The organism is Granulicella sp. S156, assembly GCF_009766105.1.
In the GTDB taxonomy this organism is placed as follows: Bacteria; Acidobacteriota; Terriglobia; order Terriglobales; family Acidobacteriaceae; genus Granulicella.
In genome coordinates this window covers 1-115,343 of sequence record NZ_LMUH01000013.1, presented here as the reverse complement: position 1 = coordinate 115,343, position 115,343 = coordinate 1, and the positions used below count along the sequence as shown (strand labels likewise).

Genomic DNA, 115,343 nt, shown 5'->3' with positions numbered 1-115,343 from the left:
GCTTCTTCGACGACACCGTTGCGGACGAGTCCGGGCAGGGCGATTCCAACGGCGGCGATTGTCTTTTCGTTGCCCTTGGCCGCTTCAGCAACCACGAGGCAGATTGCCGTAATGACGGAGTCTGTAGGCATCTCAACCAGGGAGTCGTCGTCATCGGCATCGGCCGGCGCTTTGCCCACAGGGTAGTTGTGGAGTTCTCCGCTGAGCTTGTGGCCGACGATCAGACCCGCATATACGCGCTCGGCGAGGACAACGCCTACGGTCTGCAATGAATCATCCTGGGATTTCGCCATCTTTCTTGCCTTTCACTGAGTGATCCACTTCTCGACGGTCAAAGTCTGAAGTGCTCAGACAGTAGCTGGACAAAGGTTCGTCCGTCAAACTCGTCAGACGTTCGCGACGCGATTGAGGCCATTGAAGGCCGCCACCTTGTAGCATTCGGCCAGCGTCGGATAGTTGAAGACGGTCTCGACAAAGTAGTCCAACTTGCCCCCGAGCGCCATGACAGCCTGCCCGATGTGCAGCAGTTCGCTGGCACCTTCACCGATGATGTGGACCCCCAGAAGCGAGTGGTTTTCGCGATGGAAGATGATCTTCAGCCGCCCAGTCGTGTCTCCGCGGATCTGGCCGCGGGCGATCTCGCGGTAGTAGGCCACACCGACCTCGTAGGGCACATCTTCCTCGGTAAGCTGCTCTTCGGTCTTGCCGATGAAGCTGATCTCGGGGATGGTGTAGATGCCGTAGGGGTAAAAGCTCGGGTTGGAGACGATGCTCTCGTCGCCGAAGGCGCGGGCGGCGGCAATGCGGCCCTGCTCCATGCTTACCGACGCCAGCGAGGGGAAGCCGATCACGTCGCCCACCGCGAAGACCGTCGGCTGTTTGGTGCGGAAGTCCTTGTCGACCGGGATGCGGCCGCGACTATCGGAGTCCACACCGACCGCCTGCAGATTCAGCTCGTCGACGTTGCCCTGGCGACCGACTGCATACAACAGCGCGTCCGCCTGCACCTTCTTCTTCGATTCGAGGTTGGCCACTACCGTGCCGTCAGCCATCTCTTCCACCGACTCCACTTCTTCATTGAGCCGCATGGTCACGCGGGCGTCGCGAAGGTGATAGCTGAGGGCTTCGATGATCTCCTGGTCGGCGAACTCGAGCAGGCGCGGACGGCGTTCGATAAGCGTAACGCGAACTCCAAGTGCGGCAAACATACAACAATACTCGACGCCGATAACGCCGCCGCCCACGATGATCATCGTCTTGGGCAGGGTGGTGAGGTTGAGCACCAGATCGGAGTTGATGATGGTGGTCCCGTTGATGGGGACTTTTTCAGAGGTAGCGGGCTTGGTCCCGGTGGCGATGAGGATGTTCTTCGCCTCGTAGATCGACGCGCCCTTGGTGTTGGTTACCTTGACGTGCGTGGCGTCTTCGAAGCTGGCGACACCGACCAGCATCTCGATGTTGTTGCGCGAGAGCTGCGCTTCGGTCACATCGATCTCGGTCTTGATGACGTGCTGCACACGGAAGGCGAGGTCCGCCATCGTGATGCGCTCCTTCACCCGGTAGTTCATGCCGTAAATCGACTTGTAGTTGTAGCCGGAGAGGTGGAGGACCGCCTCTCGCATGGTCTTCGAAGGGATGGTGCCAGTGTTGATACAGGCCCCTCCGACGACTTCCCGCATCTCAACGAGAGCGATCTTTTTACCCAGCTTGGCGCCGTAAATGGCGGCACGCTGCCCAGCTGGGCCGGAGCCAATGACGATAAGGTCGTAAACAGTGCCCATAGGCTTCTTGAAGATCTCCAGAAATAATATGCAGGCGCTCAACTACGCGCGAAGTATTGCCACCGGTGTCTATCATATGCCTTCGAGCGGAAATGATTTATGAATAGACTGGGGCGAGTGATCCGCTATGCCATCACCGACAGCTCACGTTTCAGAGATGAAACGACCTGGCGCACCGAGCTGATTGCACATGCGCGACGATGGGCCAGCCAAAAGATTGACTTCGTACAGCTTCGCGAGAAGACACTAGAAGCCGGTGAACTCCTGGCACTGGCCGAGGCGATGCTGGCTATCTTTCAGGAGCAGGGTGGCCACACGAAACTGCTGATCAATGGCCGTACGGACGTGGCGATTGCGGCCAAAGCGGACGGCGTTCACCTGACCTCCCAGCGCGAGGGCCTGACACCCGCTCTGGTGCGGCAACTCTATGCTCAAACGACGAGGCGTGAGCCAATCGTGAGTACGTCGTGCCACAGCCTCGTCGAGGTGGAGCGAGCCTGCTCCCTGGGCACGGACCTGATTCTGTTTGGCCCAGTGTTTGAGAAGCTCGTGGACGGCCGTGTTGTCACTGCGGGCGTGGGGCTGGACATGTTGCGGCGTGCCTGCACGAGTGCCGGGGAAACTCCTGTGTTGGCGCTGGGTGGAGTGACCGAGGAGAATGCTGCGGCGTGTGTTGAGGCGGGAGCTGCGGGTGTGGCGGGAATTCGGCTGTTTGACTAGTACTGCAGTCGTACCTATGAACCCGCACCAAAGCCTGTCATTTCGACCGACCAACGGGAGTGGAGAAACCCCTGTATTGTGCGATGCCCTCGAGGACACGCTCGCCTGATGCAAGGACACACTTTTGCAGTTGGACGTCACACAATTCTGGCAATGTAGTACGAAGTGTTCCCTTTGGCTTTTCCGGCAGTACGGACTTCCGCGAAATACAGGGGTTTCTCCACTCCCGTTGAATGACACGTATTGGACGTTGCCTTCTTGCCACAAGATGACGAAGAAAAGAAAAAGTAGGGACAAAACCAAACCTTTTCTTCCGACACAGGGTTTACACTCGTGAGCGCTGATCGATCGTGCCCGAGGTGAAGTGATGGTAAGGCAACAAAGTTCTCGCAGTAACTTCCGTTTATCCGGCCGTGCATGGCCGCTTGCCGCACTCACCTTTGCGCTTCTGCTGGCTCCCGTTGCTGTTCGGGCCCAAGAGGAGGATTCGGCACCACCAGACGATCCCAACGCGTCGCAGCAGGATCCGCCATCCGTGGTGGCGCGGCTGAGCGTGCTTAACGGGAACGTCTCGCTGCAGCCTGCGAGCGTCAACGATTTCAGCCCCGCGAACCTCAACTATCCGCTGACAACCGGCGACCGCCTCTACACCGACAACGGCGCCCAGGCCGAGCTTGAAACCGGCCAGGTTGCCGTACGGTTGGGCGCACTGACCGACTTCACGGTCACCGCGATGACCGACCAGTTGCAGCAGTTCGGTCTGGCACAGGGTAGCGTGCACGTACGCACGTTCGCGCTCAACCCAGGCACGACGCTGGAACTCGACACCCCCAACGCCGCCGTGACCGTGCTCGCCCCCGGCGATGTTCGCGTCGATGTCTATCCCAACAGCGATACCACCGTCGTGACGCTGCTCTCCGGGCAGGCGCAGGTGAACGCCCAGGGATTCCAGCAGGTGTTGCAGCCGGGCGAATCGGCGCAGCTTGCCGGATCCAATCCGGTGACCGCGCAGGATGTACAGCCTGCCAGGCCCGATGCCCTCGACAACTTCTCCGCCAGCCGGGACAACACGTACCAGAGCGCTGAGTCCGGTGAAGGCAACTACGTAAACTCGGAGACCATCGGCGCCGACGATCTCAGCAACTATGGCAGTTGGGACAACTCCTCTTCCGACGATGGCCCCGTGTGGTATCCGAGTGGCGTTGCCGCAGACTGGCAGCCCTACTGCTACGGCCATTGGGCCTGGATCGCTCCGTGGGGATGGACCTGGGTGGAGCAGGAGCCGTGGGGCTTCGCGCCCTTCCACTATGGCCGCTGGGGCCGCTTCGGCAACCGCTGGGGATGGGTACCGGGACCACGGGTCGTGCGTCCCATCTACTCACCGGCGCTGGTAGTGTTCGTCGGCGGGGCGCGGTTCGCAGTCGGCGGCACGGGTGTGGCCGCATGGTTCCCCCTGGGCCCGCGTGAGCCGTATGTGCCGTGGTATCACTCCAGCGCGCTCTATACGAATCGCGTCAATGTGACCAACATCTACAACCGCAATACCGTCGAGGTGCGGAACATCTACAACCAGCGCACGACGAACGTCTACGTCAACAACACGGTCGTCAATCGCGTGTATGTGAACCGTCAGGTGGCGACGGTAGCCGTGCCGCAAAATGAGTTTGCCGCAGGACGGTCTGTGTCCCGTGCGGCACTGCATCTCCCTGCCCAGCAACTGGCGCAGGCGACGGTGCTGCCGCATCCGATGGTGACGCCGACACGGGAGATTGTCAGCTCCACGCCAGCACGGGCTGTGCCACGGCAGATCCAGCGGCCTGTGCTGGAGACGCGAACCGATGAGACCCGGACTCTTGAGGGAGATCGCAATCAACCTGTGACCATCACAAGGCCAGTCTCCCGTCCGGCACCGCCGACGAGCGTACGGCCCATCACACAGCCGGGCGGATTACCCGTACGCCAGTCCGGGGAGCAGTACGTGGCACCCATAGGCAATCAACCGGTTCCGCCCTCCACGGGAGAAGTCAATCAGCCCAATCCTGAGCGTCGCATCGAGCAGATGCCGCCCTCCACTCGCCAGCCGGTGACACCGCAGGAGAATCCGTCTGAAGTGCGTCCGACGGTTAGCCGCAGTACCCCGGACCTCGAGGAGCAGCGGCCGGCACCACCCGAGCAGCGTCCTCTGGTCAATCGCGCTGTGCCACCGTCGCCGAATGCGAACTTCGAGCAGCAGCGACAAGCCATCGAGAGCACCGACCCGGGACGTCCGCTGGGCCCTCGGCAGATGGAAAACGTGCGCGAGAATCGTCCGGCTGGAGAACCCCAGCAGCGTGAGTCGGTTCCACATCCCCAACCGGCTCCGCGCCCCGCGCCACCGCCACCCAGCCGTCCGTCGCCGCCAAGTGGCGGTGGTAAGAAGTAAGAGCTGAGTCGTGCTGATGCAGGGAAGAACCACCACAGAACTGTCATCTCGACCGTAGCATGATGGTTTTATCGTCATGCGAAGTGGAGAGACCTGCAGATTGTCCGCGCAGGCGATAGTGCTGGTGCAAACAACCTGCAGGTCTTGACGCAAAGCGCGCCACAAACATTTGCATCGCGCTCTGCAACCTGCAGGTCTCTCCGCTACGGCGGCAAAAGCGCCGCCTCCGGTCGAGATGACACGGTAGGGGTGGGATTGAAAGAGGCACATCACAACTACTCAGGAAAATGCTTTAACGCAGATCAATCGCCAAACGGGTGTGGGCCTGTGATCTTCAAGGACTTACCGGCCATAAGCCCCCACGCCCAACGCATTCCAACGCAGGCGAAGAGCAGTTGCAGCGCTGCGAGGCTGAAGTGTCCAACAAACATCTGGATGAACGGCGCAAACAAGAGCACCGGATAGGCCCAGAACGGTACATCGGGTGATCTCATGACCGCAAGGGTAGAAGCCAGAATGACGGCGATATAGGTCAACAACGCAGCCATCACCTGATAGCGGCGGCCTCCAAAACCGTGAGAACCGATCCTCATAGCCTTGCCGATGGCGTAGCCGACGCCAATTGCGGCGAAGACCATCCAACCGCCGGTTAGCCGAAAGAGCGAAAAATACACCAGGCCGGACATGGCGGCGGCAAGGCTCCCGGTGGCGATCGAGCGCAGAAACACAGCACGAGTGTTCGCGGCCTGTATGTCCCCTACGCGCACGGCGCAGGGACTGCAAACGCGATACTTGTCCACGTTGAAGTACCCACTGTCCAGCCCGCGCATGCAGAACTCGCAGTTTTCCAGGGTCGTAGCGCTGCCGTACTCGGCGCGATGGAAGTTGAGTGAGTCGAGCGGCATTAAACAATATTAGAGCGATTTCACAGTTACTGAAATCCAGCAAAGATTGTGCAATGTGGTTTTCCTTGGGAGAAAACCACGCAACCGTCTTTCGCTCCGGCTTGCACCTACTGTGAAATCGCTCTAGCGAGCGAAGGGATGCCGGACAGCTCCGGGTTCACCAGACGTCATGCGCCAGGCTGCGCGCAGGCCGATAAAAAGAATGAACAGTCCCAGGATCGCTCCCCCAGGAGAATCATGGAATTCGAGGAACGGTTTTAAAAAGCCGTACTTCCCAAGCGCAACGATGTTGTGCGCAGATATTGGAATATTCACGCCATCCTTACGCACACCCCACCACAGCAACAGCGCATTGCCAAAGGCCACCGCACCGCAGGTCATCACTAACGCTGCAATCTGATAGGGGCGTCCTCCCCGTCCACTGGAACCCATCGTCATAGCCTTTGCGACGAGGTAAGCCACGCCAACGGCGAGATAGCCGATCTCAATATGCGTGATGCCGATAAACGCCGCATAGATGACGGCTCCCAGGATGGCCCCGGCGACACCAAACGCAAGCGAACGCAGAAAGAGTGCGGAGTCGAACTCCGCCGGCGGCAGAACGGGGGTATCGATGTACTCCGCTTGATCGAAGTTTGGAGGTGTGATGGACATGATGGTTGCAGCGAAGGATACCAGAGTCAAACCGCGATTCTGGTACTTTCTTTCTTGCCCGGCAACTAAATGCCTTACTCGGCGAGACCATCCAGTTCAGGCTTCGTCCTACAGTCATCCCTGATGCACAGGAGTATGACCATGCAAGCCAAACCACTCGTTCGCGACCTTGCCCTGCTGACCTTCGCCGCTACCCTCGGATGGTGGGCCCATGGAGCGAACTCCAGTGTCCATGCCCAGCCCTCAACGTCCGACTCGGCCGCGCGCGGAACAGACAGCGGCCTTGAGTTCCAGTTCAGCGGCTCTAACATCAAGGATTCATTGACGATCTACAACTCCGGCAACCACACGCTATATGTGTATCCGGCAGCCAGCGGCAGCTCCAACATCAACTGTGCCTACAGCTTCCACATCGATCGCCCGGGCGGCCCCATCGAGCGTGAGAATTGCCCGGTGGGGTCGTTCCAGCCGCATTAAGACGGCTCATACGCACCGCAAGCCTATCGCAGGTGCGTCGTGAGAAAATATAGTTGATGATCTCCGTCTCTAATGTAACCATGCGCTACGGCGCAAAGCTGCTCTTCGAGGACGTCTCCGTGACGTTCACCACTGGCCGTCGCTACGGCCTGACCGGGCCCAACGGCGCCGGCAAATCCACCTTTATGAAGGTGCTGACCGGCGAGATCGAAGCCCAAAAGGGTACCGTCGTCCGCCCCAAGAAAATTGGCGTCCTCAAACAGGACCAGTACGAGTTCGATGCCTATCGCGTTGTCGACACCGTCATCATGGGCAATAAGTCCCTGTGGGCGGCCATGGAGGAGCGCGAAATCATCTACAACAAGCCCGAGATGACGGACGAAGACGGCTCCCGGCTGGGCGAGCTCGAAGGCATCGTCGGCGATGAGGATGGGTATGAGGCCGAGGTAAACGCCGCGGTTCTGCTTCAGGGACTCGATATCCCCGACGAGCTGCACGAGCGCAAGATGAGCGAGCTGCAGGGCGGCCAGAAGGTGCGCGTGCTGTTGGCGCAGGCACTGTTCGGCAATCCCCAGGCGCTGCTGCTCGACGAGCCTACGAACTATCTCGATCTCGAGTCCATTCACTGGCTTGAAGAGTTTCTCAACCGCTACAACGGCACGGTCATCACCATCTCGCATGACCGGCACTTCCTCAACAACGTCTGCACGCACATCGCCGACATCGACTACGAGACGATCATTACCTACAACGGCGGCTACGACGATATGGTGCTGCAGAAGACCAGCGTCCGTACCCGCATCGAGAGCCAGAACGAACAGCGCGAGAAGAAGATCGCGCAACTTAACGACTTCATCGCCCGCTTCTCGGCAGGTACGCGCTCTTCGCAGGTGAACTCGCGTAAGAAGGAAGTCGAGCGGCTCGCTACAAGCGAATTGGCTCGCTCCAATATTGCGCGCCCCTTCATCAGCTTCAAGATGGAGCGCCCCTCCGGCAAGAACGTCCTCGAGTTCGAGCAGGTCAACAAGGCCTACACGCAGCCCGACGGCAAGACCGAGCATGTCATCAATAACTTCACCGCATCGGTTACGCGTGGCGACAAGGTAGTCCTCATCGGCCGCAATGGCCAGGGCAAGACTACGCTGCTAAAAGCTCTGCTGGCCAACGGTCCTGGCGTTGAAGAGAAGGATGTTTCGATCGATTCGGGTGTTGTGAAGTGGGGCCACGAGGTACAGATCGGCTACTTCGCACAGGACCACAAGGGCTCCATCCAGCTCGGCATGACGGCCAGCGACTGGCTGCACCAGTACGACCCCAAGGCCACCAAGGAAGACATCCGCGGCATCCTCGGACAGATGTTATTCCGTGGCGAAGAAGGCCTGAAGAAGACCGATGCCCTCTCCGGCGGCGAGGCTGCGCGACTGCTCTTCTGCAAGATCATGCTGCAGAAGCCCAACGTGCTGGTACTCGACGAGCCCACGAACCATCTTGATCTGGAGAGCATCAACGCGCTCAACCAGGCGATCCAGAAGTACGAAGGCACGGTATTTCTGGTCACTCACGATCAGGACCTGATCGAAGAGGCAGGCACGCGTATCTGGCACTTCGAGGGCGGCCCCACCGACTTCCGCATCACGGACCACAAGGGGCCTTACGAGGAGTACCAACAGCAGTTGGCGATGAGCACCAAATAACCGTGCAAACGCGCAAGCAACAGGAGTACCAGCCGCAGCTGGCGATGGCCTCGAAGTAGCAGTTTGTCAGTTCCCGGTATCGACACCGGGAACTGACCGATAGCCGACACAACTCTTGCCGTGTTTCTGCAGTCTGATAGCTTGGAACTGTATGAAGAAGAGCGACATCTATCGCCTGTTGATGGCGGGCGCGATCCTTGTTGTACTTCTGAATACGTGGATGGCCTGGCGCTCGCTGAGCAAGCTGTTTACGACGCAGGGCTGGCTGTCGCAGACGCTGGACGTTCTTTCGCACACCGAAAGCCTGGCTCTGAACATGCGTACGGCAGATAGCGCCGTGCGCGGCTACATCCTCACAGGTTCGCCTGCCTTCGAGAAGCAATACCATGCCTCATCGCAGGGCGTATACGCAGAGATCGACGAGGTCCAGCGGCTCACAGCCGACAGCGAATCGCAGCAGCAGCGGATCGCGTACCTGCGCACGCGGGTAGCGGCGAAGATGGGCACGCTCGACTCCGCCAACGCGCTACGCTCCGGCAATTCATCAGCAGGCCCGATAGAACCAAACCTCCTGGAACCACTGCTGACCGACTATCCCGGTGGTGGTCAGAGCGTCGCGTATGCCATCAGCCAGATTGAAGCCGAAGAGCATCGCTTGCTCATCGAACGCACCCGTGAGACAAAGAATGCCAGCAAAGAAGTATGGATCAGCTTCATTGCCGTCTCGCTGCTCGATATCCTTCTGATTGCCGCTGCCTTTGAACAGCTGGTTCGCGCCCACCGCAGTCACCTTCAGATCGCCGAGGATGCGGCTTCAATCGAGGCGCTCAACAATGAGCTGACGAGAGTGAACACCGAACTCGAAGGACGAGTGGAGGAGAGGACGCAGGAGCTGGCGGAATCGAATCAGGAGCTTGAGGCGTTCAGCTACTCGGTCTCGCACGATCTGCGCGCGCCGCTGCGGACCATTGACGGGTTCTCGCTCGCGCTGATGGAGGACTTCTCCGACAAGCTGAACGACGAGGGTCTCGACTACATTGCGCGCATACGCAACGGTGTGCAGCGCATGGGCATGCTGATCGATTCCCTGTTGCAGCTCTCACGCGTGACCCGTTCTGAGGTTCATCGCGAGCGCGTGGATATCTCGCAGCTCGCGAAGCTGGTGTTCGACGAGCTTACCGCCTCCGATCATGATCGGGCGATCGTCTTCGTCGCCCAACCCGGAGTGCTGGCACAGGCCGATCCGAGGCTGGTGCGGATTGCGCTGGAAAACCTGATCGGCAACGCCTGGAAGTTCACCTCGCGGACACCGGAGGGGCGCATCGAATTCGGCAGTGACGTGCGAGAGGGCCGCACCGTATACTTCATTCGAGACAATGGTGCGGGCTTCGACATGCAATACGTCGACCGTCTATTCACTGCCTTCCAACGCTTGCACGGGGACCGTGACTTCAAGGGTTCGGGAATAGGTTTGGCGACTGTCTCGCGCATTATCCGCCGCCATCAGGGTTCCATCTGGGCCGAAAGCGAACTTGGCAACGGCGCAACATTTTTCTTCACCCTCGCCGCATAATGGCCTGGCTCTCTGTGGCACAACTTGTTGTAGGAAGGATTCACGGTTGCCTATGATTCTCCTGGTAGAAGACGATCCGGATCACGAAGCGCTGGCTTTGCGAGCGCTTCGTAAAGCCAATGTGGCCAATGAGATTCGGGTTGCCCGCGATGGTACAGAAGCCATCGAGTATCTCAACGGTATCACCAACGGAAACGCGGTACCTCAGCTCATTCTGCTCGACCTGAAGCTGCCTAAGGTAGACGGCCTCGAGGTTCTGCGGGTCATTCGCGCCTCCGACAAAACAGCCATTCTGCCGGTAGTCGTGCTGACCTCGTCGGACGAAGAGCGCGACATCGTCGCCAGCTATCGCCTGGGCGTGAATAGCTATATCCGGAAGCCCGTAAACTTCACCGATTTTGCCGAAGCCACCAAGCAGCTCGGCATGTACTGGTTGTTGCTCAATCAATGCCCACCGTCGCAATAAACCCCGAAGCGCCACTGCGGGTCCTCATTATCGAGGACTACGAAGAGGACGCACTGTTGCTCCAGCGCCATCTTTCGCGCGCGGGATACAAGGTTGACGCGCGCCGCATCGAGACGGCATCCGAGCTAAAAGCTGCTCTTGAGGAGCCCGACCGCTGGGATCTCGTGATCGCCGACTACACGCTGCCGGCCTTTGGCGCGCGCGATGCCCTGAAGCTGATTCAGAAGAGCGGCATCGATCTGCCTTTCATCATCGTCTCGGGCACGATCGACGAAGTCTCAGCCGTGAATGCGATGCGCGCCGGAGCGCACGACTATGTTTTGAAAGGCCACCTCGAACGCCTGCTTCCGGCGATCGAGCGCGAGCTGGCAGACGCCGGCCTGCGCCAGGAGCGTTTGCGCACAGAGGCCGAACTGCGGCTGGCACAACAGCGCTTCTCCGCAACCTTCAACCAGGCTGCGGTCGGCATGGCCCACACCTCGATCGAGGGGCGCTTTCTACTGGTCAATCAACGGCTGGCAGGGATGCTGGGTGAGCCCATCGAAAAACTGCTCGCACTGCAGTTGCGGGACTTCCTTCTCTCCTCCGAGCGCGAACTGGACCGCTCCATCCATGCCGAGCTGATCGCCGGCCGCAGAAGCGGCTATCGCGTGGAGCGCACACTGATGCGCTATGACGGATCGACCTTTCCCGCACAACTGACCGCCTCGCTGCTCAAGCCGGATGGCCATCCGCAGCCCACCGTACTGTGGGTGGTGGAAGATATCTCCGCACGCAAGGCTGCGGAACGCGAGACCACAGAGCTGATGACCAGGCTCATCAACTCCGAGCGATTGGCTGCGGCTGGACGCATGGCCAACACGCTTGCGCACGAGATCAACAATCCGCTGGAAGCGCTGACCAACCTCTTCTACCTGCTACAGACGCATGAAGACCTGCCCACACAATCACGCGAGTTGGTTGAGATCGCGGCTCGCGAGATCGAACGCGTAGGGCACATTACGCGCTCCACCTTGAGCTTCTATCGCAAACTGCCGGGACGCACCATCGATCTGTGCACGATGCTCGAGGAGGTTGTCCAGCTCTTTCAGACTCGTGCCAAGCAGCACAGCGTCGAGATCACCACGCGTTATTCCGGCGACATCAACTCGGCACACTACGATCCGGCGCTGCGGCAGGTGTTTGCGAATCTCGTCGGCAACGCGCTGGAGGCGATGGAGGGCAGCAGCGGCAAGATTCAGGTGCGCGCGCGTCTGACAGGAGGCTTCGCGGTGGTAACTGTCGCCGATAACGGCCATGGCATCGACCCAGTGAATCTGCAGGCGATCTTCGAGCCGTTCTTTACCACCAAGGGCGAACGCGGAACCGGGCTGGGGCTGTGGGTGACGCGAGGCATCGTAGAAGAACAGGGCGGAACGCTGCGGTTGCGCTCCTGCACCACGGGCAGACGTGGCACAACCATCCGCATCCGGCTGCCGGTCAACGCGTCTTCAAAAATAGCGGCAACGCGAGAGGGTTGAGCGCCACAGAGGTAGAATCATGCCATGGCACAAAGCTACCAACTCTCGTCCAAGAAGAATGTGCTCGGCCAGCCCCTGGAAGCCTGCGGCCTCGATCCTCTGGCTCCGGTGACCGGTTTCTATCGCGATAACTGCTGCAACACAGGACCGGACGATCTTGGTGTGCACACGGTGTGCTGCATCGTCACGGAGAAGTTTCTGGCTGTCTCGGCACAGCTAGGCAACGATCTTTCGACGCCGATGCCACAGTACGGTTTTCCGGGACTCAAGCCTGGGGACCGCTGGTGTGTCTGCGCAGCTCGATGGCTGCAAGTACAGCAAGCCGGAGCCGCCTGCCCGGTTGTCCTCGAAGCTACGCATGAAGACACGCTGGAGATCGTGCCCTTCGAGATCCTGCTGCAGTTCGCGGTCATCCCCGAGACTCTGCACTAGGCGAAATTTAACTCTCTATTCACAGCAAGCTTGCCCATCCCACAGCCCTTCGTTGAGGCGTAAGCTTTTTATTTTCTATTTCTTGAGCGAAATTAGCGGAAGATCGATGATGGATTCCGATTTTTGAGTTCTTTCTCGCCGAATCTCCGTCTAATACAAATCACGCCTTATCTTGACATATCACTCTTCATTGGATGAGTCTGGATCTATTCACTTATTCAGAATGCAGCGTAGATTGAACCGGTCCGTAATTCCGTAATGAAGAGCAGAGGCCGCAGTAAACGCTGAAATCTATCGTCCGGCAGAGAGATTCTGCCCGTACCTCATTTCAGGAGCTAGTGCCTCGCATGCAAGCAACCTTTGCGAATTCCCTCCGCGCTGTAGCAGCCGTGACCTTGTTGGCTCTATGTACGGCGCTGCCGTCCATGGCTCAGAACGCCGCTCTCGGCAGCATCTCGGGCACCGTCCGTGATGCCTCGGGCGCGCTCGTACCGGGAGCCACAGTCACCATTAACAACACCGGAACAGGAGCGTCCCGTACCCTGACGACCGATTCGGAAGGCCACTATGCTGCGGGCTTCCTGCAGCCGGGCAAGTATGAAGTGGTCGCCGGTGGGGGTAGCTTCGGCAAGATCGATCGCAAAAACATCGATGTTACGGTCGGCGCCACAACTACGGTGGATGCGGCCCTGCCAAACGCCAGCGTCTCCACGGAGGTTATCGTCACCACCGACGCACCGCTCCTGGATACTGAAAAAGTGGAAGGATCGCAGGTGGTCGACCAGCAGCTCGTCGCCAACCTCCCAGTCGCCAGCCGCCGTTTTGACAGCTTCGTGCTTTTGACGCCCAACGTCGTCCCCGACGGCAACACAGGCCTCATCTCCTATCGCGGCATCTCCGGCCTGTACAACACCAATATCGTCGACGGCGCCAATAACAACCAGCAATTCTTCTCAGAAGCGCGCGGCCGTTCCGTTGGAGCACCGTACGTCTACCCCGTAGATGCCATTCAGGAATTCGAGTCCTCTTCGACCGGCTACTCGGCCGAGCTCGGCGGCGCAGCCGGCGGCATCATCAATGCCATCACCAAGTCTGGCGGCAATCAGTTCCACGGCGATGCCTATGAGTACTACCGCACACCAGGACTCAATGCTCTCGACGCCGTCAACAAGTTCAACAAGATCTACACGCAGCCGGTGAAGGTGCAACACCAGTTCGGCGTCTCCGTCGGCGGCCCGATCATGAAGGACAGGCTGTTCTTCCACTTCACCTATGACGGCTACCGCAAGGTGAACCCGATTGCGTACACCTCGACCTACAACACAGGAACGACCAGCGTCGCTAACCTTGTGAATCTTTGCAATGGCAGCACTACCCCTGTCGTCGATGGAACCGCCATCTATCCGACCACAATACCCAACGTCTCGGCCACACAGTGCTCTGCTGCTGTGAACTATCTGCAGACACAGCTCGGAGCCTTTGGCCGCGACGTCACACAGGATGTCTACTTCCCCCGCCTCGACTATCAGCTCAACAGCAAGACTCATCTTTCGGCCAGCTTCCTGTTTGAGGACTTCAAGCAGCCGAACGGGTACAACTCCTCCACCACTGTCTCTAACGGTGGCATCTCGCAGAACGGTCCCAACAGCTATCACGAACGCTTCTTCGTCGCGAACGCGGAGACTGCGATTTCGAACCACGCGGCAAACGTAGTCCACTTCCAGTGGGCACGCGACCTGGAGACTGCCGGAACGAACTCGGGCGGCCCAGCTAACAGCCTGAGCAACCTGATCGCCTACGGTGAGACCTCCGCTCTTCCCCGTGGAGCCTTCCCGGACGAGCATCGCTGGCAGATTACCGACATCTACTCGCTTACAGTCGGCCACCATAGCATCAAAGCCGGCTTCGACCTGAACCTCGTCCATGAGCAGATCGCCAATCTCTTCGGCGGCGATGGCAGCTTTTCTTACTCGAACTCACTGCCCGAACTCAACTTCGCCAACTGGGTGCAAGACGTTTTTAGCGTCAATCCGACCGTTGGCACTGCTGGTTCCGCCAGCGCGGTTCGTCACTATAACTCATTTAGCCAGACTGTCGATCAGCTGACCGGCATAGGCGCAGATGACTTCTGGAACCAGAACATCGATGGCTTCATCGAAGATTCCTGGAAGGCGACATCCAACTTCCTGCTCAGCGTGGGCCTGCGTTATGACGCGCAGCTTGTGCCGGGTCCGGATCGTCCCAACACCACGAATCCCGTCGCCTTCAATGCGACTTCGCAGATCAACCCTGATCTCAAGATGTTCCAGCCGCGTATCGGCTTCTCATGGAACCCCTATCCCGGCACAGTAGTTCGTGGCGGCTATGGCATCTTCTACGGTCAGACCTCCAACTCGGCCTACTACACACTGCGTCGTGAAAATGGCGTCTATCAGAAGCAGTATGGCCCCATCAACTCTGTCGGCTCGCCGGTACCGTACGCCGCTTCCGGCGCGAAGCTTGCGAATGGCACAATCTGCACGCCGGCAGCGGGTGCGAACCGCTGCTATGACAATCCGGGGTCGTATGTCTCCTACGCTCCGGTCGGTGGCGTACCTATCTATCCGCCACCTGGACCTGCGCCGATCAATGAGGTGACCGGTGCCGCCATCACGCCGACAGGACTATCCTCTATTCCTGCTGGAACCATCACCATCCGCGGCATGGATCCCAGCTTCCAGAATGCACAATCGCAGTCGATTGATCTGGCAGTAGAACAGGTCCTTCCACTGAAGACGACACTGACGGTTTCTTACGTCGGCAACCGTGGTCTGCACCTGCCGGTCTACGTCGATACCAACGTCGATCCTTCGTCGGTTCGCAACGACCTGACTTACAAGTACACCAACGCTTCGGGCGCAGTGAGTTCCTTCAGCGTGCCGGTGTATACCAATAAGCTGTACGGCAGCACCGGGACTGTAGCGACCGGATTCTCGGACGTCAATAGCTGGTACCACTCCTTCGTCGCTTCGGTGCGCAAGCCCCTGAGCAACGGCGTAGAAGTGCTGGCGAACTACACCTGGGCACACAGCATGGATGACGGTCAGGCATCGGGCACCAACGGCACCTTCAACGGCACCGACGCTCCGCTGATTCCGTTTGCACTTGGACCGCACCAGGGACGCGCCGCCGAATATGCGCGCTCGGACCTCGATATGCGGGGTCGCTTCGTCGGAACGCTGCTCGGCAAAACGCACCTGCCCATCGCTAACCGCTATGCGGCATTCGCTGCCAATGGCTGGGAGCTTTCGGGAACCTACACCGCGCAGACCGGTCTGCCCGTCACCGGCTTCGTGAGCGGCACGGTAACTGGCCTGACCAGCGGCGTATACGCTACCGACCCCACACGCAAACTCACAGATGGCGGCGTCACCAACGCAGTCTTCACTTCGGGCACTGCGACTCGCGTACCCGATCAAATCGCCGGAAGAAACTCCTTCAAGGGACCTGGCCTCCACAACCTGGACGCGCGCGTCTCGCGTGAGTTCCCAATCCCTTACCGGGGACTTCGGTTTGAGATAGCGGCTGAAGCGTTCAACCTCGTCAATCACCGCAACATCCTGTCGGTCAACAACAGCTACGCAACGTATACCCAGTCGGTAAACGGCAGCGGGAGCTGCCCAACTACCTCAACCGTGGCAACATCCAACACCGCTATCGGCTGCTTCACGCCGTTCGCAGCGTTCGGCACACCACTCACTACATCGAACGTGCTGTACGGCGAGCGTCAGATACAGTTGCTCGGCAAGTTGTACTTCTAACTCTCAAACGTATTACTAACGAACGGCCCGGAGCAATCCGGGCCGTTTTGTTTTCGGCCTTCTCTTAGCACTAGAGTGTTTGCACCGATGGTGTGATGCGAGGGATGAATTACCTCAGAACTGTCATCTCGACCGGAGCATGATGGTTTTATCGTCATGCGCAGTGGAGAGACCTGCAGGTTGCCCACGCAGGCAATAGTGCCGCAGGAGAAATTGCAGGTCTCTCCGCTACGACGGCAAAAAGCGCCGCCTCTGGTCGAGATGACAAGGTGTGCGAAGGGTAGAAAAATACCACGTCACACTATCGGTGAAAATGCTCTAGTGTGCGGCGGCAACGATGCCTAGCCTATCAAACAAGAAGGGCACGGCTTCCCATGAAGCCGTGCCCTTCTTACTGCGGACTAGTTGAATTAGTACGTGATGTGAAGGCCCATAGTGATAGCACGTGAGCCACCGATAGTGCCTGTGACCGAACCGAAGCTTGCGCCGTTATTGGGGCATCCTCCAGCAGTCGTACAGGTGCCTTGACCATTCGTCAGGTTCAAGGGAACAGTAATCCCCTTACCAGTGCCGTTGATAATGGGCTTCTGATCCAGGTTTGCCAGTGCGGACTGCTGATCGCCTACACCGTTGCTAGTCACAATTTGGCCATAGTTGACGTAGTAGTTGTAGGTACTCGAACAGTTGTACTGGTTATCAGGGTTGTTGGCCGTTACGATTGCCGAAGCGGAGCATGCGGAACTCTGACGGATCTGCGTCTGGTTCTGCGGCACATCGAGGCTGGTTGTGTTGAAGATGTTGAAGACGTTGAAGGCATACTGAATGGCGACCCTGTCCGATACCTTGAAGCTCTTGCGGAACGAAATATCGGCACGTTTCTGATAGGACTGGCGGAAGATATTGCGCTGATTCCCAGGAGCAAAGTCCGTCTCATAGATATCCTGGGGATCGGTGCCGGTCGATACAGGAATACCCTTCTGACCCGGCTGGAGATAGTTGATTGCGATCTGGCTGGGATCGATGGTCGGGATGTAGTTACCACCCACTCCACGGAAGGAACCCTTATTGCCAGTAAGAGCGGCTTTCACGTTGGATGGGTTCTTGATCGGAAGCACAGGATTCATCAACAAGGGATAGTCGCCGTAGTTGATGCTGCCAACCGCGCCGTAGAACTCATAGAGCGAGTACGGCTCCCCACTCTGTATAACGCCGATTCCAGTCATGACCCAGTCGTTCACTACATAAGATAGCGCCGAGTGTGCCTTGGCCATATTAGGAAGCTGAGCCAGGAAGTTGATACTGATAACGTGCGTACGGTCGTAGTCGGAGGAACCCCACGAGTTGCGCAGATGGCTGGGATCGTCACCCGTAAAGAAAAGACCGATGTCGCTCTGCTCGTCGAGAGTGTGGCTCCAGGTGTAGTTAGCTCCGACCTGGTAGTTGTGAGAAAGCCGCTTTTCGATGTGTGTCTGGAGACCATCATAGGCAGACACGCCAACTGTCTTGAAGAGCGCAGCATTGGGGTTGTAGCCAACGTACGGCGCACGGAAGTCGGTGTTGCCACCGCTCTCCGTATTCCACGGCTCGTTGGCGATAGGTGCGTAGTCGTAACCAAGAAACTTGTTCTGGTTCAGGACCTCGAAGCCGTAGCTGTACTGCTCTCCGTTAGGATGGGGGTTCTTACCCAGCACCATTGCTGGATTGGTCGGGGTGGCAATCTGTGGTTCGTTAAAGGGAATCGGGATGACAGCATGGCGACCGCGGTTGCCGACATAACCAATGCTAATCGCGAGATCATTTCTCGGCTGCCACTGCATCTTAAGTGTGTAATTGATGGTGTAGGGCAGCACGTTGTTCTTGTCGTAAGCACCGAAGTACAGGGTATCCGGACAGTCTTGATAGCCTTCCTGACTATCCCGGCCTCCGCAGTTCGGGCCAAATTTAGCACTATTGCCCGTCATGCCATTAAGCGTGCTCTGCAATTCAGCAGTGATGGCACCCGGATTTTCAGCGGGAGCGACCGTACCGTTGCTGCCCAGCGGATCGGAAAGGCTCGTTCCGTTGCCGGTAATATCGTTTACGAGCGGAGCGGACTCAGTGACACCAAAAGGACCTGAAGCAGCGCCGCCCGCCGGTTGCGACAGATAGCTGTAAAGTTCTCCGCGGTCATAGTAGATACCCGCGCCGCCGTTAAAGACCACCTTGTTGTTGTCTTTCTTTGGCGACCAGGCAAAAGCGACACGAGGCGAAACGCCCCACTGGCGGCCCGTCAAAGTCGAATCACTTGTGCCGGGGGTCCCAAAGCCCGCTTTGTTGTTGCCGGCTATGACGAAGCCACTATTATTCACCGTAAACCCTGTTTCCGTAGTTCCGGAGACGTCATAGGCGTTGGGATCGAAGTTGAACATGTTGCCGTACTTTTCTGTCAGGCCACCGTGGTAGTCGTAACGAACGCCGGCAGTGATGGTCAGGGTCGGCAGCGCCTGCCACTTGTCCTGAACATAGCCATTCAATTCGTTGGAACGGTAGTAGCGGTGTGCGTTATTGTGCCCGCCCGAGATGCTATTGATATCGGTTGAACTCTTTGGTGTGCCTTGGAGAAAGGTCTCAAAGTTCTTGGTCGCAATCAACGGAAGGCCGGTACGATTGTTCTCGATGTTTAACTGCGTATAGCTATAGCCTCCACCGGCAAAAATCGTGTGGCTACCTATGGAATAGATCACGTTGGTCGAGGGATTCAGACGATTTTGATAGAACCCCGTATTGACAAAAGCGCTGTCAGGACCAACTTTGAGGGACGGAGACACGGTCGAGTTAGTGGCGAACTCACTGAGTAGCAGACCGGGCAATAGGCTAGGCGTATATTGCCCCACCTGGGTAGCGGCTCCGCTCCCAATTCCAAAGTTCGGACCAAGAGTCGGGTCGGCTGCGAGCGTTTGCTGGTAGTAGCTGTACGAGTACATGCGCGCATAGCCCAAGCGCTGCTCCCAGTTCAAATGTGAACCGATGGTAATGGTGTTATCGAGCGCGCCAACCTGAGATCCATTGTCCTGGCTTGTGGGAAATCCACCGGTTTGAGAGAAGCCGTATGGCTTTGTAACGGGATCGGTCTGATAGTAGTACTTGAACGAAAGCCGATCGATCTTGCTCACGTCATAATCCAAATCGGCTACCGCCTGGTTGGAGGTCATGACCGAGGTACCCAGCAGAGTTACGTTAGGAACGCCAGACACAAAAGCAGTCTGGTTTGGTATCTGGTTTGATGGAATCAGGTACTGGCCGTTGGGCAGCTTGGCCTGTAGCAATGCCATCGCAATATTGTTGAATGGTGTAGTGGTACCCAGGCCACTAACCGGCTTCCCGGCGTTCCAACTGGTAAGCGCATTGATGATGCCTGAAGTCGAGCGATCATCCGTAAGTCCGTAAGGAACGGTCATCTGAGATAGACCGGTGGACTGATCCGAGGCATAGAGGTGGTGATAGCCAAGGAAGAAGAACAGCTTGTCCTTCTTCAAAGGACCGCCCAATGTTGCCCCACTGGTCCAGCGATGCAGCGCTGGATTTTCCAGGGACTCGGGAAATGCACCAACGCCACTTTGACCAAGCAAATACTGCTGATTGAAGAAGAACGGGCTGGCATTTAGAGAGTTATTGGCAAAGGTCCCATAGACCTGCCCATGGAAGCTATTGGTACCGCTCAGAGTGTTGACATCGATCTGCGCACCACTGGTTGCGCCCTGTTGGGCGTCGTACATCGAAGTGTTAACGCGCATCTCCTGGATAGTCTCGGGAACAGGAGAGGGCAGACTGTTACCGTTGGAGCCGTACACAGAGGTCCCGACCGGATTCGCGCCGCCAACCGTAGCGCTGCCAGCCGAAGAGGAAGCGGACGTACTGCCAGCACCGATATTGAAGTTGTACCGCTGCGAGGTCGATCCGCTGGAACTCTTGCCGTTAAAGAGGTTTGTCGTATCGACACCATTCACCTGGAAGGTGTTGGAAGTATCACGCTGTCCGTTGGCCCAGATGGGCTGATTGCCCAGTCCTGCGTTAGAGTCCAGGCCACTAAGCAACTCAGAGTTGACGCCCGGCGAGAGCACAGCAAGTTGCGTAAAACTCCCCGTAGCCAGCGGCGTAAGCGCGATCTGCTCCTTGTCCAGCGTATAGCCGTTAGTAGAGTCGGTGGCGTTCAGCAGAGTGTTGGCAGTAACTTCGACCGACGTCGTTGCCTGCCCCACCTTCAAGGTGACATTGAGAGTGGTTGCGCCCGCTTCCTGCACGGAGATACCGGATATCTCAGTGGTGTCGAAACCATCATGCGTGGCCTGGATTTTGTAGGTTCCAACGGGAAGATTGAAGATCTGGAAAAAACCATTGGACTGGGCGTTTACGGTTCGCGTGAAATGAATTTCGGCGTCGGTGACGGTGATCGTTGAACCGGAAACTGCGGCGCCTGAGGGATCGAGGACCGTTCCGTTGATCGAACCCAGTGTCTGCTGCGCGTTCGCTGTGGTCAGGCACGAAAACGCCGCTATAACCATCAAGCAACAAAAACCTCTGAACTGCCTCCAAAAATAACTTCTCATCTGTATCCCTTCTTGGTTAGCAAATCTATGAATTTTGCGGGAAATGAGGTAACTTCTGCATCTCTGTAACTAGGTTGCAGGTATTCTCTGGCTCAGATTATGAAGAACGGATGACAGGAATATAAAACAGTCTGAGCGGCTTGCGGCGCAAATTCAAGAAAATAATGCGCGGATCCGCATAACAGCCCAAACAGCCGCCTCGTGGCGGTCAGTTTTACTTGTGGAAGGGCAATCTCGTACGCAGCCCAGCTCAATGACTAAAGGGCCACCGCTCGTCTGACGCTTAGGCTGTCAGGCGAACGGTGGCCCTTCAAATTGGGACTATGCGGTCATCTATGTTTGCTGGCCACCTGCCGGCTTGTCAGCTGCATCGGAAAGCGTGACCTTCACATTCATCTGCTGGCGGCCACGGAAGATAACGATCGAAATCGTATCGCCAGCATGATGCGAATTGAGTACAGTCGACAGATCCTGGGGTGTCGTAATCTTCTGGCCGTCGGCACCGACGATCAGATCGCCGCCGAGCATCACCGGCGTGTTGCCCTTCCAGGCCTTCTGTGTGCCACCGTGCAGACCGGCACGTTCCGCAGCGCCGCCGTGCGTTACGCTCTCGATCAAGATGCCATAGTCCGCGGGTAGACCGATCTGCTCGGCAATGTCTGGGCCGATAGGCAACGTGATGATATCGAGCGACGGCCGGCGAACGTGGCCGTACTTCGCAAAGTCGTCCAGCGCCGCCTTGGCCGTGTCGATAGGAATGGCAAAGCCGATGCCCGCTGACTGGTCCGCGCCACCATTGGGGTTTGACGCGATGAGCGTCGTAATCCCGATGACCTCGCCTCGTGAGTTCAGCAGCGGACCACCGGAGTTGCCAGGGTTGACGGCGGCGTCGGTCTGGATGGCATCCTCGATGGGGTTGCCCTCCTCTCCACGTATAGAGCGAATGGCCGAGATGATGCCGCGCGTCATCGTTCCCGAGAGACCAAAGGGATTGCCGATGGCATAGACCCGCTGACCCACCACAAGCCCCTGCGAACCAGCCAGTGTGGCCGGGACGAGGTCGGGCGCGTTGTCGATCTTGATGAGGGCGAGGTCGTGAGCCTTGTCTATGCTCTTCACCTCCGCTTTGTAGTGGTGCGTATTCCAGAGCGTCACTTCGACTCGCTGGGCGTTGTCGATGACGTGGTTATTGGTCAGGATGAGGCCATCCTTATTGAGGATGAAACCGGAACCCTGCCCCTGCTGCGGAACCGGACCGTAGAAGAAGTTGAAGGCAACCGCTGTGCTGGTGATGTTGACCACCGAAGGCAGTGCACGCTTGTACACAGCGATGTTCTGCTGCTCCTCAGTGTCGAAGGCCGGAGCCGCAGAGGCTTCGGTCAGAGAAAGACTGCCCACCGGCCCGCTGAGCGAGGGGGGAGCGGCGACGTCGGGCGGCAGTGCGTGATGCAGCAAGCCAGCGAGCGCCCCTACAGGCATCATGCGGGTGGTGAGGTAGTAGAAGCCACAGACAATCAAAAGCACGAGCAGAATAGGACGCAATTTCATCAGCATGACCTTGGCAACACCCTGTAACGAGCGTGCTCCTAGAATTTTAGCGTTTCAGGGGTCGTGAGACAGCATTAGGGTTCAAATTGAGCCACCTGACACAACTCTCGCCAAACGGCGCTAACTCGCTGCAACAACGCTACGAGATCCCCATCGTTCCGAATCACAAGGCACTCCGCCGCATGCGCATCATTCGCCGTCTGCATCGCGAGGCGCGCACGCGCATCGGCTTCGAGCGTTGCCCGCTCTTCAGGGTCGAGCAAGCGGCCTGCGGCAGCCCGCTCTACAAACCGCGCGATCTTCTGCTCCTCCGGCGCGGTGACCAGCACAATCCGGTCGAAGCGATCGTGCCAAGGCTGACCAGACTGGCCGGAATCGCCGTGCTTCGTCGTAAATAGCAGAGCAGACTCGACGATGACGATAGCGTCCGGATGTTTGCGGGCGAGCTTCTTAATCTGGCGCGCCTGTTCCGCAATCACCGCCGGATGCACGATCGCGTTCAGTTCCTCGACACGCCCGTCGCTAAAGGCCATCCGCGCCAGTGCCCCGCGGTCAAGCGAACCATCGCCTGCGATGACTTCCCTTCCAAAGCGCTCGACGATGGCGGCGTAGACAGGCTGCCCTGGCTGCATCATCGCGCGCCCCATCTCGTCGGACGAAAGCAGCACGGCACCGCGCTCGGCGAACATGCGTGCGACGGTCGATTTACCACTGCCGAGATCGCCTGTAAGACCGACGCGCAACATCGCGCTAGTTCCTGTTTCGCCGCATGCGCGCGGCCTTCACGGTGTTCGACATCAGCATCGCAATGGTCAGCGCACCAACACCGCCGGGGACAGGCGTATAGGCTCCGGAGAGTTCAAACGCCGCAGGGTCGATGTCTCCGATGACGGTTGACCCGCGCTTCAGAAAACCCTCACGTCGCGCTGCATTATTAGGGAAGAACTTCTCAACCTCAGCGGCCTCTGTCAGGCGGTTGATGCCGACATCGATCAGCGTCGCACCAGGCTTCACCATCTCCGGCGTCACATATCCGGGCCGTCCAATGGCGGCAACAAGGATATCGGCCTCACGCGCGATCTCCGCGAGCCCCTTCGTGCGCGAGTGGCAGACCGTCACCGTCGCCGAAGCATTGATCAGCATCGCGGCGATGGGCTTGCCTACAATATTCGAGCGTCCGAGCACGACGGCGCGCTGTCCAGCAACGGGAATATCGCTGCGGCGAAGGACTTCCATGATGCCCGCAGGCGTACAGGGTGCAAGCACCTGCTCGGTCGGCGCTCCACTCAACAACCGTCCAGCATTGATGGGGTGAAAGCCGTCGACGTCCTTCTCCGGCACGACCGCTTCCAGCAGGCGCTCCGTATCGACATGTTTCGGCAGCGGCAACTGCACGAGGATGCCGTCGATCTCGTCCCGCGCATTCAGCGAGCCGATCAGAGCGAGCAACTCTTCCGTCGTAATGCTCTCCGGAGGGGTGTGCATCTCGGAGTAGATCCCCAGTTCGCCGCAAGTCTTTACCTTGCTGCGAACATAGATCTGTGACGCCGCCACATCGCCCACCAACACTACCGCAAGCCCGGGCGTATATCCCGCCTCACGAGCTGCAGCTACCTCACGTGCGACCTCGGCTTTGATCTCGCCAGCTATCGCAATACCATCCAAAACACGCATCTTCACATCCAAATCGGGCATTGGGCGGTATCAATGTGGGTTTACTCGGTGCTACCGGGCTTGACGCCATTTTTCAAGAAAAATGGCATTCTCCAGCATTTTCAGAGCTCTAGTGACATTGATACCGCTCTATCTCTATCGTATCGCGATCCTATCGCGCCGGCTGTAAGACAACTATTTTTGCAAAACAACCTTTTTTACAAAATGTACGAAATTTCTTTCCAGGAAGCGCTTCGGCGGAGCAACCCCAATTTCGTCTAGTTACCTCTAAAGGTATAAATCCACCACCCAATAAACCATCTAACTAACGACGAGCACCATACGCGGACAACTACGCGCTGATATTGGTGTCGATACCATACGACGAGGTGCACTTAGTGAAAGAAAAGGATAATCGGCAGGACATTGCCTATGGCATTGAAAAATTCAACACCAACGATCTCACGGTGCTTCGCAACGAGTTGTTACGATCAGGCGTAGATTCCTTCCAGGCTGCAGAGATTGTGGCAAACTTTCTTACCGGGCGCGGCTACGGATGTTCAACGCACGAAGCCCGCAATGCAGCCTCAAAGATTGAAGTCTGCGGCAGCAGGGCGGAACATATCCAGGCAGCCTTGGAACTCGCCGCGCGGGTGATGTAAGCGATTTCAGCGTAGATGGGGCCGGAGCGAAAGACGTTCGCGTGGGTTTCGATGAAACCACAAAGCAAGAGCTCGGCAAGACTACAGCAGCGGTGAAACCGCTCTATTGCATGATCTCGCCTTCAGGATCATCTGTCGGCGACTCGATTTCGGCACGGAACCCTTCGAGCATGCGTTCGAGAAATGCGTCCTCATCGAAGTTCTTGCGGTGTATCGACTCCGCATTGACGATGTGACGCGCAAGGTCCGCGAGGACTATACCCCAGGCGAACGGATCATCCCACGTGCCGGGGCGCAGGCTAACGTGCTGCCCCTGCTCGGCCACCCACACGCGCAATAGCTCAAACGACGCTTTGTCCCGTACCGCTGCCGGCGGCGGATCCAGATACTTGTTGCCAGACATACAATCCTCCCGATTCTCTACCCACAGCTGAGGCGCGTAGGGCCGCCAATCGAATAATCCTACCGGGCCCTAGCGTGCGGCGAGCGCGGCTTCGATTCCCGTATTCACTTCGGCCTGTGCGAACTCTGCAGCGACGCGAATGCCGTTCATAATCGCGCGCTCGTTCGACGAACCGTGCCCGACGATGCAGACGCCACGCACGCCTAGCAGTATCGCTCCCCCGTACTCTGAGTAGTCCAGCCGTTTCTTGAAGTCCGCGATGGCCTTGCGCGAGAGCAGTGCACCCACCTGCGACGTCACCGTCGACTTGAGACTGTCCCTCAGCGAGACGCTCAGCAGCTTCGCCGTGCCCTCACAGGTCTTCAGTGCGACGTTGCCTACAAACCCATCGCAGACCACCACATCGGCGTGTCCGTTGAAGAGATCGCGACCTTCGACATTGCCGATAAAGTTGATGCCCTTCAGCTCGCGCAGCAGGGGCAGCGTATCGCGCGTCAGCGTATTCCCCTTGCCGTCCTCTTCTCCGATGGAAAGCAGGCCTATACGCGGGCTCGCGACGTGCAGCACATTTTTTGCATACATGTGCCCCATCACGGCGAACTGCACAAGATTTTCAGGATCGGAGTCGACGTTGGCGCCGGCATCCAGCAGCAGAGAGGGCCGCCCGGTCGTCGTCGGCATAATCGTCGCGAGCGCGGGCCGGTCGACGCCTGAAAGCGAGCCCAGCACCATCTTCGCCGTAGCCATAGCTGCGCCGGTATTGCCGGCTGTGACAAAGCCCGCAGCGCGGCCTTCGCGCACCATCTTCAGACCCACGCGCATGGAGGAGTCACGCTTGGAACGGACCGCTTGAGCGGCCTTGTCGTCCATGCTGATCCACTCGCTGGCCTGGGCGATAAAGACGGGCACACGCTCGCGTTTAGCGTAGACCTTGAGAGCCTCACGCAGTTTTGGACGCAACAAGTCTTCCGGCCCAGCCAAGTGAACGCGAACGTCAAAATGGCGGCAAGCCAGAATGGCCCCGCGAATCTCAGGCTCGGGGGCCTTGTCGGATCCCATGGCATCGAGAACGATGTCGATCGGCATGGCGCGCGTGGGTTACGACACTTTCTTCAAATTTGTGGAGTTACTCGGCTGTCTTGACGGCCACCACGGCGCGTCCCTTGTACTCACCGCACTTCTTGCAAGCGCGATGAGGCAGCTTGCGCTCGTGGCAGTTGGGGCACTCGGAAACACCGGTGGGGGTCAGGAAGTCGTGGCTGCGGCGCTTGGCGGTGCGCTGCTTGGAGTGGCGCCGTTTCGGGTTAGGCATGGTATTCCTCTCAACATCGTTGGCCGCGAAGCGCGTTGGCGTCTTCTAGTGGCCGAAGTCTTGTATTCAAACACGTTGCGGGCTCAGGCTTTCGGATCGGCGATCCCTGCAAGAGCGTGCCAGCGGGAATCGGCCGGCCGTTCCTCGCAGCCGCATGGAGCGGTATTGCGATTGGCGCCGCACTGCGGGCAGAGGCCTTTGCAGTCCTCCCGGCAGAGCGTCCGTCCGGGCAGGGCTAAAAGCACCTGCTCACGCACGGCGTCCTCCAGCAGCAGGCCGCTGTCTTCATAATACCCGATTTCGGTCTCATCTTCAGTAATTGCGTGTTCGCCGGGCTCATTATCCACCCCACCCGGCCTGAAAATGAGGTCGAAATCGCCACTCAGGTACTGTTCGACCGGGTCCAGGCAGCGTGCGCAGAGCAGTTGAAACATGCCGCCAAAGTGCGCGCGCAGGCGGATATCTTCCACAAATTCCTTGGGGCCGCGATGCTCAACGATCAGTTCGGCCTGGCCATGGAGCTTCAACGGCCCGATCTGACGGACGTCCGGGGCATATTCGATCGCGCCGGCAGCAAGACTTTCGTCCAGCTTCAGTGGTTCTTCGGCGAGTTGTGCGGGAGTGATGAGCATGATTAAGCGTAGGACTAACGGAGGGGTGAGTCAATTGGTCGGAATCGACGGCGATTCCTGATAGAGAGAAGAGATCAGCTGTGTATGTCCTTCGGGCGTCCGAACCACCGAGTTAATGCGGCTTCAAGCGATGGCCCTTCATTGGCGGACCAAACGATATAGCCATCAGGTCGAACTAGAACAGCGGCGAGGTCCTCCTTGGTTTTGGCGACAACATGATCGACCCTGTCGGCCCAGCCGCCAGTCGATCTTGGTGTCTCATCGAGTGACAGCAGCAATCCCCGGCCAGAGTGCATCAGACGGCTTACTCGAGTTGGACCATCCTGAATGGTCACGTCGAAGTCGATCAGGCGTGGGCCTACTCCGGGATACTCAAGATCGAGTCCAGAGATCATGCCAGAGATGAAGCGGTTGGCCTCGGGCAACCGGAGAAGCTCAATGAAGATCTCCCGCACCGCAGCGACGTTCACGTCCTGATCTGGATTGGTGATGACACCTTGTGCGCGTGTGTTTTTCAGGACACGTGCGGCCACGGGATGACGTTCCGTGTGATAGCTGTCCAGCAAATCATCCGGTGCCCACCCGCGTATTGTCGCGGCAAGTTTCCAGCCGAGATTGACTGCGTCTTGAATGCCAAGGTTTACGCCTTGACCTCCGATTGGCAAATGAATGTGCGCGGCATCTCCAGCGAAAAACACTCGGCCTGCGCGGTAGTGCTCAACCTGGCGGGTGGCGTCGCTAAATCGGGACGCCTCGCGGAGCTCTCCCAACTCCGTCTCAGGTCCATAGACCGCCAGCAACGCCTCTCGAACTTCATCGGCAGAAACAGGCACGTCGCGCGCTGGACTCTCCCCAGAGAGCTTGCCGAATAAAATCCTGTAGAGCTCGCCCTCGACAGGACGCAGCACGCTGAAGAACCCGTTAGCGGACTTTATGTACTGACTGAAATGTTCTGACTTCGTGGAAACCTCGGCGGACCGGGATGCGAGAGTGATGTCCGCGGCAACGGCAGCCATTGTGCCCGATGTACCGGGAAAGGACACGCCCAGCAGTTTACGGATCGTACTATGGCCACCGTCACATGCGACGAGATATCTTCCGCGAATGTCGCCGGCTGTGACGCCCTGAGAATCCTGCTCAACCGTCGACACCTCATGTCCGCGAAGCACTGGTACTCCGCCGTCAACGAGCCGCTGTTCTAAGTAAGCCTCGAGCCGATGCTGCGGTATCGCGACCGGGTACGGGTGACGTGTTCCCCATGGCTTGCAGTCCAGTTCGACTGGGAGCCCAGCGAAGTGCCCACCGATGTCACCACGAGGAAGAGCGCGGTCCATGATTGGATCGAGCAGGCCACGCAGATCAAGCACCTCAGCAGTGCGCGGTTGCAGGCCATCCGCCCGATACTGTGTGCTCGGCGTGCGCCGCTTTTCCAGAACTACTGTCGATATTCCAGCCAGCATGAGCTCATTTGCCAGCATCAAGCCGGCGGGGCCGGCCCCAACAACGATGACATCGGTTTCCATGACTTCATACTCCTCGTAGACTTATTCAAATAGTAGACTTAGTCTACTTATAGATTAATAGTACACTAAGTCTACTTTTGAGGGGCTGGGCAATGGAAAATTTGGTTCCAAAGGTCGTGCCTGGTGACGGAACCGATGGATTGCGGGAGCGCAAGAAGCTGCGCCTCCGCGAAACGATCGGAGCTACGGCAATTCGCATGTTCCTTGAATCAGGATTCGACCAGGTTTCCATCACTGAAATTGCTCATACGGCCGGGGTCTCCAGGCGAACCTTATTCTCGTACTTCCCGGCGAAAGAAGACCTTGTCCTACAGCGATTCGCCGACCATGAGGATGAAGCTGCCAGGACAGTCCGGGCACGGCGAACCGGTCAGTCGCCCTTGAAGGCATTGCGCGAATTCCAGCTAAGCGCGTTGCAACGCCGCGATCCATACACCGGCCTAAACGACGATCCGGAGATCAGCGCTTTTTTCCGGTTGGTTCTAAGCACTGAGAGTCTGCAAGCAAGAGTGATGCGCTATACCTCGCGGGGCATAGACGCCCTCGCCAAAGAGCTTCAAGGGAATGGTTCAGATCCCCTCACTGCGCGACTCGCAGCCGTGCAGATCATCATGGTCCTGCATGAACTCGCCCTCATGAACCACGAATGTATTTTGAACGGTCAGTCTGCCGCAGACCGTTACCCAGAAGCTATACGGGCGACTAGTCGTGCCTTTGACCTCTTGCAGGCGGGCTTGAAATGAGCCCCTCTGTGGACACCCCTTCGCTCTTGAGTCAATAGAGCAGAACGAACGGCCGGCAATGAGCTTCATAACACCCTCGTTACGTTGCCAGAATCCAGGGCAACCGATGACTCTACTTTGGCGCGGAGGGTGGCCAGCGCTGAAGTACGTGAGCAACAACCTGCTCGATGAGTCCGCCGGGAATAATTGCATTCTCATCGGCGGGTTGAATGAAACGGACGATGCCGTTGTGATCGGTGACAACGACGAGGGGAAAATCCGTGGCAACGAAGGTGTTGATGGTTTCAACGGGCACAAGGAGCGTCGGGGTGCCGACCAGAAGCGCGGCAGCGGTAGGTTTAATCGCCAGTTGTATGTCCTGGTGAAGCGTCTTGGAATCACCTGAGAGTGTGGGCTTGATAGCGGGTTTCGGCGGGGCTTTCGGAGCTGGCGGCTTGGGATCGGCCTGGGCCAGCAGCCCGTAAAGACGCACAGCACTGTTCTGCTGTTTGAGGTTCGTAGCAGCGGTCCCAAAGTGGAGAGCCGAGGTAATGCACTGGGCGCACCAGTCCTGGAAGAGCACGAAGACCGTGGCCGCTCCGAAGTTCGTGTCGAGGTCCTGGGGTGCTGCAAACGAGTGATCGAGCAGCGAAGCGGATGCATGAATCCCGGGCAGCGGTGAGCCAAGGAGCAGATACTGACGGCGAGATTCAGCAATCAGATCTACGTCTTCCGAAGAGAGGTTGGCAGGTAACGCGGCTTCGAGTGCAGCGAAAGAGGTAGCCGCCGATTTGGGCTGATTCATGAACTGCTGCATGGCCGGAAGCGCGATAGCTTCGGCATAGAGGATGTGAATCGGGAGGGGTGGGTTAGGGCTGGACGTCGCAGCCGGATTGGATGCAGCATTTGCTTTGAGCAGCGAGAGCAGAATAGGTTGGCGTTGGGCGAGCAGCTCAAATGTGTCGCTGGCGTCGATCAGTTGACTGTATCGAATGGTGCTGTCGGTCGCTTCGGAGGCGTAGACGTCGTAGGGAACCGTCTCGAGCATCGTCCGCGCATTCAGCAGAGCATCTACGTAGCTCTTGAGTTGGATGTTGGCCTGGATCTCGTAGTCGAAGGCTTCGGAGAGATTAGGAAAGCCAGTGAGCTTTGTCTCAGGCGGCGCCTCGCGCTGAGCATCGAGATATTTCTTGGCAGCAATCAGAACGGGTTGCCATCGCCGGGCAAAAGCACAGAGGTGAGCGTAGGCGAGGAGGTCTTCGCCCGTGTACTGGCCGGGGTTACGCGCGGAGCAGCTGGCCTTGGCCTGATCTGTCGCTACGGCAAGTGCGTCGAGTTCAATCTCAGACCAGTTCTGCGCAGCGCGGCGCGTGATATCAAGGGGCCGGACGGCCTGGTCGTAAGCAGCTTGCGGAGAAACTTGGGGCGCGCTCTGCGGCTCGGGCTGGCTCGCTGTCTGAGCGAACGCCAGGCAAGGGCAAAACAGAAGCAACAGGACCGGTAGCCGGTACATGGTGAACCTCGTAGAGGAAAAAAGTCTACCGAGTCTCTGCCACAGCCAGAGACCGCATCTCCTATATATTTAGGATTTCGCTAGACGTCAATAGGAAAAAGCAAAAGCTCTGGGAAATCACGACTGTATCGTGCAGCATCCAGGGGCATAAGACGATCGGCCAGCAACAAGGCATGTGCACCGACAACAAAATCTGCAAGGAGTGACTCAGGCATCCGCCAGCAGAAATATGTCGATTGCACCCGATGCCAACCCTATACTTCTACTTCGTAAAGAAAACACCCACTGGAGACACTTCCTTGCGCTCACTCCGCCTCACCGCACTCCTTCTCCTCGTCGCCCCGGCCTTCGGGCAGGTACCCGCTCCGCAGCCCGCCTGGATCGCCCGCTCCAATGCCTTCACCCAGCAGGTTCTCGACATTCAGATCAAGTACTCGCCGGAAGAAGCTTCCTCGGAGGGCCTGGCGAAGTACGACACCGAGATCGGCGATGTCTCGAAGGCTGCCGAAGACGCGCAGCGCAAGGAAGAAGAAGCCGCTGTCGACAAGCTGGAGATTGCGCTCAAGACCGAGAAGGACCAGAACGTCGCTGAAGACCTGCAAATCATCATCAACAATGAGCGCCTCGGTTTTCGCGAGCAGGACTTCGGCAGAAAACGCCGTGTCCCCTTCATCAATGCCACCAGCCTTTTCTTCAATGGCCTGCAGACGCTACTTGACGATCAGATGCCGCAGTCTCGGCGTGAGTCCGCCGTGACGCGCTTGAAGAAATATGCGGGGCAGGCGCCAGGCTATAGGCCCGTTACGCTGCAGCTCATTGAGCGCATGAAGCAGCAGATGGCTAAGCCGGACATGATCTATCCTTCGAAGTCCGAGGTGGAGACGCAGCTCTCCCGCAACGCGGCCATTGTGGAGGGCATCGCAGCGCTGTTTCAGAAGTACCACCTGACTGGATGGGAACCAGCCTACGCTGCTCTGAAGACGCAACTCACGGACTACGACGCCTGGGTCCGCGCGAACATTCTGCCGAAGGCGCGCACCGACTTCCGCCTGCTACCCGAAGAGTATGCCCTCGCGTTCGAGGGCTATGGCATCGACATTCCACCCGCGCAGATCGCGGAGATGGCTCACAAGGCATTTCTCGACTATCAGGCACAGATGCAGCCGCTAGCGACGGAGATCGCCAAAGAGCACGGCTTTGCGTCGAGCGACTACCGCGACGTAATTCGCGAGCTCAAAAAACAGCAGCTCACCGGAGACGCGATCCTGCCGTTCTACGAAAAACGTCTGCACGAGATCGAGAAGATCATCGTCACCGACAAGCTCGTAACACTTCCGGATCGTCCAGCGATCATTCGCCTGGGAACGGCGGCCGAGAGCGCGGACTCGCCGGCACCGCATATGGTGCCGCCTCCGTTCCTGCACAACACCGGGCAGCGCGGTGTATTTGTACTGCCTCTCAACATGCCCGCGGGACCAGGCGAAGCGCAGGCCGCGAAGGTCGACGACTATACCTTCGACGCGGCCTCCTGGACGCTGATCGCGCACGAAGCGCGTCCAGGACATGAACTGCAGTTCGACTCGATGGTGGAGCACGGTGTGTCGCTGGCTCGTGCGCTGTTTGCGTTCAACTCGACCAACGCCGAAGGCTGGGGTCTTTACTCGGAGTACATCACGCTGCCTTACATGCCGAAAGAGGGCCAGCTCATCAGCCTGCAGTTCCGGCTGCTGCGCGCCGCACGCGCGTTTCTGGATCCCGAGCTACAGGCCGGCAAGATTCAGCCTGCGGACGCCATGAAGGTGCTCACGCAGGACGTCTGCTTCTCGGTTCCCTTTGCGAATCAGGAGGTCGAGCGCTATACCTTCCGATCTCCGGGACAGGCGAACAGCTACTTTTACGGCTTCACACGGCTGCTTGAGCTGCGCAAGGAGACGGAAACCGCTCTTGGTCCGAAGTTCAGCGCTCTGCGTTTCCACGACTTCATCCTCGCGCAGGGACTGCTCCCGCCCGGTCTGATGAAAAAGGCCGTAGAAGAGCACTTTATACCGCAGGAGAAAGCTGGCACGCCATAATGGCCATCATTCTCTTTGTCTCTTTGTGCGAATGATGGAACCGCCGGGCCGCAACGCGCGTATCCTATCTGCGTAGAGTCACGTCTCCTGACCGATGCTTGAAGATGCACGAACTTTCGCTGTCCGAGGTCGATCCCTATGAACTTTATCCGCTCGCTCGCTGTCCCCGCTTCGCTGGCTGCACTGCTGCTCGCCGGCTGCCATGTTACAACCCACAAAGACGGCAAGAACGACAACGTTGATATTGGCACTCCCTTCGGCTCCATGCAGGTTAAGACCGACAACAAGGGCAATAGCGCCACTATCGGCATCACCACCTACCCCGGCGCAGCGCTGATTAAAAGCAACAGCGAGAAATCGGACGGGGGCTCCGCCGATATCAACATGAATTTTGGCAGCTTCCACCTCGGCGTCAAGGCAGCGAGCTACCAGACCAGCGATCCCCAGAGCAAAGTGGAGGCCTTCTACCGCAAGGACCTTGCCCGCTATGGCGATGTGATCGCGTGCAGGGATAACAACCCGGTCGGTCAACCCACACGAACCTCCCAGGGGCTAACCTGCGATTCGAAACATGGCAATCACATCCACGAGGACGACTCTAACTCCGGCCTGGAGCTGCGCACCGGCTCCGAGCAGCACCAGCACATCGTAGGCATCGAAGCGAAGGATGGCGGCACGAAGATTGGCATGGTCGCTCTTGACCTGCCCACAGGCCTGGGCAGTCACGACAGCAAAGACAGCGACAGCGAATAGAGCGGTTTCACAGCTACTGCGACCGGCAAAAAATGTGCAGTGTGGTTTTCCTGTGGAGAAAACCACGCAAACGCCTTTTGCGTCGGCTTACACAACCTGTAAAACCGCTCAAGCGGCCACTCGGTTTGCTCCCAGCGCGGGTCTCGGGTAGCCTTCGAGAGGTGATCCAACGCCATTGCCACCGCTGCCAGTCTCTCCTCCACACCGAGGACGAGGGTTCCCTTTTCTTTTGCTGGAACTGCGGAGCGCCGCAGGTAACCCTCTCCGAGGAGTTGCTGGAGCAGGCCGAACAGCAGATACAGAACGCCACTGCCAGCGAGCAGACTGCCAGCGCACCCCCAATCACCGATCCCTCGGCAGCGAACTGGAAGGCCATCATCGTTATCGCCATGATGGTCGCTGGAGCGATATCCGCGATTTCGATCGTTCTGCCGCCGTTCGAGCTCCTGGCGTGGCTGGCACCCTCTGTAGTGCTGGCCATCTATGCCTCACGGCACCGCCAGACGCGCATCACAGGCGGGCTGGGGGCGCGCATCGGCCTGATCTGCGGAATACTCACCTCTTTGGGCATGGCTGTCATCACCACCACACAGATGCTTATCCTGCGCTATGGCCTCCATAGAATGGCCGAATTCGAAGCGAATGTGAACTCCATCATGCTGGAGGCTAAAGCGAGGGCCATTGAGCAATCCGGACAAGCCTCCGCGGGCTTTTTCGATCTCATCCTCACCGTTCCCGAGTTTCGCGCGGGATTCATTCTGATGAGCCTGGCAGCGGTTGTCGCGATGCTTCTGGTGCTGTCCACCGCCGGCGGCGCGTTCGCAGGGTTTGTGCGGTCGCGGCAGACCAAAAGCCTCAGCTAGCGCGACCGCTACAGCGTCTTCACCCTGGATACTTCCAGGGCGAAGGCTGCCTGCGGAGTTCCCCCTCAGAAAAACAACCCTTCAGATTCTGTCAGATGGCACTTAACGTGAAACTGCTCTACCTCCGCTGCTATCATCAACAGCAATCATGAGCGACAACCAGACATCCTCTCCGGCCACTGAAACGAGCGAATCCACCCCCTCCACGCGGTCGCCGCGCCTGCGTGAAAAAGGCCGCCTCATGTCCGGCTCCGAGATCGAGCGCACGCTGGTACGGCTGGCGCACGAGATCGTGGAACGCAATCACGGCAGCAACAACCTGGGCCTGGTCGGCATCAAGCGCCGCGGCGTGCCGCTGGCGCAGCGCATCGGCGCGCTGATCGCAACGATTGAGAAACAACCCGTCGATACCGGCGTGCTCGACATCAGCTTCTATCGCGACGACCTCACGACGCGCGATATTCGTCCCGTCGTAGAAAAAAGCGATCTGGGCTTCGACGTTACGGGTCGCGACATCATCCTGATGGACGATGTGCTCTACACCGGCCGCACCATCCGCGCAGCCATGGACGCGCTGTTCGACCACGGCCGCCCCAAGAGCGTGCAGTTGCTGGTACTGATCGACCGCGGGCACCGCGAACTGCCGATCGAAGCCAAGTTCATCGGCCGTACCGTGCCTACCTCGCGACGCGAGATCATCGAAGTCAAGCTGCGCGAGATCGACAACGACGAGCAGGTTGTCCTGGTCGAGCTCATCGAGGACGGCAAGTAAGCATAAGCAAGGGCAGCGGATTGCCAATCCGCAGATGCCTTTTATAAACACCGCACAAGATTGTCATCTCGAATGAACGCATGACGGCTTCACGTCATGCGTTCATTCGATTCTGCTCAGGACTGAGAGACGAGGGTGCGACGAAACTCGCTGGCCAGCACCTGCTCCGCACGGATTACTGACGAAAAGCCGACAGGTTCTCGCTTCGCAAATCTATGGATTGGGTCACCCAGGGAGGCTCAGAGCTTTCGCCCGGTAGATAATCTTGGCGATTACTGCCGCCATGAGTAGCGTGATTGCGGTGCCAGCCACCAAAACAGCTATGAAGGCGAAGTCGAAGGCCGTTTTAGCCTGAGTGATCAATTTCGCCGCTGCGCCGCCAGACATGTGTTCGGCGAGCAGCAGTGCTTGATCAAGGCTGTCCCTAGCGAGCGCTGGGGTTGGTATTCCCTGCGGCAGTATGAGAGCCTTCGTATAGGTAAAAGACAGAATGCTACCGAGGATGGTGACTCCAAGCACACCACCAAGTTCGTAGGCGACGCTTTCGATGGAGGCGGCCATGCCGGCCTTATCTTCTGGCGCGTTGATCATGATGGCGGTTGAGGCCATCGCCGAGCCCACACCTACGCCGAACCCGAAGATGACTAAGCTTGCGACTTGCTCGACAGCGCTGCTGTTACGGAAGACTGCGTAGCCGATGAGGCCGGTCGCAGCCATGATGAGACTTGTCCAGAGTGCCCGACCGATGCCCACTTTGTGAAGCACGAACCCATTGAGGGAACCTGCGACAAAGGCCGAGATCGAGATTGGCAGCATGAAGAGAGCCGCATGAAGCGGCGAGTCACCGATTACAAGCTGTAACCGCTGCGTGAGCGCAAGTTGCACGCCCGTACCAGCCAGGGTTGCGATCATCGCAGTAAATACACCGGCTGTGAAGCGTCCGTTACCGAATAGCGAGAAGTCAATCATCGGGCCTGCGGAACGGTTTTGCCGCCTCACGAAAATGACCATAAACGTCATGCCGATAACACCCGCGAAAGTGGCCTCAAGCAATCCTGCTTCTGGTCTTGCGGCCTCCATCAGCGCATAGACCAGGCTAACCATTGCGACCATGGCTAGTAGTGCGTTCAGGAGGTCGAGTTGCCGCTCTGGGTTCCCTTTTCCAGCGGGCACGATGAATGGAGTAGAGATAAGTGCTATTACCACCACGGGCACGTTAATCAGGAAGACAGACCCCCACCAAAAATGGCTGAGTAAAGCTCCACCTATCAATGGACCGATCGCAACACCGCCTGAAAAGACAGCAGCCCAGATGCCAATCGCTTGGCCGCGTTCTTTGTCGGTTGTGAACGTCAGGCGCAAGAGAGAAAGCGTCGCTGGCATCATCATGGATGCGCCAACAGCGAGAAAGGCACGTGCTGCAATCAGGACGTTCGCAGAGGGGGCATAAGCCGCGAGCAGGGAGGCAGAAGCGAAAGCAATAAGCCCCCAAAGAAATATTCGGCGATGCCCAATCCGGTCGCCAAGCATACCCATAGTCGGGAGCAGACCCGCCATCACAAGCGGAAACGCATCGACGATCCAGAGTTTTTGGCTACTGCTGGCGGCAAGATCGTGGGTCAGTCGCGGCAAAGCGGTGTACAGCACTGTCATATCAATGCTGATGAGAAAAAGAGCGGTCGAGACGACGACCAGCACGAGCCATTTATTGGAGTATGGAAGGGTATTAGAGAGAATTCGCTGTTTCGTGATTGCCATGCGTACATCCTTCTTGTCGGGATGCACCATAAACGCGAAACAGCCACGTTATGCGCATTCCCGACATTGGTCAGGTTGCGCCGTGGCTGTGAAGAGATCATCCGAGGGATGATTGCGGGAGATACCATCCCGCGACTCTATTTTCGGCAATGAAGATATCGTCTCCTAATTCAGCTCCCTTTGCAAGCTGCACCCGCTAATGCTTTGCGGCAAGTCTGCACAACACCCACAGACCCCTGTATTTTGCTCGAAGCGGCAATGCGGCTCCGGGCAAAATACAGGGGGCTCTAGACGCAAAGCGCGCCACAAACATTTGCATCACGCTCTGCATCAAGGGGTCTCTCTACTACGGCGGCAAAAAACGCCGCCTTCGGTCGAGATGACAGATTTTTGGGGCGATCTTTAATGAGCAAAACATCGCTATAAACATAAAAACGCAGCGTTAGACAATATTTGGCCACGCCAAACGTTAACCCATTTAGGGAAAGGGCGAATGCCATTAAAAGCGTCTGCCGATGCTTTTGAACCATCCAATAAATTCAACGTGAATCCTATTGGCCTCTGAAGGGCCGTACCAGAACTTATGAGCAACGAAAGCACCGTCGCCGATTATCAGGAGCTCGAGACCGAAGCTCCGTCCCAGCCCGCACCTGCGGCTCCTGACCCCATGAGCATGGGTGAGGTGCTGCGCGTCGCGACGATGCGGCGACTCTGGTACGCGCAGATCGTCTCGGTCTTCGGCGACTTCCTCGCCCTGTTTGCGGTCATCACCGTCATGACGTTCAAGCTGCATGCGAGCGCGCAACAGGTGACAGGCGTCCAGATCGCTTATCTTTTGCCGATTGCCGTGCTGGGCGTTCTCAGCGGCGTGTTCGTAGATCGCTGGCCCGTGAAGCCAACGCTGGTTTCAAGCGACTTCATCCGCGCGGGCCTCTGCCTTCTGTTACTGCTGGTTCACAACGTCTATGGTTTTTATGCCGTCCTTGCAGCAATCAGCGTCTTTTCGAGTTTCTTCCAGCCTGCGCAGGGCATAGCCATTCGCAGCGCGGTCCCGCGACACGGCCTGCGTTCGGCCAATTCGCTGATGCAGCAGGTCATGTACGTCATGCGCATCGTCGGCGGCCCTGTCGCCACCTTTATCGTCTCGCGCTTTCATGAGCAGACTTGTTTCATCATTGACTCCATCAGCTTCATCGCCTCCGGCACGCTCATCGCTTCCCTCGCGCTTATTCTTCCGCCAAAGAGTGAGGTAGTGGCAGCCGCAGGCCAGGAGCCCTCAGCTACCGAAGAAAAGACCGGCATCGCCCGCATCCTCGAAGACATGAAGGAGGGCGCGAGCTTCATCTTTCATCATGCGGCTCTGCTCTTTGTGATCGTCGCACTCGCCTCCGGCATGTTTGTGATGGGCTGCTTTGGCCCTCTGATCGCTATCTTTGTGCGCGATACGCTGCGCGCCTCGACCAATATCTTCGGCATCGCGAGCGCCATGATCGGCCTCGGCCTGCTGGTTGGCATCTCTCTCCTCAACGCCTTTGCCAAGAAGGTGAAGAACACGACTCTTGTCTACTCCGGACTGAGCGGCATCGCGGGCGGCACGCTGCTGATGGCGATAGCGCCGCACGTCGTCTTCCAGCTTGGAAGCCACGCCATCGCAATCGATGTCGTCCTCACGATCCTCGGCTGCTTCCTTGTCGGCTTCTCCGTAGGCGGCATCGTCATCCCTTCGCAGACGATGATCCAGCAGGAGACGCCTCAAGCGATGCTGGGCCGTGTCGGCTCGACGGTCATGTCATTCATCTTCAGCGCCCAGATCGCAGGGTTGGTCCTGAGCGGCATCCTGGCCAACCTCACCAGCGTGCGGAGTGTCTTCGCCATCTGCACGGCAATGCTTGCGGTTCTGATCGTCGCCGGCAAGCTGTGGATGGAGCCGAAAGAACTGCCGACGGCTTAATGGCTCGGCTCAATTCACCCCGTACCGGTGTCTAAACCAACAGCAGCCGAATCCGGCTCCGGCTCTCGCCAGCTGACACCCTCCCCGCAGGTCCGAGCGCTCGCTCACGACTTACCCTCGAGGTGCTCCTCATGGCATTCGCGACAGGCTCTTCCTCCACTCCGTCCGCAGAGATCAACGTAACCCCGCTGATCGATGTGTTGCTCGTCCTGCTCATCATCTTCATGGTTCTTGTCCCCACGGTGCCTCGTGGGCTCGACAGCTCCATCCCACAAGGGCACGCGGCTCCTGTGGCGTCACCATCGCCGCTCGTCGTGCGGATTGTGGCAGGCGCCCCCAATAGCGGCCCAGCATACCGGATCGAGCAGCAGGACATGGGCTTCGCAGGCCTACGTCCTGCCCTGCAGCAGCTCTTTGCGACGCGGCAGGACCATACACTGTTCGTCGAAGCCGATCGCGCACTCAGCTATCAGCAGGTAGCGGCGGTCGTCGCCGAAGCAAGAGCGGCTGGAGCAGGACAGATAGCTCTCGGCCCACTGACGAAGCTCTGACCTCGCAGAAACAACAAGGCCTCCCCTGCGGGAGGCCTTGTTGGTATCCATAAAGCGCAGCTTACTTCGACATATCGACGCCGCCGCCCAGCTTCTTCTCTTTGGCCGCTTCGTTGGCCTTGCGAGCGCCGGTAGCCTTCTGCACCCACTCGTCTGCCTTGGCGAGGTCGTCCTTGCGAGCGGCATCATTGCCGCACTCCAGATCGGCCTTGCGGCGATAGGTGAGGTTCATGTACGACATAGCGTCGTCGTAGTTGGGGTTGATATCAATGGCCTTTTGCAGGTATTGGATACCCTCAGCCACAAGATCTGTGTTCGCTGCAACGATCTTGGCGCAAACATCCTTAGACTTCTTCACATTGCCTTCGCCATCGTCCTGCATGCCGGCAGCAGCGAGAATCGTCGTCGCATTCTTGTAAGCCTTGTTCCAGTCGATCCACGCAACCGTGTAGTTCGCCTCGGAATCCGACGGATCGAGCGCTATGATCTTCAGCTCGATAGCCTTGGCCTTATCGTACTGCTTGATGTTGCGCTCGATCGAAGCGATCTGGCGGAGCGCACCGAGATCGTTCGGATCCTTGTCAAGGACAGCGTTGAAGCCATCCATGGCCTTCTGGGCAATCTTCAGGTTGTCTGGGGTATCCAGGTTCGGCACCACCTGATAACTGTAGGCGGTTGCGAGGTACAGCCGCGCGGCGGCGTAGTTCGGATCGAGATCGATGGATTCCTGGAACTTGTCGACAGCCTGTTCGTAATGCCCTGCCTTAAATTCCTGCACACCTTTCACGAGCCTGTCGCGTGCGCGCAGTTTGGTGCATCCAACGGTGCTCGCCAGCACTACCAACATCGCGGCGCTAACAGAAATTCGTGCGCTAAGCTTCATGAGAACCTTTCCCCTTCAAACAATATCGCCGCAGGCCTACTCAGGAGGCAAAAGTTCCAAAACTGAGAATGGTGCCTTGCCGTTCGATTGTAAAGGGAGAAGGTGCAGGTTTACCAGAGGGGCTTCCTGTCAGGGCAATTGATATTGCATATTTTTTTCATTTTTGTGCTGTTGAAGAAGTTATCTGTCCTGCCCCCTCGCCAGTCATACAACCCCCACTCCTGTTGGTAGGATCGGACATGAGAGAGCGCGGACCGGCACAATCTACCTGTTGATGGCCAACCGCACGGAGAAGCGAAAAATGGCGTCAACAAAGTGGGTTGCAGGGCAAATCCCCTCCCAAACAGGCAAAACAGTCCTCATCACAGGCGCAAACAGCGGCATCGGCTACCAGGCTGCGCTGGAGCTCGCGCGCCACGGGGCACACGTGCTGCTGGGCGTCCGCAGCCTTACCAAGGGCCAGGCTGCCCTGGAGCGGTTGCTCCGAGAGGCCCCTGGGGCCAGCGCCGAGGTGGCGGAGCTGGACATCGCGTCGCTCACCTCCATTCACGACTTTTCCCGGAGATTTATAGCCAGCGGGCGTGTGCTCGACCTGCTAATCAACAACGCCGGCGTGATGGCTCTGCCCACGCGCGAACTCACAGCCGACGGCTTCGAGCGGCAGTTTGGCACCAACCACCTTGGCCACTTCGCGCTCACCGGCCTGCTGCTACCGCAGTTTCGCGGCGCTCCCGCTCCACGTGTCGTCACCGTGGCCTCGCTGGCGCACCGCACCGGCAAGATCGAGTTCGATAACCTCCAGAGCGAGCGCAGCTACGTGCCCTGGGACACCTATAACAACTCGAAGCTGGCGAATATCCTGTTCGCACGCGAGCTCGACCGCCGGGCCAGGGCCGCCGGCAGCAGGCTGGCCAGCATCCCGGTGCATCCAGGCATCTCGAAGACCAGCATCGTCGACAATGGCCCTGGGATGGGCAGCAAGGATCTAAAGGTTCGCGTGCTGAAGGTGGTCGCGCCGCTCATCATGCAGGATGACGTGATGGGCGCGCTGCCGACGCTCTATGCCGCAACTGCCCCGGAAGCCAAGGGAGGCGAATATATCGGCCCGGATGGCTTCATGGAATTCAAGGGCTATCCGAAGGTCGTGCAAGCGCGCCCACAGGCGCTCGATGAGGCGGTCGGAAAGAAGCTGTGGCAGGTGAGCGAGGAACTGACCGGGGTCAAGTATCCCTTGCTTTCGTAAGCGTCACATTAAACTGTCATCTCGACCGGAGCATGATGGTTTTATCGTCATGCGGAGTGGAGAGACCCCTGTATTCTGCGATGCCTGCGTCAGCACCATCGCCGCTACAAGCCAAATACAGAAATCTCTCCACTCAATCGAAATGACAGTTTATGGGTGGCACGAAACGGCAGGGATTTGCTTCACTACCGCTTGGCCTTCTTCTTCACAGCGGTCTTCTTGGCAACTACCTTCTTTGCCACAGCCTTCTTCGCAACCACCTTCTTCACCGCAGCTTTTTTCGCTACGGCCTTCTTCGCCACGGCTTTCTTCACCGGCAACTTCTTCGCCGCGGATTTTTTCACGGTCTTCTTCGTTACCGCTGCTTTCTTTGCGGGAGCCACCTTCTTCGGCAATTTAGGCTTCGCGACCGCCGCCAGTGCCTTCGAAGATCTCGCCAGATTGGCGGTATGTTTCTCCAACAGTTGCTCCAGCTGCCGAATCAAGCTCGCTGTCTGCATCGGCTTTACAAGCAACTTGTCCGCGCCCATATCCTGCCAGTCTTCGTCGCTGAAAGGGAGCGCGGTCAGCAGCGCCACGGCGGGGTGATACGGCGCGGAGCGCGCGGCCAGAATCACCTCACGTCCGGAAGCATCGTGCTCCATGCGCATGTCGGTGATGACCATATGGTATTCGTGCCGTTTGAGCTTCAGCTTTCCTTCCAGCGCGCTGGCGGCAGTGTCCACCTCGAAGCCGCTGATCTCCAGCACAGCCTTTATAGTGAGCAAAATTGAGACTTCATCATCGACCAGTAGGACGCGGCGCTTCGCCATAACTTTGGTTCTCCTCAGAGGCTATTTCGGTCGCAGCTTGTGCGTGCCCCCGTACCCGCGAGCAAACATTCTGTCGGAGCATCGGAGACATAGTCGCAGCTTCACAGTCTGCAGCGCAAGTTACAACTCGTTCCAAATCAATAATAAAGGCCGCCCACACAGGGGCGGCCTTTTATCGTTATGTCGGATAAGCGACATAACGGAACGCTATAGAGATGGAAGATTTAGTCGCCTTCTCCTGGCCACTTCCACTCACGTATCTCCGGGCTATCAATGCCGTTCTCATGCGCATAGTTCACGCTGTCGATGATCTGATCCTTCAGCCACTCCTTCACATGCGCTGCGCTCACCTGCAGCGACGGCACGCGGTCGATGACATCGATCGCCAGATCGAAGCGGTCCACCTGGTTCAGAATTGCCAACTCCAGCGGCGTGTTGATGTTGCCCTTCTCCTTGTATCCGCGCACGTGGAAGTTGTCGTGGTTGTTCCTGCGGTACGTGAACTTATGGATCAGCGAAGCGTAGGCATGGAAGTTGAAGATGACCGGCTTGTCCTTCGTAAACAAACTGTCGAACTCACGCTCCGACAGACCATGAGGATGTTCTTCTTCCGGCATCAGGCGAAACAGATCGACCACGTTGACGAAGCGAATCTTTATCTCCGGGCAGCGCTCTCTAAGAATCGCCACAGCCGCCAGAGACTCCGCCGTAGGAATATCGCCCGCGCATGCCATCACGACATCCGGCTCCTGACCCGCATCGTTACTGGCGAAATCCCATATGCCGATGCCCTTCGTGCAATGGTTCACCGCAGCATCCATGTCCAGATACTGCAGGTGCGGCGCCTTGTCGGCGACGATGACATTCACATAGTCGACACTGCGCAGACAGTGGTCCGCCACACTCAAAAGGCAGTTCGCATCGGGCGGCAGATAGATGCGCGTAATCTCCGGACTCTTATTCGTGACCAGATCGAGGAAGCCCGGGTCCTGGTGCGTGAACCCGTTGTGGTCCTGCCGCCATACCAGTGAAGTAATCAGCAGGTTGATGGACGAGATCGGAGCGCGCCACCGCAGCTCCAGCTTGCTCTTCTCCAGCCACTTCGCATGCTGGTTGAACATCGAGTCGATGATGTGAACGAACGCCTCATAGCTGGAAAAGAAGCCGTGCCGTCCCGTGAGCACATAGCCCTCGAACCAGCCCTCGAGGGTGTGCTCGCTGAGCATCTCCATCACACGCCCGTCGGTCGAGAGGAAGCCACCGTCGGCGTCCTCGGGCTTCATCTCCGCCATCCACGTCTTGCCGCTCGCTTCGTAGATCGCGTCGAGTTTGTTGGAGGCGGTCTCGTCCGGCCCGAAGACTCGGAAACTCGTCATATTCTGGCGCATCACATCGCGCAGAAAATGTCCCAGCGTATCGGTCGACGAGACCTCAACCTGCCCAGGCTTTTCGATCTTTATCGCATACTCGCGGAAGTCTGGCAGTTCGAGCGGCTTGCGCAACTCGCCGCCATTCGCATGCGGATTGCCGCTGATACGTCGCTGCCCCACCGGAGCAGTCTCCTTGAACTCGGCGAGCAGCGTGCCGTTCTCGTCGAACAACTCCTCCGGCTTGTAGCTGCGCAGCCACGACTCCACCAGCTTCAAATGCTTAGGGTTGGTGACCGGATCGAGAATCGGCATCTGGTGAGCTCTCCACGAGCCTTCCAGCTTGTGCCCATCAATCTCCTTCGGACACGTCCAGCCCTTCGGCGTGCGCAGGATGATCATCGGCCAACGCGGCCGCTCCGGCACTGCACCAGCGCTGCGTGCCTTCTGCTGAATCGCGCGAATCTCGAGCACACACTGCTCCAGTACACCGGCCATCAGCTGATGCATCAACGCCGGATCGTCGCCTTCGACGACATGCGGCGTCCATCCATAACCACGGAAGAGGCTGTCCAACTCCTCACGCGAGATCCTCGCCAGGATCGTCGGGTTGGCAATCTTGTAGCCGTTGAGATGCAAGATCGGCAGCACTGCGCCATCGCGAACCGGGTTCAAAAACTTGTTCGAGTGCCACGATGTCGCGAGCGGCCCCGTCTCCGATTCACCATCGCCCACAACCACCGTCACGATCAGATCGGGATTGTCGAAGGCCGCGCCGAATCCATGCGAGAGGCTATACCCCAGCTCGCCGCCCTCGTGGATCGAACCCGGTGTCTCCGGCGTGCAGTGGCTTCCGATGCCGCCCGGAAATGAGAACTGCTTGAAGAACTTCTGCATGCCGACGATGTCTTCGCTCATCGCCGGATAGACCTCAGAGTACACGCCTTCGAGATAGCTGTTCGAAAGCGTCGCAGGCGCTCCATGACCAGGGCCAGAGATGTAGATCAGATCAAGGTCGTACTTCTTGATCAGCCGGTTCAGGTGCACCCAGGTGAACGTCTGCCCGGGGTCGGAACCCCAGTGCCCCAGCAGCCGGCTCTTGATGTGCTCGGGCTTCAGCGGCTCGCGCAGCAGCGGATTGTGGCGGAGGTACAGCATGCCCGCACAGAGATAGTTGCAGGCACGCCAATAGGCATCCATCCGGCGCAGCTCGTCGGCACTCAGAGGGGCGTCCGCAGTTTGAGAATGATTGGTGGAAGAGGACGGGGAGAAAGTACTGGTCATGGATACCCTCGTGCAAGAACGGGGTTACGTCACCTGAATTACTTGTTTGATCGAGCCATGCGATCCAGATGCACGGCGATCATGAGATCTTCCTGAGCGGGTACAACAAAAACCTCTGTCTTGGAGTCAGATGCACTAATTCGGCGCAGACCATTCTGTTTCTGGTCGTTTAACTCAAAATTCATTGCGATCCCCAAAGGTTGCAGCCCTTCAAGGACCTCTTTACGTGTAACCGCATCGTGCTCTCCGATGCCGCCCGCAAACACAATCGCATCCAGGCCGCCCAGCAGCCAGCAGAACCCGCCAATAGCCTTGGTTACGCTGCGCGTAAAGATCTTCAGCGCCAGAGCCGCCTGCGCATTGCCGTCCTCCGCCGCCTTCCGCACCGCCTTTACATCATTCGCCATACCACTCAGCGCAACCATCCCGGAAGCATGATTGAACATCGTCTCTACCGCCGATGTCGCCTGCGCACTGTCTCCCTTTTGCTGACGAAGCAGATACAGCACCAGACCAGGATCGAGGTCTCCAGGCCGCGTTCCCATCACCACTCCGCCCGTCGGGGTCAGCCCCATCGTCGTGTCCACGGAGCGGCCCTCCAGCAGCGCCGTCACACTGCATCCGCTGCCCAGATGCGCAATCACCATGCGCTTCGGAAGCTCGCCACCGGCAGCCCGCATCTGGCGCACAATCGACTCACAGCTCAACCCATGAAACCCGTACCTGCGAACGCCCTGATCGCGATAGGCTGCAGGCACCGGATAGGTCGTCGCCTCCTCCGGCATCGTCTGGTGAAACACCGTGTCGAAGCAGGCGTAGTGAGTGACCTTCGGAAACCGCATCATGCCTGCGCGAATCATCTCGATGACCTCAGGATCGTGCAGCGGCGCAAAGGCCACCGCCTCCTCCAGATCGCGTAGCACCTCGGTCGTAATCCGCTGGTGTTCTTTGAGCTTAGACCCCGGATGCACGATGCGATAACCGACCGCATCGACAGCAGGCAGATGGTCCCCGGAGACTGTATCCAGGACTAACTGAATCGCCTCCTGTAGCGTCTCGGCCTTCACTCCAGACGGCTTGCGGCTCAGACTCGGATCATCCGGCGCCTGAATCTCCAACGTGGCCTCCGGACTACCGGCTCCGCTCAACTCCCCGTCGTACAGCAAACGCGGATCGGCCTGACTCTCGGTATCGAACATCGAATACTTGATCGAAGAAGAACCGCTATTCAGGACGAGTATGCGCATGCCACCGCTCCACGAAGATCCACCTGACCAGACGTTACACCCACATCGTCAATCGGCGATCAAACCAGCCAGAAGCTGGTAGGTGTTTAGAGTTCGACTCGCGATCGAAGGATATCTACAAGCAGGCTAGCCATTGAGTATCTTCATCATCGCTGGTGCATAGCGCTCTCCTGCTACCGAGCCTGCGGGCAGCGCTTGCTCGATCCGTTGCATATCTTCCTCAGTCAATCGAATATCAGCAGCGTGAATGTTCTCCTCCAGGCGAGCCATGCTGCTGGTCCCAGGGATGGGTATGACGTCATGAGAGCGATTGAGAAGCCATGCCAGCGCAAGCTGCGCGGGGGTGCAGCGTTTCTCTTCCGCGAACTCACGCAGGCGATCGGCGATGGCAATGTTGGCGGCAAACTGCTCTCCTTGAAAACGCGGATTATTGCGTCGCCAGTCGTTCGGCGCAAGGTCGTCGACGCTGCGAAACCGTCCGCCAAGAAATCCACGACCCAGGGGACTATAGGCCACCAGGGCGATCCCGAGCTCACGCAACACAGGCAACAGGCCGTCTTCGGGCTCACGGCTGAATAGCGAATACTCCGTTTGAACCGCTGCAATGGGATGAACCTTGTGGGCTCGGCGCACTGTCTCAGGAGAAGCTTCGGAGAGCCCAAGGTGGCGTACCTTTCCGGCATGCACTAGCTCGGCCATCGCGCCGACCGTCTCTTCAATCGGCACGCGGGGATCGACACGATGCAGATAGTAGAGATCGATCTGCTCCACCCCAAGCCGCTGGAGTGATTCATCGCAGGCACGATGTGCGTTCTCCGGGGTTCCGTCGACGCCTCGGTTCTGAATGTCGGAACTTATAACCAGGCCAAACTTTGTTGCCAGGACGACACTATCTCGCCGGCCCTGCAAGGCCTTGCCGACTTTGATCTCTGAATCGCCATAGACGTTCGCTGTATCGAGAAAATTGACTCCCAGATCGAGTGCACGATGTATCAACTCAATCGCTTTGTCATCGTCCTGTGCACTGCTGGTGTACACATCGGCGATACCGATGCTCATGCACCCTAATCCAATCGCCGATACCTGCGGTCCATCGTGGCCGAGCCTTCTCTGTTCCATTGCAATTCTCTCCAGGGAAACTTAAAACACATCTCGTTGGATGCATTCCGGCGTGGGACGTTACAGCGATCAGATGCTGATGCACATACATCCACCCCATTGAGCGGCCATCAAACCCATTCGCGAAAAGCAGATTGATAGGCCTTGGTCCGGATATCGAAAACGCAACTTGCCACTCGATACCTCCAAGTGATATCCCCATCTACGGCATGATGGCTCCGTTCCACGCTTAGCTCTAGGGGAGCCCAAGCCGCCGTTGTCATAAACAAGCAGTCAGGAAGTTGCATGTCGAAGATCAGCGAAGTACTGGCCCACGAAAAAGCAGCCGTAACCGGCTCCTCCGTTGGCCCCATCAAGAGCGGAGTGCAATCCCTCCCGCCGCGCAAAATCCGCATCCTTGGCGTCCCCCTCGATCTCGGCGCATCCCGCCGCGGCGTAGACATGGGCCCCTCAGCCGTCCGTGTAGCAGGTCTCGAAGCCCACCTGGAAGCCCTCGGCCACGACGTCACCGATGGCGGCAACATCACTGTGGCGATTGCGGAGACCAAGCACCGTGGCGAAGAGAACGCCCGCTACCTCAAAGAGATCGCCGAAACCTGCACCAAGGTGGCACAAGAGGTCAGCAAGACACTCGAAGGCGGCATGACTCCCGTTATCCTCGGCGGCGACCACTCTGTTGCCGCAGGCAGCGTCTCCGGCGTGGCCGAGTACTACCGCAGCCAGCAGCAAAAAATCGGTCTGATCTGGATCGACGCCCACTCCGACCTGAACACGCCTGAGACCTCGCCCAGTGGCAACGTTCACGGCATGCCACTCGCGGCGCTGCTCGGCCTTGAGCCGAAATCCCTCGCCGACATCTGCGGCTTCTCGCCTAAGGTCCTGCCGGAAAACACCGTCCTCATCGGGGTACGCGACATCGATGCCACGGAAAAAGAGAACATCAAGCGCGTCGGCCTGACCGAGGTCTACACCATGCGTGACATCGACGAACGCGGCATGCGCGCAGTCATGGAAGACGCCTTGCGCGCTGCCGGACGCGGGACCGCAGGCTATCAGGTCTCGCTCGACATGGACTGGATCGACCCCGAAAACGCTCCCGGCGTCGGCACCCCCGTGCGCGGCGGAGCTACCTACCGCGAAGCCCACCTCGCCATGGAAATCATCGCCGACCACGGCGGCATGCTGAGTCTCGAAGTAGTTGAAGTCAACCCCGTCCTCGACGAACGCAACCGCACTGCCGATTTGGCCGTTGAACTAATCTCTTCTGCCTTTGGAAAGAAGATTTTGTAAATGCAGTCAGCGTCACAAGATCAGAATGAAGGCCGAGCCGTGCAAACAATTCGTTTTGGGTACAGGCATTTGTAACCTTCGCTGCGTTTGCAATGCGAACGGCCTAATGCCGATTAGGTTTGTACCGTTTGTTGTTGTATTTTGCATCGCAAGGATGAGCTGGTAATCCGGCCGCTTGTAATGGAAGCTGTAAGCCATCACAAGTATCCGAGTACCAGTTCCCGCCGCTATCAGAGTATGCAATTCTTGTGAAGGTATAGATCGTCAATGTAGATGCTTGCATTTGTGTTATCTCCGATTCGCTGAGGAGCACAGACTGGAAAGTAACGAATTTCTCCGAGTTGATAGGTACCTCGCCAACGCTAGTATTTACAGAGCCGGTCGTCCAATCTTTTTCAAACTGAAAATATAGCTGTTCCTGTGTAGCAATATCATCTGGCTTTCCCGTGTACATCTTGGAATAGATACGGGCTTTCTTAGCCAATTCGCTTCCTGTGTTGGTAAAAGAGACGTTGTATAAAAAGCTGGCGCCGGGCCGAATGACAGCGTTGCCCCAATCATTATGAGTTGCTCCAAATAGAGCATGGGGAGCGGTTTGATTGAGTGTGGTATCGGTTGTTGAAAGAACCTTTTTTAGACCTTCGATAGCTGAGGAAAGCCCAGCGGCTGTTGATTGGAAATCTTGGTTCTGCTGTTGTCGTATACCCTGGAAGCCCAAATTCTGCTCCGCCTCTGCTTCTAGCTGATGGCGTAACTGCTCCCTGCGGTCAACAGTGATAGCGTGTATCTCCGCATACAGAAGCAAGAACACGAGTGCCATATAGATAAACTTCTCCCATGAAGATAGCGGACGGATGCTCATGATGGCCGCCACTACCGCAAGCACCGTAACGGCTACTCCGGGCACAGGGGAATGAAGAATGAAGAACACGGCGATACCGCAGCCAACCATGACAAAGGCCAAGCTCGTGACGCGGTGTTCCCAAATTTTCTTGAACCATGTCTCCATGCCCCTAATCCTCCCACCGAGCAAAGGGAAAGTCGATGAATTTCTGTATTACATGGTTTGGGATCACTTGGAGAAGTTGGAGTGGCAAATTCGAACACTACCAAATAGCGAGCTAGGTACCTTCGATACGGAATTTGTGGCGGTGTTGAAACTCTGCCCTTCCGGTACATGGCTCAACAAATTATTTACCTGTTCGATCTGACTCTGCGAACAACTGCGGATTGGACTGAGGCAGCCATTTGCCCGGATCCTCCCAGAGACGTAATCTAAATAAAGGCAATGCGCGCTCTTCGCCAACTCGGTGTACTGCTCCTGCTGCTGATGTCATGCCTGGCTCCGGCCATGGCCTGCATGGTTCCCGATGCCCAGATGAGCGCGCAAGAGCGTGACTGCTGCCGCATCATGAAGGACCAGTGCGGACAGATGGAGATGCCTGCATCTCATGGCTGCTGCCAGAAAACTCTGCCGAGCGTCCGCGATAGCGCGTTGGACACCAAGGCAGTGACGTTCCACTCCGTCATGCTTCCCGTCGTCTGGCTGGCCGCCGTAGAGCTGGTAAAGCCTGCCTCCGTTACCATCGAATGGCTTGAGCATCCCGACTACTCGCCACCAAAGCCTCCGCCCGCAACCATCTCCATCCTAAGAATCTAGACATCTCCTCTCTCGCACTTCGTTCGAGCTGCGTACACGCACGCTCGCGTCCGAACTGTTATCGAGTCAGGAGAATTCCCTATGAAGGTGGCCTTGTATTGGACCGCCGCATGGGTGTTGGCAACCAGCCTCCGCGCATCCGCGCAGGATATGTCGGCCATGCCAACACCGCTTGCCCAATTGATCGCCGAAGCCGAGGCGAACAACACCCAGATCTCCGCCGCAGACCATTCCTGGAAAGCGGCGACCCACGTTGCCCAACAAGTCACCACACTGCCCGACCCGCAGTTCACGGTGCAGCAGTTCAGCGTAGGCAGCCCGAAACCCTTTGCAGGGTTCAGCAACAGCGATTTCGCCTACATCGGGCTGGGCGCCTCTCAGGACCTTCCCTACCCCGGTAAACTCCGCCTCAAAGGCGAGGTGGCAAACCGGGAGGCCGATACGCAACACGCGCAGGCAGATGTTCTGCGTTCCTCGATTGCAGAGCAGATAAAGCTCGTCTATCTGCGACTGGCCTACCTCGACGCGACGCTTGCCATCCTGCACCAGAATGATGCCGTTCTGCAGCCGCTCATCCAAAACGGCCTCTCTCGCTACAGCGTCGGACAAGGAAGCCAGGCCGATGTGCTCAAGGCTCAGATCGAGCACACCAAGATTCTGCGCGAAGTCACCATGCACCATCAGGAGATGGGCCAGCTTCAGGCTGACCTCAAGCAGTTATTGCATCGTTCGCAAGACTCCGAGGACATCCTGCCGGAGCAGCTTGCCGCTTCACCGTTGCGCTACACCGCTGAGGAGCTGCAAGCGCTGGTCCAGAGCCACAACCCCGCAGTTCATAGGGATGCAAACGCGGTTCAAAAACAGGATGCGCAACTAAAGTCCGCAAAGCGCGATGGCAAGCCGGATTTCAACGTCGGCTATACGTTCGAGCAAACCGGCAGTGGCTATCGGGACTACTACATGCTGAGCCTCAACATGCGGCTGCCCCGGCGTAAACGAGTCGAAGGCGAGATCGCAGAGGCAACGGAACGGCTGAGTCAGTCGAAGCAGGAACTCGACTCTCAAACTCAGCAGCAACTTGCCGAAGTCCAGAAAGAGTACATCGCTGTCACCAGCACAGAAGACCTGCTGAAGGAGTACCAGGAAGGCTTGATTCCCCAGGCCAACGCCGCCTTCCATTCGGAAGAAGCGGCCTACCAATCGAACAAGCAGCAGTTCGCTCCCGTTCTCTCTTCGCTGCTGGACGTGCTGTCGTTTGAGCATGACTACCAGCAAGCGCTCTTCGATCACGAGACAGCTTTAGCACACCTCGAAACTCTGACAGGAGCGACACTCCGATGAACAAGTACATCCTGCGCACCTCTCTCTTCTGGCTCTTGATTCTCGCCGTGGTCATTGGCGTCGTTGCCTATCGCTCCCATCAGCCTCAGCAACCCGCCGCCTACTCCGACGGCGTTCAACCCATCGCATCCGGGCCATCGCCGCAGCCCACAACGTCACACATGGACAGCAGCGCGGCGATGCCTTCGCAAAAGATGGAAGCCCCACTGGCACCCGTGCAACTCAGTGCCGAACAGATGCAAAGCATCGGTGTAAAGACCGGCACCGCCGAGTACAAACAACTCAGCGATGACATCCGTGCAACCGGCACCGTCGATATCGACGAGCGGCTTCTCTCCTATGTGCAGGTGCGTTTCCCGGGATACATCCGCAAGGTCTTTGCCGATGCCACCTATCAGTATGTGAGAAAAGGCGAGCCGCTCTTCACCGTCTACAGCCCCGATCTCGTCGCTACCCAACAGGAGTACCTGCTGGCCCGCCAGAACCAGAAAGCCCTGAGCTCCAGCAGCGTTGATGGCGTTGCTTCTGGAGCAACTTCTCTTTCGTCTGCGGCGGAACAACGGTTGCAGCAATGGGACATCCCCGCAAGCGAAATCGCCAAACTGAAAGAGACCGGCAAAGCCTTTCAGGACCTGACGATCAACTCGCCCGTGTCGGGATACATCACGGAACGGAATGCGCTTCCCAACATGTACGCCGAACCGGCAACACGCTTGTACACCGTAGCCGATCTATCGCGCGTCTGGGTAAACGCACAGGTATTTCAAAACGATATTGGCAGGTTGAAGCCTGGAGATACTGCCGCGATCACGGTAGACGCTTACCCTGACCGAACCTTTTCAGGACGCATCGAAGACATTCTTCCCCAGGTAGACATGACGACCCGCACCGTAAAGGTGCGGCTTGCGATCAGCAATCCCGGCATCAAGCTCAAGCCCGGCATGTTTGTGAATGTGGATCTGAAATCAGCCATGGGGCGGCAACTTGTCGTACCCTCGTCCGCCGTCTTTCAGACAGGCATACGTCAGATCGTCTTCATCGACCATGGCAATGGAAGTCTGGAGCCGAAGGATGTGGTTCTCGGTCCGCATGTTGGAGATGACGTTGTCGTGCTCAAAGGGTTGGAAGCGCATCAGCAGATTGTCACCTCGGCCAACTTCCTGCTCGATTCAGAGAGCCAGCTCCAGGCTGCTGCGGGCTCCTACACTCCACCGCCATCGAGCACAGGCAATACAGCGCAGCAGGCTTCGGCGGTGAACATCGACTTCACCACCGATCCCAATTCACCGCACAAAGGGTCCAATACCTTCCGCGTAAAACTCACAGGTGCCAATGGCAGTCCCGTCACTGGAGCGGACGTCAGCGTGATCTTCTTCATGCCTTCGATGCCGGCAATGGGTATGGCAGCGATCAACACGACGACGAAGCTCTTGCAAAAAAGTGCAGGCCTGTATGAAGGCCAAGGCAATCTCGACTCCGGTGGAACATGGCAGGCAACCATCACCGTGCAACAGAATGGGCAAACCATCGCCACCAAACAACTGCACGTGAACGCCGAAGGAGGGATGTAACATGCTCTCCAAAATTATCGATCTCTGCGCTCGCAATCGCTTTCTCGTCTTTACCTGCATCCTGTTTCTCACGCTCGCGGGCATCTGGTCGCTGAGACACGTTCCTCTCGATGCCCTGCCCGACATCTCGGATGTGCAGGTCATCGTTCATACAAGCTGGGCAGGCGAGCCACCCGATGTCATCGAAGACCAGGTGACCTACCCGATTGTGACCAGCCTGCTGGCTGCGCCTCACGTCAAAGCCGTGCGCGCACAGACCATGTTCGGAGACTCCTACGTCTATGTCGTCTTTGAAGATCGCACCGACTTGTACTGGGCGCGTTCTCGTGTCGTTGAATATCTTCAGCAGATAAGCGGACGGTTGCCTGCGGATGTCCATCCAGCCATCGGCCCTGATGCAACCGGCGCGGGCTGGGTCTTCGAGTATGCCATTGTGGACAAGAGCGGAACTCATAGCCTTGCCGACCTGCGCAGTTTGCAGGACTGGCATCTGCGCTACGCCCTGGAGACCGTGCCCGGCGTCTCTGAGGTAGCAAGCATCGGCGGCTACGTGCGGCAGTATCAGGTCCGTCTCGATCCGAATAAGCTGCTGGCCTACAACATCCCACTTTCAACCGTGATCGACCGCGTGAAGGCCAGCACCAGTGAAGTAGGCGGCAGGTCACTGGACCTGAGCGGAGCGCAGTACATGATTCGCGGTCTGGGTTATCTGCGTTCACTGAACGATCTTGAAACAGTAGCAGTCGGCAGCAAGAACGGCACGCCGGTATTGCTGCGTGATCTTGGCAGCGTTGCCTTCGGCCCTGATATTCGAGAGGGTGTCGCGGAGTGGAACGGTGAAGGCGAAACCGTCGGCGGCATTGTGGTCATGCGTCAGGGCATGAATGCGCTAAACGTGATCGAAGGCGTAAAGCAGAAGCTCCGCGAGATAGCTCCCTCGCTACCTCCCGGCGTCCAGATTGTCTCCGGCTACGATCGCTCCGGCTTGATTCAGGATTCGATTGCCACACTCCAGCGTGACCTTCTGGAAGAGGCCATCATCGTGAGCCTGGTCATCATCGTCTTCCTCTTTCACTTCCGCTCGGCGCTGATCGCGATTGTTGCCTTGCCGATTGCTGTCCTGGTCTCCTTCATCCCGATCTACTTCCTGGGGGTCAGTGCCAACATCATGTCTCTCGGAGGTCTGGCACTCGCTATCGGAGTGCTGGTCGATGCGGCGATTGTCATGGTCGAGAACGGCTACCGCCATCTATCAGAGCGGCAGCAGGCCAGCGAAACACCCATCTCCGAACCAGAGCGCCGCGAGATTCTCATCACCGCGGCGAAGCAGGTCGGTCCGGCGCTCTTCTTCTCACTGCTCATCATCGTGGTCTCATTCCTTCCCGTCTTCCTGCTCGAAGCCCAGGAGGGGCGCATGTTCCGCCCTCTTGCCTGGACGAAGACGCTGGCCGTAGGCTCCTCTTCCATCCTTGCCATCACTCTGGTTCCAGTGTTGATGGTGATGTTGATTCGCGGACGTCTCCGGCCCGAGAACGCCAACCCCATCTCCCGCATTACCCAGGCCCTCTATCTGCCCATACTCCGCTTCTGCTTGAAGTACAGGAAGCTGACTATCGGCCTCAACCTCATCTTTCTGGTGGCGACATTACCGGTCGCGTTCAAGCTGGGCAGCCAGTTCATGCCTCCGCTCTTTGAAGGCTCTGCGCTCTACATGCCTACATCTCTTCCCGGCATCGCTATCGAGCAGGCGAAATCACTGCTGCAAAAACAAGACGCAATCCTGCGCTCCTTTCCGGAGGTCGTCAGCGTCTTCGGCGCGGTTGGACGTTCGGACAGCGCGACGGACAACGCGCCGCTCGATATGTACGACACCACCATCATGCTCAAGCCTCGCGAGCAGTGGCGGCCCGGCATGACCTACGAGAAGCTGATCCAGGAGATGGACGCGAAGGTGCAGTTTCCCGGCCTCGCGAATACGTGGACAAGTCCCGTTGAGAACCGGCTGGACATGGAGCTGACGGGCATCAAGACGCCGCTTGGCCTCAAGGTTCAGGGGCCAACCGTAGACGGCATCGAACAACTCGCCTCCCAGATGCAAAGCGTCTTGTCGACGATGCCGCAGGTGCGGTCGATCTTTGCAGAGCGCATCTCGCAAGGCTTCTATGTCAACGTGGAGGCGAACCGCGAAGAGGCTGCACGCTACGGTCTCAGCGTTGCCGATATTCAGACCGCCGTATCCTCCGGCATCGGAGGACAAAACATCGCGGAGAATATCGAAGGACGCGAGCGCTATCCCATCAACGTTCGTTACTCGCAGGACTTTCGGGACAGCGTAGATCGCATGCGCAGTGTGTTGATTGCGACCCCTTCGGGTGCGCAGGTTCCACTCGGACAGGTAGCACGCATCTCGTTCTCCCACGGTCCGGCCATGATTCGTGACGAGGATGGCCAGCTTACTGGATACGTCTACATCGACCTCAAAGACACCAACTACGGTGGCTTCGTCGAGTCTGCCACGCAAAAACTGCACAGCCAGATCTCACTGCCGGCGAACTATGGTTTCAAGTGGTCGGGAGAATACGAGTTCGAACTGCGTGCGAAACAACGGCTCAAGCTCATCCTGCCCATCGTCTTCTTCCTGATCTTCCTTCTGCTCTACATGGTCTTCCATTCGGTCGCTGAAGCCGTGGTGCTGATTGTCCCTACGATCTACGCCATGACCGGCGGTCTGCTGTTGCAGTGGCTACTCGGCTACAACTTCAGCGTAGCGGTATGGGTCGGGTACATCGCGCTGTTCGGCATCGCGGTTGAAACAGGTGTCGTCATGGTGGTCTACCTCCACGAAGCCCTGGAACACCGCCTGCAACAAGGCACAGCTCTTACGAACGCCGATATAGAAGCTGCGGCTGTAGAAGGAGCCGTCCACCGGCTGCGCCCAAAACTGATGACCGTCACTGCGGTCCTAGCCAGCCTCGTTCCCATCCTTTGGGAGTCCGGCATCGGCTCTGACGTGATGAAGCCCATCGCCGCCCCCATCGTAGGCGGCATGATTACTTCCACCATCCACGTCCTGATTCTTGTACCTGTCTTCTTCGTCATGATGAAGGAACGAGCCTTGCGCAAAGGACATCTACACGCCACAAACCAAACCAAAGATCAACCCTCAAGGCAGGAAGACCACCATGAGCGATAATCGCACGATCTTCGAATTCACTTTCGCCTACGTCAAAAAGAACGTTTTACGGCATAGTCCAACAGCTCCCCCCAAAGGGCGCTACAGATACACTTTGGTCAATCTGTTTTCAGGACGTGCTATGCGCCGAATCTTCTTCGCTCCGCTTCTATGCCTTCTCGCCTTGTTCGCCCTTCCGCAGATGCAAGCGCAAGCGCCCCACCTCCTGCGCGCTCCTTCGATCTCCGATACGCAGATCGCCTTTCGCTATGCCGACGACATCTGGCTGGTATCTCGCGACGGCGGCGCCGCACAACGGCTGACATCGACTTCTAACGTCACCGACGGCCCATTCTTTTCGCCCGACGGCCGCACCATTGCCTACTCAGCCCGCGCTGCGGGCAACGTGGACATCTACACCATATCGGCGACCGGCGGTGCACCGAAGCGCATCACCTATCGTCCCGGCGGCAACTACGTTACGGGCTGGACTCCCGATGGGCACGATCTGTTGATGCAGAGCATGCAAAACGCCGTCCGCACCTACTTCCAGCTCTATCGCGTTCACGCTGACGGAAGCGGCCTGCCCGAACGTCTGCCACTGCCCTCCGCCTGGTACGGCACATTCTCACCAGACGGCTCGCACCTTGCCTACAATCCGTGGCTGCAGTGGCAGGAAGAATCATGGAAGCGCTATCGCGGCGGTCAGACGCAGCCTGTATGGATCATCGACCTGAAGTCGCTGGACCGGGTCAAGATTCCGCGCGAGAACTCCAACGATCGCTATCCTCTGTGGCTCGGTGACGCAATCTACTTTCTCTCCGATCGCAATGGCCCCACTACGCTCTTCCGCTACGACGTAAAGAGCAAAGAAGTGAAACAACTGATCGAAAACCACGGCTTCGAACTCGACACCCTGGGTGGCCGCAGCAACACACTCGTCTATGAGCAGTTCGGCACCATCCATCTTTACGACCTTGCCGCCGGAGCAGATCATCTCGTCAACATATCGCTCGACGGTGACCTTCCCGCACTCGCACCGCACCTCGCAAAGATCAGCGGCGACGAGATCCAGAATGTAGACATCTCACCCACGGGCGTACGCGCGTTGTTTGAGGCTCATGGCGATATCTTCACCGTGCCCGCCGAGAAGGGCGATGTGCGCAATCTCACCAATAGCTCAGGCTCTGCCGAGCGCGAGCCCGCGTGGTCCGCGGACGGCAAGCACATTGCGTATTTTTCCGACGCCACTGGCGAGTACAAACTCTATCTACGCGATCAGGACGGCCTCACCCCGCCGAAGGTCGTCGATCTCGGCCCAGACCCCACGTATTACTACGCGCCGAAGTGGTCACCTGACTCCAAACGCATCGTCTTCTCGGATAAGCGGCTGAACCTCTGGTACGTCAACGTCGACCCTGCGCTGGGTGCGGCTGTACCAATCAAAGTCGACAGTGACTTGCGCGAGGGCTTTGGCCCCTCCGGCTTTAGTGCGAGCTTCTCTCCCGACAGCCAGTGGATTCTTTACGCGCGCTCTCTGCCCAGCCTGGAGAATGCAGCATTTCTGTACTCCATTGCTACCGGCAAGACCACGCAGATTACCGACGGCATGAGCAACGTCACCAATCCGGTCTTCGATAGGAACGGGAAGTACCTCTACTTCACCGCAAGCACCGACATCGGCCCGGCTATCGACGGCTTCGGCCTTGGCAGTCTCAATCGCACCACGACCGCAAGCGTCTATATCGCGGTGCTGTCGAAGGACGAAAAATCGCCCATCCCACCGGAGAGCGACGACGAAAAGAGCAAGGCCGACGACGACAAAAAACCGGCCCCGGACGACGCCAACAAATCCGATGAAAAGAAAGATGCGGCAAAGAACGACGACAAGAAAGACGATAAGGACAAGAAGGACAAGCCGACGCCGCCAACCAGGATCGACCTCGACGGCATTCAGCAGCGCATCCTTGCGTTGCCGATACCGGCTCGCAACTACGTCACACTCGTCACTGGCAAAGAAGGCGTTATCCTTCTCGGCGAAGGCAGCGCGGCGGCGAATCCTTCCGCTGGATCCGGCATGTTGCGTTCGGTATGGCGCTTTACGCTGGAGACCCGCAAGACGGAAGATGTGCTGCATAACTCGGCGGCCATCCTGACCTCCTTCGACGGCGAGAAGATCCTCTACAAGAAGGGTCCCGGCTGGTTCATTGCGAAACTGAGCGACCTGAACCCCGGCGCGGCGGATGGGACGCCAGGCAAGGGCCTCAATCTCGGCGGTATGGTCGCAAAGATCGACCCGCGCGCAGAGTGGCGCCAGATGTATGCGGAGACCTGGCGGATCGAACGAGAGTTCTTCTACGATCCCAATCTTCATGGCCTCAACCTGAAAAAGATCAGCGACAAGTACGCGCCGTACCTCGACGGCCTGAGTTGCCGCAGCGATCTCACCTATCTGCAGAAAGAGATGCTCGGCGAGATCACTGTGGGACATATGTTCATCGGCGGCCCGCACACCGATGACGACACACCAAAATCCGGCTTGCTTGGCGCGGACTATGCCATCGAGCACGACCGCTACAAGATCGCGTACATCGTCAACGGCGGCAACTGGAACCCCAAGATGTATTCGCCACTTACCCAACCGGGCGTCAACGTGCACGAGGGCGACTATCTGCTCGCCGTCAACGGCACCCCCCTGCATGCAACGGACAACCTGTATGCCGCCTTTGAAGGCCTGGCCGGCAAGCAGACCAGCCTCACAGTCGGGTCTAATCCTGACGGCACTGGCTCCCGAGACGTACTGGTTGTGCCGGTTGCCAGTGAGACCGAGATGCGTTTCCACGCCTGGGTCGAAGGCAATATCCGCCGCACCAGTGAGTTGTCGAACGGGCAGATAGCCTATGTCTATCTGCCCAACACAGCCGGCGCGGGTTTCGACAGCTTCAATCGGTACTTCTTTGCGCAAACCGACAAGAAAGCGGTGATCGTCGACGAGCGCTACAACCAGGGCGGCGATATCGCCGACTATGTGATCGACGTGCTGAAGCGCACGCCGATGCTCAACTATGAGTCTCGGCAGGGACTGCGCACGACCGAGCCAACCGGCGCGATCTTCGGACCGAAGGCGATGCTAATCAACCAGAATGCAGGCTCCGGCGGCGACGCGATGCCCTGGCTCTTCCGCCAGGCCAAGCTCGGCCCGCTGGTAGGCACACGCACATGGGGTGGACTGGTAGGCATCGGAGGCTATCCAACGCTTCTGGATGGCGGCAGTGTCACAGCGCCGCGCACCGCGCTTTACGGGCTGCACGGGGAGTTCGAGATCGAAAATCACGGCGTCGCCCCCGACGTGGAGGTCGAAGACGATCCGAAGGAAGTGGCTGCCGGCCACGATCCGCAACTGGAGAAGGCAGTCTCCCTTCTTCTCGAGGAGTTGAAGCAGAATCCCCCACCGCAGTTTGCGGTTCCACCGTACCCCAACTACCACCAGAATGACGGTTTGGGCGGCAAATAGAAACGACACGGAGGCGCATATGCGCCTCCGTGTCGTTTCTGCGGTTTCCATGCGCTTGCGCACCTGCTATACTCGCGAGTGCTTAGGTTCCGGCGAAATCAGCTGAGAGCAAAACATTCCCCAAAAAAATCATGGCCGTCCAGAGGACGCGCCGTGGAGGCATCCTATCCCACCGCTCGACAAACGCTCCGCTAAGTCCTTTATCCGCACCAACGAACGTATCCGTGCACGCGAAGTCCGCGTGATCGACGAAAACGGCGAACAGCTTGGCGTCATGGCTCCCTTTGAAGCCCTGAAGATGGCTCGCGAGAAGTCCCTCGATCTCGTCGAGATTTCGCCGAACGCCGTCCCCCCCGTCTGCAAGATCCAGGACTACGGCAAGTACCTCTACGAGAAAGACAAGAGTGACCGCGCCGCACGTAAGAAGCAGAAGGTCATCGTCATCAAGGAAGTCAAGTTCTCAGTCACCGTCGACGAGCACGACTACCAGACCAAGAAGAACCAGGCTGTGCGCTTTCTAGGCGATGGCGACAAGGTGAAGGCCAGCCTGCGCTTCAAGGGCCGCCAGATGGCGCATCGTGATCTCGGCTACAAGATCATCAATCGCCTCATCATGGACATCGGCGAAGCTGGCACAGTGGAGTTCATGCCGCGCATGGAAGGCACCACGCTGCACGCCATCCTCGCTCCCAGCAAGAAGGCTGAAGTCCAAGCCCCCGCGCCCCCCAAGGCCGCCGCCCCTGCGCCGCCCAAGCCCCAACCGGCTGAAAGCGCGCCTGAGCCCGCTACGACAGCTTCTTAGAAGCTCTCTCAAGTGGAAAGCTCTCTCCAATCGAGAGGGCTTTGTTTTCTTTAGCTCCGTGCCAGCGCCTGTCTCCGCTCCACCTTGCCCAAAGCTCCGCGCTCGTATTGCTTCGGCCAGCTCGCGGGATGATGCAATGCGTCCGCCGCGTGAATCGGCCAGTACGGATCGCGCAGCAGTTCGCGCGCCAGCAGCACGAGATCCGCCTGTCCGGTGCGAATGATCTGGTCTGCCTGTGCAGGACCAGTGATCATTCCAACTGCGCCAGTCGCGATACCTACCTCGTGGCGGATTCGTTCGGCAAAAGCCACCTGATACCCCGGCCCCACAGGAATCTGCTGCCGCGGATCATTCCCGCCCGACGAGACATCGATCAAGTCGATGCCCTCGGCCTTCACCAGTTTGGCGAACTCGACCGCATCGTCCACGCTCAAACCGCCTTCGACCCAGTCCGTAACCGAGAGCCGCACCCAGACCGGCAGGTCCTCAGGAAAGCTCGAACGCACCGCGCGGATGATCTCCAACGGAAAGCGTGCACGATTGACGAGGCTGCCACCGTACTCGTCGGTGCGCTTGTTCGAGAGCGGCGAAAGAAACTCGTGCGCCAGATAACCGTGTGCTGCGTGAACCTCTGCGAGCAGAAAACCGGCCTTCACCGCACGCTGGGCAGCGGCCGCAAAATCGGCGACAACCTTGTCCATACCGGTGCGGTCCAACTCATGCGGGACAGAGTAATGCTCGGAATAGCGTTCTGCCGAAGGCCCAACGACATTCTCCCATCCACCCTCACTGGGAGAGACTGTGTGCTGTCCCTCCCATGGCACCGCCATACTGGCCTTACGGCCGGCGTGAGCCAGCTGGATGCCCGGAACGCTTCCCTGCTCACGCAGGAAGGCGGTAATGCGAGCGAGCGGCTGTATGTGCTCATCTTTCCAGATACCGAGGTCCTGCGGGCTGATGCGGCCCTCCGGGCTCACCGCAGCCGCCTCGGTGATCACAAGACCCGCGCCGCCGATGGCACGGCTGCCGAGGTGCACGAAGTGCCACTCCGAGGCGAAACCGTCGGTCGAGCTGTATTGGCACATGGGCGAGCAAACAATGCGGTTGGGCAGTGTGATGCTGCGCTGCTGAAGAGGCGCAAAAAGATGGTCGTGAGCGGGGATCGCGGAAGACATAGTGGAAGCTTAGATGAAGACCGCAGGCAGAAGAAGCAATCCGCCCGTTTTCGTCGTCAGCCCCAATGTCCCATAGAATTGAAGGAAGATAGAGAGCCTCACGAATGTCCGCCACTGTTCTACCGCCGGAACCGGCATCACCCAGCATCATCAACAACTGCCCTAACTGCAGCCATTGGTTGGCGGATGGCACGCTCGTGTGCCCCGATTGCCACACCCTGACCTACGGTAGTCACCTAAGCGATCTGGCCAGCTCCGCTCAGCAATTGGAGCGGGAGCACAAATGGCCCGAGGCACGCGACCGCTGGCGCTCTGCCCTGCAATGGCTCCCCGCAGACACACAACAGGCCGCCAGCATTCAGCAGCACATCACCCAGATCGATAGTCGTCTCCAGGCCGAAGAGGACCAGAAGGCCCGCTGGACCAAGCGCCTCGGACCGTTCGCCCCCGTTGCATTGTTTTTGCTCAAGATCAAGTCGGCGATCTTCATTCTCTTCAAGCTGAAGTTTCTGCTGGGCATCTTCACCTTTTTCGGGCTGTACTGGGCCATCTTCGGCTGGAAGTTCGCGCTCGGCTTTACAGCTTGCCTGTTCATCCACGAGATGGGCCACTTTATTGCCGTAAAGCGCCGCGGCCTCAAGGCCGATCTGCCGATCTTCTTCCCTGGCCTCGGCGCCTATGTGCGCTGGTATGGCATGGGTGTCTCGCGCGAAGATCTCGCCGCGATCGCATTGGCCGGCCCACTGTTCGGCCTCACCGCAGCGCTGTCCTGCTTCGGCATCTACTGGGCGACCCATAAAGAGATATGGCTCGTACTCGCCAATGTCGGCGCGTGGATCAACCTCTTCAACCTGCTGCCGGTCTTCGGACTCGACGGAGCACAGGCCACCTATGCGCTCGCACGCACGCAGAGAGCACTTATCGCTGCGACGAGCGCCCTCTTCTTCGGCCTTACGGTAAACGCCTCAGGGGGAGATCTCTTCGGCCAGAACACACAGTGGGTGTTCCTGTTCGTCGCCATAGGTATGGGATGGCGCTGCTTCACCAACGACACGCCGGAGAAGCCCGACACGAAGACCTTCATCTACTTTCTGGCGCTGCTGCTCGCGCTCGGATTCGTGCTCTTTCTTACGCCGGTCCGGAATATTCGCTAAGGCTTGGAGTAGAGAGTATGCGGGGATTTGCGGGCAAGAGAAATGCTCCAACCCTGGCGCGATGATCGGCGTAGGGTTGGAGCATTCGGGTTGGATTCAGCTAGAGCGGGATTAGCGATGTCCGCCGCCGTGGCCACCACCGCCGTGGAACCCGCCGCCTCCGTGGAAGCCGCCGCCATAGCCACCACCGCCACGGTAACCACCACCGCCGTAACCGCCACGACCACCGCCATAGCCGCCACGACCATAGCCGTAGCCACCGCGACCGTAGCCATAGCCGCCACGACCGTAGCCGTAGCCACCACGGTAATAGCCTCCGCCGTAGCCAAAGCCAATCCCTACTCCGCCGTAAGCGTAGGGATAACCATATGGATAGCCATAGGGATAACCATAGGCGTAATACGGGTAAGGTGCGGGAGCGTAGGCGACTGGAGGAGGATAGGCCTGCGCCTCTTCGGATTGGGCAGCGCCAGGGTCATAAGCGGGTTGGGCGCTGGAATTGCCATTATTGGCAAACTGGCCGTTGTAGCCATTGTCCTGGTTGTACGACTGGGGTGCGTCGTTGTTGGAGTACGACCGCTGAATTGGAGCTGATTGAGCTTGCGTGTAGTTTCCTGGACCGGCTGGGTACGTGGTCTGCGCTAGCGCAGTCGCGGACAGAGTCGCCAGGGCAAGCAGAAGAACTGTGGGCCTGGACATAATAAAACCTCTGTGTGTATAGATGCGATTGCGGGGAAAATGTTGCGGTGGGGCAGGTCAGGCGGCGAGGGCACGGGGGTGAGCGTACTTAGCCATGTGGGTTTTCGAACCAGAGAACGTTCCCCACGAGGTTGCGGGTTAGGCAACCTCGTGGGGACGAGATGGGCTTATTTCGAGGATGGAGCGATTGCTGGGTATCTGAGTGAACGAGGGGCACACGCAGAGAATGAACAGGGTTATGTTGATGCGGCCTAGCAGTAAACCACCTTGCGCTGTTGCCCACGCACGATGCGCCCCAGCACAATCGAACGCTCGTTCATGCGGCTCAGCACCAGTCGCGCCTTCTTGAGCAGCGCTGCGGGTACTACTGCAACCAGCCCAATGCCCATATTGAATGCCCGCAGCATCTCCTCGTTCTCAACGCTGCCCAGCGTTTGCAGATGCGCAAAGAGCGGCGGCGGCTCCCAGCTGGCCAGCTCCACCTGCGCAGCGAATCCCTTGGGCAGAATGCGCGGCAGATTCTCCGTAAGCCCACCTCCAGTGATGTGCGCGAAGGCGTGTGCGACCTCGGCCTGCAACAGCTTGCGGATGGGGGCGAGATAGCTACGGTGCGAACGCATCAGCGCTGCGCCAACCTTGTCGCCAAGCTCATTGACATACTGGTCTGCGCGGTACCCCGCCGTCTCAAACAGCAACTTGCGAGCGAGGGTGTAGCCGTTGGTGTGCAGGCCATTCGAGGGCAGGCCGAGCAGAATATCGCCCTCCGAGATGCTTTCCCCGGAAAGCATCTTCGCGTGGCTGACGACACCCACCATAAAGCCCGCGAGATCGTACTCCTTGCCGCGATAGAGTGTCGGCATCTCGGCTGTCTCGCCGCCGAGCAGCGCGCAGCCGTTGGCCCTGCAGGCCTCCACGATTCCGCCAATGACCTGCTCGACGACGTTCGCATCGAGCTCGCCTGCAGCAAAGTAGTCAAGAAAGAACAGCGGCGTCGCGCCCTGCACGGCGACGTCGTTGACGCAGTGATTCACCAGATCGGAGCCTATACTCCCGTGCAGGCCGAGCTGTGCGGCCAGCTGCAGTTTGCTGCCTACACCATCGGTGCTCGCGACAAGTACAGGCTCGGGAAAGCGTTCGGCATCGAGCGAGAACAAGCCCGCGAAGCCGCCGATCTCGCTGAGCACATTTTTATTGAAGCTGCGCCGCGCGGTCAGTTTGATACGCTCATTGGCCAGCGCTGCGCGATCCCGATCGACCCCCACCTCGGCATACGTGGCACGTGTACGCGTGACGCGTTTGGCGGTTACCGCAGTTCGAGCCTCTTCCGAATGGCTGTACAACTGCGTGTCGCGCTTTGCTGGTGGCGCTCCCCCTGAATCGTCCACGCTCATCATCCCCACCTCATCTTTTCTGTATCGGGCACCCAACCTCACAACGATAACCAGGGTCCCCAACGAGCACAAAGATGCGCTCACAGGGGTGGTTGCTCGCTACAGGAGAGTGACTTCTTTCATTGGGCCACAGTGCTGGCTTTTATTACGCCATGAATGTTGACTTTTTATACCGCGAGTTCGCAGTCTATCAGCCGACTTTTATACTGTCGTTATGGCCCTCGATTTAACCCGCTCCAAAACGCTGCAACGCCGCGCCGAAACCCTGCTTCCGGGGGGTGTGGATTCTCCGGTCCGCGCGTTTCGCGCGGTCGGCGGCGATCCACCGTTTCTCACCAGCGCTGCAGGGGCGTACCTCACCGACGTAGACGGCAATCGCTACATCGACCTCTTTGGCTCCTGGGGGCCCATGCTGTTCGGTCATGCGTTCCCGCCTGCGGTGGAGGCCATCCGCGAGGCCGCCGGATACAGCGCTTCGTTTGGCGCGAGTACGGCGGCAGAGACCGATCTGGCAGAACTTGTTCAACAGTGCTTTCCGTCGATACAGAAGCTGCGCTTCGTCAGCTCCGGCACCGAAGCCTGCATGTCGGCGATTCGCCTTGCGCGCGGCTTCACAGGACGACCCTTTGTCATCAAGTTCGAGGGCTGCTACCACGGCCATGCAGACGCGCTGCTCGTCAAAGCCGGCAGTGGGGTTGCCACCTTCGGCATTCCAGGTTCAGCGGGCGTGCCCAACGAGACGGTCATGCACACGCTGGCGCTGCCTTACAACGATCTCTCCGCCGTCGAAGCGGCCTTTGCTGCCCATCCTGAACTTATCGCGTGCGTCATCCTCGAGCCCGTCGTAGGTAACGCGGGAACGATCGCTCCCGCGCCCGGCTACCTGAAGGGCCTGCGCGAGATTACCCGCAAGCATGGCGCCTTGCTTATCTTCGACGAGGTGATGACCGGCTTCCGGCTGGCTCCCGGCGGGGCGCAGGAGCTGTTTGCGGACGAACTTGGCGGAACACCGGACCTCACCACGCTGGGAAAGATCGTCGGCGGCGGCTTGCCCGTAGGAGCCTTCGGCGGGCGGGCCGAGATCATGGACTACCTTGCACCGCTCGGCCCCGTGTATCAGGCAGGAACGCTCTCCGGCAATCCTCTGGCGATGGCCGCGGGCATTGCGACCCTCCGGCATCTGCTCGCGCATCGCAACGCCATCTACCCCCTGCTGGAGGCGACGACAGCAGCCATCGTCAATGGCGTCGCCCGCCTGGCCGCCGAGCAAGGCATTGCGCTCACAGCGAACCGCGTCGGCAGCATGTTTACGTGGTTCTTCGAGCCCTCTGCCGTCACGGACTTCGCCACTGCAAGCCGCTCCGATACAGCAGCCTTTGCACGCTTCCATCGCGCCATGCTGGAGCGTGGCGTCTGGCTTCCGCCCAGCCAGTTCGAAGCGGCTTTCGTCTCCACAGCCCATGGGCAGCCAGAGATCGATGCGATTTTGCGTGCAGCGGCCGAAGCGTTGCGTGAGGTTCAGAAGTAGCGCGTGCAGGCACCACTGTTGGAGAATGCCGTAAACACTCAATTCCTGCCCAGGCCAGAGGGGATTCAATTTCCCCGTAAGTTATTGATTGCAAATAGTTTATTACAAAATGCGATACGCCCCACCTTGTGACGATGAATCGTCGCGAGGATGGGGCGTTCGATGTGACGGGAGATGAGAGTCTAGCCCTCATCCCTGTACCCTGCTTTTAGTGACCAGCCATGACCTGTGGTGTGAGGATGCCGATGTTGGTCACATCAGCCGCATGCCCAAAGCCGATGGCCTCAGCAACACTGCCGAAGTCAAGATCCGCATCGCCCTTGACGAACATCACCTTCTCCGACCGCGTCGCGAAGATCTCGGTCAGCTTGGGGGCAATATCCTGCTTGGCGAAGTCCTGTTCGTTGATCTTCCAGCCCGGAGGGCCACCACCCGGCCTTGAGGTAACCTCCACCACGATGGTGCGGGTATTTTCCGGCGGAGGCGGCTGGTTCTGCTTGGGCGGCTGGGGAACCAGCGCCTCAAGGCCCCTCGGCGTCGTCGGAACAATGACCATGAAGATGATGAGCAGCACCAGCAGTACGTCGATCAACGGTGTAACGTTGATCTCCGAAACTGATCCACCCGCTGTTCCAGCACCCATTCCCATATCGATACTCCTTATGTCTTACAACGCTAGTTCCATCGGACCGTGGCGATATAGAACCGCCCCATCCTGCTAGTTAGTCTGGTTGATATCGGTCAGCAAATTGAGCTGACTGACGCCGGCGACGCGGACGCCATCAATGGTGTCCATCACTTTGCCATAGTTGGCACGTGAATCGGCATGCAGATATACAGATTTGTCATCGCCAGGGTTCGTTTTCTTGGAAAGAAGATCGGCAACCTTCACGCCAAGATCCGCGATCGATACCTGGTCGGCGTTGAGAAAGGTTTTGCCATCGCGAGTGACTGAGACGTTAATCGCATCTTCTTTGCTGGCGTTCTCCATCACGGTCGATGCCGTAACCTTAGGCAGCTCGACGTTCACGCTGTGATTCAACATGGGGGTGACGACCATGAAGATGATCAGGAGCACCAGCATGACATCCACCATGGGAGTCACGTTGATGTTCGAGTTGACCTTCTTGCCTTCTTCCCGCTTTGCTTGTGCCATAAAAGTGTACTCCGTCCGGGCGTGTTGCCCGTGGTCTGGCTGAGGCTGACTGAGCTCTGGGGAGACCTTAGCTGGAGGCTCCGGACGCCATTTGGCGGCGTCCGGAGAGATTCAGTGTGATTCCCGCAGGGTAATTGCTCGACTGAGACGCCGCAGAGCGGCGCGCAGGTTAGCGATGCGACTGCTTGATGAAGTAGTCGACCAGCTCCGACGAGCTGTTGTCCATCTCAACGTCGAATGCTTCCACCTTGCTGGTGAAGTAGTTGAAGCACATAACGGCCGGGATGGCGACGAGCAGACCGAACGCAGTCGTAACCAGAGCTTCCGAAATACCACTGGCGACCGCGCCGATACCGGAACTCTTCGAGCTTGCGATCTCACGGAAGGCGTTCAGAATGCCGATGACGGTGCCGAAGAGGCCGATGAACGGCGCGGTGGAACCGATCGTGGCCAGACCGCTGAGACCCTTCTTCAGCTTGGCGTGGGTGATGGACTCGGCACGTTCGAGAGCGCGCTTGGAGCTCTCCACCTGTTCAACAGTGATTGCACCGCCCGAACCGAAGCTGCGGAACTCACTGAGACCAGCGGTCACAACCTCTGCGAGGTGCGACTTCTTGGAGCGATCGGCAACCTTGATCGCCTCGTCGAGACGGCCCTCCTTGAGGGCGCCTGCAACCTTGGGAGCAAACTCACGCGACTGCTTGCGGGCAGCGGAGAAGTAGAGAGCGCGATCGATGATCACAGCGAGAGACCAGATCGACATGATGAAGAGAATGATAACGACCGTCTTGGCGGGCCAGCCCATTTGGCTCCAGAGCTGCATGGGGCTAAAGCCGACTTCAGCAGGTGCATCCTGAAAGAACATGGCGAGCGAGGCGGTGTGGGCATGAGCAACGTTGGTGAGATGAGCGAGAATCACTGAATTCTTTCCTCCTGGTTACTTTGAACGAACTTAGCAAAAAATAGATTTGATCGAGCCGGACTGGCGCGAGGTTGAACCTGGTCTGAAGAGTACGGCAACTGCAACAAACTGCCGCATTGGACGAGAGTATTGTAGTTGCAGATTACCCTCGCTGGCCGGCAAGAGACACCGTCCAGCGAAAGTACCGGCCTAATACTAGCTGCCGCCGTTGAGGTTGAAGTTCACCATGATGGTCGTATCGACCTCGGTGGGCTCGCCGTTCAAGAGATAGGGTTTGTAGCGCCAGGTCTTCACGGCATCGGTCGCGGCACCCTGCAGCATAGCTGGACCGCTGATGACGCTAAGACTCATGATCGATCCGCTCTTCGAGATGATGGCGTGGAGCACCACCGTTCCGCCCTGATGCGCGGCGCGCGCGATCGGAGGATAGACCGGCTGTGTCTTGACGAGGATGTTACCCGCAATTACACCGCCTGAGATACGGGCCGGACCTTGTGGCTTGGGTTTGGCGACTACGATAGCCGGACCGCTGCCCGTACCACCTGCCATACCGCCCATAATGCCGCCAGCAGTGCCACCGGCCATGCCGCTCATGCCTGCCACGCCCATAGACGAGGGCGGAGGTGCGGCATCTTCCTTCAGCATCTTGATGTCTTTAGGAATCTTGGTAGGCGCGTGCAGGCCCTGGTCGATCTCCGACACCATATGAACCGGCTTTATCACGGCCGCAGGCGGCGGTGGGGGAGGCGGAGGTGGAGGCGGTGGGGGTGGAGCAGCAATCGAAGCTGCCAGCGAGTTCTTTGGCAGCGCTTCAGGGTAGATCAGCGGAATCAGAATCATGACCGCCAGGGCAGTGCCCCAGAACGCCGCAGAGGCGATCATCCAGTACTTAGACTGGGTCTTGATCTTGCCGCCGGATTCCATCATTGAGTCTTCAAACATATGCAACCTCGGTCCCGCGAGGGATAGCTACTGCCTTAGACACCACAACGAATTAAATTGTTCCCGACTTGCTATTGACTTGCCGGAGAGACAGTTGGTTTTGTTACTTGCTGCCAATCCTACCTTAAATTGGATGCATTTGAGGAGCTCCGCGGCGAAAATGAAGATTAGCCAGAGGATGCGACCCCAAAGTTGTGGATTTCCTGGCAGAAAACCTTTGCGTAACTTTTCCAGGAAAGGAGAATGTCACGGGACACAGCCCCGAAGCGGTGTCATATTTCCTCCCCACGACTACTAGTTGTCTTCCAAACCTATCCTCCAAACCTGTCATTTCGACCGACCAACGGGAGCGGAGAAAACCCCTAGGTGTAGAGCGTGATGCAAATGGTTGTGGCGCTCTCTGCGTCTAGAAACCCCTGTATTTTGCGATGTCCCCAAGGACACGCTTGTTAGCAGCAAGAACTCACTTTGCGGTTGACGACAGGCATCTGTGGCAAGTAGCGTGCCCCTTTGGCTTCTTCAGTAGCGCAGGCATTCGCGAAATACAGGGGTTTCTCCACTCCCGTTGGTCGGTCGAAATGACAGGGTTGGGGGTGGGCTTGTAAAGACAACCGTTGTACGGGCTGGGATACGCCGTCCCTTCGCAGCTGGCTTCCGGGAAAGCAAACGGCCCTCGCGCTAAGCGCGAGGGCCGTTACTTGAAGCAGGAGTCGACCTTACCGCCGTCCGCCCCGTGCTGCGGGCAGCGTGGCCTTCTTGCCGCTCTTGGCGCGCCAGTCCTGATAGGCAACCAGCATCGGAGCGGCGACCGCGATCGAGGAGTACGTGCCGATCAGGATGCCGACCACCAGGGCGAAGGAGAAGCCGTGCAGCACCTCTCCGCCGAACAGGAACAGGCTGAGGACTGTGAGGAAGGTCAGGCCAGAGGCGATGACGGTCCGGCTCAGCGTCTGGTTGATGCTGCGGTTGACCACATCGGAGAGCGATTCGCGCCGATTGGAGGCGAGATTCTCACGGATACGGTCGAAGACCACAATGGTGTCGTTCATCGAGTAACCGATCAGCGTCAGGATGGCTGCGATGACCGTGAGGGAGATCTCCTTGTTCCAGAGGCTGAAGAAACCGACGGTGATGAGCGTGTCATGGAAGACCGCTACGACGGCTGCCACGCCATAGATGAGTTCGAACCGGAACCAGAGGTAGACCAACATGCCGATCAGCGAGTAGATCGTCGCCAGCCAGGCCGTGTGCTGGAGTTGTTTGCCGGCGGTTGGGCCGACGATGTCAACCTGCTGCACGGAGAAGCTGGAGTCGTGATAGTTCGCGTTCAGCGCGCCTTCGACAGCAGCACGACCCTGGTCATGGGCACTGTCGCTCGCGGTCGACTCAGGCAGCGTAATCATGGCGTCCGTGGACGCCGCACCGTTCGCGCCAGAGATGCGCTGGATCGTTGGGTCCTTGATGCCCGAAGCCTCGATGGCGTGGCGGATGTGGTCTATATTCGGCGTCTGGTCGAAACGAACAGTGATCTGGGTGCCGCCTTTGAAGTCGACACCCAACGGAATATGGTGCCAGAACACCATGCTGAGGACACCGGCGATCGAAAAGATCAGTGAGAAACTGAGGAAGTACCACTTCTTCCCCAACCAGTCGATATTTGAGCTACGAAACAGTTCCACGTTTCAATCCTTGAGCTGCTAGCTTTTAGTCGCTAGCTTCTAGCCTTTTCTTTGCCGTCTTCACTGAGAGCTAACGGCTAATAGCACTAACTAAATCGATAGCGCCGCGCCGCGTTCCTTCTTGCTAAGCAGGTAATCGAAGATCGTGCGCGAGACAAACACGGCGGTAAAGATATTGGCCAATAGACCGAAGACCAACGTCACAGCAAAACCCTTGACCGGGCCGGTGCCGAAGATAAACAGGATGCCGGCAGAGACGACCGTTGTGACGTGTGTATCGACGATCGTGACCCAGGCGTGGGCAAAGCCCTCCTGCACGGCTGCAGCGGCAGTCTTACCGAGGCGAAGCTCTTCACGAATGCGTTCGAAGATCAGCACGTTCGAGTCGACGCCCATACCGATGGTCAGGATGACACCAGCGATACCGGGCAACGTAAGCGTCGATCCCGTAAAGCCCATAAACCCGAGCAGGATCACGAGGTTGAGGAAGAGTGCCAGATCGGCATTGATTCCCGCGCCGCGATAGTAGAAGAGCATGAAGGCCATAACCGCCAACATGCCGGCAACGGCGGCAACGATTCCCGCATGAATGCTGGCCGCGCCAAGCGTTGAGCCGATGGAACGCGTTTCGGTATACGAAATCGATGCAGGCAATGAACCTGTACTGAGTTTGTGCGCCAGATCCTCTGCCTGGATCTGCGTGAAGCCACCTGTAATGCGGCCATCGTCTCGAATCGCCCCCTCGATGGTGGCGACCTCGCGAATGTGGTTATCCAGGGTGATGGCCATCTGGCCGGTGCCCTTATTCGCATCGGTGTACTTGTAGAAGCGTTCACCGGCATCTGCCGTCAGGTTGAAGTGGATGTCGGGACGGCCATTCTCGTCCTGCGAGGCCTCCGCTCGCTTGAAGTCGGTACCTTCCACAATCGACGCACGCTGCAGCAGATAGACCAGATCGGGGCCGCCCGTACCATTCGAACCCTTGAGCAGTTCCTGGTCGGGAGGAATGATGCCGTTGAGCCTGGTCATCGCATCCTGCTCGTCGTTATACGGCCCACTGACGACCGCATGGATTTCGAGTTTCGGCGTAGCCTCAATGAGCTTTTGGATGCGGACGGGATCATCGATGCCGGGGATTTCCAGAACGATCTGGTCTTCGCCAAGACCATATTTCCCAATGTAAGGATCAAGCGTTCCGAGGCTATCAATGCGATCTCGTATGGTGTCGATGGAGGTCTCGAGCGTGCGGGTTTCGAGATCGCGAATGGCTGACTGCTTCATGGTGAGCTGATAGCCTCCACCAGGAGCGTTCAGCACGTCATACGACGCATATTCATTGGCCGTGACCGCATCGTGGACCGCGCTTTGTTGCGTCGGCTGGAAACCTGAGACAGTGATTGTCTCCGGATGCGCGAGATCGACCTTAGCCACTGTAGCGCCCGTGCTGGCAAGCTCGTCATGTAGATGCTGGACATCGCGATCCGTAGCACTGTTGACAGCCTCTGCCACATGCACCTGCAGCACGAGATGCGTGCCACCGCGCAGGTCGAGCCCAAGGTGGATGCGATCGGTGATGCTGGTCTTCAGCGAGTCGCCAAAGCCTTTACCGGTACTGTGTGGAATGCCGAAGATCCCGAAGATGCAGATCACCAGTACCGCGATAATGAAGCCTGTTTTGCCGGCCAGATTCTTGCCCATCTTATTGTTGTTCCTTCAAGATTCCGCGACCTGTAACTCATCGCGGCCTTTACGTTTTCCCTTGCGAAACTTTGTGGTCCCTGGCGAACTGTGGCAACAGCTTTCGGCCACAGCAATGCCGCACAAACGATATTCCGCCGTGCTTATGCTTTTGTGTCTTCGTCGGTGGTGACCGCCGCGATAGCGCTGCGAACGATCTCGAACTTCACACCATCGGGCTGGGTGCGAATGACCAGCACATCGTCCTTGACGCTGACGACCGTGCCACGCATGCCGCCATTGGTGGTGATTTTATCGCCGGACTTCACCTGCGCCAGCATCGCCTGCCACTGCTTCTGCTTGCGCTGATTAGGCACAATGAGCAGAAGATACATGGCAACAAACATCACCACTAACAATGGCAGACTGCCAAACGACCCAAAGCCGCCGAAACCGGCCGCCAACGCTAACGCGAGAAAGCTCAATGCACGCCCTGCTGCCGTGGCAGGACACGCCGAGATGAAGGCTCGAGCCTGGCCACGTCTTTCATAAAGTTTTCGGGGATTCTGCTGCCCACATGGACAAGCGCCGGAACCGGGTCGCATTCCGGACACGAGGTCCAGACACACGTCTGCCGTTCCCAGCCAATCGCACCTGAGGATTAAGCATCGCGTAGCGGAGCGGTGATGTCAAGGAAATCGCACGATTGGGCGGTGTATTGTGTGCCAAAAGCAGAAGGGTGTGAGTTCAGAGCCGCTTTATCTATAGAGTAGGTGTCCTCTACTGAGGCGCTTCATCAACTGTTGTTCAGAATGCGTTCAGGATGAATGCCGGCCATACATCTACTGCTATGACAGGAAGACATTGGATGCACCGCCGTCCTTCCGCCGCGGGCATTGCAAAAGCCTTGACGCAACGGGCGCAACGTTTCGCAAAGGAACGCGACGGCCTTTGTATTTGGGAAAAATGCTTATCCTAAGCACTACAGCCGTTGCATATCGTCGCGAACCGTTGCGCCCGTCGCTTCAAGGCTTTTGTAGCACCCCGCAGTAGAAGGACGGCAAAATTTGATGACATGCCCTAGAACTGCCCAGGGTTTGCAGGGAGGGCGAGGAGCAAAGAAAAAGCCTGTAGCGCCGGATGTCGGCACTACAGGCTGAAGAACAATCTTCCAAACTCTTAGGGCTTGGAGGAAGGTGCAGTGTAAGGAGCGGTAATGCTTGCCGCCAGTGGGGTAACGACCGGTGAACCGATACCGATCAGTTCGGTAACGCTGGCACCGGCGCTGTTGGGTACCCAGACATCGCCAGCACCATCAACGGCAACGTTGTTGGCTCCGCCGGATATGCCGGGGACCAGGTAACCAGAGGCGGGAGACCTGGGCGAGATGGCCGAACCATTCGTGGCGAGTTCGACAAGGACATTCGTACCGGTATTGGTAATCCAGGCGTTGTTAGCACCATCAACGGCGATGCCTACAGGGGCTGTGAGGAGAGAGGCAGTGTAATCCCCAATGGTTACGCCACCGTTGGTGATCAAGCTGACGCCGCTCAAGAGACCGAGCACGCCACCGGCGGTGCACCAGACGTTTTCATTGTTGTCGATCGCGATTTCGTTACCACCAGCGAGGCCACCAGCAAGAAGGTACGTTGTGGACGACTTGGCAGTCGTATTGTAATCAGTGACGTCGGTCAGCGCAGAGTACGTAGCCCAGAGATTATTCGAGCCATCGATAGCAGTTCCTACCGGTGAACCCAACAGACTTGAAACAGTCGAGGTGGCTGCGGTGCCTGTGCGGGTGATCTTCGCGATGTTGGGAAGGAGGAGTCCGAGTAGTCCCTGATCGGGAATCCAAAGATTGCCTAGGTTATCGACGGAGAGGTCTTTGGGCGAGTCGATGCCGTTGCCGGAAAAGACTGTGCCAGCACCACCCGTACTGGGGAACTTCGTGACGCTGTTATTGCCCTGGTTTGCCGCCCAGACAGTGCCGGTTGTCCCATCAATAGCGAGACTGAAGGGTGCACTAAGGGTGGAAGCGCTGCCATAGCCGGTACCGGACAGAACCGCGCCAGCGGGGCTGAGCTTGGTAAGGGTATTGCCGGAACTATTAGCAAGCCACGCATTGCCTCCAGCATCAATGGCGACGCTAAAGGGTGCATTGATAGCGGTGCTGCTATAGACAATGCCAATGCTCAAGTCGGTCACTGAGCCAATGGTCGGCTGGAAGGGACCTGAGCTGTTTACCAGGCCGAACAGGGCTGCAACGTTGGTTCCAGGATGCTGAGCGATGTTAATAGCTGCCGTCGCCGTATCCGTGGGTGCCGTGCCACTGCCGTTCGGAGCGTTGGTAAAGACCGTCGAGCACTGCGAGGAGCCGGTGGTTGTATTGATGCAAGCACCCAGGATGTCGGCCAGTGCATTGATCTTCGTAGAAGGAACCGTTCCGTTGCCCGCCGCCGTCGTCGTCTGCGCAAGTCCGGTGGTCTGGTTTCCAATGTTGAGAGCGTTCGCAAAGGCGTTGGCAAGGTTTGTCAGGGCCAGCGCAGTACCAGAGCTGGCGATGTGCGTGGCATCCGTGGCAAAGCCCGCCAGTGCGTATGCAGTGGCGATGGTGTTTACCTCGTCCATGTACACAAACGTGACGGAGCTCGGGAAGGTGTTACCGGCGATGCATTGGCCAACCGTGGTGATCAGCCCTGCTCCCGTGTTGCTGCCGAGGCCTTTACCGCTGGCATCGCCACCTATGGAGTAGAGATAGACCTGAGAGCCAGCGGTGCAGGTATAGGCTCCAGACACATCGAAGTCGCCGGCTGCATCCGTTGTGGCGTAGAAGTTTGTACCATCGGAAGTCGTGCTCGAAGAGGCATGCAGGATGGAGGTGGCTGCCGTGCCATACCCGCCCGTCCCGACTTCATACATGTAGACGTGAGAACCAACCAGAGGCTGCTGACCGCCATGCACATTACCTTTGAGGACAGCGGTGCTATCTTGAACGCTCGATGAATCGCCAGAAAAATTGGCCGAGCACCCGCTCAAGCCGAGGACGCCCATCAGTCCAGCGAGGCTAACGGTGACGGGAAGCGATAAACGGTGGATTTTCATAAGAATCTCCCTAAGTAAAAGCCTTCAAGTCCGCAATCTGCAGACGACTTGAGGCAGAGGTTTAAGGCCCCGAGAACTGTGAGGACCCGACAGCACAACTGAAAAACAGCTGAAATACAGCTGTAAAGATGACCCGATTGATTGATTTGAAGCGTGGCCCGACAGCGGTGGGTATTGGTACATTAGTTCGCTAACATGCGACAGACAGACAATAACCCATTGACTACAGTGTTGGAGATCATAGCCCATGTCAAGGACGAAAGTCCTTGATTCACGAAAAATATATTATGCTTGAGCGGATTCTACACCTGCGAGCCGAGGCTTGGATAGGGAAACAAGCAATCTATTTGCGGCCAGAGTTCCGCATGAAGCACTCAGATTTCGAACAGTATCGTTTGCCTGTTTTGTCTAAAGGATACGATTTCAAAGACTCGTGAACGTTACTGAAGCCTCTGCCCTTAACTCTTTCGTTACTCCCTTAATGCGCTGCCGGGGCTTTGCCGCCGAGTTTGAAATTCTTCGTCAGCAGGACGAGGGGCGCAGCGATGAGCGTGATGAGGCCGATGATATGGAAGCAATCCATGAAGGCCAGCAGACGAGTCTGCGCGCCTAACTGGTCGTAGTAGCGGGCATACGCGGCATTAAGGGCATCCGCGTGGGAGAAGCCGTGCGATTGCAGATAGGCCGCGGTCTGCCGCACCCCCTGCTGCAGGAACGGCGATGACGGTGTCAGGTTGGAACCCACCGTAGCCTGGTGGAAGTTCTGGCGGCGCTCGCTCATGGTCGTCACAAAGGCAATGCCGAAGCTGCCTCCCCAGTTGCGGAAGAAGTTGGTGAGCGAGGACGCCTTATTATTCTGGTCGGGCCGCAGCTGCGAGTACGAAAGAACGGAGAGCGGAACGAAGAAGAACGCATAACCCAGCCCCTGCAGGGCGCGGGCCAGGGCGTAGTGGCGATAGTCGGTAGCAAGATTGAAGTGGCTGTAGTGAATAAAGGACAGCCCCACCACCATGACGGCTCCAAAGAGCAGGATGCGGGGGTGGATGATGCCCCGCTGGACGAGTTGCGCACCGACCGGAGCCAGCAGTGTGATCACAAAGGCCCCCGGCCCAAGTACCAGACCCGCATCGATAGCGCGATATCCGTAGAGCGATTGCAGCATCTGCGGGATCATCGTCGTGGAGGCGAAGAGACCGAAGCCAAAGACGAAGTAAAAGATGTTCGAGATGGCGAAGTTGCGCACCTTGAGCAGGCGAAGCTCGATGACCGGGTCGGGGTGGTTCCACTCCCAGAAGATGGCAACGCCCAGGCAGGTGATCCCGATCGCGAACATCCAGCAGATAAAGCTCGAGCCGAACCAATCGTCGATCTGCCCGCGATCGAGCAAGACTTCAAGCGCCGCCGAACCAAGGCCGATAAGCGCGATGCCGACGCCGTCGACCCGGAGCTTGCCGTCGACAGAGCGTACCGACTTGCGTTCCTCCGCAAAGGAGGGCGGATCGTGAACGAAGCGGTTGGTCAGGAAGAGCGAAAGGATGCCGATGGGAATGTTGATCAGGAAGACCCAGCGCCAGTTGTAGTTGTCGGTGATCCAACCGCCGAGCACCGGCCCGATGGCGGGCGCCGTGACGATCGCCACGGTATAGAGCGCAAAGGCAGTCGCGCGTTTGGCGGGAGGAAAGGTGTCGACCAGGATGGCCTGCTCGACCGGTGCGAGGCCACCGCCGCCAATTCCCTGCAGAACTCTGGCCATGAGCATGAAACCGAGAGTCGGCGCGATGCCACAGAAGAAGGACGTGATCGTGAACAGCGTGACGCAGGCCATGTAATAGTTCTTGCGGCCAAAGACGCGGGAGAGCCACGCCGACATCGGGAGAACGACTGCATTGGCTACAAGGTAGGTCGTAAGAATCCAGGTGACCTCGTCGAAGGAGCGGCCCAGACCACCGGCAATATAAGGAAGGGAGACGTTTGCGATGGAGGTGTCGAGCAGCTCCATAAAGGTTGCGAGGGTGACAGTAAGCGCCACAACCCACGGATTGATCGTGGGAACGAGGGCGGCGGCACGCGGCGCGGCGTTCTGGGGCAGTGGGGCAACGGCTGTGGCCACGGACGACTCCTCATACTTAATAATTTTCGAGACTGATCGGGCTTAATAATTTAGAGACTGATCGGTCGCTTCATACATCTGATTCAGCAGAGAAGAGACCGATGCGTCTTTTTTTCGTATTCTTCTTCTCGGAGGTTTTGCGATGGCCAAAGGCGAGCTGACACGGCAGAGGATCATTGAGGCGGCTGCGCCGATCTTCAATCGCCGGGGGTTTTCGGGATGCTCCATGCAGGACGTAATGGACGCCACCGGGTTAGAGAAGGGCGGGCTTTACCGGCACTTCTCCAGCAAAGAGGAGTTGGCGGCAGAGGCGCTCAAGTTCGCGCTGTCGCGGTCGGTAAGGACGCGAACGGACGATCTGGGGCACATTGATAGCTCCTTAGAGAAGCTGCGGTTTGCGGTGAAACGGTTTGTGGAGACGCCTTCGATTATGCCGGGCGGGTGTCCGCTGATGAATGCCGCCATCGACTCTGACGACGGCAATCCTGTGCTGCGCCAACTGGCACGGGATGCGTTTCTGGCTTGGAAGGCGAGGCTCAGCGCCATTATTGAGGCCGGCATTCAACGCGGGGAGATACGTGAGAATACAAAGCCCCTGAGTGTTGCCAATACGATCATCGCCACGCTCGAAGGAGCTCTGATGATGAGCCGGATCGAGGACACGCAGGAGCCTTTAGTGGATGCCCAGGCTGCGATCGGGAACGTGCTGGATGGGATCTCCTCCGAAGCAGGCAAGCTGGTCGCTTAGATTCTTACAGGCCCAAATCGCTCAAGCCTGGATGTTCGTCCGGACGACGGCCCTGGGGCCAGTGAAAGAGGCGATCTGCTTCTGCGATCGCGAGATCGTTGATGGAGGCATGACGCGCCTTCATCAGGCCGGCCGCATCAAACTCCCAGTTCTCGTTGCCATAGGAGCGAAACCAGGCTCCGGAGCTGTCTTTCCACTCGTAGGCAAAACGTACCGCGATGCGATCGCCGGTGAAGGCCCACAGCTCTTTGATCAGCCGATACTCCTGTTCCTTCTTCCACTTTCGCGTGAGGAACTGCACAATCTGCTCTCTGCCATTGATGAACTCATCACGATTGCGCCAGCGGCTGTCCGGCGTATAGACCAGTGATACCTGCTCGGGGTTGCGTGAGTTCCAGCCATCCTCGGCGCGACGTACCTTCTGGATCGCTGTCTCCAGCGTGAAGGGCGGTATCAGCGAGACAGGTGCGGGTGTGGTCATTTGGCTCTCCTCGTGGAACGGCAGGCATTCATGGTTGTCAGTTCACAGTAGTGCTTCTGTCGATTGGACGCATCAGAAGGCGCGTGTGACTCAATCCCCCCTGCCGCTTAACCTTGCAGCAACACAGACGCGAAGACTCGTTACACTGCGATACCCTAGCTCATGCGCTCCACCGATATTCGACATGAACTGCCTCCGCTCCTGAAGCTTGCTCTGCCTCTTATTCTCGGCGAGTTAGGCTGGGTTGCGATGTCGTTGGTCGATACGATCATGGTGGGACGGTTGCCGCATTCGGCGATCGCGATGTCTGCCGGCGCGCTCGCGCAGGTGCTCTTCAATACGCTGGTGTTTGGGGTGGGCGGCATTCTGCTGGGGCTGGACACACTGATCTCCCAGGCGTTCGGCGCGAAGCAACTGCAACAGGCCAATCGCTGGCTGCTGCACGGCCTCGTTATGGCTGTTCTGCTCAGCGCGGTGCTGATGGGGTTGTTCGCCGCAGGCCCGGCGCTGCTGATGCATATGCCGGTCGATCGCAGGGTGCTGGCGCAAGCGGTTCCGGCAATGTGGGGACTGAACTACGGCACGCTGCCGCTGTTGCTCTACTTCACGCTGCGGCGTTATCTGCAGGCCGCGCACCACGGCCGCCCGATCGCCTTCGCGCTGATCTCCGCCAACTTAGTGAACGTTGCCGGAGACTGGTTGCTGATGTTCGGACATCGCTGGCAGATCGGCGCGCATGCGCTCGCGATTCCGGCCTTCGGGGTTACCGGTTCGGCGTGGTCGACCAGCTTTGCACGGCTGTATCTTATGGCGGTGCTGCTCTTCGCCGTTTTATGGGCCGACAGCAGGAACGGTTATGGCCTGCGCACTGTTTCGCGGCGCATCGAACTCCAGCATCTACGCAAACTGTTTTTTTTGGGTGCTCCGGCGGGAGCATCGCTGTTTATCGAGATCGCAATCTTTGCGCTGGTTACGTCGCTCATCGCGACACTGGGGCCGCTGTCGCTGGCGGGACACGAGGTCGCGCTGCAGTGCGCCAGCACGACGTTTATGGTGCCGCTCGCTATCTCGTCGGCCACTGCTGTGCGCGTGGGCCATGCGATTGGACGTATCCGCACCGGTGCTGCCACGTACGCGCAGGCGGCAGCAGCCGGATGGAGCGGTATTGCAGCGGGAGCGGGGTTCATGCTCGCCGCTTCGGTTATGTTTCTTACGATTCCGGCACAGGTCGCGCGTATCTTTACGCCAGATGCTGGCGTCATCGCCGCAGCTGTGCCGCTGCTGGCAATAGCCGCTGGGTTTCAGTTCTTCGACGGCATCCAGATCACCGCCTCCGGCGCGTTGCGCGGCGCGGGCAACACTACCGCTTCGCTGTATACGCAGATCGTCTGCTACTGGTTGATCGGCATGCCGCTTGGAGCACTGCTGGCGTTTCGCGCGCATCTCGGCGCCGTCGGATTATGGGGGGGACTATTGATCGCGCTGACCGCGGCGGCGCTCGTGCTGCTGGTGGTCTGGTGGAGGACGACGAAGTCGCTGGCTCGGACGATCTCTATGGAACTTACGAGTGCTTTGTGAGAGGCCCCGCGGAAAGACGTTCCTCCACTAGCTTTTGCGCGTCTTCCAATCTCGCTCCGCGGACTTCAATCGAAACATCCTCTCCGGTCGCACGGGGATCGTCGCGATCATCGTTCCAGACGAAGGAGAGACCGGCCTCGCCCAGCACCTGTGCCACGACCAGAGCGTCGGCCCGTTCAAAGATGCCTACCTGCATCAGGCCTGCAAGCTCGGCGAAGGGATCACTCCCCTCGGGCGCAGGAAATAAGCCCATTGCATCTTGCAGGATGGCTCTTGCAGTTTGTTCCTGATCTCGATAGACGATAATCCCCAGCCGCACGCTGGACCTGTAGAGCGGGCTCTTCTGAGTGAACTCGTTCCAGTCGACGACACGATGCTCGATGCCGGCGTTCTGGAGATGTTGTAAGGCCTGGCTCACTTGAAACGCATCGTCGAAGGTGTAAACGCAGACCTCATCTGCGTCCAGAAGTTCACCCTCTTCATCCGGCGATATATCCGGCGCATTTGCAGCGGCATTCGACTCGACTGGCAAAGGCTGTGGGGACAGCCTGCGGTCTTTCAGGACCTGCGCAAGCGCCTGCTGCGCTGCATCGGTTAATTCGCTGCGGTTCTCGTGCAGATCCAGCAGATCCTCATCGCTCTTCTCCGCATAAAGTTCGCAGAGCCGTTTCCATTCTCTATCGGTGCTCATTAGAGCAAGAGCGTATCACTAAAGCCACCTGATGAGCAGTCTGCAAAAAACGGCCCACCCTTTCGCGAAACCCGAAAGGGTGGGCCGTTCGAAGCTTTACTGAGATGCTCCTGGATTACTGCGGTTCCACGTTCTGATGGAAGATCCCCGCGAACGCCGAACGCACGCCCCACGCCGTCACTAGCCAGAGCACGGTCACGATGAAAGCCATCGGCAGACCGGCAGGAGCCATGAACGAGTGGAATAAGAGGATGTTGAAGATGACCGGCCCCAACAGAGTGAGGGCCAACGGGACATAGCGATTGATCAGCAGCAGCAATCCGGAGAGCAGTTGCAGCACAAAGACAACCACCAAATAGTGCGAGACAAACAGCGCTCCCAGGAACTGCCCGGCGAGTCCGGACGGGGGAGGTTGCGGGATAAAGTGCAGAAATCCGTTGAGCCCAAAGATCACGAAGACCAGGGCCAGCAGAAGACGTACGACTAAATAGACGATTTTCATGGCGAGTCCTTTCCGAATGAAATCCGTCGCAGAAGCGACGTTAGAGCAGCATTCCTATTACTATCCCCCCGGAAAGAGCTTAGGAGTGGCGCTTTTCTTGGGAAAAGCGCCGTCCAAATCATTGCCTTTGGGTATATCTATAGGAATTCTGCTCTAGTTCACTGCGAACTTGGCCCGAATCTCTTCCAGGTGCGGCAGCAGGAACGCCTCGCGGTCGGCCCCCTGCCTGAGCGCCGCAGCGCCACCGGCGGTCTGGAAGCTTGTATCAACGACACCGAGGAAGCCGAAGACGGTACGCAAATAGGGCTCTACAAAGTTATACGACGCCATCGCTGTGCCTGCCCCATAGACGCCGCCGGTCGCAAGAAGGAAGTGGGCCTTCTTGCCCGTCAGCTGACCCTTTGGAGCACCATCGACATAGGCGAAGGTCTCACCAGCGCGGGCAATCTGGTCAATCCATAGCTTGAGAACACTGGGGATGCCGAAGTTGTGCATCGGAACGCCGAAGACGTACTCGTCAGCCTCTTTAAGCTCAGCCAGCAGAGTAGAAGAAAGCGCGAGCACTTCGTTCTGCTCCGGGGTCCGCGATTCCTTGGGAGTGAAGGCCGCACCGATCCACGCAGCGTTGATGGAGATCAGGCCACTGGTCGTGAGATCGCGCGTGATGACTTTGCCGTTGGGGTTTGTCTTCTTCCAGTTCTTGACGAACTCGCTGGTAAGGTGGCGGGATACGGAAGCTTCGCCAAGGGGGCTGGAGTCGAGATGGAGTAGTGTGGGCATTCGGGTAGATCTCCTTTACAACAGTAGATGCCTAAACGACACCTGTTGACTTATAGAAACACAACATTTGTTGCTTTTGCAACAAAATGTAATCTAATAGAAGTAGCCATGCCTGATGCCTGTATAGAATTCGTCGATCCCCGGGTCAAACGCACCCGCGAACTGCTACAGCGGGCGCTGGGGAAGTTGCTGGAGTCCACAGAGTTCGAAAAGATCTCGGTGCAGGACATCACCGACGAGGCGACCGTCAACCGGGCGACCTTCTACGCGCACTATCCCGATAAGTTTGCCCTCTTCGAGTGCATGGTTGGGGCTAGATTTCATCAGTTACTGGCAGACCGCGGCGTCACCTTCAACGGGACATGCGCATCGGCGCTGTACCACTTTGCCTTAGGAGTCTGCGATTATCTGGCCCAGCTGCCGCGCTCGGAGTGCGAGCGCCAACGGCAGATGGAGCCGCATCTGGAGTCTGCCGTGATCGCTGTCGTGCGGAAGATGATTCTTGAGGGAGTCAAGCAGCATCCGCCCACCTCCGGCGACTCGCCGGAGCTCATCGCCTCCACCGTAAGCTGGGCCATCTTTGGAGCCGCGAAGGAGTGGATGCTGACTCCGGATCGAGTTCCTTCCGAGGAGATCGCAGCGACCATAGTCAGGCTCGTGGGGCCGATTCTTGCGGTGTAGACGAATAAAATAATTAGCTCTGTTCTTACTTTTGTCTTTCTGGCTTGTCATTCCGAGGCATAGCCGAGGAACCTGCTTTCTCCCGTTTTGCTGGTGCCATCACAAATGGCATGCGCCAGCACGAGCCACCTTCTTCCAGTTCTTGCCTACGGGCCTCCCGGGCTATACAAGCAAAGAACGGGAGAAAGCAGGTTCCTCACTTCGCTCGGAATGACAAACCAGAAAAGCAAGAGCAATCACAGCTAGTTACGTGCCAGATCTCCGCGCACGCGCTCCATTGTCTCCAGATAAAACGCCAGGTTGTGGATCGAGTTTAGTGTTGCTCCTAAAGGCTCGCCGCTGGCAAAGAGATGCCGCAGATAGGCGCGGGTATAGCGTTGGCATACGCTGCATTTGCAGCCTGCGTCGATGGGGCGCTGATCTGCGGCGTTGTCCTGCTTCTTGATGTTCAGCCGGACGACAGGGCTGGTGCGGTCGTTGGGTTCTTCGCGGATGAAGAGCAGGCCGTGACGCCCGGCGCGCGTAGGCAGCACACAGTCCATCATGTCGACACCCATGCGGGCGTACTCTTCAATCTCGTCGGGGTAGCCGACACCCATCACATAACGCGGCTTGTCTTTGGGCAGATGCTCGAGCGTGAGCGCAATCATCTCGCGCGTGACCTCGCGTGGCTCGCCCACCGCGAGGCCGCCAATCGCATAACCGGGAAAGTCCATCTCGACGAGCCGCTCGGCGGATTCTCTGCGCAAGTCGGCGTACATGCCTCCCTGGACGATGCCGAAGAGCGCCTGGTGCTGGCCATGGCGTTCCTCATGCCACGGGACTTCGTGTCGATGTGCCTCCCAATGCGCCTTCGAGCGTGCGGCCCAGGCATGCGTCAGGGCCATCGAGTCGCGGGTGCGCTCCCAGCTTGCCGGGGTCTCGACGCACTCATCGAAGACCATCATGATGTCCGCGCCGAGCGCGATCTGCACCGTCATGGAGTGTTCGGGAGAGAAGAAGTGTTTGGAGCCATCGAGGTGGGAGCGGAACTCGACGCCGTCTTCGGTGATCTTGCGTAGTTTGGCCAGCGAAAACACCTGAAAACCACCGGAGTCGGTAAGCATGGGCCTGCGCCAGCTCATGAACTTGTGCACTCCGCCAAGGGAACGAATCAGTTCGTGCCCCGGACGCAGATACAAGTGGTAGGTATTGGCGAGAATGATCTCGGCGCCACGGCCGCCCAGCGTTTCCAGGGCATCCTGTGGGACGGCCTTCACGGTTGCGGCTGTGCCTACGGGCATAAACACCGGGGTCTGCACCACGCCGTGCGGCAACGAGAGCTCGGCGCGCCGGCCGCCTTGCTCCGTCGTATTTGCAACTTCAAATTTAAGTGACATCACCCTTCATTCTAGAAGGGTGCCGCAGCTATTTGCTTATGACGACAGTGCTGCTTCGGAAACCCTGAAAAGCTTTGACGCAACGGGCGCGAAGAAACGCAAAGGAGCGCGACGGCTCCCGTGGCGCTTCTTTTGCGCAACGTTGCGCCCGTTGCGTCAAGGCTTTTGCTTGTTTTTGGCCGCGCTCGGAGCGACTACTTATCCTTGTCCTTATCTTTCGACTTAGACGTATCGGACGACATGCTCATCGAGCTGCTCATCTTGCCGAGATCGCTCATCGACACCTTCCCGCGCAGGTGTATAAACGTCAACTCCAGCGGCTCCGCTGTCATGATGACCATCTCGTTGCTATCACCATGGTCCCCCGACCGCGTGCAGATATCCGTAGAACCGTCCTTATCGCGAGTATGCACGAAGCAGTTCCAGCTTCCGTCAGTCAACCTCTTGCGGAAGACATCGACGTCTTCCATGCGATACATTCCAGGCTTGTCGTAGGTGTACGAGTGCACCACGATGAAGTCCATTCTGCTCGCCATCCCAGAATCGCCCTTGGGGACCATACCGAGCATATTTTTATCCATATTTACTTCGGTCACCTCTTTGGCGCCCTGCGCGAACTTCTCCGTACCCTCGAGCAAGCCGTCCTTTACCTGCGGCGGCTCGCCCGCAGGCTCCGCCAGGGATACCGGAAGCACCCTTTGCGCGTGGGCCGGCAGAACCGCCGTCATCGCCACCGCCATCGTCAAACTCAACCAAAGCTTCTTTGTCATCGTTCTTTACCTCATCTCGGCATCGTTCTCGCCTAATTTTCTCTCTCAATCGCCTAACTTGAACCCTGCGCGCTCCAGATGCGCTCGCGTCTGGTCGAGGGCGTGATCGGTCACGCGCATCGCCGTATCAAACTGCTGCTGCGCCAGCTCCGCCCTCTCCTGCTGCTGCCTGACGCGGACCTGTTCGGCGGCAAAGCATCCCAATACCAGGGCAGCAGCAATCGCTCCTCCCACCCAGACACGCGGCTTGAAACTCCACGCGGGCATCGTCAATACCCTGGCGAGCAGGGGCGTCTTTCGCGCCGCACCCTCTGACACACGATCCAGTACACGGAGGGCAAAGCCCTCCGGAGCGTCGACCCTTCGCAACTGGCGCACTAACTGCTCTTCAAACTCGTCCATCTTCGACTCCCCGAGTTCGCTCGTTCTTTCTTCAGGCCTGTCCACGTACATACTCCTTCATCGTCACCGCTGCCTTGCGACGCATCAACTGCAGACCGCGCTGCAGGTTGCTCTTCACCGTCGCCACCGGCTGGCTCAGCAGCTTCGCAATCTCGTCCGGCAACATCTCTTCCTGATATCGCAGCACCACGGCGACGCGCATCGGCTCCGGCAGCGCCTGCAACAACTCCTCCAAACGGGCCACAACACCGGGATCCATCCGGGCGCCGTCATCCTCGACGTGCTGATCTTCCATCCATTCTTCCGCGACAGCCTCCGGCTGGCGCGATTTTCGCCGTAACGCATCCGTGGCGCGATGCACGGTCACTCGCCGCAGCCAGAAGCGCACATGGTCTTCGCTCGTCAGCCGCTCGGACCCGCGATACAGCTCCAGAAAGACATCCTGCGCGACCTCCTCGGCCGCACCGTACTCTCCCGTTACGCGCAGAGCAATGGAGAACACCATCTTCTGGTGTGCCTCGACCAGCGTTCGAAACTCCGTCGCTTGCATGCTCATGCGCGTTCATCTATCTATACGCAAAAGAAGGGCCTTCGGAATGCAAAATGTTTGGGGGAGGGAGGATTTTTCGAAAGTGCCCACAAAATGCTCAAATGTGACCCTAAATCACTTCAGATTTGTCATCTCGACCGAAGGCGGCGCTTTTTGCCGCAGCAGCGGAGAGACCTGCAGGTTGCAGAGCGCGGTGCAAATTTTTGTGGCACGCTTTGCGTCAAGACCTGCAGGTTGCTGGTATCGGCACTATCGCCTGCACAAACAAACTGCAGGTCTCTCCACTGCGCATGACGATAAAACCATCATGCTACGGTCGAGATGACACTTCTGAGGTGGTTCTCCCGAACATCACACTATCGGTGAAAATGCTCTACTTCCGAAGACTCAGTGCAGAAGCAGCGCTGCCGCTTGCGGCACCGTGATGTTCTGGTCGAGGACCTGGAAGTCCCCCCGCTTGAGGTCGAGGTTATAGTCGATCCTCTTGAAGAGCACGGCTTTGCCGTGTACCTGGGTAGCGACGTGCAAAGTGTGCCAACGCCCATCGACGAGTTCACGGTCGCTGATAAAGGTGGTCCCGGTATGCACGCTCGCCAGCAGACCGAAGCCGATATTGACCTCCTGCGTCAGGTGGAACTCGAGATGAATCAATCTCATAGCATGCGCGTCGATGGCGATCCGGCCGGTCATACCGTGTAGAATTCGCTCCTCTAGCCCGCTGGGCGAATACTGAGGGTTGGGATGGAAGTCCATGTACCAGACGCCCTCCTTCAGGCGCACATTGTCGAAGGTAAAGTCCTGGGGCAAGGCATCGAGCATCTCCCGCGCACGCTTCTCTTCGTTGCGGACACCCTGCTCGTGGTGAATGAACTCTTCAGGATGGTCCTCGATATGAGCCAGCCGCGCATGCTCCTGCTGGGTACGTTCCGCGGAGAGCGGTTTGCCGTCCTCCGAGAGTAGAAGACGGACACGGCCGGCGTAGGTTTCCACCACACGCTCCGTCCATAGATGTCCACAAGTGCGGTCCGAACGCTCGTTGGAGAGGTACTCGTAGCGCTCATGGTCGTTCGACGCTTCGCGCTCGTTGGCAATCATCGCCTTCACAAGCTGCAACGGCGTTTGGGGTTCAGAGGACTGCGCGACAAGTGGGATGCCCAACCCCACAAAAAGCAGTGGAGCCGCGATCGTAGTCATATCCAACATGCGCCGAATGGTCATCATGTTGACCGCAGTGTAGCGCTCCCACCTAAGTAGGATGTTTCAACCGCGTGAGAAGTGATGCCGACAGGAACAAATTTTGATTCTTTGTTGAAGCTTCCCTGGCTCAGTGCTCGAGGAGAGCGACCGCTTGCACGGCGGTGATATTGGGATCCAGGTAGTGGAACTCCGAGCGGGTGAGGTCGCTATTGCGGCTGACGGTCTTGAATAGCGCTGCTTTGCCACGGATGTCGGTGAGGATATGCACGGTGCGCCAGTGACCTTCGATGAGCTGACGATCCGTAGAAAAGTAGCTACCGGAGCGAATGTTGGCAAGCAAGCCGAAGCCTATAGCAACGTTCTCCGGAAGGTGACCTTCGATATGCACCAGGCGCAGATCGCTGGCGTCGATGGCGAGCCACCCGGTCATTCCGTGCAGCACATGCTCCTCGATACCGCTCGGCGAGTAGTCGGGATTAGGCCGAAAGTCGATGTGCCAGACGCCCTCCTGGAGTTTCACGTTCTCCAGCAGAAAGCCACGGGGAAGAACATCGAGCATCTGCCGTGTGTGCTCTTCGTCGTTCTTCTGCGCCTGCTCACTGCGCGCGAACTCGTCGGGGTGAGCGGCGATGTCAGCCAGGCGCGCATGCTCCTGCTGCTCACGAGCGGCGGAGAGTGGCTTGCCGTCTTCGGCCAGGAGCAAGCGCACGTGGCCGACAGAGGTCTCTACGACGCGCTCGGTCCAAAGATGACCACCGGTGCGTTCGGAGCGCTCGTTCAAAAGGTATTCGTAGCGATCGCGATGCGATTCGCGCTCGTGGTTCAGCATCGAGAGGACAAGGTCCTGCGGATTATGGAAGTTCTGTACCTGCGCATGAATCGTAACCGCATGTCCAAAACAGGCGCAGAGGAGAAGAGCGGTGCAGGGTAACCTGTGTCCAGTGGCCGTCATTAAGCTTCGCGTTCTCCGGGCGTACCTCTCTTCGGATGCAGAATGTCGCTGTCGCGACATCTGCAAGCCGAGAAGAGTACTCCCGAAGACCACAAAACCTGGCTAGAACTTGTAGATCACGTCCATTCCAGCAAAGAACTGATTGCGCGCTGTGCCGTTGTTGTAGCCCTTCCGATCCCACGAATGATCGAAACGAATCTCCGGCCGCAACATGATCGTGCTGCCGATATACTTAGTCGCATACAACGTGTTTTCGGTGTACTTGCCGGCGATGCCGGTACGCTGGCCCTTCTTGTCGTTGAGCATGTCTGAGCGGAAGCCGAACATCAGCTTCGAGTTCACCTCGCGGTTAATGTAATTCACCACCGCATACTCGGGCGCCGTGCAGGTAAGCTCGCCAGGCGCGCAGAAGGCACCGTTTGCTCCAAGTTCCGGAGTCACAGGGTTGGCTACATTGCCGGCCACGTTGGGGACGTCGCGCTCGTACATGTACCAAGCCTCGGTCGCCATGTGCCACTTGGCGTTGAACTTGTGATACCAGGTGCCGTCATAGTCCTGCAGGTTGTTGTATGCATACTTGCCGTCGTTGATGCCGTTGGCGCAGGCATAGAAGTTATCGTGATTGCTCTTCGTCGAGTAGTCAAGACACGAGATCACGGAAGGCTTGCGATCGTCCGACCACGGTGCAACGTCATGCCCTGCGGAGAGTCCCAACTGCACAATCCACTGCTTATTGAGTTTCAATGTGCCGATGATGCCGGTATCGGTAAAGGGATCGATTGTGTAGAGCAGCGAGTGCGTCATGTTGTAGTTGTTCGGCGCGAGCTGCGCTTCGATGCCGGGTACAGAAAGAAAGCGTCCAATGCGGATATCCAGTCCATCCTTCACTGGGAAGTACAGGTCTGCATACTCCAGCACAGGATCGAAGCCATAGACATGATTCTTCTGCAACAGTTGCTGACTGAGATAGTCTTTCGCCGTGGTGAAGCGGTAGTCGATACCGTAGAACGCAGTGAGGTGATAGCCGAAGTCAAAATGCTTCGTCTGCACGGTGTCCGGCAGACGCTCAATGTAGACCACCGCCTGGTTCAACTCGATGCGGTTAGGAAAGATGTCATAGGAGACAGGAAAATTGTTCTTGTCCGAGGTGCTGACGTTGAAGCTGGGTGCGATCCATCCGTAGATCTTTGTGCGGCTGTTCTGCAGCTTGAGAGCAGTCATCAGAGGATAGACGTTGCCATCGGGAGCGCCGATGTCGGGCGAGCCGCCATAGCCCCAGTCGGTATTCGGAAAGGGTGCCGAGTCGAGCGGGGCATCGAGTGCGCGGCGAACGGGAGCAGGGCCGGAAGGCAGCTTGCCTGTCCAGTCGTCGACGTAGAAGTGTCCGAGCCGCTGAAAGAAGTTACCGCTTTGCAGCGCTGCCTGGTTTTGCGCAGCATCGTCTGCTGCTGTCTTCAGCAGAACCTCCGATAACATGTTCGTGGTGGCCGCCGAAGAGACTGAACTAATCCGAAGATCGTTTGTGGGGATGAGTTGCTGGGCTTGTGCGCGGGGGACAAGAGTAAAGATCAGAAGAGCGATTACGGGAACAGTCTTACAAAATAAAAGGCCCGTATTACATGGGTATTTCATACTTCTCCAATGGCGACTGCATCCCAAAAATCAGGTACAGATGCGCCATTGGTGAGAATAGTTAAGTATCCATAAGGAACCGATAAAGAATTAACGATGATTTCTATAGGTTGGATTGATATCGGGTCTAACCGGAATCAAATCTGTGGGTTCCGGCCAGACCCGATAGCAACGATATTGCCTGCAAATGCTCCTTAGAACTCCACCCTAAGAGCAATTTGCCCTGTACGGTTGCCTGCGTTTTCCGCCGTCTGTCCCGCAGTAAGTACGCCAAACGAAGTTGGATTGCTGATGTTCGTCACTGGCGGCGCATAGTTGGTATGGTTCAGGATATTGGTGAACGTCGACTCGAAACGCAGATGCACGTTATCCCGAATCGCGAAGACCTTGGCCAGACCTGCACTGACTGCGATAGTGCCAGGCCCTTCGAGGCTCCCTACGCTTGCATTGCCGACTCGCCCTGCATCCTTCGGGGTAGGCGCAAACGCGCAAACGTTGAGTAGGGTTATACCGTTGCCCGTGGGCTGCACGCAGCCGGGATTCGATACGATGGCACCCATTTGACGAGGATTGCCTACACGGTCAGGGCGGACGATGGAACCATCTCCGGCTGGGTCAGTGTTGGTCTGGTCATCATTGATGCTGTCCGTCGGGGTCAGGTAAGGACCTGTCTCCAACAGCGTAATCGTATTCAGGTTCCAGCCTCCAAGAATGCCACCAAGGATAGGAGACGAAGCTAACCACTGCCGCCCCTTTCCAAACGGCAACTCATACGTTCCCGATACCAACAGACGCTGGCGGCGCGTTCCAACGACGTTGCCTTTGTTCGCGCTGATGTCGAAGCGATTCAGGTCAGCAAGCCCGTAGCGGGTCTCACCTTGAAATGTGGTAGGTGCGTCGCCCTGTCCGTCGCTGAGGTTATGGGCCCAGGTATAGTTCGCCTGATAAGAAAGGCCACGCGACATTCTATGGCTGGCCTCTAACTCCAGCGCCTGATAGTCCTGATTACCCAGGTTGTTGGTAGAGAAGATCACGCCCCAGTTCTGAAAAGGCGCATTCGCAAAGTTATAAGGCTGTGTGCTGGGCGGCGTTTGATTCAGGTTGATCGTGACAGGGAGCCGGTAGGAGTTCATGCCGACATAGCTCACACGCAACGATGTATTGGAGGTAAGCTCCCGCTCGATCGTGATGTTCCACTGCTCTGATTGGGAGTCGCGATAGTGAGGGTCGGTAGCCTGTTCAAGCTCTCCTCCACCAAACTGCAATCCCGCATTCACCGGTGTAACGTGCGGGAAGGTGAAGAGTGGCACCCCTCCATTATTGTTCTGCCAGGTGTTGACGGCTGCCTGCGGGTTACTTTCATTGTTGTTCTGCAGCTGCCCCAAAGCAGTTACGGTAAAGATGCCAAAGCCGGCGCGAATCACCGTCTTATTGTCTCTAAAGGGACGGAAGGCAATACTGACACGCGGGTCGAAGTTACGGAGATAGGTTTGCCGAAGGCCCGTTGCCAGGCCATCCTGCTGGTTCGTCACTACGGGCGTACAGGTAGCCGCGTTGTAGTTCGGATTAATACCACTTAGACCGCACGCATTGAACGAAGCCAGGAAGGCTGGAGCCGGTCCAAGTCCGTTCAGCAATATATTGTTGACGATGACGGCACCCTGGCCGTTCGCTCCCTGACCGGTGTAGTTCGGATCGAAGTTAGCCTGAATTCCGTTCTTGTCGACAAAGGGAGGAAGCAACTCCCAACGCAGGCCGAAATTGATCGTCAGACGATCGCTTACCTGCCATTGGTCCTGACCATAGATACCGGTCTGAGCGCCACCGGCATCATCGCGCGGTCCGGTTACGGCAAAGTAAGTCGTATTGGGGGCGCCAAGCAATAGGTCACCAAAGGCGTTTCCAGTAAATGTACTTTGATTGAAGGTAAATAGGCCATAGTCGTCAGAGGGTGTTTCGATCTCCGGCACAGCGAAGCGTACCCAACGAATGTCCACGCCGCCACGAATCGTATGCCTACCCCGGGTATAAGTGATATTGTCCGCAATCTGTTTCGTTGTAGATAGCGTGGGACCGACATGGTCTCTGCCGATCGAAGTGAAGTTCGTTCCGTCGGAGAATACGATCGTGGGGAAGCCCTGATCTGTCGGGTGGTTCAAAACGTTTACCCCCTGGTTTCCATTTACCTGAAGGTCTAACCCTTGCAGGGCGGCAGCTCCTTCTATCGGGAAGTCCGGAGACAGTATCGTATCCGTGAAGCCGTAGCGAAACTCGTTCAATAACCGGGTACTGATGACATAGTTGTGAGAGATAAGAAAACTACGATCATGCTCAGTATCTACGTCGTTTGGCAGAAGAGGATTTACTACATTTACCAAAAGGTTCTTACGATTGAACCGAGCGTATACCTGCTGTTTCGATGTAAGTACCTGATCGACACGGGCGTCAAAACCATCCGTATTCGATGGGATGGGGACAAGTGTCTGATAGTTGATTCCACCAGGAAGAGAAGCATTGGGTAACGGATAATATTTACTTAATAACGCCGCAGCGAAAGGACTGACTGGGACCGTATCGTTCGGATAGGGATGACCTGTAAAGGGATTCGTAACCGAACTAGTAAGTTCGGTCAGGTTTCCCGACCTTTCTAGCTGATCAGGCACCGTGTACTGTTCCGCCTGCGAAGTCCGTCTCCGGTTACCTTCATAGTCAAAGAAGAAAAACGTTTTGTCGTGGCCGTCATAAAGATGAGGAATGATTACCGGACCACCGATGCTGCCGCCAAAGGTATTGAAATGCTTCGGGGCCTTCTGGGGGAAGTTGAGCACTCGAGCATCGAGTGCATCGTTCTGAAGGTACTCGAAGAGGCTGCCATGAAAGTTGTTCGTTCCGCCCTTGCTGGTGAACGTTACGTCACCTACCTGGGAGAACTCGGCATTGTTATTGAAGGCCGTAACTTTTAGCTCACCAATCCCTTCAGGAGAGGGATAAGGATTCGTTCCCGCGGCGCTGTTGAAGATATTCGTCGTCGAGATACCGTCGACCGAAAAGCCGATCTGGTTAGCGGTTGCGCCGCCAATAGCTACGTTTCCCTGGCTGTCCTGCTGCACATTCGGAGAGGTCTCCAGCGATGCCAGCGGACTGGTAGTGGAAGCACGGAAGTTGAGCGGCAGTTGGCCGATCTCGGCTGTGCCCTTGGAGTCTCCGATGACTCCGTTTTCCGTGTTGATCTGGTTAGCGGAGGTTGTTACCACCACCGAAGTTACCTGCGTGGCGACAGGCATCGTAAGCGTAACCCGAAGATCCTGCCGCGCTGCTACGGTAATACCGTCAACCACTGTATCTGCGAATCCTTCATGGTGTGCGCGGATGCTATATCGACCAGCTAATACATTCTCGAGCGTGTAGCTTCCCGTCGAATCTGTATTAATCACGCGATCTGTATTTTTATCCACGCTGTGCAATGTAAGCTGCGTGCCTGGGATCTCAGCACCTGAGTTATCCTGGGCGGTCCCACGAATGCTTCCAAATGTAGACTGCCCCGCCAGGCGAGAAGAAGCTATAAAGAGCATTCCCAACAAAAGAAGAAAGGCGCCCAGCAAATGACGTTGTCCAAAAATTAGCTTACGAAGAGAAAAAGAGTTTTCTTTCTTTTTTTTGCGCGATATTTGAAGCTGATGTTCCAACAAAATTACTGCCTCCAGGTGCAAACACAACAGAGAATGCGAAACTACGGGTGAACTAGGACGTATGGCTCCTCTTTGCGAGGGCATGGGGGGTGCTCCAATCTGCCAGGTCAACCGGCAACAATGTTTATGAAAGCCCCCCACCCATAATGGCGGCATAATGAAATGCTCAACCTTTATGGGTCACTTACAACTTCTTTCAAGCTCTTTCGAAAATCGGACGAAGTAACTACTATCAGCACATGGTTCAACTGCGCGAGGTCACCGTCATCGCTGCGCCACTCGAACGCGTCTTCGATCTTGCGCGCTCCATCGAGGTACATCTGCTGGGCAACACACACTTCGGAGAGCAGGCCACTGCAGGCACACGTACGGGGCTCGTCGGCATGGGAGAACAGGTGACGTGGCAGGCGCGGCACTTTTTCGTGCGACAGCAACTGACCAGTCTCATCACCGCGTTCGACCCGCCGCGCTATTTTCAAGACACCATGCTGCGCGGAGCCTTTCGATCCATGCAGCACGACCACTTCTTTCGCGAGCTCTCCCCTGCAGACGATGGCTCGCCTCGCACGGAGATGGTGGACGAGTTTCGATTCTCTGCGCCGCTGCCATGGCTTGGAAGACTAGCCGAGTTCTTCGTGTTGCGCCGCTATATGCGCAAACTGCTGCAGGAGCGCAACGTGGTCATCAAACAGGTTGCGGAAACAGACGAGTGGCAACGTTATCTATACTCAGCTAACGCATGACCCTTCGCGAAGCCCTCGTCCAAGCCTCCACCCACATCGTCCGTCGCGACGCCGAGACGCTGCTTGCCCATGTGCTCGGCTGCGAACGCGCGTGGGTGCTCGCGCATCCTGAGGCGGAACTCGATGCGACACATGCGGAGACGTTTTTCGAGTTTGTGGCCCGCCGCAATTCGGGCGAGCCGCTCCAGTACATCACTGGCGGTCAGGAGTTCTACGGTCTCGAGCTGCAGGTGACGCCCGATGTGCTGATTCCCCGCCCCGAGACAGAACATTTGGTCGAGGCCGCGCTGGCATGGGCCGCAACGCAGCCGGTCAAGCTGCGCATCGCGGATATAGGAACAGGCTCAGGAGCGATTGCCATTGCGCTGGCCGCGCATCTACCTTCTGCCGAGCTGATTGCAACAGATATCTCACCCAGCGCGCTGGCAGTAGCTCGCGACAACGCCGAACGGCTCGGCTTTGGGAAACGCATACGATTTGTGCAGGGTGACTTGCTGTCGGGGGTCGACGCAGAGATCGCAGCAGGTTTGCGGTTCGATCTTGTGGCCTCAAATCCACCCTATATCCCAGCGGGTGACGCTGCCGAGATGCAACGCGAAGTCGTAGGGCACGAGCCGCACACCGCGCTGTTCGCCGGTAAATTGGGGCTGGATGTCTACCAGCGGCTGATCCCTGCCGCCCAATCCGCTTTGCGCAAGGGGGGCCTGCTAGCCATGGAAATCGGCTTCGGCCAACGCCATGCGCTGGAGCAGTTGCTCATCGGCTGGGACGATGTGAGGTTTGTGGACGACTATGCAAACATCCCGCGCGTCGCGCTCGCGGAAAAAGTTTAGAAGAACGTGCGTGCGGCTCCTGCTGCTTCCTGAATGTCCATGTGGATGAAGTTCAGAGCCAACACAGCGATCCCTAGCGCAAGGACCGATTCACACAGCCCGACAGGGAGATCCCGGCCTACAAGCCTGCCAAAGTACAGGCGCAGGGAATGGCCCCCGTAGGTTCCGATGAGAGCTCCTATGCAGCCAAAGACAATGCCCCCTGCGAGTGGCTCCCGCAGAGCGGCCGCCACCACCGCACCTGTCAGTGCCGCAGAAACCAGCCGTGCCAGCACGCCCGGAAGCCTGGTACGGCTGGGAGTCTGCGGCAGTATGTCGATGTAGTACTCGCTGAGCGCACCTATCGTAAAGATGATCACGGTGATCATCTTCGCGGCCCAGAACGTCCAGCCGTTCGCCGGCAACAGAGCGAAGGCCGTAAACCAGCAGACCACGGTGATTGGTGTCATCGTGCGCATGCCGGTGGCTATACCGAGAGCAATAATCCAGAACATAGAACCCTCTTCGTAACAGTACCAAGACTAACCCCGGTACGAAGAGAATGTAGCGCATATAGGGGTGAGGCGTCAGGCTGGAGGCTTTGGGTTGGTTTTTGCCGTCATGCTGAGCCTATGGCTCAGCATGACGGCGAAGAACAAATAAATGCAAAAACCACTAGGCGCGCAACCATCCGTACAGCGGAAACTGCTCCGCCAACTCGCCCACCAGTCCACGGATCTCAGCGAGTTTTGCGGCGTCCGAACGGTGCTCGAGTGCTGTGGCGATCCACTTCGCGATCGTCCGCATCTGGTCTTCTTTCATGCCGCGCGTGGTCAGCGCGGGAGTGCCCAGACGAATGCCGCTGGGCTTCATCGGAGGGTTGACGTCGAACGGAATCGCATTCTTATTGACCGTGATGCCGGCCTCGCCGAGCGCGAACTCGGCCTCGGAGCCGAGAATACCCTTCGCAAAGACATCGACCAGAATCAAGTGCGTATCCGTGCCGCCCGAGACAATCCGGAAGCCTTCAGCCTGCATCGCTTCGCCAAGCGCCTTGGCGTTCGCAATCGTCTGCTTCGCATAGGCGGCGAACTCGGGCTGCAACGCCTCCTTGAAGGCCACGGCCTTGGCGGCAACGATGTGCATCAGCGGGCCGCCCTGCTGGCCGGGGAAGACGCTGCGGTCTACCCCTGCAGCGAACTCGGCGTTGCAAAGAATCAGACCGGCACGTGGGCCGCGTAGGGTCTTATGCGTGGTCGTGGTGACGATGTGTGCGTGCGGCACAGGAGAGGGGTGCGCTCCGCCGGCAACCAGACCTGCGAAGTGCGCCATGTCTACAAAGAGGTAAGCGCCGACTTTATCGGCGATCTGGCGCAGGCGCGCGAAGTCGAACTGGCGTGGATAGGCTGAGCCGCCACCAATGATCATCTTTGGCTTCTCGGCGATGGCCTGGGCTTCGAGCTCATCGTAGTCGATGACTTCGGTATCCTGGCGAACCTTGTAGCCTGCGATCTTGTAGAGCTTGCCGCTGAAGTTGAGCTTGTGGCCATGGGTGAGGTGGCCGCCATGGGCCAAATCAAGGCCGAGGACGGTGTCGCCCGGCTGCACCAGCGTCATGTACGCCGCGGCGTTGGCCTGCGAGCCGGAGTGCGGCTGCACGTTTACATGTTCTGCGCCAAAGAGCTGCTTGGCACGATCGCGGGCCAGATTCTCAACAACATCGGCAAACTCGCAGCCGCCGTAGTAACGCTTGCCGGGATAGCCCTCGGCGTACTTGTTGGTGAAAACCGTGCCGGCGGCCTCCAGTACAGCGCGTGAGACGAAGTTCTCGCTGGCAATCATCTCGAGGCCTTCGTGCTGACGCACAACCTCGTTCTCAATTTGGGCAGCGATGTCGGGGTCGGCTACGGCAAGCGTGGCGTTCAGGTCGATAGGCATATCCCACAATTTTACAGTGGCGAGGCTGCGTCAAGACTTTTCCAGCTTCAGCTGTTTAAACGTTCTCCACACGAACGACCCGAGATACCAGCCGTCGAGGTACTTGTACGGCGCCTCGCCAGTGGTGTAGTGGCCGCAGGGCAGCACCTTAGAGGTGTAGTCGATATGATGGGCGTCGAAGGACTTCAAGACGTCCAGTGAGAACTCGCGCACGAACGTCAGGTCGTACGTGGCGTGGACGACCAGAGTATGCCGAGGATTCGCCGCGAACTGCGCCATGTACGACATCGGACTGACAGCAAGGAATATCTGCCGGACCTGATCCTGCGTTAGCCCTGCATGCTCGAATGAGGCGCGAATGTGGCGTGTGCTCTGCCCCGTCCAGACGACATCGCCAAACCATGTGGATGCATAGTTGAACGCGCAGACACGAATGCGCGGATCCATCGCAGCGGCAATGAACGAGTAACAACTGCCGAGGCTCGTACCCAGCACGCCGATCTGTTCGTATCCCTGAGACTGCAGCCAGTCGATGCAGCTGCGAATATCTACAACAGCCTGGCGGCAGGCGGAGATGGTGCGCCCGATGTTTGCGCTTACTGCATAGTCGGAGCGTTCGAGTTCCAACGGGCGGCGGATGTCGTGGTAGGGCTTCGAAAGCCGTAAGCAGGAGATGCCGAAGCGGTTGAACATCGTACAAAAAGCATTGTGCGAGAAGGCATCGGCGTTCCACTGCGGCATGACGATCATCGCCTGCTTTGGGCTCTTGTCTCCTGTTTCCGCCGGATACCAGCGTGCATTGACCGTATCGTTCTCGGGATACGGCGTGCGTACGGGCGAGGTAAAGCGCAGGAAGGGCTCGCGACGCAGTTCGCCAACCTCAGCCTGGCGGTGGTACTCGCGCTCCTGTTCGAGCGTCTCCGGCCGGACATTGGTAGGAAAGAGCTCGGGGTGGCGCTGCTCGATGCGGAAGTCGGTGGGTGTGGCGTAGTCGAAGAAGCTGTGCGGGTCGGCGGAGATTCGCTCGTTGAGCGCGCTCATTGCGGAGAGCGCGGTAAGTTCACCCGAGGCCACTTTTTGCGCAGCCTCTTCGCCGCCGAAATCAGAGAGATAGTCAAAACCCCACTCGAGCGGACGCTCGATGCGGTTCTGGTCGCGCGTGGTGAGCGCGGTTTCCCATTCGTACATCCACTTTGCGTAAAGCTGAGAGAGCATCCCTTATAGTTTACCGTTTGCCACGAGGCGCCCTTGAATCCACCGCGCTCCGCTTGCTCTTTGGCACCTTGCCAATACGGGGATCGCGGCGGAGGATGAGTTCGCACGCGTGCAGGGCACTCTCTTCGAAATCCGGAGCATCGACCGGAAGCACCTGCCAACTCGTCACTTCTTTTCCAAACAGTTGAATGGACCGCATATGGGGGAACTCTCGACGCAAACTCTCGTGATGTTCCGCAGTGGTAGCCAGCCAGACCCCGTTGTCTGCGGTCGCATTCGGTTTGTCGCGAAGCAGGAGGACAATCTTGTCGCCAACGTAGATCGCAAAGCAACTGAACATGAAACGCGTTCCTGGAGTAAGCGACTCCAAGGCTTCGAGCACAAACTTATGTGGCACAGCCGTACGGCGAGCTACCGTTTCAAAACCGCTGGCTAGCGGCGACACTTTGTTCTGGCGAGCCTTCGACATCGAACACCTTCTAATTCCAATGGTTACAAGGGTGACTCTGGTTCAGCGCGCCTCAAAGTTCGCGCGAATGCCGCACAGAATGTCATAGGCAATAGTGCCACTCCAACGTGCGTGGTCTTCGGCGGTGACGCCTTCGCCCAGCAGCACAACGTCCATTCCTTCATGCACGTCCTCGATGCCGCTGATGTCCACTACCGTCAGGTTCATCGACACACGGCCAACGACAGGCGCACGCCGGCCCGCGATCATTACCCAGCCGTTGCCGATACCCGAAGATGCAGCGCGGCGAAAGCCGTCGGCGTACCCCACAGGCAGCAGCGCCAGCCGCATTGTCTGTGCAGCGACAAACGTTGCGCCATAGCCTACCGTCGCCCCCGCAGCGACCTCACGCACCCCTATGACGCGTGTCTTCCAGCAGAGCACCGGAGACAATTTTGGAGCGAGCACTCCAGCATGAACGTGCGTGCCTTCGATTTCGAGGCAATGTCCGTAGATCGCGAATCCCGTGCGGACCATCGCGCGTGCACCGAGCGACTTCGCCGTATCGCGAATCCACGCCATGGTGCCACCCTCATCTACCGCCGAGGTATTGCCGAGATGAATAAACTCGGGATGCAAGCCGGCGGTTATGGCTTGATCGAGCGCTGCCGCAAACCGCTCACGCTGCGTTTCGGTAATCTCGGCACCCGCAGATTCAGAGCAGCAGAGGTGCGTCATGATGCCTTCGCATCTGACCCACTGCGAACTCGCAAGACGTTCGAGCGTGCGCGTCAGATCTTCTCCAGGAGCCACTCCCTGCCGTCCCATGCCAGTCTCGATCTCAAGATGCACCTTGATGGGATGTCCCGAAGCTTGCGCAGCGCGCTCCATCGCGGCAACGTGCTCCTGCGTCCAGACAACCGGTGTAAGGCCGTGTGCCACCATCGCAGGCGCATCGGCCAATTCCATACCGCACATTACCAAGAGGCGCGTGCCGCTATGCGGGGATGCCTCGCGGATAGCCGCACCTTCTGCCACATCATCGACACCCAGCCACTTCGCTCCAGCCTCCACCAATACCGGAGCACAGACCATGGCACCGTGGCCGTAGGCATCGGCCTTGATCACGGGAAGCACCTCTACTTCATTGCCTGTGACCGCCTGCACGGCGCGGAAGTTTTCTGCCAGCCTGGAGCTCGAAATTTCAATCCAACTCTTCAAAGACAGCAACTCCGCGTTGTGTTCATTATCCCTGCGCCGTCTGTTCTGAGCACGTTTTCAACTGCGGCAAAGACCGGAAGGATATGGCTTCAGCCATGCCCTTCCGGTCCTTGCCACAGCGACCAAAATGCCGCGGAAGAGCCTCATTACTTCTGCACGTCCACAATAGCTGGCGGCGCATAGTACGGCAGCTTCTGCTGCTGCTCGCTGGCACGCTTGACCGCGATATCGGCAAACAACAGGCTGGGTACGATCGTGGTTTCGGGCACCGGACTCAGAGTCTGCGCGACCCATGGCTTGCCGCCGGCGGCCAGCAGCCCGCTGCGCAGAGAGCGCTGATCGAGCTCATCGAACACAGCTCCGCGTACCAGCGTGCGCTTGCCATCGGGTGAGACACGATACAACAGCCGCGGCGACAACTCACCACCGAGCGTCTCCACCTCATACACATCGCGACCCTGCTCTTTCGCCAGGGCGAGTAGCTTGGCCCGCATCGCCGCTGCCGAGAGTGGCTGCGTCGCCTTGACGACGATCACCCCGGCACGCGAGTGAGCCGCCTGCCCCGGAGCCGCGCGGCCATGGCCGTTCGACGCGGGAAAGTCCTTCACCGGCTCGCGGCCGATCAGATAGTTGTCCAGCTTGCCGTGATCGACCACCGTAACCGGCCCAACCGGCACACCCTCGTCATCAACCGAGTACGCGCCGACCAGCGACTCGCCGTCAAAGGTGCGCAGCGCGGGATCATCGACGACCGTGAGGAATGACGGCAGCACCGGCGTGCGCAGGCTCGATTGATACGCTCCCTGCGTGCGTGCGGTGGTACCCATATCCGGCCGATCGGCCTCAACGTTCGGCACGAAGAGCTTGTTGATGACATCGGCACTGGCATCGCCGGAGAAGAGCACGGGACCGTGATAGTCCTCGGCATCGACCACCGGAGCCTCGCGAAGTTCCTTGAAGCTGAGAAGGTTCTTGATCGTGCGCTTGCGTAGTGCCTCAGCACTCTCCAGCGCATCAGCCGTGGCCGCAGAGGAACCATTGTTGCGGCTGAGTTGCATACCGTCCGCCGCCTGGCCGCCGACGTTGATCGCGTCGTTATAACCCGCGTAGCCATGGCGCAGTACGGTGCCATCGGTGTTCACCGTATAGCGGTTCACCACTACGGCATCGATACTGGAGCTCGAGTTCTGTACCTCCGCCGCGAAGCTGCGAACCTCAGGCGCGACCGCAAAGAGCCCGCTGGCTTCAATGATGCGGCGCTTCCACTCGGCGCGATCCAGGTCAAGCACCTTCAGCGGCTCGATCAGCGTGACGGGTTTGCTGGGCGTGAAGTCGTTGGCTGTGGGTGCGCTTTGAAACTGCTTGAGCGTAGCCTGCTTGGCAGAGTACGCCCGCAACGCATTCTTGTACGCCTCATCCGTCGCCGTCCAGAGCACATACTTCAGCGCTGCAGGATCGTTGTCGCCGGGTGCGAGCTGAAGCGAACCTTCGCCGCGCGAAGAGCTGGAGTCAGAGGTGTAATCTCCGATACGCACCTCAACGCGCACCACACGCTGGTGGCTTTCGCTCTCGCTGGTCAACGCGCCATAGTTGGCGACAGCCTCGTAGGTATGCAGGTCCTCGAGCCGGTACTCCATAAAGTAGGGCCGCTGCATGCCGGGCAGCAAAAGCAGCGATTTCTCACGTGCAAGCTCCTGCTGCATCGCGATGAGTAGAGGGTCGGGAGCCTCGCTGTGGGTTGAGCTCGGTACCCCATATCCCGCTTCTGAGACATGAGCAACGACGCCGGTCTGCGCAGTTGCACCCAAGGTTACGGCGAGAGCTGCGCTCAGTATGGCAATTTGCGAGGTGGTCTTCTTCATTAGCGGCCACCTTTCGTTGCAGCAGGAGCAGGCGTTGCCGGAGCATCCGTAGCATCCCCCAGCGGCGGCGGCTCGACAATCGGCGGCCGCGCCGTTCCCTGAGCCTGGCGCTGCGTTTCGATCTCGCTCACCAGCATCGCCGGAGCCACGGCGCTGACAGGGATCGTACCCGATTCCGCGCCGCACTCGCCGTTGAAGATGTCCTGATGGTCCCCCGTCGCAACGATGCGATTCAACGCGGCCTGCGGGGTTCCCACAATGGAGACACCTCGTACCAGCTCGTCCGGTCTTCCATCCACATACACGCGATAGACCACCAGAGGAATCACCTGGAAGGCCTGTGGCGAGCGGCGCGTCGTAACGGCAAAGCCCGAAGAGATGTCCTCGAAGAACAGGCCGTAGGCCTTTCCCTGCTTCTTGGCTTCGACTTTCAACATCTCGCGCAACTCGGCATCGGAGACGGTCTTGGTCGAAGTCACGATGAGATTTCCCTGACGCCCGGTGGGCATCTTGCCCGTCTCGGCGCGGCCGTGGCCGTTGGACTCCGCGAAACTCGCGACCGGAAGACGCGACATCAGAAAAGTCTTGAGCACTCCACTATCGACCAATTGCACACGCCGCGCAGGCTGACCTTCGTCGTCGAACGCGTAGTGACCACTGAGCGGATAGCCGTTGAACTCCGTCAACGTGGGATCATCGGCGACCGAGAGAAAGCTCGGCAGAATTGGCTTGTTCAGCAGCTTGGTAAATGTCTGACCCTCTTCATCGCCGCGCTGGCGCTGGCCTTCAAGCCTGTGCCCCAGCACCTCATGGAAGAAGACAGCTGCAGCACGGCCGGAGAGAATCGCCGGTCCGTTATAGGGCTCGGTGATAGGCGCCAGGCGCAGATCGTCGAGGTTCTTCGCCAGCGCTGTGGTCTTGGCCAGCACAGTCGCCTGATCGGGTAGATGCCCCGTCGTATCGGCCTCAAAGGTCTCGACCCGGAAGAGGTCCATTCCGTCGGCGGCTCGGGTGCGCGCCACGACGACGAGCCGCGCCACCTGGTTCGGCGTATCCACACGTGCGCCTTCACTGGAGACAAAATAATCCGTCTCGTGCGAGGCCTGCATGTACGCCGTGTCGTAGAAGATATGCGGATAGCCACGGAAGACGCCGGTGATCTCACGCAGGCGCTGCTCCCATGCAGCGCGATCGATCTCCAGCTTCGGTGCCGCAGGGAGTTCTGCAATCACTGGTTTTTCGGTGGAGAAATCGGCGGAAGAGTCCTCTTCCTTCGCACGCACCTGCTGCTCGGTCTTCACCTTCTCCAGCGCGTCGAGCGCCCTGCCATACCCGCGATTGGTCGCATACCAGAGCGAGCGTTCGATGGCGGCACGGTCATCCGAGAGCGGCAGCGGCACAGTGGTCAGCGCGCTGGTGCGATGGTCGCCATGCGTGTTGTCCAGCGCGGGTGAACCGAGCCGCACCTGCACATCCGCGGTGCGCGCGTGCGAGGCGTTCGAGTTCGTAATCGCACCGTACTGTGCCGTGATACTGACGTTTTCCGCGTCGGCCACCGAGAAGCTGAGGAAGTAAGGCTTGGGCTGCGGCGTGGCGCTCGTGGACACGGCCGCCGTGCCCAGCGACGACAGCGCACGGCCGAGCTCCGTCGACATGGCCTGCATCAGCACGGGGTCCTGTGCAGCGGGAGCGGCGGCGTTGTTTGCCGCAGCCGCGGGGGCTGTTGAGTTACCCGGCTTTGCGAGCGGACCCGCTGCGTACATAAGGGTTCCTGTGGCAAACGCAAAGGTAGTCAGTCCGGCCAAGGTACCGAAACGATGACGGCGAAATAAAGGTTTGAGATACATCAGAGGAGTCAAAGAAAACCCGCTTCTTGCACGAAAGATCGTATGCCGAGTGTATCGAAGATCGCGGGCCAGCAGTTCTAACGCACACGCCTGTCTCAAGTGACGGAATTCGAAGGTAATCTCTATTCGGCAAATTCCCGCATACGAATTTCTTCAGAAAGTCGAGGGCTTGCCCTGGATCAACTACAGATCCGCGGAAAAGCGTTGACACCTATTCGGTTTCCGATATATCGTTTTTCGAATATGAAGCCTGATCCCACAAAACATCTGCCTCTCTCGCCAGCCACATTGCATGTCCTGCTGGCACTGACTAGTGGAGACCTCCACGGGTACGGCATCATGCTGGAGGTCGCCCGGCAGTCGGGAGGTCAGTACAAAATTGGCCCAGGCACGCTCTACGACAATCTCAAGAAGCTTCTCAAGCTTGGCCTCGTGGAGGAGTCTCCGGCAGAGAGTTCCGAGAGCGAGCCACGCCGGAGATATCACCTGACGCAAGCGGGAGGCTCTGTATTGGCCGCCGAAACGGAACGCTTGACAGGCGTGCTCCGCGAGGCTCGTCGCGGCCTGCGTCTTCATGAGGAGAGACCGGCATGATCGATCTCGAGCGTCGGCTGTATGGAGTCCTTGTCAGATTGCATCCCGCGGACTTTCGCAATGAGTTCGGCAGCGAGATGAGACTCGACTTTGAGGATGCATTGGAGAGCAATGGCTTCACGGCGCTCTGCATTGATGCGCTGCTGTCCTTGGGACGACAGTGGACCGTGCGTGCGTTTCCCGGCACGGAAGAACAGGGATCCGTCACACGACCGTCGTTGCTCGCGGGTCAATACGTCACGGCTTCGCAAGAGGGGCCGACTTTGTTCGAGCTGGCCAGAGCTTCGGTTCTGGCCACCATGCTCTTCTTCGCGATTGGGTTCTCCGCGACGATCTCGAACAAAGCCATCACGAACGATCTCCAGTCCGTTCCTTCGAGCCAAGATGGAAACGTCCAGAGCGGTGTAGATCATCGTTCTTCCACCGGAGGCAAAGAGGGCCGCACAGGGGGACAAGGAGACAGGACGTATTCATGCATACGCAGCTACGATCTCGCACCGTGCGACGCAGCAGTGGCTGGCAAACGATCTGCTGGTGATGTTGAGCAAACAGTGCGAGCCCCTAGCGGGGCACTCGATCATAGCTGGCTGGCTGACAGTGGAAGACCTGAAAAGCAGCGAGCAGACATGAAAGGTGCTGAAGAACAAAGGTCACGCATGACGGCGAGAACTTTGTCTTCGGTCAGGCCACTGTTGAGGGATCATCTAGGACAGTTGATAGCGCTTGCGGTCATCGCGTGGCAGACCACACTGTTGATGCGCAGAAACCCCAGTATGGGCAGAAAGCTGGTTCTAGCAGCGCTGGGCTTGCTTGCGATGGCAGCTCCGCTAGCCTTCGGGCTAGTGCACATGATTCCAATGCATGAGCAGACAGCCGCGCCGCAGCTTGAGGTCGCGACGGTGAAGCCCAGCGATCCAGCGAAGGAGCACCTTGGGCTGTACTGGCGACAACCCGACGGATTCAAGCGTGAAGGCACAACCCTGCGTGGGATGATCGCCTACGCCTACGGCGTCCCCAGCAGCGTCAAAGGTCTGGTTCAGGGTGGGCCTGCATGGATGCTCTCGGACGCATTCGACGTCCAGGTCAAGGTCGATCCCGCGACAACAGAGCGGTGGAGCAAGCTGCCGCAGCAACCTGTGGATGAAGAGCGTCGTACCTTGGAGCGAGCGTTGCTCGCCGAGCGATTCCACTTGAAGCTTCATCGCGAGATGCGCGAGATGCCGGCGTTCGTGCTGACTGTAGCCAAAGGTGGCTCGAAGCTGCAGACGCCGGTCCACGAAAAGGACCTGGAGGCGGGCGTGCCGCAGAGCCGCATCAATTTCCTTGGCCGCGGCCATTGGCAAGGACACTTTGCCCTGCTGAGCAACCTGTCCAGGTCGCTTACGTCAGAGCCCGAGGCGGACGGCCGCCCGATCGTCGACAAGACCGGCCTCACCGGTCAGTACGACTTCACTCTGCATTGGACGCCGGTCGATCCTAGCCCCGGAACAGCACCCACCGACCCCGGCGAGCAGTGGCCCTCACTCTTCACCGCCCTCGAAGAGCAACTTGGCTTGAAGCTCACACCGGCGAAGGAGCAGATAGAAGTTATCGTGGTCGACTCCGTGGAAAAGCCTTCAGAGAATTAACTCTCGCACTCTGCATCTTTCGCAGATGCTGGTTAGAACCGGTACTTCAGTGAGTATTGGAGCTGACGAGCCGGAGACAGAGTTGAGGTGATCTGGCCGAAGGTCGACGGCGTGGTAGCCGTTGAACCCGGAGCCGCATAAGAAGCAATGTTGCCCACATTGAAAGCATCGATGCGGAACTGAATGTACTGCTCCTTGTACGTGCGGAACTGCTTGAACATCGAGGAATCTACGACGCGATATCCCGGTGCCCGTTCGGTGCCGACGTGCGCTGTTCCGAATGAGTTGGGGAGTTCTGCACCGTAAGCGCAAACATTGTTGGAGGCGCCAATACACGGAGTCGCACTTGGATCTGTACCGAACCAGTGAGCCAGCGAGCGGTTCTTGATGATCAGCTTCTGGTACTGGTTAGCACGTGCTCCGCCCCCATTGTTCGAGGCAGAATTGTTGGTACTGCCGATGGTGATCGGGAAGCCGGAATAGAGAACGGCCTCCGTGGACACCTTCCAGCCTCCAATGGCCCAATCGACAAAGCGGTTGACGTGGGAACCGTAATCACGGCCATGACCGAACGGGATCGCATACACGCCAACGAAGCTAGCTGCGTTACGGGTGTCGAAGCCCGACACACCGTAATCAGCATGCGGATCGTAGATATTCTGCGGGTAGGTGCCCGGACCGTCGACGCCTCCGATACCGAAGTAGCCGGGGTTGTTGGTCATGTTCTTCGACCAGGTGTAGTTGAAGGTGTACTCCAGTCCGTGGAACTGACGCTGGCGCAGTTGGATCTGCATGGCGTTATAGTTCGAGTAACCTTCAGCCAGTGTCAGGTAGACTTGGCCACCGGTGCCGACAAGGGCAGCAAACGGCTGAGTTCCCGTATTGGTCGGTCCCGGAATCGTTTGCTGGTTGAACGGTTCAGGAACCACGAGATGCTGTGCGACATTCCCGACATACCCAATCTGGAACGTGAAGTGTGACCCCAGGAGTGTCTGGAGGGTCAGATTGTACTGCTGAATCAGCTCGGGCTTGATGTTCGGGTCCCAAGCCTCGTACTTGTTTGAAGCCCCAGGAGTAAGCCCACCAACGGTGAAGCCCTGGCCAACATGAATGGGTGTTCCACCGCTCGCCGCCGAAGGCGCAGTGCTGCTGTACGAATACTGAGGGATGTATGGAGGGTTCTGTGTGAGACGCTGCGCAGCGCCCATGCCTTCAAAGTCGTCAGTGATGCCGTAGCCACCACGGATGACCATCTGTGGGTTCATCTGATAGGCAAACGATACACGCGGCATGAACTGCGTATGGTAGGCGTTGTACAGAGCGTTGCTTGCACCATTCTGGCCGGCATAGAGCAAGCAGTTGGGGCAGTTCTGCGGGTGCTCGACGTCAACGTTAACTTCCTTGCCGTTGACTTCATACATCGGCTGGTCATAGCCATAGCGCAGGCCGATGTTTAGGGTGAGTGACGGCGTCACCTTCCACTCGTCTTCGCCGAAGAAAGCCATACGATACTGGCGTTGACCAACACGTCCTGCCGTACCGGCAACAGCCTGGAGCTCGGAAGCATCGATTACGAAGTCCGCAAAGCCGTAGCCGTTTGAAAGCCCTGCAACCCTGGTGAATTCACCGTTGTACGCAAACTGACCCATGTTGCCGTTGTTGCTGGCGTAGTAGTAGTTCTCCTGGTAGCGCAAAATCTGCGCGCCACCCTTGACGATGTGCTTGCCATGTAGCCAAGTCACGGTGTCGCCATAGTCGAAGATGTTGTCAATGGTATCCTGCACGACACCCAGAGTACCTATGTTCTTTTCAGCGCTGGAAATGTTCGATTCCGTGAAGCCAGGGTACGGGCTGGCATAGGGGTAGCCAACTTTCGTATCGCTGCCTGTCGGGAATTGGCCGAAGGGATCGGACGGAATGCCGCCGAGATTAGAGATACGCGAGTAGCCAGCGCGGAACTCGTTCTGCAGATTCGTGCCAAAGGTGTGTACCTCGTTGATGACGCCGTTCCAGAACGGATAGTCATTACTCCCCGGGAACTCGAACGCAAGAACGGAAACGATGGGCTTATCGTAGGCACCACCATGAGTGAAGCGGCTCCAGAGGTTGTCCTTTGGCGAGAGGACATAGTCGACGCGAATGTCGCCCTGGTTATTCACGACGGCAGACTTGTTGTACCCCCCATAGTTGTTGGTGTCGGGCGAGTTAACATTGGTGCTGGGACGGTTCGGTAGCGGATAAAAGCTTGGGGTCGCAAACACAAACTGAGCAACGGGGTTGTTGACCGGAAGCTGGTTGTTCACATACGGCGTAGCCGCCGTGAGGCCGTTCGTGGTGTTGTACAGCTGGATGTATTGTGCCGCAGGAATGGACTGACCAAATTCGTTCGGCGCTCCTAAGAACTCCGAGAAGTCGCCCGTGCGCATTCTTCGCGAAGGCAGCGAGATCACGCTGGTTCCCGCCGAGGTTTGGCGGAAGCCTTCGTAGTCCATGAAGAAGAACAGTTTGTTCCGGAAAACGGGACCGCCGAAGGTGGCGCCGAACTGGTTCTGGTGGAAGACACCCTTGGCAATTTTGTTGTAGTCATTACTCCAGGTGTTTGCGGTGCCATCCTGATTCTCGTAGAACGTGTAAAGGCTGCCGTGGAACTTATTGGTTCCGGCCTTGGTGACGACGAGGATTTCGCCACCATTCACGTTGCCGTATTCGGCCGAGGCGTTACCGGTGATGATGCGCATCTGGCCAATGGCTTCCGGGGCCGGGTTATAGGCGATGGTGTTCTGTAGCGGCTCATTGATGTCCGTACCGTCGAAGATGTAGTTGTTGGTCTGCATGCGGTTGCCGTTGAAGGACGGCTGCGTCGACGAGGCAAAGGACGTGTCACGCTCTGTACCCTGCGAGCTGCCCAACGAACCGTAGGTGGGAAGGATGGCACCGGGGACGAACACGGTCGCGGCAGAGAAATTCTGACCGGGAAGAGGCATGCTTTCGAGCGTGTTGGAAGTAATGGTGGTGCCGAGGGAAGCATCTTCCGTCTGCAATATGGAGCCTGTGTTAGCGTCTACATCCACCGTCGTCGACACTTCGCCGACCTGAAGCTTTAAATCGATCTTGGCAATCTGATCGATCTCCAGCGAGAAAGGACGGTTGTTCGTAACGCTGAAACCAGGCTTGCTGGCTGAGACCGCATACGTTCCGATCAGCAGAGTCTGCAGGTTGTATGTACCGCTGCGGTCTGTGGTCGTCTTCGTGACTACGCCAGTACCGACGTTACGCGCACTGATCGTTGCTCCGGCTACTGCAGCACCAGTCTGATCGACAATCACGCCGCGAATAGATCCTGTCACAGTCTGAGCAAGAGCCACAGCACCAGAGAAGGCAAGTGTTGCCAGCAAGGCTAGAAGAAAGGCGTAACGACGACACTGGATCAACATAAGGAGTCTCCTGGTTGAGCCCACAACCGCGACAGCGTTGCTGAACTCTGCTTTTCTTGCCCGCTTCTCTTGCCAAGCGGCAAACGAATACAAAAGGTGCTGCGCACATTTACTGCGGTGGCCTAAGCAGAAACAAACGATCCAGTAGATCGGCATCAAGTGAAGCATTTGTTTCACTTGGTACAAAATGTTCAGAATAGATGCGAAGGTAACGGACGGACGACCGAGTGTCAAGAAGATTCTGATATCGTCGCGACGCGTTTCATTTGCTGACGATCTCCAATTTTGCATTGAAATCTGGAAAAATCGTGCGCTAACGAACCGCAACGTCGCGGTTTAGGTTTGCTTGAAACGCACCGATCGCGGAATCTCCCCACCCAGGCATGGATCGGGATTGGTTCGGATATATTGGCACAAATGATTCTTCTGATTCGAATAGCACGGCGATTTCCAAAAGTAATGTACCGTTGAAGGCAGTTCCTCATCGCTTCCAGAAGGCTGATTCATTGACCCCGCAGGATGTTCTGGCTTTGCTGTTCTCCTTGCCTATTTGGCCGCAGTCGAGCGGATCGGTAATCCGTGCCCTATTTACGAACAGCGGAGTCGTATGCTGACGAGAAAAGAATCGAAAGACCTGTCCTTCCATTTCGGCTCAGAGCTTCGGCTGGACAAACTGAGCGAGAAACGCCAGCAGATTATCCGTCCCGTTTTAGAGAGCCCACGTGAGTTCGTACTTTTGAATGTGCGTGACATGGCTCATCGTCTCGCCACCGCACCGGCAACGATCGTTCGTATCGTGCGGGGATTGGGATTCGAAAACTATAAGAGCTTCCAGCACTATCTCCATGAGCTATCTGTCACCAGCAGCACCATTCTGGACAGCATGCAGCCAGCGGGAAAGACGCCTCAGACCCCGAAGTATCTGAAAGGCTCACGGAAGCAGCTCCAGGAGAATCTGGATTTCGTGATGGATCGAGTCGACCTGAATCAGATTTTGAATATCGCCGTTCGCATTCATGAAGCGGAACATATTCTTCTGCTCGGCGGCGATATGGCTTCGGTGCTGGTCGAGTATATGGAGTATCACCTGACCATCGCGGGGCTTCCGGTGATTGCGGCCGTAAATCCAGGCCGTGCAAGCCATCTCGTCCGCTCTATGGGCGAAAACGACCTTGTGATTGGTATCAGCTTCCGCCGCGGGCTTCGCATGACGATCGAAGGTCTCCAGAAAGCGAGAGAGAATGGAGCGTATTGCATCGGCATTACCGATTCCGTACTGTCTCCCGTGGCACGTTTCTCCAATGAATTCGTGATCGTGCCGACCAACAGCCTGTCGTTCGCCGCCAGTTACGTCGCTCCAATCGCTACGATTGACCTGATCACAGCAGGCGTCGGCAATCTAAGGCGAAAGCAGGTCGTCGACCGCTTGAAAGACGCCGATCAGGAACAAAAGCATGGCTATCGCTGGTATCAAGCTGAATCCTAGCGTTTGGCAGCCTATCGTCGAACGGCTTGCAGCGTCTCGAGCCATCGTGCAGACTCAAAACATCACGAAGGGATCTTGATGCGCCTCGTCCGGCTCGCACTTCTTCTCTGCATTCTGCTTCCGTTTGCGAGTGTCGCGCACGCCAGCGAGACCCCAGCTGAGCATGCAGCCAATGTTTATGCGCAGCAGGAAATGTCCGCGGCTCCGCTGCATGAAAATCTGCCGGACTACTCTCTGCCGTCCGACAAGCTCGCCAAGGCACAGCATCTGGCGAAGGTGCGCGTGGCGCTGCACTTCACCGCTGAGGCCTGGGGCATTGTGCAACTCGTACTGTTGCTCGGCCTGGGCGCGGTTGCGTGGATGCGCGACACCGCGCTGCGAGCCAGCCGCAACCGCTGGGTACAGGGCTATCTGTTTCTGCTCTTGCTGCTGTTGGCGCGGGTTCTGCTGAACCTTCCCCTGAGTCTGTATGGGCACTCTCTCGCGGTGAAGTACGGATTTTCGATCCAGGGTTGGGGCAGCTGGTTCGGCGATCTCGGGAAGAGCCTGGCTCTCTACTGGCTCATCGGCGGCGCGCTGGTAATGCTGTTGTTCTTCCTCATTCACAAAGCGCCGCGGCGCTGGTGGCTGGTGTTCTGGGTGGCTTCGATTCCCATCGTGCTGGCGGGTGTATTCCTGGCGCCTCTCACTATCGACCCGCTGTTCAACCAGTTCGAACCCTTGCAGGAACACCATCCTGACCTGGTTGCGAAGCTGGAGCAGATGAAGATTCCTGCGGACCACATGTTCCTGATGAAGGCCAGCGCCAAGGTGACCACACCGAACGCGTATGTCACGGGGTTCGGCGCTTCCAAACGCCTGGTTATCTGGGACACCTCGCTTACCAAAGGCACCTCGGATGAGGTGCTCTGGATGTTCGGGCATGAGGCCGGCCATTACGTTCTTGGACATGTGCTGCACGGCGTTCTGCTGACGTTGGCGATCCTGCCTCTCCTGCTCTACCTGGGCTATCGACTGCTACACATTGTGCTGGCACGGTTCGGCGTGGGATGGCGTATCGCGTCGCAGGAGGATTGGGGAGCCCTCGCGGTCATGCTGTTGGTCTTTGCAGTATTTAGTGTCATTTCGGAGCCGGTGGAGAACACCATCAGCCGCCACATCGAACACGCTGCCGACATTTATGGGCAGGAGGCGATTCATGGTCTGGTTCCCGATCCGCAAGCGGCGGTCAAGCAAGCCTGCGACACAGACGGCGAGAGTACGCTGGACGATCCTAACCCGAGCCGGTTCATCGAGTTCTGGACCTACAATCACCCGGCGGAGAGCCGCCGCGCCGCCTTCGGAAAAGCCTATAACCCGTGGGCTCCGGGTATGGAGCCGAAGTATTTCAAGAAGGAGAGATAAGAGAACAGAGAGGAGAAAACAGAGAAAGGATGACGCTTCTTCAAGCTCTGATCTCTCTTCTCTGTTCTCTCCTCTCTGTTCTAGGATGTCGCCATGACCGAGATTTCAAATCCCGATTGCCTGTTCTGCAAGATCGCCGCTGGAACGATCCCCGTAAAGTGGCTACACGAGGACGGGCAGATACTCGCCTTTAACGACATCAACCCCCAAGCCCCAGTGCATGTGCTGCTAATTCCTAAGCAGCACTTCACCTCGCACGCACACACGACCGCTGGCGACACGGCGATACTGGGGCAGTTACTGGCGACTGCCCGCGAGGTCGCCAAGGCTCAAGGACTCGCCAATGGCTACCGGTTGGTCATCAATACCGGCCTCGACGGAGGTCAGACCGTCGAGCACCTACATGTGCATCTGTTGGGAGGAAGGCACTTAGGCTGGCCTCCGGGATAAACGAACGTCTTTTGCGAACAACACTTCAAGTACAGGTTGAGGTGGGGTTAACTGATTAGGTTCTACCTCAGTGGGGGTTAACTAACCATGTTCCACGTGGAACAATCAAGCCCCCGCATCGAAATACTGACTCCTTGCGTCCAATGGCATGCAACACAGACTGGAGAATCAATGGCAATCGGATCAAGTCGGAAAGAACCCATCCCAGCCCCCCTGCAGGACATTGAACTGTCCGGAAACGCCGGACAACATGAGACGGCGGTCTTTGCCGGAGGCTGCTTCTGGGGTGTGCAATCGGTTTTCCAGAGGGTTAAGGGCGTCGTGCAGACGACCGTCGGCTACTCCGGCGGGTCAGCCGAGACAGCCGATTATCGCACCGTCAGCAGCGAAGAGACTGGTCACGCTGAAGCGCTGGAGATTGTCTTCGACCCCTCGAAGGTGAGCTACGGTACATTGCTGCGGATATTTTTTTCCGTAGTCCACGACCCGACCCAGCTCAACCGCCAGGGTGCGGATATCGGCACGAGCTACCGATCAGCGATCTTCTACACCAATGAGCAGCAGCACAAAGCGGCAGAGGCCTATGTAAAACAGCTTGACGCGGCGCACGTCTTCGACAAGGCGATCGTTACGCAGATCGTTCCGCTCGAAGCCTTCTATCGCGGTGAGGAGTACCACCAGGACTACGCGATCAAGAACCCGCACAACCCGTACATCCAGGTGTGTGATATCCCGAAGATCGGCGCGCTCCAGCAGCAGTTTCCAACGCTCTTCCAGGAATACACGCGGTAAGAAGCGCAGCGCGACACCGCGTGCCTTGCCAAAGAAAACCGTCTTCGTCCATCCGCACGACATCCGTCTGGCGTCTAAAGCACGTACCCTGTAGAGGATGTGTGCCCCGGCACAGATCAAGCTGGCGGAGACGGACGACCTTGAAAAAGACCTCGGAACACCTTTTGGCATACCCTGTTGCCTTTTTAGCGATTGTCCTGATCGTGGCAGCAGCGCATGGGCAGGATTCCAAATCGGCGTCCAAACCGGCCAGCGCCGGCGAGGAATCGGCCAGTACGACACAGTTGAAGCTGGGGCCAGTCGATCCCTCAGTACCTCCAAAGGATCTGCCTAAGAATCGCCCGGTCATCGGCGTAGCGTTGGGTGGCGGCGGTGCGCTGGCCATGAGCGATATCGGCGTGCTGCAGTGGTTTGAAGAGCATCATATCCCCGTCGACGTAATCGCCGGCACCAGCATGGGCTCGATCATTGCGGCGTTGTATTCCACCGGCCACACCACCGACCAGATGACGCACATCATGACCAACGATGCGGTCAACTCGGTCTTCCGCATCCAGTCGTCCTATACCTCGCAGAGCTTCCGTCGCCGCGAGGACAGCCGCGAGATCCCGAACGCCATCACGGCGGGGCTGAAGCACGGCGTCTCCTTCCGCAACAGCCTGCTGACGGACACTGGGCTCAACGAACTGCTGGACAAAGAGTTTCTGCGCTACAACGACCAGACCGACTTCAATAACCTGCCGATTCCTTTCCGCTGCCAAGCCACTGATCTGAACGCAGCGAAAACCGTTACCTTCGCACGCGGATCGTTGCAGGACGCAGTACGGGCATCGGCGTCGATTCCCGGCGTCTTCCAGCCCTTTCAGCTCGACGGGCACG

Annotated in this window: 92 protein-coding genes and 1 pseudogene (1 of these 93 running past the window's edge); 39 read left to right on the top strand and 54 right to left on the bottom strand. The window is 58.0% G+C overall.

The window, feature by feature from the left end; translation table 11 throughout:
* Both GSQ91_RS10480 and sthA read right to left on the bottom strand, forming a co-directional pair.
* On the bottom strand, positions 1–293 hold the start of the coding sequence (locus GSQ91_RS10480) for an ROK family protein (protein ID WP_174240676.1). It extends 652 nt beyond the left edge of the window; 293 of the gene's 945 nt are visible here — the first part of the coding sequence; it begins with the start codon at positions 291–293; the stop codon falls past the left edge of the window.
* Positions 294–386: 93 nt separating this feature from the next.
* Positions 387–1,781, bottom strand: a complete 1,395-nt coding sequence (gene sthA / locus GSQ91_RS10475; protein ID WP_158821506.1) for a Si-specific NAD(P)(+) transhydrogenase — start codon at positions 1,779–1,781, stop codon at positions 387–389.
* A 99-nt stretch (positions 1,782–1,880) separates the two neighbouring features.
* Between sthA and GSQ91_RS10470 the strand changes: the two genes are divergently transcribed.
* A complete protein-coding gene (locus GSQ91_RS10470) occupies positions 1,881–2,501 on the top strand; it encodes a thiamine phosphate synthase (RefSeq protein WP_158821505.1) in 621 nt (206 codons plus the stop codon).
* 367 nt (positions 2,502–2,868) lie between these two features.
* The gene (locus GSQ91_RS10465) at positions 2,869–4,923 is read left to right on the top strand and encodes a DUF6600 domain-containing protein (protein WP_158821504.1); all 2,055 of its coding nucleotides are present in this window, start codon (positions 2,869–2,871) and stop codon (positions 4,921–4,923) included.
* Positions 4,924–5,225: 302 nt separating this feature from the next.
* Here GSQ91_RS10465 and GSQ91_RS10460 read toward each other — a convergent pair whose 3' ends face one another.
* Together GSQ91_RS10460 and GSQ91_RS10455 are read right to left on the bottom strand one after the other, a co-directional pair.
* A complete protein-coding gene (locus tag GSQ91_RS10460; protein WP_158821503.1) occupies positions 5,226–5,828 on the bottom strand; it encodes a hypothetical protein in 603 nt (200 codons plus the stop codon).
* 123 nt (positions 5,829–5,951) lie between these two features.
* Positions 5,952–6,512 (bottom strand): hypothetical protein, encoded by a 561-nt coding sequence (locus tag GSQ91_RS10455; protein WP_158821502.1) that lies wholly within the window; start codon positions 6,510–6,512, stop codon positions 5,952–5,954.
* A gap of 111 nt (positions 6,513–6,623) precedes the next feature.
* On the opposite strand from GSQ91_RS10455, the gene GSQ91_RS10450 reads away from it, so the two are divergent.
* The 7 genes from GSQ91_RS10450 to GSQ91_RS10420 all read left to right on the top strand — a co-directional run bounded on the left by GSQ91_RS10450 (position 6,624) and on the right by GSQ91_RS10420 (position 16,444).
* Positions 6,624–6,959 (top strand): hypothetical protein, encoded by a 336-nt coding sequence (locus GSQ91_RS10450; protein WP_158821501.1) that lies wholly within the window; start codon positions 6,624–6,626, stop codon positions 6,957–6,959.
* Between the two features lie 56 nt (positions 6,960–7,015).
* Positions 7,016–8,653, top strand: coding sequence for an ABC-F family ATP-binding cassette domain-containing protein (locus GSQ91_RS10445; RefSeq protein ID WP_158821500.1), 1,638 nt, complete (start codon positions 7,016–7,018; stop codon positions 8,651–8,653).
* A 151-nt stretch (positions 8,654–8,804) separates the two neighbouring features.
* Positions 8,805–10,226, top strand: a complete 1,422-nt coding sequence (locus GSQ91_RS10440) for an ATP-binding protein (RefSeq protein WP_158821499.1) — start codon at positions 8,805–8,807, stop codon at positions 10,224–10,226.
* A 52-nt stretch (positions 10,227–10,278) separates the two neighbouring features.
* On the top strand, positions 10,279–10,692 hold the full coding sequence (locus tag GSQ91_RS10435; RefSeq protein ID WP_158822160.1) for a response regulator: 414 nt from the start codon (positions 10,279–10,281) through the stop codon (positions 10,690–10,692).
* Positions 10,674–12,212: a hybrid sensor histidine kinase/response regulator gene (locus tag GSQ91_RS10430; RefSeq protein ID WP_158821498.1), complete on the top strand. Its 1,539-nt coding sequence runs from the start codon at positions 10,674–10,676 to the stop codon at positions 12,210–12,212. The genes GSQ91_RS10435 and GSQ91_RS10430 overlap by 19 nt, the downstream gene beginning before the upstream one ends.
* A gap of 24 nt (positions 12,213–12,236) precedes the next feature.
* Positions 12,237–12,644: a DUF2237 family protein gene (locus tag GSQ91_RS10425; protein ID WP_158821497.1), complete on the top strand. Its 408-nt coding sequence runs from the start codon at positions 12,237–12,239 to the stop codon at positions 12,642–12,644.
* 347 nt (positions 12,645–12,991) lie between these two features.
* Complete coding sequence (locus tag GSQ91_RS10420; RefSeq protein WP_158821496.1) at positions 12,992–16,444, top strand: TonB-dependent receptor; 3,453 nt, start codon at positions 12,992–12,994, stop codon at positions 16,442–16,444.
* Between the two features lie 410 nt (positions 16,445–16,854).
* Here GSQ91_RS10420 and GSQ91_RS10415 read toward each other — a convergent pair whose 3' ends face one another.
* From GSQ91_RS10415 to GSQ91_RS10400, 4 genes are all read right to left on the bottom strand, one after another.
* Complete coding sequence (locus tag GSQ91_RS10415; RefSeq protein WP_254064567.1) at positions 16,855–20,985, bottom strand: TonB-dependent receptor; 4,131 nt, start codon at positions 20,983–20,985, stop codon at positions 16,855–16,857.
* Between the two features lie 378 nt (positions 20,986–21,363).
* Positions 21,364–22,578 (bottom strand): S1C family serine protease, encoded by a 1,215-nt coding sequence (locus GSQ91_RS10410; RefSeq protein ID WP_158821494.1) that lies wholly within the window; start codon positions 22,576–22,578, stop codon positions 21,364–21,366.
* Positions 22,579–22,652: 74 nt separating this feature from the next.
* Entirely contained in the window at positions 22,653–23,324 is a 672-nt protein-coding gene (gene coaE / locus GSQ91_RS10405; RefSeq protein WP_158821493.1) for a dephospho-CoA kinase, read from the bottom strand.
* A 4-nt stretch (positions 23,325–23,328) separates the two neighbouring features.
* Positions 23,329–24,252, bottom strand: a complete 924-nt coding sequence (locus tag GSQ91_RS10400; RefSeq protein ID WP_371417104.1) for a bifunctional 5,10-methylenetetrahydrofolate dehydrogenase/5,10-methenyltetrahydrofolate cyclohydrolase — start codon at positions 24,250–24,252, stop codon at positions 23,329–23,331.
* Between the two features lie 377 nt (positions 24,253–24,629).
* Between GSQ91_RS10400 and GSQ91_RS10395 the strand changes: the two genes are divergently transcribed.
* Complete coding sequence (locus GSQ91_RS10395; RefSeq protein ID WP_158821491.1) at positions 24,630–24,893, top strand: hypothetical protein; 264 nt, start codon at positions 24,630–24,632, stop codon at positions 24,891–24,893.
* A 103-nt stretch (positions 24,894–24,996) separates the two neighbouring features.
* On the opposite strand, the gene GSQ91_RS10390 is transcribed toward GSQ91_RS10395, so the two are convergent.
* The 5 genes from GSQ91_RS10390 to GSQ91_RS10370 all read right to left on the bottom strand — a co-directional run bounded on the left by GSQ91_RS10390 (position 24,997) and on the right by GSQ91_RS10370 (position 28,763).
* A complete protein-coding gene (locus GSQ91_RS10390) occupies positions 24,997–25,296 on the bottom strand; it encodes a DUF5076 domain-containing protein (RefSeq protein ID WP_158821490.1) in 300 nt (99 codons plus the stop codon).
* Between the two features lie 69 nt (positions 25,297–25,365).
* The gene (gene plsX / locus GSQ91_RS10385; RefSeq protein ID WP_158821489.1) at positions 25,366–26,382 is read right to left on the bottom strand and encodes a phosphate acyltransferase PlsX; all 1,017 of its coding nucleotides are present in this window, start codon (positions 26,380–26,382) and stop codon (positions 25,366–25,368) included.
* 40 nt (positions 26,383–26,422) lie between these two features.
* Positions 26,423–26,608 (bottom strand): 50S ribosomal protein L32, encoded by a 186-nt coding sequence (gene rpmF, locus GSQ91_RS10380; protein WP_158821488.1) that lies wholly within the window; start codon positions 26,606–26,608, stop codon positions 26,423–26,425.
* 83 nt (positions 26,609–26,691) lie between these two features.
* Positions 26,692–27,240 (bottom strand): DUF177 domain-containing protein, encoded by a 549-nt coding sequence (locus tag GSQ91_RS10375; RefSeq protein WP_158821487.1) that lies wholly within the window; start codon positions 27,238–27,240, stop codon positions 26,692–26,694.
* 74 nt (positions 27,241–27,314) lie between these two features.
* Positions 27,315–28,763 carry an FAD-dependent monooxygenase gene (locus GSQ91_RS10370; protein WP_158821486.1) on the bottom strand — a complete coding sequence of 483 codons (1,449 nt, stop codon included), beginning with the start codon at positions 28,761–28,763 and terminating at the stop codon, positions 27,315–27,317.
* 92 nt (positions 28,764–28,855) lie between these two features.
* Between GSQ91_RS10370 and GSQ91_RS10365 the strand changes: the two genes are divergently transcribed.
* A complete protein-coding gene (locus tag GSQ91_RS10365) occupies positions 28,856–29,506 on the top strand; it encodes a TetR/AcrR family transcriptional regulator (protein WP_158821485.1) in 651 nt (216 codons plus the stop codon).
* A gap of 112 nt (positions 29,507–29,618) precedes the next feature.
* On the opposite strand, the gene GSQ91_RS10360 is transcribed toward GSQ91_RS10365, so the two are convergent.
* A complete protein-coding gene (locus GSQ91_RS10360; RefSeq protein ID WP_158821484.1) occupies positions 29,619–30,998 on the bottom strand; it encodes a hypothetical protein in 1,380 nt (459 codons plus the stop codon).
* Between the two features lie 299 nt (positions 30,999–31,297).
* Here GSQ91_RS10360 and GSQ91_RS10355 point away from each other — a divergent pair, with 299 nt between their 5' ends.
* The 4 genes from GSQ91_RS10355 (at position 31,298) to pyrR (ending at position 35,458) form a co-directional block, all read left to right on the top strand.
* Positions 31,298–33,070, top strand: coding sequence for a DUF885 domain-containing protein (locus GSQ91_RS10355; RefSeq protein WP_158821483.1), 1,773 nt, complete (start codon positions 31,298–31,300; stop codon positions 33,068–33,070).
* Positions 33,071–33,208: 138 nt separating this feature from the next.
* Positions 33,209–33,823 carry a hypothetical protein gene (locus GSQ91_RS10350; protein ID WP_158821482.1) on the top strand — a complete coding sequence of 205 codons (615 nt, stop codon included), beginning with the start codon at positions 33,209–33,211 and terminating at the stop codon, positions 33,821–33,823.
* A gap of 161 nt (positions 33,824–33,984) precedes the next feature.
* The gene (locus tag GSQ91_RS10345; RefSeq protein ID WP_158821481.1) at positions 33,985–34,686 is read left to right on the top strand and encodes a hypothetical protein; all 702 of its coding nucleotides are present in this window, start codon (positions 33,985–33,987) and stop codon (positions 34,684–34,686) included.
* A gap of 148 nt (positions 34,687–34,834) precedes the next feature.
* The gene (gene pyrR, locus GSQ91_RS10340; protein WP_305794274.1) at positions 34,835–35,458 is read left to right on the top strand and encodes a bifunctional pyr operon transcriptional regulator/uracil phosphoribosyltransferase PyrR; all 624 of its coding nucleotides are present in this window, start codon (positions 34,835–34,837) and stop codon (positions 35,456–35,458) included.
* Positions 35,459–35,683: 225 nt separating this feature from the next.
* Here the strand turns inward: pyrR and GSQ91_RS10335 are convergent, their stop codons facing one another.
* Both GSQ91_RS10335 and GSQ91_RS10330 read right to left on the bottom strand, forming a co-directional pair.
* Positions 35,684–37,216: an MFS transporter gene (locus tag GSQ91_RS10335; protein WP_158821480.1), complete on the bottom strand. Its 1,533-nt coding sequence runs from the start codon at positions 37,214–37,216 to the stop codon at positions 35,684–35,686.
* 287 nt (positions 37,217–37,503) lie between these two features.
* Complete coding sequence (locus GSQ91_RS10330) at positions 37,504–37,746, bottom strand: hypothetical protein (RefSeq protein ID WP_158821479.1); 243 nt, start codon at positions 37,744–37,746, stop codon at positions 37,504–37,506.
* Between the two features lie 53 nt (positions 37,747–37,799).
* Between GSQ91_RS10330 and GSQ91_RS10325 the strand changes: the two genes are divergently transcribed.
* Positions 37,800–39,167, top strand: a complete 1,368-nt coding sequence (locus GSQ91_RS10325) for an MFS transporter (protein ID WP_158821478.1) — start codon at positions 37,800–37,802, stop codon at positions 39,165–39,167.
* A gap of 131 nt (positions 39,168–39,298) precedes the next feature.
* Positions 39,299–39,718 (top strand): biopolymer transporter ExbD, encoded by a 420-nt coding sequence (locus GSQ91_RS10320; protein WP_158821477.1) that lies wholly within the window; start codon positions 39,299–39,301, stop codon positions 39,716–39,718.
* Positions 39,719–39,779: 61 nt separating this feature from the next.
* Here the strand turns inward: GSQ91_RS10320 and GSQ91_RS10315 are convergent, their stop codons facing one another.
* Entirely contained in the window at positions 39,780–40,601 is an 822-nt protein-coding gene (locus GSQ91_RS10315; protein WP_158821476.1) for a lipopolysaccharide assembly protein LapB, read from the bottom strand.
* 301 nt (positions 40,602–40,902) lie between these two features.
* Here GSQ91_RS10315 and GSQ91_RS10310 point away from each other — a divergent pair, with 301 nt between their 5' ends.
* Positions 40,903–41,844 carry an oxidoreductase gene (locus GSQ91_RS10310; RefSeq protein ID WP_158821475.1) on the top strand — a complete coding sequence of 314 codons (942 nt, stop codon included), beginning with the start codon at positions 40,903–40,905 and terminating at the stop codon, positions 41,842–41,844.
* 185 nt (positions 41,845–42,029) lie between these two features.
* On the opposite strand, the gene GSQ91_RS10305 is transcribed toward GSQ91_RS10310, so the two are convergent.
* From GSQ91_RS10305 to GSQ91_RS10290, 4 genes are all read right to left on the bottom strand, one after another.
* The gene (locus GSQ91_RS10305) at positions 42,030–42,656 is read right to left on the bottom strand and encodes a response regulator (RefSeq protein ID WP_158821474.1); all 627 of its coding nucleotides are present in this window, start codon (positions 42,654–42,656) and stop codon (positions 42,030–42,032) included.
* 224 nt (positions 42,657–42,880) lie between these two features.
* Positions 42,881–45,307, bottom strand: a complete 2,427-nt coding sequence (locus tag GSQ91_RS10300; RefSeq protein ID WP_158821473.1) for a phosphoketolase — start codon at positions 45,305–45,307, stop codon at positions 42,881–42,883.
* Between the two features lie 38 nt (positions 45,308–45,345).
* Positions 45,346–46,554, bottom strand: coding sequence for an acetate/propionate family kinase (locus GSQ91_RS10295; protein WP_158821472.1), 1,209 nt, complete (start codon positions 46,552–46,554; stop codon positions 45,346–45,348).
* Positions 46,555–46,680: 126 nt separating this feature from the next.
* The gene (locus GSQ91_RS10290; protein WP_158821471.1) at positions 46,681–47,673 is read right to left on the bottom strand and encodes an aldo/keto reductase; all 993 of its coding nucleotides are present in this window, start codon (positions 47,671–47,673) and stop codon (positions 46,681–46,683) included.
* A gap of 285 nt (positions 47,674–47,958) precedes the next feature.
* Here GSQ91_RS10290 and rocF point away from each other — a divergent pair, with 285 nt between their 5' ends.
* Positions 47,959–48,963, top strand: a complete 1,005-nt coding sequence (rocF, locus tag GSQ91_RS10285) for an arginase (RefSeq protein ID WP_158821470.1) — start codon at positions 47,959–47,961, stop codon at positions 48,961–48,963.
* Positions 48,964–49,066: 103 nt separating this feature from the next.
* On the opposite strand, the gene GSQ91_RS10280 is transcribed toward rocF, so the two are convergent.
* A complete protein-coding gene (locus GSQ91_RS10280) occupies positions 49,067–49,972 on the bottom strand; it encodes a hypothetical protein (protein WP_158821469.1) in 906 nt (301 codons plus the stop codon).
* Positions 49,973–50,251: 279 nt separating this feature from the next.
* Here GSQ91_RS10280 and GSQ91_RS10275 point away from each other — a divergent pair, with 279 nt between their 5' ends.
* The 6 genes and pseudogenes from GSQ91_RS10275 to infC form a co-directional block, all read left to right on the top strand.
* Positions 50,252–50,623: a hypothetical protein gene (locus GSQ91_RS10275; protein ID WP_158821468.1), complete on the top strand. Its 372-nt coding sequence runs from the start codon at positions 50,252–50,254 to the stop codon at positions 50,621–50,623.
* Positions 50,624–50,704: 81 nt separating this feature from the next.
* On the top strand, positions 50,705–51,964 hold the full coding sequence (locus tag GSQ91_RS10270) for a TolC family protein (protein ID WP_158821467.1): 1,260 nt from the start codon (positions 50,705–50,707) through the stop codon (positions 51,962–51,964).
* Positions 51,961–53,535, top strand: coding sequence for an efflux RND transporter periplasmic adaptor subunit (locus GSQ91_RS10265; protein WP_158821466.1), 1,575 nt, complete (start codon positions 51,961–51,963; stop codon positions 53,533–53,535). Before GSQ91_RS10270 ends, GSQ91_RS10265 begins: the two co-directional genes overlap by 4 nt.
* 1 nt (position 53,536) lies before the next feature.
* Positions 53,537–56,728: an efflux RND transporter permease subunit gene (locus GSQ91_RS10260; RefSeq protein WP_158821465.1), complete on the top strand. Its 3,192-nt coding sequence runs from the start codon at positions 53,537–53,539 to the stop codon at positions 56,726–56,728.
* A complete protein-coding gene (locus GSQ91_RS10255; protein ID WP_254064489.1) occupies positions 56,718–60,221 on the top strand; it encodes a S41 family peptidase in 3,504 nt (1,167 codons plus the stop codon). The genes GSQ91_RS10260 and GSQ91_RS10255 overlap by 11 nt, the downstream gene beginning before the upstream one ends.
* Positions 60,222–60,387: 166 nt before the next feature.
* A pseudogene (infC, locus tag GSQ91_RS10250) lies at positions 60,388–60,921 on the top strand (translation initiation factor IF-3); the annotation flags it as partial.
* A 152-nt stretch (positions 60,922–61,073) separates the two neighbouring features.
* Here the strand turns inward: infC and GSQ91_RS10245 are convergent.
* A complete protein-coding gene (locus GSQ91_RS10245) occupies positions 61,074–62,198 on the bottom strand; it encodes an NADH:flavin oxidoreductase/NADH oxidase (protein ID WP_158821463.1) in 1,125 nt (374 codons plus the stop codon).
* Positions 62,199–62,302: 104 nt separating this feature from the next.
* On the opposite strand from GSQ91_RS10245, the gene GSQ91_RS10240 reads away from it, so the two are divergent.
* Positions 62,303–63,352: a site-2 protease family protein gene (locus GSQ91_RS10240; protein WP_158821462.1), complete on the top strand. Its 1,050-nt coding sequence runs from the start codon at positions 62,303–62,305 to the stop codon at positions 63,350–63,352.
* A gap of 111 nt (positions 63,353–63,463) precedes the next feature.
* Here GSQ91_RS10240 and GSQ91_RS26045 read toward each other — a convergent pair whose 3' ends face one another.
* Positions 63,464–64,051 carry a hypothetical protein gene (locus GSQ91_RS26045; RefSeq protein ID WP_256370373.1) on the bottom strand — a complete coding sequence of 196 codons (588 nt, stop codon included), beginning with the start codon at positions 64,049–64,051 and terminating at the stop codon, positions 63,464–63,466.
* Positions 64,052–64,302: 251 nt separating this feature from the next.
* On the bottom strand, positions 64,303–65,442 hold the full coding sequence (gene purM, locus GSQ91_RS10230; RefSeq protein ID WP_371417109.1) for a phosphoribosylformylglycinamidine cyclo-ligase: 1,140 nt from the start codon (positions 65,440–65,442) through the stop codon (positions 64,303–64,305).
* A 214-nt stretch (positions 65,443–65,656) separates the two neighbouring features.
* Here purM and hemL point away from each other — a divergent pair, with 214 nt between their 5' ends.
* Positions 65,657–66,970 carry a glutamate-1-semialdehyde 2,1-aminomutase gene (hemL, locus tag GSQ91_RS10225; RefSeq protein WP_158821461.1) on the top strand — a complete coding sequence of 438 codons (1,314 nt, stop codon included), beginning with the start codon at positions 65,657–65,659 and terminating at the stop codon, positions 66,968–66,970.
* A gap of 208 nt (positions 66,971–67,178) precedes the next feature.
* On the opposite strand, the gene GSQ91_RS10220 is transcribed toward hemL, so the two are convergent.
* The 9 genes from GSQ91_RS10220 to GSQ91_RS10180 all read right to left on the bottom strand — a co-directional run bounded on the left by GSQ91_RS10220 (position 67,179) and on the right by GSQ91_RS10180 (position 78,558).
* Complete coding sequence (locus tag GSQ91_RS10220) at positions 67,179–67,619, bottom strand: biopolymer transporter ExbD (protein WP_158821460.1); 441 nt, start codon at positions 67,617–67,619, stop codon at positions 67,179–67,181.
* Between the two features lie 69 nt (positions 67,620–67,688).
* On the bottom strand, positions 67,689–68,126 hold the full coding sequence (locus tag GSQ91_RS10215) for an ExbD/TolR family protein (protein WP_158821459.1): 438 nt from the start codon (positions 68,124–68,126) through the stop codon (positions 67,689–67,691).
* 169 nt (positions 68,127–68,295) lie between these two features.
* Complete coding sequence (locus GSQ91_RS10210) at positions 68,296–69,045, bottom strand: MotA/TolQ/ExbB proton channel family protein (protein ID WP_158821458.1); 750 nt, start codon at positions 69,043–69,045, stop codon at positions 68,296–68,298.
* Between the two features lie 198 nt (positions 69,046–69,243).
* Positions 69,244–69,990: an energy transducer TonB gene (locus tag GSQ91_RS10205; RefSeq protein ID WP_158821457.1), complete on the bottom strand. Its 747-nt coding sequence runs from the start codon at positions 69,988–69,990 to the stop codon at positions 69,244–69,246.
* Between the two features lie 716 nt (positions 69,991–70,706).
* On the bottom strand, positions 70,707–71,669 hold the full coding sequence (gene secF / locus GSQ91_RS10200) for a protein translocase subunit SecF (RefSeq protein WP_158821456.1): 963 nt from the start codon (positions 71,667–71,669) through the stop codon (positions 70,707–70,709).
* A 90-nt stretch (positions 71,670–71,759) separates the two neighbouring features.
* Positions 71,760–73,367, bottom strand: a complete 1,608-nt coding sequence (secD, locus tag GSQ91_RS10195; RefSeq protein WP_158821455.1) for a protein translocase subunit SecD — start codon at positions 73,365–73,367, stop codon at positions 71,760–71,762.
* A 143-nt stretch (positions 73,368–73,510) separates the two neighbouring features.
* Positions 73,511–73,831, bottom strand: a complete 321-nt coding sequence (gene yajC, locus GSQ91_RS10190) for a preprotein translocase subunit YajC (RefSeq protein ID WP_158821454.1) — start codon at positions 73,829–73,831, stop codon at positions 73,511–73,513.
* Positions 73,832–74,525: 694 nt separating this feature from the next.
* Positions 74,526–76,448 carry a hypothetical protein gene (locus tag GSQ91_RS10185; protein WP_158821453.1) on the bottom strand — a complete coding sequence of 641 codons (1,923 nt, stop codon included), beginning with the start codon at positions 76,446–76,448 and terminating at the stop codon, positions 74,526–74,528.
* A 478-nt stretch (positions 76,449–76,926) separates the two neighbouring features.
* Positions 76,927–78,558, bottom strand: a complete 1,632-nt coding sequence (locus tag GSQ91_RS10180; RefSeq protein WP_158821452.1) for a DHA2 family efflux MFS transporter permease subunit — start codon at positions 78,556–78,558, stop codon at positions 76,927–76,929.
* A gap of 142 nt (positions 78,559–78,700) precedes the next feature.
* On the opposite strand from GSQ91_RS10180, the gene GSQ91_RS10175 reads away from it, so the two are divergent.
* Positions 78,701–79,306, top strand: coding sequence for a TetR/AcrR family transcriptional regulator (locus tag GSQ91_RS10175; protein WP_158821451.1), 606 nt, complete (start codon positions 78,701–78,703; stop codon positions 79,304–79,306).
* Positions 79,307–79,310: 4 nt separating this feature from the next.
* Here the strand turns inward: GSQ91_RS10175 and GSQ91_RS10170 are convergent, their stop codons facing one another.
* On the bottom strand, positions 79,311–79,787 hold the full coding sequence (locus GSQ91_RS10170; protein WP_158821450.1) for a nuclear transport factor 2 family protein: 477 nt from the start codon (positions 79,785–79,787) through the stop codon (positions 79,311–79,313).
* Positions 79,788–79,949: 162 nt separating this feature from the next.
* Between GSQ91_RS10170 and GSQ91_RS10165 the strand changes: the two genes are divergently transcribed.
* Entirely contained in the window at positions 79,950–81,365 is a 1,416-nt protein-coding gene (locus GSQ91_RS10165; protein WP_158821449.1) for an MATE family efflux transporter, read from the top strand.
* Here GSQ91_RS10165 and GSQ91_RS10160 read toward each other — a convergent pair.
* From GSQ91_RS10160 to GSQ91_RS10150, 3 genes are all read right to left on the bottom strand, one after another.
* On the bottom strand, positions 81,349–82,056 hold the full coding sequence (locus GSQ91_RS10160) for a DUF2007 domain-containing protein (RefSeq protein WP_158821448.1): 708 nt from the start codon (positions 82,054–82,056) through the stop codon (positions 81,349–81,351). The two genes, GSQ91_RS10165 and GSQ91_RS10160, sit on opposite strands and share 17 nt — an antisense overlap.
* Before the next feature lie 115 nt (positions 82,057–82,171).
* Positions 82,172–82,558: a hypothetical protein gene (locus tag GSQ91_RS10155; RefSeq protein ID WP_158821447.1), complete on the bottom strand. Its 387-nt coding sequence runs from the start codon at positions 82,556–82,558 to the stop codon at positions 82,172–82,174.
* Between the two features lie 153 nt (positions 82,559–82,711).
* Positions 82,712–83,338: an FMN-dependent NADH-azoreductase gene (locus GSQ91_RS10150; RefSeq protein WP_158821446.1), complete on the bottom strand. Its 627-nt coding sequence runs from the start codon at positions 83,336–83,338 to the stop codon at positions 82,712–82,714.
* Between the two features lie 108 nt (positions 83,339–83,446).
* Here GSQ91_RS10150 and GSQ91_RS10145 point away from each other — a divergent pair, with 108 nt between their 5' ends.
* Positions 83,447–84,019 carry a TetR/AcrR family transcriptional regulator gene (locus GSQ91_RS10145; protein WP_158821445.1) on the top strand — a complete coding sequence of 191 codons (573 nt, stop codon included), beginning with the start codon at positions 83,447–83,449 and terminating at the stop codon, positions 84,017–84,019.
* Between the two features lie 242 nt (positions 84,020–84,261).
* Here GSQ91_RS10145 and tgt read toward each other — a convergent pair whose 3' ends face one another.
* From tgt to GSQ91_RS10105, 8 genes are all read right to left on the bottom strand, one after another.
* On the bottom strand, positions 84,262–85,398 hold the full coding sequence (tgt, locus tag GSQ91_RS10140) for a tRNA guanosine(34) transglycosylase Tgt (RefSeq protein WP_158821444.1): 1,137 nt from the start codon (positions 85,396–85,398) through the stop codon (positions 84,262–84,264).
* A gap of 194 nt (positions 85,399–85,592) precedes the next feature.
* Positions 85,593–86,168, bottom strand: a complete 576-nt coding sequence (locus GSQ91_RS10135; protein WP_158821443.1) for a DUF4252 domain-containing protein — start codon at positions 86,166–86,168, stop codon at positions 85,593–85,595.
* 45 nt (positions 86,169–86,213) lie between these two features.
* Positions 86,214–86,570, bottom strand: coding sequence for a hypothetical protein (locus GSQ91_RS10130; protein WP_158821442.1), 357 nt, complete (start codon positions 86,568–86,570; stop codon positions 86,214–86,216).
* Between the two features lie 31 nt (positions 86,571–86,601).
* Positions 86,602–87,126 carry an RNA polymerase sigma factor gene (locus GSQ91_RS10125; protein WP_158821441.1) on the bottom strand — a complete coding sequence of 175 codons (525 nt, stop codon included), beginning with the start codon at positions 87,124–87,126 and terminating at the stop codon, positions 86,602–86,604.
* A 381-nt stretch (positions 87,127–87,507) separates the two neighbouring features.
* Positions 87,508–88,341, bottom strand: a complete 834-nt coding sequence (locus GSQ91_RS10120) for a hypothetical protein (RefSeq protein ID WP_158821440.1) — start codon at positions 88,339–88,341, stop codon at positions 87,508–87,510.
* Between the two features lie 103 nt (positions 88,342–88,444).
* Complete coding sequence (locus GSQ91_RS10115) at positions 88,445–89,269, bottom strand: hypothetical protein (protein ID WP_158821439.1); 825 nt, start codon at positions 89,267–89,269, stop codon at positions 88,445–88,447.
* A gap of 102 nt (positions 89,270–89,371) precedes the next feature.
* Positions 89,372–90,901: an outer membrane beta-barrel protein gene (locus tag GSQ91_RS10110; RefSeq protein ID WP_158821438.1), complete on the bottom strand. Its 1,530-nt coding sequence runs from the start codon at positions 90,899–90,901 to the stop codon at positions 89,372–89,374.
* Between the two features lie 194 nt (positions 90,902–91,095).
* On the bottom strand, positions 91,096–94,473 hold the full coding sequence (locus GSQ91_RS10105; protein ID WP_254064486.1) for a carboxypeptidase-like regulatory domain-containing protein: 3,378 nt from the start codon (positions 94,471–94,473) through the stop codon (positions 91,096–91,098).
* A gap of 356 nt (positions 94,474–94,829) precedes the next feature.
* Here GSQ91_RS10105 and GSQ91_RS10100 point away from each other — a divergent pair, with 356 nt between their 5' ends.
* Positions 94,830–95,333 (top strand): SRPBCC family protein, encoded by a 504-nt coding sequence (locus GSQ91_RS10100; protein ID WP_158821436.1) that lies wholly within the window; start codon positions 94,830–94,832, stop codon positions 95,331–95,333.
* Positions 95,330–96,166 (top strand): peptide chain release factor N(5)-glutamine methyltransferase, encoded by an 837-nt coding sequence (gene prmC, locus GSQ91_RS10095; RefSeq protein WP_158821435.1) that lies wholly within the window; start codon positions 95,330–95,332, stop codon positions 96,164–96,166. The genes GSQ91_RS10100 and prmC overlap by 4 nt, the downstream gene beginning before the upstream one ends.
* Here the strand turns inward: prmC and GSQ91_RS10090 are convergent.
* The 7 genes from GSQ91_RS10090 to GSQ91_RS10060 form a co-directional block, all read right to left on the bottom strand.
* On the bottom strand, positions 96,163–96,660 hold the full coding sequence (locus tag GSQ91_RS10090) for a DUF4126 domain-containing protein (protein WP_158821434.1): 498 nt from the start codon (positions 96,658–96,660) through the stop codon (positions 96,163–96,165). The genes prmC and GSQ91_RS10090 overlap by 4 nt on opposite strands.
* 160 nt (positions 96,661–96,820) lie before the next feature.
* Positions 96,821–98,083, bottom strand: coding sequence for a serine hydroxymethyltransferase (gene glyA / locus GSQ91_RS10085; RefSeq protein WP_158821433.1), 1,263 nt, complete (start codon positions 98,081–98,083; stop codon positions 96,821–96,823).
* A gap of 30 nt (positions 98,084–98,113) precedes the next feature.
* Entirely contained in the window at positions 98,114–99,298 is a 1,185-nt protein-coding gene (locus tag GSQ91_RS10080; RefSeq protein ID WP_158821432.1) for a S9 family peptidase, read from the bottom strand.
* Positions 99,299–99,308: 10 nt separating this feature from the next.
* On the bottom strand, positions 99,309–99,767 hold the full coding sequence (locus tag GSQ91_RS10075) for a hypothetical protein (RefSeq protein WP_158821431.1): 459 nt from the start codon (positions 99,765–99,767) through the stop codon (positions 99,309–99,311).
* Between the two features lie 42 nt (positions 99,768–99,809).
* Positions 99,810–100,967, bottom strand: coding sequence for an alanine racemase (gene alr, locus GSQ91_RS10070; protein WP_158821430.1), 1,158 nt, complete (start codon positions 100,965–100,967; stop codon positions 99,810–99,812).
* 146 nt (positions 100,968–101,113) lie between these two features.
* Positions 101,114–102,829 (bottom strand): metallopeptidase TldD-related protein, encoded by a 1,716-nt coding sequence (locus GSQ91_RS10065; RefSeq protein WP_254064485.1) that lies wholly within the window; start codon positions 102,827–102,829, stop codon positions 101,114–101,116.
* Complete coding sequence (locus GSQ91_RS10060) at positions 102,829–104,592, bottom strand: metallopeptidase TldD-related protein (RefSeq protein WP_254064483.1); 1,764 nt, start codon at positions 104,590–104,592, stop codon at positions 102,829–102,831. Before GSQ91_RS10060 ends, GSQ91_RS10065 begins: the two co-directional genes overlap by 1 nt.
* A gap of 327 nt (positions 104,593–104,919) precedes the next feature.
* On the opposite strand from GSQ91_RS10060, the gene GSQ91_RS10055 reads away from it, so the two are divergent.
* Both GSQ91_RS10055 and GSQ91_RS10050 read left to right on the top strand, forming a co-directional pair.
* On the top strand, positions 104,920–105,270 hold the full coding sequence (locus tag GSQ91_RS10055) for a PadR family transcriptional regulator (RefSeq protein WP_158821429.1): 351 nt from the start codon (positions 104,920–104,922) through the stop codon (positions 105,268–105,270).
* Complete coding sequence (locus GSQ91_RS10050) at positions 105,267–106,898, top strand: TIGR03435 family protein (protein WP_158821428.1); 1,632 nt, start codon at positions 105,267–105,269, stop codon at positions 106,896–106,898. The genes GSQ91_RS10055 and GSQ91_RS10050 overlap by 4 nt, the downstream gene beginning before the upstream one ends.
* A 32-nt stretch (positions 106,899–106,930) precedes the next feature.
* Here the strand turns inward: GSQ91_RS10050 and GSQ91_RS10045 are convergent, their stop codons facing one another.
* The gene (locus tag GSQ91_RS10045) at positions 106,931–110,332 is read right to left on the bottom strand and encodes a TonB-dependent receptor (RefSeq protein WP_158821427.1); all 3,402 of its coding nucleotides are present in this window, start codon (positions 110,330–110,332) and stop codon (positions 106,931–106,933) included.
* 607 nt (positions 110,333–110,939) lie between these two features.
* Between GSQ91_RS10045 and GSQ91_RS10040 the strand changes: the two genes are divergently transcribed.
* The 5 genes from GSQ91_RS10040 to GSQ91_RS10020 all read left to right on the top strand — a co-directional run.
* Positions 110,940–111,818, top strand: a complete 879-nt coding sequence (locus tag GSQ91_RS10040) for a MurR/RpiR family transcriptional regulator (protein WP_158821426.1) — start codon at positions 110,940–110,942, stop codon at positions 111,816–111,818.
* A gap of 78 nt (positions 111,819–111,896) precedes the next feature.
* Positions 111,897–113,222: a M48 family metalloprotease gene (locus GSQ91_RS10035; RefSeq protein ID WP_158822151.1), complete on the top strand. Its 1,326-nt coding sequence runs from the start codon at positions 111,897–111,899 to the stop codon at positions 113,220–113,222.
* A gap of 93 nt (positions 113,223–113,315) precedes the next feature.
* Positions 113,316–113,672: a histidine triad nucleotide-binding protein gene (locus GSQ91_RS10030; protein WP_158821425.1), complete on the top strand. Its 357-nt coding sequence runs from the start codon at positions 113,316–113,318 to the stop codon at positions 113,670–113,672.
* Between the two features lie 171 nt (positions 113,673–113,843).
* Positions 113,844–114,464, top strand: a complete 621-nt coding sequence (gene msrA / locus GSQ91_RS10025; RefSeq protein ID WP_158821424.1) for a peptide-methionine (S)-S-oxide reductase MsrA — start codon at positions 113,844–113,846, stop codon at positions 114,462–114,464.
* A gap of 140 nt (positions 114,465–114,604) precedes the next feature.
* Positions 114,605–115,343 (top strand): patatin-like phospholipase family protein (locus GSQ91_RS10020; protein ID WP_254064481.1); only part of this gene is annotated, 739 nt, incomplete at its 3' end.

Coding starts and splice junctions, on each gene's coding strand:
- GSQ91_RS10440 (WP_158821499.1), top strand. CDS start 8,805: ATGAAGAAGAGCGACATCTATCGCCTGTTGATGGCGGGCGCGATCCTT.
- prmC (WP_158821435.1), top strand. CDS start 95,330: ATGACCCTTCGCGAAGCCCTCGTCCAAGCCTCCACCCACATCGTCCGT.
- tgt (WP_158821444.1), bottom strand. CDS start 85,398: ATGTCACTTAAATTTGAAGTTGCAAATACGACGGAGCAAGGCGGCCGG.
- GSQ91_RS10105 (WP_254064486.1), bottom strand. CDS start 94,473: ATGCTCTTTATAGCTTCTTCTCGCCTGGCGGGGCAGTCTACATTTGGA.
- GSQ91_RS10265 (WP_158821466.1), top strand. CDS start 51,961: ATGAACAAGTACATCCTGCGCACCTCTCTCTTCTGGCTCTTGATTCTC.
- GSQ91_RS10430 (WP_158821498.1), top strand. CDS start 10,674: ATGCCCACCGTCGCAATAAACCCCGAAGCGCCACTGCGGGTCCTCATT.
- GSQ91_RS10365 (WP_158821485.1), top strand. CDS start 28,856: ATGGAAAATTTGGTTCCAAAGGTCGTGCCTGGTGACGGAACCGATGGA.
- GSQ91_RS10135 (WP_158821443.1), bottom strand. CDS start 86,168: ATGACAAAGAAGCTTTGGTTGAGTTTGACGATGGCGGTGGCGATGACG.
- GSQ91_RS10075 (WP_158821431.1), bottom strand. CDS start 99,767: ATGTCGAAGGCTCGCCAGAACAAAGTGTCGCCGCTAGCCAGCGGTTTT.
- purM (WP_371417109.1), bottom strand. CDS start 65,442: ATGAGCGTGGACGATTCAGGGGGAGCGCCACCAGCAAAGCGCGACACG.
- GSQ91_RS10315 (WP_158821476.1), bottom strand. CDS start 40,601: ATGAAGCTTAGCGCACGAATTTCTGTTAGCGCCGCGATGTTGGTAGTG.
- GSQ91_RS10350 (WP_158821482.1), top strand. CDS start 33,209: ATGAACTTTATCCGCTCGCTCGCTGTCCCCGCTTCGCTGGCTGCACTG.
- GSQ91_RS10145 (WP_158821445.1), top strand. CDS start 83,447: ATGCCTGATGCCTGTATAGAATTCGTCGATCCCCGGGTCAAACGCACC.
- GSQ91_RS10295 (WP_158821472.1), bottom strand. CDS start 46,554: ATGCGCATACTCGTCCTGAATAGCGGTTCTTCTTCGATCAAGTATTCG.
- pyrR (WP_305794274.1), top strand. CDS start 34,835: ATGAGCGACAACCAGACATCCTCTCCGGCCACTGAAACGAGCGAATCC.
- GSQ91_RS10205 (WP_158821457.1), bottom strand. CDS start 69,990: ATGTTTGAAGACTCAATGATGGAATCCGGCGGCAAGATCAAGACCCAG.
- GSQ91_RS10220 (WP_158821460.1), bottom strand. CDS start 67,619: ATGGGAATGGGTGCTGGAACAGCGGGTGGATCAGTTTCGGAGATCAAC.
- GSQ91_RS10370 (WP_158821486.1), bottom strand. CDS start 28,763: ATGGAAACCGATGTCATCGTTGTTGGGGCCGGCCCCGCCGGCTTGATG.
- GSQ91_RS10170 (WP_158821450.1), bottom strand. CDS start 79,787: ATGACCACACCCGCACCTGTCTCGCTGATACCGCCCTTCACGCTGGAG.
- GSQ91_RS10100 (WP_158821436.1), top strand. CDS start 94,830: ATGGTTCAACTGCGCGAGGTCACCGTCATCGCTGCGCCACTCGAACGC.
- GSQ91_RS10305 (WP_158821474.1), bottom strand. CDS start 42,656: ATGGCGAAGCGCCGCGTCCTACTGGTCGATGATGAAGTCTCAATTTTG.
- rpmF (WP_158821488.1), bottom strand. CDS start 26,608: ATGCCTAACCCGAAACGGCGCCACTCCAAGCAGCGCACCGCCAAGCGC.
- GSQ91_RS10150 (WP_158821446.1), bottom strand. CDS start 83,338: ATGCCCACACTACTCCATCTCGACTCCAGCCCCCTTGGCGAAGCTTCC.
- GSQ91_RS10165 (WP_158821449.1), top strand. CDS start 79,950: ATGCGCTCCACCGATATTCGACATGAACTGCCTCCGCTCCTGAAGCTT.
- GSQ91_RS10425 (WP_158821497.1), top strand. CDS start 12,237: ATGGCACAAAGCTACCAACTCTCGTCCAAGAAGAATGTGCTCGGCCAG.
- GSQ91_RS10290 (WP_158821471.1), bottom strand. CDS start 47,673: ATGGAACAGAGAAGGCTCGGCCACGATGGACCGCAGGTATCGGCGATT.
- glyA (WP_158821433.1), bottom strand. CDS start 98,083: ATGCCTATCGACCTGAACGCCACGCTTGCCGTAGCCGACCCCGACATC.
- GSQ91_RS10175 (WP_158821451.1), top strand. CDS start 78,701: ATGGCCAAAGGCGAGCTGACACGGCAGAGGATCATTGAGGCGGCTGCG.
- GSQ91_RS10360 (WP_158821484.1), bottom strand. CDS start 30,998: ATGTACCGGCTACCGGTCCTGTTGCTTCTGTTTTGCCCTTGCCTGGCG.
- GSQ91_RS10330 (WP_158821479.1), bottom strand. CDS start 37,746: ATGGTTCAAAAGCATCGGCAGACGCTTTTAATGGCATTCGCCCTTTCC.
- GSQ91_RS10115 (WP_158821439.1), bottom strand. CDS start 89,269: ATGACGGCCACTGGACACAGGTTACCCTGCACCGCTCTTCTCCTCTGC.
- GSQ91_RS10090 (WP_158821434.1), bottom strand. CDS start 96,660: ATGTTCTGGATTATTGCTCTCGGTATAGCCACCGGCATGCGCACGATG.
- msrA (WP_158821424.1), top strand. CDS start 113,844: ATGGCAATCGGATCAAGTCGGAAAGAACCCATCCCAGCCCCCCTGCAG.
- sthA (WP_158821506.1), bottom strand. CDS start 1,781: ATGGGCACTGTTTACGACCTTATCGTCATTGGCTCCGGCCCAGCTGGG.
- GSQ91_RS10400 (WP_371417104.1), bottom strand. CDS start 24,252: ATGCGTGTTTTGGATGGTATTGCGATAGCTGGCGAGATCAAAGCCGAG.
- GSQ91_RS10260 (WP_158821465.1), top strand. CDS start 53,537: ATGCTCTCCAAAATTATCGATCTCTGCGCTCGCAATCGCTTTCTCGTC.
- GSQ91_RS10120 (WP_158821440.1), bottom strand. CDS start 88,341: ATGATGACCATTCGGCGCATGTTGGATATGACTACGATCGCGGCTCCA.
- GSQ91_RS10065 (WP_254064485.1), bottom strand. CDS start 102,829: ATGAAGAAGACCACCTCGCAAATTGCCATACTGAGCGCAGCTCTCGCC.
- rocF (WP_158821470.1), top strand. CDS start 47,959: ATGTCGAAGATCAGCGAAGTACTGGCCCACGAAAAAGCAGCCGTAACC.
- GSQ91_RS10045 (WP_158821427.1), bottom strand. CDS start 110,332: ATGTTGATCCAGTGTCGTCGTTACGCCTTTCTTCTAGCCTTGCTGGCA.
- GSQ91_RS10375 (WP_158821487.1), bottom strand. CDS start 27,240: ATGCTCATCACTCCCGCACAACTCGCCGAAGAACCACTGAAGCTGGAC.
- GSQ91_RS10080 (WP_158821432.1), bottom strand. CDS start 99,298: ATGCTCTCTCAGCTTTACGCAAAGTGGATGTACGAATGGGAAACCGCG.
- GSQ91_RS10130 (WP_158821442.1), bottom strand. CDS start 86,570: ATGGACGAGTTTGAAGAGCAGTTAGTGCGCCAGTTGCGAAGGGTCGAC.
- GSQ91_RS10445 (WP_158821500.1), top strand. CDS start 7,016: ATGATCTCCGTCTCTAATGTAACCATGCGCTACGGCGCAAAGCTGCTC.
- GSQ91_RS10325 (WP_158821478.1), top strand. CDS start 37,800: ATGAGCAACGAAAGCACCGTCGCCGATTATCAGGAGCTCGAGACCGAA.
- hemL (WP_158821461.1), top strand. CDS start 65,657: ATGGCCCTCGATTTAACCCGCTCCAAAACGCTGCAACGCCGCGCCGAA.
- GSQ91_RS10155 (WP_158821447.1), bottom strand. CDS start 82,558: ATGAAAATCGTCTATTTAGTCGTACGTCTTCTGCTGGCCCTGGTCTTC.
- GSQ91_RS10310 (WP_158821475.1), top strand. CDS start 40,903: ATGGCGTCAACAAAGTGGGTTGCAGGGCAAATCCCCTCCCAAACAGGC.
- GSQ91_RS10160 (WP_158821448.1), bottom strand. CDS start 82,056: ATGAGCACCGATAGAGAATGGAAACGGCTCTGCGAACTTTATGCGGAG.
- GSQ91_RS10390 (WP_158821490.1), bottom strand. CDS start 25,296: ATGTCTGGCAACAAGTATCTGGATCCGCCGCCGGCAGCGGTACGGGAC.
- GSQ91_RS10320 (WP_158821477.1), top strand. CDS start 39,299: ATGGCATTCGCGACAGGCTCTTCCTCCACTCCGTCCGCAGAGATCAAC.
- GSQ91_RS10335 (WP_158821480.1), bottom strand. CDS start 37,216: ATGGCAATCACGAAACAGCGAATTCTCTCTAATACCCTTCCATACTCC.
- GSQ91_RS10110 (WP_158821438.1), bottom strand. CDS start 90,901: ATGAAATACCCATGTAATACGGGCCTTTTATTTTGTAAGACTGTTCCC.
- GSQ91_RS10245 (WP_158821463.1), bottom strand. CDS start 62,198: ATGTCTTCCGCGATCCCCGCTCACGACCATCTTTTTGCGCCTCTTCAG.
- coaE (WP_158821493.1), bottom strand. CDS start 23,324: ATGTTGCGCGTCGGTCTTACAGGCGATCTCGGCAGTGGTAAATCGACC.
- GSQ91_RS10215 (WP_158821459.1), bottom strand. CDS start 68,126: ATGGCACAAGCAAAGCGGGAAGAAGGCAAGAAGGTCAACTCGAACATC.
- GSQ91_RS10060 (WP_254064483.1), bottom strand. CDS start 104,592: ATGTACGCAGCGGGTCCGCTCGCAAAGCCGGGTAACTCAACAGCCCCC.
- GSQ91_RS10450 (WP_158821501.1), top strand. CDS start 6,624: ATGCAAGCCAAACCACTCGTTCGCGACCTTGCCCTGCTGACCTTCGCC.
- GSQ91_RS10255 (WP_254064489.1), top strand. CDS start 56,718: ATGAGCGATAATCGCACGATCTTCGAATTCACTTTCGCCTACGTCAAA.
- GSQ91_RS10240 (WP_158821462.1), top strand. CDS start 62,303: ATGTCCGCCACTGTTCTACCGCCGGAACCGGCATCACCCAGCATCATC.
- GSQ91_RS10185 (WP_158821453.1), bottom strand. CDS start 76,448: ATGAAAATCCACCGTTTATCGCTTCCCGTCACCGTTAGCCTCGCTGGA.
- GSQ91_RS10040 (WP_158821426.1), top strand. CDS start 110,940: ATGCTGACGAGAAAAGAATCGAAAGACCTGTCCTTCCATTTCGGCTCA.
- GSQ91_RS10270 (WP_158821467.1), top strand. CDS start 50,705: ATGAAGGTGGCCTTGTATTGGACCGCCGCATGGGTGTTGGCAACCAGC.
- GSQ91_RS10050 (WP_158821428.1), top strand. CDS start 105,267: ATGATCGATCTCGAGCGTCGGCTGTATGGAGTCCTTGTCAGATTGCAT.
- GSQ91_RS10420 (WP_158821496.1), top strand. CDS start 12,992: ATGCAAGCAACCTTTGCGAATTCCCTCCGCGCTGTAGCAGCCGTGACC.
- secD (WP_158821455.1), bottom strand. CDS start 73,367: ATGGGCAAGAATCTGGCCGGCAAAACAGGCTTCATTATCGCGGTACTG.
- GSQ91_RS10410 (WP_158821494.1), bottom strand. CDS start 22,578: ATGAAATTGCGTCCTATTCTGCTCGTGCTTTTGATTGTCTGTGGCTTC.
- GSQ91_RS10470 (WP_158821505.1), top strand. CDS start 1,881: ATGAATAGACTGGGGCGAGTGATCCGCTATGCCATCACCGACAGCTCA.
- GSQ91_RS10435 (WP_158822160.1), top strand. CDS start 10,279: ATGATTCTCCTGGTAGAAGACGATCCGGATCACGAAGCGCTGGCTTTG.
- GSQ91_RS10415 (WP_254064567.1), bottom strand. CDS start 20,985: ATGGTTATAGCGGCGTTTTCGTGCCTGACCACAGCGAACGCGCAGCAG.
- GSQ91_RS10030 (WP_158821425.1), top strand. CDS start 113,316: ATGACCGAGATTTCAAATCCCGATTGCCTGTTCTGCAAGATCGCCGCT.
- GSQ91_RS26045 (WP_256370373.1), bottom strand. CDS start 64,051: ATGTCCAGGCCCACAGTTCTTCTGCTTGCCCTGGCGACTCTGTCCGCG.
- GSQ91_RS10055 (WP_158821429.1), top strand. CDS start 104,920: ATGAAGCCTGATCCCACAAAACATCTGCCTCTCTCGCCAGCCACATTG.
- GSQ91_RS10280 (WP_158821469.1), bottom strand. CDS start 49,972: ATGGAGACATGGTTCAAGAAAATTTGGGAACACCGCGTCACGAGCTTG.
- GSQ91_RS10300 (WP_158821473.1), bottom strand. CDS start 45,307: ATGACCAGTACTTTCTCCCCGTCCTCTTCCACCAATCATTCTCAAACT.
- GSQ91_RS10125 (WP_158821441.1), bottom strand. CDS start 87,126: ATGAGCATGCAAGCGACGGAGTTTCGAACGCTGGTCGAGGCACACCAG.
- GSQ91_RS10035 (WP_158822151.1), top strand. CDS start 111,897: ATGCGCCTCGTCCGGCTCGCACTTCTTCTCTGCATTCTGCTTCCGTTT.
- plsX (WP_158821489.1), bottom strand. CDS start 26,382: ATGCCGATCGACATCGTTCTCGATGCCATGGGATCCGACAAGGCCCCC.
- GSQ91_RS10465 (WP_158821504.1), top strand. CDS start 2,869: ATGGTAAGGCAACAAAGTTCTCGCAGTAACTTCCGTTTATCCGGCCGT.
- GSQ91_RS10275 (WP_158821468.1), top strand. CDS start 50,252: ATGCGCGCTCTTCGCCAACTCGGTGTACTGCTCCTGCTGCTGATGTCA.
- GSQ91_RS10460 (WP_158821503.1), bottom strand. CDS start 5,828: ATGCCGCTCGACTCACTCAACTTCCATCGCGCCGAGTACGGCAGCGCT.